107 protein-coding genes and 1 pseudogene (2 of these 108 cut by a window edge) are annotated in these 111,353 nt (G+C 67.0%); 55 read left to right on the top strand and 53 right to left on the bottom strand.

The features are described from left to right. The 4 genes in view from PT85_RS15275 to rarD are tightly spaced (at most 47 nt apart) and all read left to right on the top strand, a layout consistent with a single transcriptional unit that may run on beyond the window. Positions 1–175: the end of a fumarylacetoacetate hydrolase family protein gene (locus PT85_RS15275; RefSeq protein WP_039562831.1), read on the top strand. Its footprint begins 491 nt before the window's first position; 175 of the gene's 666 nt are visible here — the last part of the coding sequence; the start codon falls outside the window, past its left edge; its stop codon occupies positions 173–175. 5 nt (positions 176–180) lie between these two features. Continuing rightward, a complete protein-coding gene (locus PT85_RS15270; protein WP_039607145.1) occupies positions 181–396 on the top strand; it encodes a hypothetical protein in 216 nt (71 codons plus the stop codon). Positions 397–433: 37 nt separating this feature from the next. Continuing rightward, on the top strand, positions 434–721 hold the full coding sequence (locus tag PT85_RS15265) for an I78 family peptidase inhibitor (protein ID WP_027588757.1): 288 nt from the start codon (positions 434–436) through the stop codon (positions 719–721). Positions 722–768: 47 nt separating this feature from the next. Then, positions 769–1,653: an EamA family transporter RarD gene (gene rarD / locus PT85_RS15260; RefSeq protein WP_027588756.1), complete on the top strand. Its 885-nt coding sequence runs from the start codon at positions 769–771 to the stop codon at positions 1,651–1,653. Between the two features lie 16 nt (positions 1,654–1,669). On the opposite strand, the gene PT85_RS15255 is transcribed toward rarD, so the two are convergent. Next, a complete protein-coding gene (locus tag PT85_RS15255) occupies positions 1,670–2,203 on the bottom strand; it encodes a glycine cleavage system protein R (protein WP_027588755.1) in 534 nt (177 codons plus the stop codon). 169 nt (positions 2,204–2,372) lie between these two features. Between PT85_RS15255 and PT85_RS15250 the strand changes: the two genes are divergently transcribed. The 6 genes from PT85_RS15250 to PT85_RS15225 all read left to right on the top strand — a co-directional run bounded on the left by PT85_RS15250 (position 2,373) and on the right by PT85_RS15225 (position 10,640). Then, positions 2,373–4,550 carry a malate synthase G gene (locus tag PT85_RS15250; RefSeq protein ID WP_039607144.1) on the top strand — a complete coding sequence of 726 codons (2,178 nt, stop codon included), beginning with the start codon at positions 2,373–2,375 and terminating at the stop codon, positions 4,548–4,550. Between the two features lie 180 nt (positions 4,551–4,730). Then, the gene (locus PT85_RS15245; RefSeq protein ID WP_027588753.1) at positions 4,731–6,350 is read left to right on the top strand and encodes a methyl-accepting chemotaxis protein; all 1,620 of its coding nucleotides are present in this window, start codon (positions 4,731–4,733) and stop codon (positions 6,348–6,350) included. Positions 6,351–6,374: 24 nt separating this feature from the next. Further along, a complete protein-coding gene (locus PT85_RS15240) occupies positions 6,375–7,460 on the top strand; it encodes a porin (RefSeq protein ID WP_027588752.1) in 1,086 nt (361 codons plus the stop codon). 11 nt (positions 7,461–7,471) lie between these two features. Then, positions 7,472–7,876 carry a hypothetical protein gene (locus PT85_RS15235; protein ID WP_027588751.1) on the top strand — a complete coding sequence of 135 codons (405 nt, stop codon included), beginning with the start codon at positions 7,472–7,474 and terminating at the stop codon, positions 7,874–7,876. Between the two features lie 122 nt (positions 7,877–7,998). Continuing rightward, on the top strand, positions 7,999–9,930 hold the full coding sequence (locus tag PT85_RS15230; protein ID WP_039607143.1) for a putative nucleotidyltransferase substrate binding domain-containing protein: 1,932 nt from the start codon (positions 7,999–8,001) through the stop codon (positions 9,928–9,930). Continuing rightward, positions 9,927–10,640 (top strand): 3'-5' exonuclease, encoded by a 714-nt coding sequence (locus tag PT85_RS15225; RefSeq protein ID WP_027588749.1) that lies wholly within the window; start codon positions 9,927–9,929, stop codon positions 10,638–10,640. The genes PT85_RS15230 and PT85_RS15225 overlap by 4 nt, the downstream gene beginning before the upstream one ends. A gap of 99 nt (positions 10,641–10,739) precedes the next feature. On the opposite strand, the gene rpoH is transcribed toward PT85_RS15225, so the two are convergent. The 4 genes from rpoH to ftsY all read right to left on the bottom strand — a co-directional run bounded on the left by rpoH (position 10,740) and on the right by ftsY (position 14,587). After that, positions 10,740–11,594: an RNA polymerase sigma factor RpoH gene (gene rpoH, locus PT85_RS15220; protein WP_027588748.1), complete on the bottom strand. Its 855-nt coding sequence runs from the start codon at positions 11,592–11,594 to the stop codon at positions 10,740–10,742. A 115-nt stretch (positions 11,595–11,709) separates the two neighbouring features. Next, positions 11,710–12,729, bottom strand: a complete 1,020-nt coding sequence (gene ftsX, locus PT85_RS15215) for a permease-like cell division protein FtsX (protein WP_039562393.1) — start codon at positions 12,727–12,729, stop codon at positions 11,710–11,712. After that, complete coding sequence (ftsE, locus tag PT85_RS15210) at positions 12,726–13,394, bottom strand: cell division ATP-binding protein FtsE (RefSeq protein ID WP_027588746.1); 669 nt, start codon at positions 13,392–13,394, stop codon at positions 12,726–12,728. The genes ftsX and ftsE overlap by 4 nt, the downstream gene beginning before the upstream one ends. Continuing rightward, a complete protein-coding gene (ftsY, locus tag PT85_RS15205) occupies positions 13,391–14,587 on the bottom strand; it encodes a signal recognition particle-docking protein FtsY (protein WP_027588745.1) in 1,197 nt (398 codons plus the stop codon). The genes ftsE and ftsY overlap by 4 nt, the downstream gene beginning before the upstream one ends. A 133-nt stretch (positions 14,588–14,720) precedes the next feature. Between ftsY and PT85_RS15200 the strand changes: the two genes are divergently transcribed. From PT85_RS15200 to PT85_RS15170, 7 genes are all read left to right on the top strand, one after another. Then, complete coding sequence (locus tag PT85_RS15200) at positions 14,721–16,073, top strand: M16 family metallopeptidase (protein ID WP_039607142.1); 1,353 nt, start codon at positions 14,721–14,723, stop codon at positions 16,071–16,073. Beyond that, on the top strand, positions 16,070–17,500 hold the full coding sequence (locus PT85_RS15195; protein ID WP_039607141.1) for a M16 family metallopeptidase: 1,431 nt from the start codon (positions 16,070–16,072) through the stop codon (positions 17,498–17,500). The genes PT85_RS15200 and PT85_RS15195 overlap by 4 nt, the downstream gene beginning before the upstream one ends. Further along, the gene (gene rsmD / locus PT85_RS15190; RefSeq protein ID WP_027588742.1) at positions 17,500–18,096 is read left to right on the top strand and encodes a 16S rRNA (guanine(966)-N(2))-methyltransferase RsmD; all 597 of its coding nucleotides are present in this window, start codon (positions 17,500–17,502) and stop codon (positions 18,094–18,096) included. The genes PT85_RS15195 and rsmD overlap by 1 nt, the downstream gene beginning before the upstream one ends. Positions 18,097–18,431: 335 nt before the next feature. Then, positions 18,432–20,501 (top strand): type VI secretion system tip protein TssI/VgrG, encoded by a 2,070-nt coding sequence (gene tssI, locus PT85_RS15185; RefSeq protein WP_039607140.1) that lies wholly within the window; start codon positions 18,432–18,434, stop codon positions 20,499–20,501. Further along, on the top strand, positions 20,498–21,325 hold the full coding sequence (locus tag PT85_RS15180; protein ID WP_039607139.1) for a DUF4123 domain-containing protein: 828 nt from the start codon (positions 20,498–20,500) through the stop codon (positions 21,323–21,325). Before tssI ends, PT85_RS15180 begins: the two co-directional genes overlap by 4 nt. After that, positions 21,322–22,062, top strand: coding sequence for a hypothetical protein (locus tag PT85_RS15175; RefSeq protein ID WP_039607138.1), 741 nt, complete (start codon positions 21,322–21,324; stop codon positions 22,060–22,062). Before PT85_RS15180 ends, PT85_RS15175 begins: the two co-directional genes overlap by 4 nt. A gap of 6 nt (positions 22,063–22,068) precedes the next feature. Then, positions 22,069–24,204 (top strand): lipase family protein, encoded by a 2,136-nt coding sequence (locus tag PT85_RS15170; RefSeq protein WP_175444366.1) that lies wholly within the window; start codon positions 22,069–22,071, stop codon positions 24,202–24,204. A 29-nt stretch (positions 24,205–24,233) separates the two neighbouring features. On the opposite strand, the gene PT85_RS15165 is transcribed toward PT85_RS15170, so the two are convergent. Next, positions 24,234–24,638 carry a hypothetical protein gene (locus PT85_RS15165; RefSeq protein ID WP_039607137.1) on the bottom strand — a complete coding sequence of 135 codons (405 nt, stop codon included), beginning with the start codon at positions 24,636–24,638 and terminating at the stop codon, positions 24,234–24,236. 163 nt (positions 24,639–24,801) lie between these two features. Between PT85_RS15165 and PT85_RS15160 the strand changes: the two genes are divergently transcribed. Then, positions 24,802–25,833 (top strand): hydrolase, encoded by a 1,032-nt coding sequence (locus tag PT85_RS15160; protein WP_052237715.1) that lies wholly within the window; start codon positions 24,802–24,804, stop codon positions 25,831–25,833. A 6-nt stretch (positions 25,834–25,839) separates the two neighbouring features. Here PT85_RS15160 and PT85_RS15155 read toward each other — a convergent pair whose 3' ends face one another. Next, on the bottom strand, positions 25,840–26,481 hold the full coding sequence (locus PT85_RS15155; RefSeq protein WP_039607136.1) for a TetR/AcrR family transcriptional regulator: 642 nt from the start codon (positions 26,479–26,481) through the stop codon (positions 25,840–25,842). A 209-nt stretch (positions 26,482–26,690) separates the two neighbouring features. Here PT85_RS15155 and PT85_RS15150 point away from each other — a divergent pair, with 209 nt between their 5' ends. From PT85_RS15150 to PT85_RS15130, 5 genes are all read left to right on the top strand, one after another. After that, positions 26,691–28,124: a coniferyl aldehyde dehydrogenase gene (locus PT85_RS15150; RefSeq protein WP_039607135.1), complete on the top strand. Its 1,434-nt coding sequence runs from the start codon at positions 26,691–26,693 to the stop codon at positions 28,122–28,124. 9 nt (positions 28,125–28,133) lie between these two features. Beyond that, the gene (locus PT85_RS15145; protein WP_039562382.1) at positions 28,134–28,679 is read left to right on the top strand and encodes a hypothetical protein; all 546 of its coding nucleotides are present in this window, start codon (positions 28,134–28,136) and stop codon (positions 28,677–28,679) included. A 37-nt stretch (positions 28,680–28,716) separates the two neighbouring features. Then, complete coding sequence (locus tag PT85_RS15140) at positions 28,717–30,309, top strand: GMC family oxidoreductase (RefSeq protein WP_039607134.1); 1,593 nt, start codon at positions 28,717–28,719, stop codon at positions 30,307–30,309. 164 nt (positions 30,310–30,473) lie between these two features. Beyond that, positions 30,474–30,953, top strand: a complete 480-nt coding sequence (gene coaD / locus PT85_RS15135) for a pantetheine-phosphate adenylyltransferase (protein WP_027588732.1) — start codon at positions 30,474–30,476, stop codon at positions 30,951–30,953. A 98-nt stretch (positions 30,954–31,051) separates the two neighbouring features. Continuing rightward, on the top strand, positions 31,052–31,303 hold the full coding sequence (locus PT85_RS15130) for a YfhL family 4Fe-4S dicluster ferredoxin (protein ID WP_008568547.1): 252 nt from the start codon (positions 31,052–31,054) through the stop codon (positions 31,301–31,303). Here the strand turns inward: PT85_RS15130 and PT85_RS15125 are convergent. The 7 genes from PT85_RS15125 to PT85_RS15095 form a co-directional block, all read right to left on the bottom strand. Next, a complete protein-coding gene (locus PT85_RS15125) occupies positions 31,287–32,831 on the bottom strand; it encodes an MFS transporter (protein ID WP_065365796.1) in 1,545 nt (514 codons plus the stop codon). The two genes, PT85_RS15130 and PT85_RS15125, sit on opposite strands and share 17 nt — an antisense overlap. 170 nt (positions 32,832–33,001) lie before the next feature. Continuing rightward, positions 33,002–34,840, bottom strand: a complete 1,839-nt coding sequence (gene ilvD / locus PT85_RS15120) for a dihydroxy-acid dehydratase (protein WP_027588730.1) — start codon at positions 34,838–34,840, stop codon at positions 33,002–33,004. Positions 34,841–35,084: 244 nt separating this feature from the next. Beyond that, a complete protein-coding gene (locus tag PT85_RS15115; RefSeq protein ID WP_027588729.1) occupies positions 35,085–35,939 on the bottom strand; it encodes an ABC transporter permease in 855 nt (284 codons plus the stop codon). Between the two features lie 3 nt (positions 35,940–35,942). Next, entirely contained in the window at positions 35,943–37,196 is a 1,254-nt protein-coding gene (locus PT85_RS15110) for an ABC transporter permease (RefSeq protein ID WP_234702714.1), read from the bottom strand. Positions 37,197–37,239: 43 nt separating this feature from the next. Further along, positions 37,240–38,310, bottom strand: coding sequence for an ABC transporter substrate-binding protein (locus tag PT85_RS15105; RefSeq protein WP_039607133.1), 1,071 nt, complete (start codon positions 38,308–38,310; stop codon positions 37,240–37,242). 40 nt (positions 38,311–38,350) lie between these two features. Beyond that, complete coding sequence (locus PT85_RS15100) at positions 38,351–39,469, bottom strand: ABC transporter ATP-binding protein (RefSeq protein WP_027588726.1); 1,119 nt, start codon at positions 39,467–39,469, stop codon at positions 38,351–38,353. A gap of 121 nt (positions 39,470–39,590) precedes the next feature. Further along, entirely contained in the window at positions 39,591–40,787 is a 1,197-nt protein-coding gene (locus PT85_RS15095; RefSeq protein WP_039607132.1) for a class I SAM-dependent rRNA methyltransferase, read from the bottom strand. A gap of 167 nt (positions 40,788–40,954) precedes the next feature. On the opposite strand from PT85_RS15095, the gene PT85_RS15090 reads away from it, so the two are divergent. From PT85_RS15090 to PT85_RS15055, 8 genes are all read left to right on the top strand, one after another. Further along, positions 40,955–41,833, top strand: a complete 879-nt coding sequence (locus tag PT85_RS15090; protein WP_027588724.1) for an HDOD domain-containing protein — start codon at positions 40,955–40,957, stop codon at positions 41,831–41,833. 50 nt (positions 41,834–41,883) lie between these two features. Beyond that, positions 41,884–42,696, top strand: a complete 813-nt coding sequence (gene mutM, locus PT85_RS15085; RefSeq protein WP_039607131.1) for a bifunctional DNA-formamidopyrimidine glycosylase/DNA-(apurinic or apyrimidinic site) lyase — start codon at positions 41,884–41,886, stop codon at positions 42,694–42,696. Between the two features lie 47 nt (positions 42,697–42,743). Next, positions 42,744–43,322, top strand: a complete 579-nt coding sequence (locus tag PT85_RS15080) for a lysophospholipid acyltransferase family protein (protein WP_027588722.1) — start codon at positions 42,744–42,746, stop codon at positions 43,320–43,322. 71 nt (positions 43,323–43,393) lie between these two features. Further along, positions 43,394–43,717, top strand: coding sequence for a hypothetical protein (locus tag PT85_RS15075; RefSeq protein WP_027588721.1), 324 nt, complete (start codon positions 43,394–43,396; stop codon positions 43,715–43,717). 183 nt (positions 43,718–43,900) lie between these two features. Beyond that, positions 43,901–45,700: a Na/Pi cotransporter family protein gene (locus PT85_RS15070; RefSeq protein WP_139182038.1), complete on the top strand. Its 1,800-nt coding sequence runs from the start codon at positions 43,901–43,903 to the stop codon at positions 45,698–45,700. A gap of 102 nt (positions 45,701–45,802) precedes the next feature. Then, positions 45,803–47,209, top strand: a complete 1,407-nt coding sequence (locus PT85_RS15065; RefSeq protein ID WP_027588719.1) for an aspartate aminotransferase family protein — start codon at positions 45,803–45,805, stop codon at positions 47,207–47,209. A gap of 22 nt (positions 47,210–47,231) precedes the next feature. Then, positions 47,232–48,599: a glutamine synthetase family protein gene (locus tag PT85_RS15060; RefSeq protein ID WP_039607129.1), complete on the top strand. Its 1,368-nt coding sequence runs from the start codon at positions 47,232–47,234 to the stop codon at positions 48,597–48,599. A gap of 112 nt (positions 48,600–48,711) precedes the next feature. Next, complete coding sequence (locus PT85_RS15055; protein ID WP_037008239.1) at positions 48,712–49,209, top strand: acyl-CoA thioesterase; 498 nt, start codon at positions 48,712–48,714, stop codon at positions 49,207–49,209. A 3-nt stretch (positions 49,210–49,212) separates the two neighbouring features. Here the strand turns inward: PT85_RS15055 and PT85_RS15050 are convergent, their stop codons facing one another. The 4 genes from PT85_RS15050 to PT85_RS15035 form a co-directional block, all read right to left on the bottom strand. Beyond that, positions 49,213–50,823: a GGDEF domain-containing protein gene (locus PT85_RS15050; protein WP_052237714.1), complete on the bottom strand. Its 1,611-nt coding sequence runs from the start codon at positions 50,821–50,823 to the stop codon at positions 49,213–49,215. A gap of 5 nt (positions 50,824–50,828) precedes the next feature. Next, positions 50,829–51,683 carry an endonuclease/exonuclease/phosphatase family protein gene (locus PT85_RS15045; protein ID WP_052237713.1) on the bottom strand — a complete coding sequence of 285 codons (855 nt, stop codon included), beginning with the start codon at positions 51,681–51,683 and terminating at the stop codon, positions 50,829–50,831. Positions 51,684–51,710: 27 nt separating this feature from the next. After that, on the bottom strand, positions 51,711–52,340 hold the full coding sequence (locus PT85_RS15040) for a thiol:disulfide interchange protein DsbA/DsbL (protein WP_039607128.1): 630 nt from the start codon (positions 52,338–52,340) through the stop codon (positions 51,711–51,713). 133 nt (positions 52,341–52,473) lie between these two features. After that, positions 52,474–53,106, bottom strand: a complete 633-nt coding sequence (locus tag PT85_RS15035) for a c-type cytochrome (RefSeq protein ID WP_027588714.1) — start codon at positions 53,104–53,106, stop codon at positions 52,474–52,476. A 204-nt stretch (positions 53,107–53,310) separates the two neighbouring features. On the opposite strand from PT85_RS15035, the gene yihA reads away from it, so the two are divergent. Further along, the gene (gene yihA, locus PT85_RS15030) at positions 53,311–53,949 is read left to right on the top strand and encodes a ribosome biogenesis GTP-binding protein YihA/YsxC (RefSeq protein WP_039607127.1); all 639 of its coding nucleotides are present in this window, start codon (positions 53,311–53,313) and stop codon (positions 53,947–53,949) included. A 218-nt stretch (positions 53,950–54,167) separates the two neighbouring features. Here the strand turns inward: yihA and polA are convergent, their stop codons facing one another. Next, a complete protein-coding gene (gene polA, locus PT85_RS15025; RefSeq protein ID WP_039607126.1) occupies positions 54,168–56,930 on the bottom strand; it encodes a DNA polymerase I in 2,763 nt (920 codons plus the stop codon). Between the two features lie 74 nt (positions 56,931–57,004). On the opposite strand from polA, the gene PT85_RS15020 reads away from it, so the two are divergent. From PT85_RS15020 to PT85_RS15010, 3 genes are read left to right on the top strand one after another with little or no spacing between them, the layout of a single operon-like run. After that, a complete protein-coding gene (locus PT85_RS15020) occupies positions 57,005–57,283 on the top strand; it encodes a DUF2782 domain-containing protein (protein ID WP_039607125.1) in 279 nt (92 codons plus the stop codon). A 7-nt stretch (positions 57,284–57,290) separates the two neighbouring features. Beyond that, positions 57,291–58,241, top strand: coding sequence for a homoserine kinase (locus tag PT85_RS15015; RefSeq protein ID WP_027588711.1), 951 nt, complete (start codon positions 57,291–57,293; stop codon positions 58,239–58,241). Positions 58,242–58,283: 42 nt separating this feature from the next. Continuing rightward, complete coding sequence (locus PT85_RS15010) at positions 58,284–59,225, top strand: ZIP family metal transporter (RefSeq protein WP_039607124.1); 942 nt, start codon at positions 58,284–58,286, stop codon at positions 59,223–59,225. Positions 59,226–59,340: 115 nt separating this feature from the next. Here PT85_RS15010 and PT85_RS15005 read toward each other — a convergent pair whose 3' ends face one another. The 3 genes from PT85_RS15005 to znuA form a co-directional block, all read right to left on the bottom strand. Further along, positions 59,341–60,057, bottom strand: coding sequence for a TSCPD domain-containing protein (locus tag PT85_RS15005; RefSeq protein WP_039607123.1), 717 nt, complete (start codon positions 60,055–60,057; stop codon positions 59,341–59,343). A gap of 58 nt (positions 60,058–60,115) precedes the next feature. Continuing rightward, the gene (locus PT85_RS15000) at positions 60,116–62,278 is read right to left on the bottom strand and encodes an adenosylcobalamin-dependent ribonucleoside-diphosphate reductase (protein ID WP_407681105.1); all 2,163 of its coding nucleotides are present in this window, start codon (positions 62,276–62,278) and stop codon (positions 60,116–60,118) included. 317 nt (positions 62,279–62,595) lie between these two features. After that, entirely contained in the window at positions 62,596–63,576 is a 981-nt protein-coding gene (znuA, locus tag PT85_RS14995; RefSeq protein WP_407681104.1) for a zinc ABC transporter substrate-binding protein ZnuA, read from the bottom strand. Positions 63,577–63,639: 63 nt separating this feature from the next. Between znuA and PT85_RS18330 the strand changes: the two genes are divergently transcribed. The 4 genes from PT85_RS18330 (at position 63,640) to PT85_RS17525 (ending at position 66,354) form a co-directional block, all read left to right on the top strand. After that, positions 63,640–64,137, top strand: coding sequence for a Fur family transcriptional regulator (locus PT85_RS18330; protein WP_027588706.1), 498 nt, complete (start codon positions 63,640–63,642; stop codon positions 64,135–64,137). Beyond that, positions 64,134–64,907, top strand: a complete 774-nt coding sequence (gene znuC, locus PT85_RS14985; protein ID WP_027588705.1) for a zinc ABC transporter ATP-binding protein ZnuC — start codon at positions 64,134–64,136, stop codon at positions 64,905–64,907. Before PT85_RS18330 ends, znuC begins: the two co-directional genes overlap by 4 nt. Next, positions 64,900–65,682 (top strand): zinc ABC transporter permease subunit ZnuB, encoded by a 783-nt coding sequence (gene znuB, locus PT85_RS14980; protein WP_039607122.1) that lies wholly within the window; start codon positions 64,900–64,902, stop codon positions 65,680–65,682. The genes znuC and znuB overlap by 8 nt, the downstream gene beginning before the upstream one ends. Before the next feature lie 72 nt (positions 65,683–65,754). Further along, positions 65,755–66,354, top strand: coding sequence for a hypothetical protein (locus tag PT85_RS17525; protein ID WP_052237712.1), 600 nt, complete (start codon positions 65,755–65,757; stop codon positions 66,352–66,354). Between the two features lie 113 nt (positions 66,355–66,467). Here the strand turns inward: PT85_RS17525 and katE are convergent, their stop codons facing one another. Next, positions 66,468–68,660 carry a catalase HPII gene (gene katE / locus PT85_RS14970; RefSeq protein ID WP_267958210.1) on the bottom strand — a complete coding sequence of 731 codons (2,193 nt, stop codon included), beginning with the start codon at positions 68,658–68,660 and terminating at the stop codon, positions 66,468–66,470. 112 nt (positions 68,661–68,772) lie between these two features. Between katE and PT85_RS14965 the strand changes: the two genes are divergently transcribed. From PT85_RS14965 to PT85_RS14955, 3 genes are read left to right on the top strand one after another with little or no spacing between them, the layout of a single operon-like run. Then, the gene (locus PT85_RS14965; RefSeq protein WP_027588702.1) at positions 68,773–69,780 is read left to right on the top strand and encodes a methionine ABC transporter ATP-binding protein; all 1,008 of its coding nucleotides are present in this window, start codon (positions 68,773–68,775) and stop codon (positions 69,778–69,780) included. Further along, the gene (locus PT85_RS14960; RefSeq protein ID WP_039607120.1) at positions 69,780–70,445 is read left to right on the top strand and encodes a methionine ABC transporter permease; all 666 of its coding nucleotides are present in this window, start codon (positions 69,780–69,782) and stop codon (positions 70,443–70,445) included. Before PT85_RS14965 ends, PT85_RS14960 begins: the two co-directional genes overlap by 1 nt. 58 nt (positions 70,446–70,503) lie before the next feature. Beyond that, a complete protein-coding gene (locus PT85_RS14955; RefSeq protein WP_027588700.1) occupies positions 70,504–71,277 on the top strand; it encodes a MetQ/NlpA family ABC transporter substrate-binding protein in 774 nt (257 codons plus the stop codon). Here the strand turns inward: PT85_RS14955 and PT85_RS14950 are convergent. From PT85_RS14950 to coxB (PT85_RS18085), 4 genes are read right to left on the bottom strand one after another with little or no spacing between them, the layout of a single operon-like run. Next, a complete protein-coding gene (locus tag PT85_RS14950; RefSeq protein WP_082013085.1) occupies positions 71,234–72,097 on the bottom strand; it encodes a cytochrome c oxidase assembly protein in 864 nt (287 codons plus the stop codon). The two genes, PT85_RS14955 and PT85_RS14950, sit on opposite strands and share 44 nt — an antisense overlap. Beyond that, complete coding sequence (locus PT85_RS14945; RefSeq protein WP_027588699.1) at positions 72,097–72,435, bottom strand: hypothetical protein; 339 nt, start codon at positions 72,433–72,435, stop codon at positions 72,097–72,099. The genes PT85_RS14950 and PT85_RS14945 overlap by 1 nt, the downstream gene beginning before the upstream one ends. Further along, positions 72,432–74,951 (bottom strand): cytochrome c oxidase subunit I, encoded by a 2,520-nt coding sequence (gene ctaD, locus PT85_RS14940; RefSeq protein ID WP_039607119.1) that lies wholly within the window; start codon positions 74,949–74,951, stop codon positions 72,432–72,434. The genes PT85_RS14945 and ctaD (PT85_RS14940) overlap by 4 nt, the downstream gene beginning before the upstream one ends. Then, positions 74,948–75,883, bottom strand: a complete 936-nt coding sequence (coxB, locus tag PT85_RS18085) for a cytochrome c oxidase subunit II (protein WP_039607219.1) — start codon at positions 75,881–75,883, stop codon at positions 74,948–74,950. The genes ctaD (PT85_RS14940) and coxB (PT85_RS18085) overlap by 4 nt, the downstream gene beginning before the upstream one ends. Positions 75,884–75,940: 57 nt before the next feature. Between coxB (PT85_RS18085) and PT85_RS18080 the strand changes: the two genes are divergently transcribed. Continuing rightward, entirely contained in the window at positions 75,941–76,408 is a 468-nt protein-coding gene (locus PT85_RS18080) for a DUF2231 domain-containing protein (RefSeq protein ID WP_027588696.1), read from the top strand. Between the two features lie 2 nt (positions 76,409–76,410). On the opposite strand, the gene PT85_RS14925 is transcribed toward PT85_RS18080, so the two are convergent. The 6 genes from PT85_RS14925 to PT85_RS14900 all read right to left on the bottom strand — a co-directional run bounded on the left by PT85_RS14925 (position 76,411) and on the right by PT85_RS14900 (position 80,743). Further along, on the bottom strand, positions 76,411–76,836 hold the full coding sequence (locus PT85_RS14925) for a CopD family protein (protein ID WP_027588695.1): 426 nt from the start codon (positions 76,834–76,836) through the stop codon (positions 76,411–76,413). Positions 76,837–76,919: 83 nt separating this feature from the next. After that, positions 76,920–77,555, bottom strand: coding sequence for an SCO family protein (locus PT85_RS14920; protein WP_027588694.1), 636 nt, complete (start codon positions 77,553–77,555; stop codon positions 76,920–76,922). Next, positions 77,552–78,454, bottom strand: a complete 903-nt coding sequence (gene cyoE, locus PT85_RS14915) for a heme o synthase (protein ID WP_039562341.1) — start codon at positions 78,452–78,454, stop codon at positions 77,552–77,554. The genes PT85_RS14920 and cyoE overlap by 4 nt, the downstream gene beginning before the upstream one ends. Then, the gene (locus tag PT85_RS14910; RefSeq protein ID WP_027588692.1) at positions 78,451–79,497 is read right to left on the bottom strand and encodes a COX15/CtaA family protein; all 1,047 of its coding nucleotides are present in this window, start codon (positions 79,495–79,497) and stop codon (positions 78,451–78,453) included. The genes cyoE and PT85_RS14910 overlap by 4 nt, the downstream gene beginning before the upstream one ends. 18 nt (positions 79,498–79,515) lie before the next feature. Continuing rightward, positions 79,516–80,088: a hypothetical protein gene (locus PT85_RS14905; protein WP_027588691.1), complete on the bottom strand. Its 573-nt coding sequence runs from the start codon at positions 80,086–80,088 to the stop codon at positions 79,516–79,518. Next, entirely contained in the window at positions 80,066–80,743 is a 678-nt protein-coding gene (locus PT85_RS14900; RefSeq protein ID WP_052237711.1) for an SURF1 family protein, read from the bottom strand. Before PT85_RS14900 ends, PT85_RS14905 begins: the two co-directional genes overlap by 23 nt. Positions 80,744–80,835: 92 nt before the next feature. Between PT85_RS14900 and PT85_RS14895 the strand changes: the two genes are divergently transcribed. Next, positions 80,836–81,030, top strand: coding sequence for a twin transmembrane helix small protein (locus PT85_RS14895; RefSeq protein ID WP_027588689.1), 195 nt, complete (start codon positions 80,836–80,838; stop codon positions 81,028–81,030). Here PT85_RS14895 and PT85_RS14890 read toward each other — a convergent pair. From PT85_RS14890 to PT85_RS14870, 5 genes are all read right to left on the bottom strand, one after another. Continuing rightward, positions 81,018–81,911 (bottom strand): cytochrome c oxidase subunit 3, encoded by an 894-nt coding sequence (locus PT85_RS14890; protein ID WP_039607117.1) that lies wholly within the window; start codon positions 81,909–81,911, stop codon positions 81,018–81,020. The genes PT85_RS14895 and PT85_RS14890 overlap by 13 nt on opposite strands. A 9-nt stretch (positions 81,912–81,920) precedes the next feature. Then, positions 81,921–82,448 carry a cytochrome c oxidase assembly protein gene (locus tag PT85_RS14885; RefSeq protein ID WP_039607116.1) on the bottom strand — a complete coding sequence of 176 codons (528 nt, stop codon included), beginning with the start codon at positions 82,446–82,448 and terminating at the stop codon, positions 81,921–81,923. Further along, positions 82,445–84,034 (bottom strand): cytochrome c oxidase subunit I, encoded by a 1,590-nt coding sequence (gene ctaD / locus PT85_RS14880; RefSeq protein WP_027588686.1) that lies wholly within the window; start codon positions 84,032–84,034, stop codon positions 82,445–82,447. The genes PT85_RS14885 and ctaD (PT85_RS14880) overlap by 4 nt, the downstream gene beginning before the upstream one ends. 13 nt (positions 84,035–84,047) lie before the next feature. Further along, on the bottom strand, positions 84,048–85,172 hold the full coding sequence (gene coxB / locus PT85_RS14875; RefSeq protein ID WP_039607115.1) for a cytochrome c oxidase subunit II: 1,125 nt from the start codon (positions 85,170–85,172) through the stop codon (positions 84,048–84,050). Positions 85,173–85,368: 196 nt separating this feature from the next. Continuing rightward, positions 85,369–86,094 carry a carbonic anhydrase gene (locus PT85_RS14870; RefSeq protein ID WP_039562333.1) on the bottom strand — a complete coding sequence of 242 codons (726 nt, stop codon included), beginning with the start codon at positions 86,092–86,094 and terminating at the stop codon, positions 85,369–85,371. A 183-nt stretch (positions 86,095–86,277) separates the two neighbouring features. Here PT85_RS14870 and PT85_RS14865 point away from each other — a divergent pair, with 183 nt between their 5' ends. Next, the gene (locus PT85_RS14865; RefSeq protein WP_027588683.1) at positions 86,278–86,913 is read left to right on the top strand and encodes a hypothetical protein; all 636 of its coding nucleotides are present in this window, start codon (positions 86,278–86,280) and stop codon (positions 86,911–86,913) included. Here PT85_RS14865 and PT85_RS14860 read toward each other — a convergent pair whose 3' ends face one another. Together PT85_RS14860 and PT85_RS14855 are read right to left on the bottom strand one after the other, a co-directional pair. Continuing rightward, on the bottom strand, positions 86,914–87,972 hold the full coding sequence (locus PT85_RS14860; protein WP_027588682.1) for a PA0069 family radical SAM protein: 1,059 nt from the start codon (positions 87,970–87,972) through the stop codon (positions 86,914–86,916). Positions 87,973–88,054: 82 nt separating this feature from the next. Beyond that, complete coding sequence (locus PT85_RS14855; protein ID WP_039607114.1) at positions 88,055–89,050, bottom strand: bile acid:sodium symporter family protein; 996 nt, start codon at positions 89,048–89,050, stop codon at positions 88,055–88,057. An 82-nt stretch (positions 89,051–89,132) separates the two neighbouring features. On the opposite strand from PT85_RS14855, the gene PT85_RS14850 reads away from it, so the two are divergent. Continuing rightward, complete coding sequence (locus PT85_RS14850) at positions 89,133–89,924, top strand: AraC family transcriptional regulator (RefSeq protein ID WP_027588680.1); 792 nt, start codon at positions 89,133–89,135, stop codon at positions 89,922–89,924. A gap of 14 nt (positions 89,925–89,938) precedes the next feature. On the opposite strand, the gene PT85_RS14845 is transcribed toward PT85_RS14850, so the two are convergent. Together PT85_RS14845 and prlC are read right to left on the bottom strand one after the other, a co-directional pair. Continuing rightward, on the bottom strand, positions 89,939–90,205 hold the full coding sequence (locus PT85_RS14845; RefSeq protein WP_027588679.1) for a YheV family putative zinc ribbon protein: 267 nt from the start codon (positions 90,203–90,205) through the stop codon (positions 89,939–89,941). Next, on the bottom strand, positions 90,202–92,247 hold the full coding sequence (gene prlC, locus PT85_RS14840; protein ID WP_039607113.1) for an oligopeptidase A: 2,046 nt from the start codon (positions 92,245–92,247) through the stop codon (positions 90,202–90,204). Before prlC ends, PT85_RS14845 begins: the two co-directional genes overlap by 4 nt. 106 nt (positions 92,248–92,353) lie before the next feature. Between prlC and PT85_RS14835 the strand changes: the two genes are divergently transcribed. Continuing rightward, a complete protein-coding gene (locus PT85_RS14835) occupies positions 92,354–92,896 on the top strand; it encodes a gamma carbonic anhydrase family protein (RefSeq protein ID WP_027588677.1) in 543 nt (180 codons plus the stop codon). Beyond that, positions 92,896–93,555, top strand: coding sequence for an HAD family hydrolase (locus PT85_RS14830; RefSeq protein WP_039607112.1), 660 nt, complete (start codon positions 92,896–92,898; stop codon positions 93,553–93,555). The genes PT85_RS14835 and PT85_RS14830 overlap by 1 nt, the downstream gene beginning before the upstream one ends. Positions 93,556–93,615: 60 nt before the next feature. On the opposite strand, the gene PT85_RS14825 is transcribed toward PT85_RS14830, so the two are convergent. Then, a complete protein-coding gene (locus PT85_RS14825; RefSeq protein WP_052237727.1) occupies positions 93,616–94,770 on the bottom strand; it encodes an aminopeptidase in 1,155 nt (384 codons plus the stop codon). Between the two features lies 1 nt (position 94,771). Here PT85_RS14825 and PT85_RS14820 point away from each other — a divergent pair, with 1 nt between their 5' ends. Genes PT85_RS14820 through PT85_RS14810 form a run of 3 tightly spaced genes read left to right on the top strand, consistent with a single transcriptional unit; the run spans position 94,772 to position 96,608 of the window. Then, the gene (locus PT85_RS14820) at positions 94,772–95,179 is read left to right on the top strand and encodes a PA0061/PA0062 family lipoprotein (RefSeq protein ID WP_027588675.1); all 408 of its coding nucleotides are present in this window, start codon (positions 94,772–94,774) and stop codon (positions 95,177–95,179) included. Position 95,180: 1 nt separating this feature from the next. Beyond that, the gene (locus tag PT85_RS14815) at positions 95,181–95,594 is read left to right on the top strand and encodes a PA0061/PA0062 family lipoprotein (protein ID WP_027588674.1); all 414 of its coding nucleotides are present in this window, start codon (positions 95,181–95,183) and stop codon (positions 95,592–95,594) included. 18 nt (positions 95,595–95,612) lie between these two features. Next, entirely contained in the window at positions 95,613–96,608 is a 996-nt protein-coding gene (locus PT85_RS14810; protein ID WP_039562321.1) for an LLM class flavin-dependent oxidoreductase, read from the top strand. Positions 96,609–96,621: 13 nt separating this feature from the next. Here PT85_RS14810 and PT85_RS14805 read toward each other — a convergent pair whose 3' ends face one another. From PT85_RS14805 to PT85_RS14790, 4 genes and pseudogenes are all read right to left on the bottom strand, one after another. Then, the gene (locus PT85_RS14805) at positions 96,622–98,718 is read right to left on the bottom strand and encodes an acyltransferase family protein (protein ID WP_039607111.1); all 2,097 of its coding nucleotides are present in this window, start codon (positions 98,716–98,718) and stop codon (positions 96,622–96,624) included. A 135-nt stretch (positions 98,719–98,853) separates the two neighbouring features. Continuing rightward, a pseudogene (locus PT85_RS18325) lies at positions 98,854–99,072 on the bottom strand (DUF1161 domain-containing protein); the annotation flags it as partial. Positions 99,073–99,082: 10 nt separating this feature from the next. Further along, a complete protein-coding gene (locus tag PT85_RS14795; RefSeq protein WP_027588671.1) occupies positions 99,083–99,298 on the bottom strand; it encodes a dodecin in 216 nt (71 codons plus the stop codon). Between the two features lie 107 nt (positions 99,299–99,405). After that, complete coding sequence (locus PT85_RS14790) at positions 99,406–100,290, bottom strand: LysR family transcriptional regulator (protein WP_039607110.1); 885 nt, start codon at positions 100,288–100,290, stop codon at positions 99,406–99,408. Positions 100,291–100,399: 109 nt separating this feature from the next. On the opposite strand from PT85_RS14790, the gene trpB reads away from it, so the two are divergent. After that, the gene (gene trpB / locus PT85_RS14785; RefSeq protein WP_039562318.1) at positions 100,400–101,611 is read left to right on the top strand and encodes a tryptophan synthase subunit beta; all 1,212 of its coding nucleotides are present in this window, start codon (positions 100,400–100,402) and stop codon (positions 101,609–101,611) included. Continuing rightward, positions 101,608–102,417 (top strand): tryptophan synthase subunit alpha, encoded by an 810-nt coding sequence (gene trpA, locus PT85_RS14780; RefSeq protein WP_039607109.1) that lies wholly within the window; start codon positions 101,608–101,610, stop codon positions 102,415–102,417. The genes trpB and trpA overlap by 4 nt, the downstream gene beginning before the upstream one ends. A 100-nt stretch (positions 102,418–102,517) precedes the next feature. Here trpA and PT85_RS14775 read toward each other — a convergent pair whose 3' ends face one another. Next, positions 102,518–105,391 (bottom strand): autotransporter family protein, encoded by a 2,874-nt coding sequence (locus PT85_RS14775; protein WP_139182036.1) that lies wholly within the window; start codon positions 105,389–105,391, stop codon positions 102,518–102,520. Between the two features lie 201 nt (positions 105,392–105,592). Between PT85_RS14775 and PT85_RS14770 the strand changes: the two genes are divergently transcribed. Then, complete coding sequence (locus tag PT85_RS14770; protein WP_052199836.1) at positions 105,593–105,937, top strand: hypothetical protein; 345 nt, start codon at positions 105,593–105,595, stop codon at positions 105,935–105,937. Here the strand turns inward: PT85_RS14770 and aroE are convergent. Both aroE and hemF read right to left on the bottom strand, forming a co-directional pair. Next, positions 105,910–106,725, bottom strand: coding sequence for a shikimate dehydrogenase (aroE, locus tag PT85_RS14765; RefSeq protein ID WP_039607108.1), 816 nt, complete (start codon positions 106,723–106,725; stop codon positions 105,910–105,912). The two genes, PT85_RS14770 and aroE, sit on opposite strands and share 28 nt — an antisense overlap. A gap of 73 nt (positions 106,726–106,798) precedes the next feature. Next, positions 106,799–107,710, bottom strand: coding sequence for an oxygen-dependent coproporphyrinogen oxidase (gene hemF, locus PT85_RS14760; RefSeq protein ID WP_039607107.1), 912 nt, complete (start codon positions 107,708–107,710; stop codon positions 106,799–106,801). A 112-nt stretch (positions 107,711–107,822) separates the two neighbouring features. On the opposite strand from hemF, the gene PT85_RS14755 reads away from it, so the two are divergent. After that, positions 107,823–108,800, top strand: coding sequence for an NADPH:quinone reductase (locus tag PT85_RS14755; RefSeq protein ID WP_027588664.1), 978 nt, complete (start codon positions 107,823–107,825; stop codon positions 108,798–108,800). 179 nt (positions 108,801–108,979) lie between these two features. Here the strand turns inward: PT85_RS14755 and PT85_RS14750 are convergent, their stop codons facing one another. From PT85_RS14750 to PT85_RS14740, 3 genes are all read right to left on the bottom strand, one after another. Then, entirely contained in the window at positions 108,980–109,537 is a 558-nt protein-coding gene (locus tag PT85_RS14750; protein ID WP_039607106.1) for an L-threonylcarbamoyladenylate synthase, read from the bottom strand. 70 nt (positions 109,538–109,607) lie between these two features. After that, positions 109,608–110,711, bottom strand: a complete 1,104-nt coding sequence (dprA, locus tag PT85_RS14745) for a DNA-processing protein DprA (RefSeq protein WP_039607105.1) — start codon at positions 110,709–110,711, stop codon at positions 109,608–109,610. A 233-nt stretch (positions 110,712–110,944) separates the two neighbouring features. Continuing rightward, a protein-coding gene (locus PT85_RS14740; protein WP_039607104.1) for a LysM peptidoglycan-binding domain-containing protein crosses the window boundary here: on the bottom strand, positions 110,945–111,353 show its 3' end. It continues 617 nt past the right edge of the window; 409 of the gene's 1,026 nt are visible here — the last part of the coding sequence; its start codon lies beyond the right edge, outside the window; its stop codon occupies positions 110,945–110,947.

Here is a 111,353-nt window from a genome sequence, read left to right as displayed (position 1 = left end):
CGAGATGCTCAATCCCATCCTGCCGCTGATCCGCCACATGGCCGGTCACTTCAGCCTGTTGCCGGGCGACGTGATCCTCACCGGCACGCCGGTGGGAGTGGGCCCCCTGCAGGTGGGCGACGAGATGGTTCTGGAGCTGCCGGGACTGTCGCGGTTCACCAGCAGGGTACTCTGAAGCCCGTGTGCCAGACTGAGTCGCGCGCCGACTTCCACCAGGCCCACCAGGACCGTGCCGAGGCCGACGCCCTGCGCCTGTTCGCGCAACGCGAGGTGCTCGGTGCGCGCTGGTTGACCTGGGTGGCGAGCGAGCTCTACCGGCTGAACCCGCCACCCTACGCCAACATGGTGCGCCGCGCACTGGCTCGTCTGACCGGCGGTGATGACGAGCACGCCTGATGCAGGTCTGTGCTCAGGACACTTTCAGGAGAGCTCCATGCAATCACGCCTTTTGCTGACCGCAACGCTGCTGGCCCTGCTGGCCGGGTGTGCATCCCAGCCGGCCGAGCGCCCTGGCGCACAGGCCTGTAACGCCACCCGCCTGGCGCACCTGGTTGGCAGGATGCCGGACGAGGCCACACTGGAGAAAGCACGCCAGCAGGCCAACGCCGAACGGGTGCGGGTGGTGGCGCCAGGCATGGTGGTGACCCTGGAGTACGATGCCCAGCGCCTGACGCTGTACACCGATGAACAAGGCAGGATCAAGCTGATCTCCTGCGGCTGAATCCCTTTTCTACGGCCGCCTACGACAGCGCGGCCTGCGGAACCTCCATGTCTTCCACCGATCTGAGGCGCGGCTACCTGCTGGGCCTGGCCGCCTATGTCATCTGGGGCCTGTTCCCGCTCTACTTCAAGCTGCTCGAAGCCATTCCGGCCAGCGAGATCATCGTGCACCGGGTGCTCTGGTCAGCGTTGTTCGGTGCCGCCCTGCTGATGGTGTGGAAGCACCCCGGCTGGTGGGCCGAGCTGCGCGCCCATCCGCAACGCCTGGCGGTGCTGGCCCTGTGCGGCCTGCTGATTGCCGCCAACTGGCTGATCTACGTCTGGGCGGTGATTAACGCGCGCATGCTCGAAGCCAGCCTGGGCTACTACATCAATCCCCTGGTCAACGTGCTGCTCGCCCTGGTCGTGCTGCGCGAACGGCTACGCCGTCTGCAATGGCTGGCGGTCGGGCTGGCCGCGCTGGGTGTGCTCCAGCAGATCTGGCTGCTCGGCAGCGTGCCCTGGGTTTCGCTGGCTCTGGCGCTGACCTTCGGGTTCTATGGGCTGATCCGCAAGCAGGCTCCCGTGGCGGCGCTGCCCGGCCTGGTGGTGGAGACCTGGCTGCTGTTGCCCGTGGCACTGCTGTGGCTAGCCTGGCATCCGGCGGCCATGAGTGCTCAAGCGGCATTCTGGAGCAGTAGCCAGCTCTGGCTGCTGGCCGCCGCGGGTCCGATCACGCTGATTCCACTGGTGTGCTTCAACGCAGCGGCGCGCCACCTACCCTATGCAACGCTGGGCTTCCTCCAGTATCTGGCGCCGACCCTGGTGTTGCTGCAGGCCGTGCTGCTGTTCGGCGAGCCGCTGGATTCGGCCCGCTTGCTGTCGTTCATCTGTATCTGGGTCGCGCTGGCGATCTACAGCCTGGACGCCTGGCTGACGCTGCGGCGCCGGTAGTCGACGGCCGCTCCGGCTACACGGACGGCTCGACCTGCTGCGCCTCAATGCGCAGCTCCACCATCAGGTCGTCGGCCAGGCGCTCCAGGCTGTGCTGCAGCGCATCCGGGGCCACCGGCAGCGGCACCGCCAGCAGGGCCTGGGCGCGGAACAGCGTTTCGCTGCCCATGGGCGCCTCGCTGACGGCGGTATCCAGCACCTCGATATTCACGCCCTGTTCGCCGAGCACCCGGGTCACCTCGCGCAGCAGGCCCGGCCGATCATCACCCACCAGCTCCAGGCGCATGGGGCGCCAGTTGCACACCGGCTCCGCCCCGGCCGGCGCGCCCTGCACGTGGATATCCTGCAGCGCCAGCGCCTCCAGCGCGTCCAGCAGCTCGTCCTGTGAGTCGGCCGGCACCGCCACGCGCAGGATGCCGGCGAATTGTCCCGCCATGCGCGCCATGCGGCTTTCCAGCCAGTTGCCGCCATGTTCGCCGACGCAGGTGGCGATGCGCTCAACCAGTCCGGTCTGATCACGCGCGATGACCGTCAGTACCAGATGTTCCATGCAGGGCTCCTCCCGACATCCAAGAACCTAGGTATAGATCACTCCCGGACTCGACGAAGGCAGCGCTGCAATTCCCGAATGCTTCATGTAGTATCCCGCGGCTCGGACTACAAGAACGAAACTACTCCCGCGTCCGGGTTAAATCGCAGAGATTCAAGTGAGGCAAGTGATGACTGAGCGCGTTCAAATCGGTGGCTTGCAGGTCGCCAAAGTCCTGTTCGACTTCGTGAACAACGAAGCCATTCCCGGCACCGGCGTCAGCGCCGATGCCTTCTGGGCCGGCGCTGCGAGCGTCATCCATGACCTGGCGCCGAAGAACCGCGCGCTGCTGGCCAAGCGCGACGCGCTGCAGGCCCAGATCGATGCCTGGCATCAGGCGCGCAAGGGTCAGGCCCACGACGCGGTCGCCTACAAGGCGTTCCTGCAGGAAATCGGTTATCTCTTGCCCGAACCCGCCGACTTCAAGGTGACCACCACCAACGTCGACGAAGAAATCGCCACCATGGCCGGCCCGCAGCTGGTGGTGCCGATCATGAACGCGCGCTTCGCCCTGAACGCCGCCAACGCCCGCTGGGGCTCGCTGTACGACGCGCTCTATGGCACCGACGCCATCAGCGAGGAAGGCGGCGCCGAGAAGGGCAAGGGCTACAACAAGGTTCGCGGCGACAAGGTCATCGCCTTCGCCCGCGCCTTCCTGGACGAAGCCGCACCGCTGGCCACCGGCTCGCACGTCGACGCCACCGGCTACAGCATCGTCGGCGGTCAGCTGCAGGTGTCCCTGAAGAACGGCAGCACTACCGGCCTGAAGGACGCCGCCAAGTTCGTGGGCTTCCAGGGTGAAGCCGCCGCACCGAAGGCCGTGCTGCTGAAGAACAATGGCCTGCACTTCGAAATCCAGATCGACCGCAACAGCCCGATCGGCCAGACCGACGCGGCCGGCGTGAAGGACATCCTGATGGAAGCGGCGCTGACCACCATCATGGACTGCGAAGACTCCGTGGCCGCCGTGGACGCCGATGACAAGGTCATCGCCTACAGGAACTGGCTGGGCCTGATGAAGGGCGACCTGGCCGAGTCGGTCAGCAAGGACGGCAAGACCTTCACCCGCACCATGAACCCGGACCGCAGCTACACCGCCGCCAACGGCGGCGAACTGAGCCTGCACGGCCGCTCCATGCTGTTCATCCGCAACGTCGGTCACCTGATGACCAACGACGCGATCATCGACAAGGATGGCTTCGAGGTACCGGAAGGCATCATGGACGGCCTGATCACCAGCCTGATCGCCATCCACAACCTGAACGGCAACACCAGCCGCAAGAACACCCGCACCGGCTCGGTGTACATCGTCAAGCCGAAGATGCACGGCCCGGAAGAAGTCGCCTTCGCCAACGAGCTGTTCAACCGCGTCGAAGACGTGCTGGGCCTCAAGCGCAACACCCTGAAGGTCGGCATCATGGACGAGGAGCGCCGCACCACCGTCAACCTCAAGGCCTGCATCCAGGCCGCCAGCGAGCGCGTGGTGTTCATCAACACCGGCTTCCTCGACCGCACCGGTGACGAGATCCACACCTCCATGGAAGCCGGCGCCATGGTGCGCAAGGCCGCCATGAAGGCGCAGAAGTGGATCGCCGCCTACGAGAACTGGAACGTCGACCACGGCCTGAACTGCGGCCTGTCCGGTCGCGCGCAGATCGGCAAGGGCATGTGGGCCATGCCCGACCTGATGGCCGCCATGCTGGAACAGAAAATCGGCCACCCGATGGCTGGCGCCAACACCGCCTGGGTACCGTCGCCGACCGCCGCTTCGCTGCACGCGCTGCATTACCACAAGGTCGACGTGTTCGCCCGTCAGCAGGAACTGGCCAAGCGTCAGTTCGCTTCGGTGGACGACATCCTGACCATTCCGCTGGCCGAGAACACCAACTGGACCGCGGAAGAGAAGCAGAACGAGATCGACAACAACGTACAGGGCATCCTCGGCTACGTGGTGCGCTGGATCGATCAGGGCGTGGGTTGCTCCAAGGTGCCGGATATCAATGACATCGGCCTGATGGAAGACCGCGCCACCCTGCGCATCTCCAGCCAGCTGCTGGCCAACTGGCTGCGCCACGGCGTGATCAGCAAGGAGCAGGTCATCGAAAGCATGAAGCGCATGGCCGTGGTGGTGGACCGCCAGAACGCCGGCGACGCCGCCTACAAGCCGATGGCGCCGAACTTCGACGACAACGTCGCCTTCCAGGCGTCGCTGGAGCTGATCCTCGAAGGCACCAAGCAGCCCAACGGCTACACCGAGCCGGTGCTGCACCGCCGCCGTCGCGAGTACAAGGCCCGGAACGGTCTGTAACCCGCAAACGCTGTGAAAAAACCGCCCCACGGGGCGGTTTTTTTATGCCTGTCGACGCTGAAGATCGGGTGATCCGGGCCGATACACCTGACGCGCACTTAGCTTTTAGTCATAAAGCGACGTATAATGTCATTATGACATCGCAGTGTTCAGGCAGCCCCCGCCGCCATGGAGTTCCTCGTGTTCAAGAGTCTGTCGCTGACTGCCAAGCTTTCCCTGGTACCAGCCGTGGCCCTGCTGGGCCTGATTCTCTTCGTCGGTCACACCTCTCTCCAGCTTGCCGAGACCAACGATCGCCTGCTGGTACTGGAAAGTCGCAGCTATCCGATTCTGGAACAAAGCGATGCGGTGATCTTTCAGTTCTCACGCCTGCCGGGGCTGCTCAACAATGCCGTCAGCGCGGGCGAAGCGACGCTGGTCGATGAGGCTCGCCAACTACTCGCGGACATCGAGACGCAACAACAGCAACTGGGCACCCTGCTGAGTGACGCGCAGCGCAGCGGGGAACTGCGGGCCTGGCGCGAGGCGGTCGCGGCGTATGGCCAGAACGCTCTCGAAGTCTCGCGTCAGTTGATAGACGGTTCGGCTTCGTTCGGCGACCTGGGCGACAACCTGCAGCGCATGACTGCCGATCTCGAGCGCGCCCAGGCCCTGGCCTCCGTCTTCCGCACCAGCGCCTACCAGGACTTCCAGCGGACACTGGCCTCCACGCGCAGCGACAACGTCGCGACCACCCAGCTGGGCATCGGCCTCAGCATTTTGCTGATAATCCTGGTGGGCTGCGGTGCCTGGTGGGTGACCGCCAACATCATGAGCAATGTGCGTCGGGTCATCGCCTCCCTGCGCGCCATCGCGAGCGGCGATGGCGATCTGACCCGGCGTATCGAAGGCGTCTCCAATGACGAAATCGGTACCATGATCCAGCTGTTCAACGCCTTCCTCGACAAGTTGCAGGCCACGATCCGCCAGATCGTCGAGGCGGCCAGCCCTCTGGCGCAGATGTCGCAGGACCTCTACCGGCTGACCAGCGAGGCGGAGCGCAACGCCCAATCCCAGCAGGAGCACACCGACTCCATCGGCCGTGACATCCTGACCATGTCGGAGCGCATCGAAGAAGTTGCTCAACGCTCCCGCCAGGCCTCCGACGAGGCGGGTGCCGCTTCGCAACAGGCCAATGCCGCCCGGGAAAACATCGGGGCTCTCGCCGGCGGTATCCAGGACCTGGGCAACAGTGTGATGTCTTCCGTCACCGCCATGACGCAGCTGGAGCAGGAAACCCAGGAAGTCGGCTCGGTTCTCACGGTGATCCGTACCATCGCCGAACAAACCAACCTGCTGGCCCTCAATGCCGCCATCGAGGCGGCGCGCGCCGGCGAACAGGGTCGCGGCTTCGCCGTGGTTGCCGATGAAGTGCGCAACCTGGCGCAGAAGACCGCCAGCTCCACGGAACAGATCCAGGAAATCATCCAGCGCCTGCAGCGCAGCGCCAACGCGGTACTCGATGCCATGACATCCAATGGCGCGAAAGCACGCGCCAGCATCGAACGCTCCAGCGAGGCAACCCGCCTGCTGGATGACATCGCCCGCACCGTCGGTCAGATCGACACCCTGAACGCGGCCATTGCCCGCTTCACCCAGGAGCAGATCGGCCTGTCGAGCTCGATACAACAAGAAACCCGGGTGCTGCAGCAAGGCGCCCAGGCCACCGCTCACGGTGCCGGCACCACCACCCGGCTCGGCGAGCAACTGGTCAGCACCGGCGACCATCTGCACGCAGCCACCGCTCAATTTCGCGTTTAACTCTCAAACCTTCGGGGACTTTCCATGCCTGCATTTCGAGCCATTGGCCTGGCAGCCGCTTGCCTGGCCATCACCCCAGCCTTCGCGCTGGAACAAGGCGACTACCGCTTCAATGCCTTCGGCACTGCCGCCGTCACCTACCTGGGTGGCGAAGCAGAGGGCCGCAACTACGGCATCAATGGCCAGACCACCGATTCCTGGCGCGGCGACCAGTTGTCCAAGCTAGGCACCCAGATGAGCTATGGCCTCACTGACAGCCTGAATGCCACCGCCCAACTGACCGCCAAGGCCGAGCAGGATTCTTGGAAAGCCAATCTCGAGTGGGCATACCTGGCCTGGCAGGCCAATGATCACGTCCTGCTGCGTGCCGGCCGGTTGCGCACCGCGACCTACATGTATTCGGAAACCCTCGACGTCGGCTTCAGCTACCCCTGGCTGCGGCTGCCCGACGAGGTCTATGGACAGATCCAGCTGTCCAACTACGAAGGTGTCGACGTGGTCTACAGCCTGCCGCTGTCCTTCGCCACCCTGAATATCCAGGCCCTCGCCGGTCAGGCCAAGGATCGCGACTATTACCTGTTTGATGAGTTCTACGACACCGATTGGGACAATCTGGTGGGCGCCAGCCTTAGCCTGGCCAGCAACGATTACGGCACCCTGCGCGTGGCCTACAACCAGGCCAAGCTGACCATCGACAACCCGCTGCTGGGCATCGCCGACAGCAAGGGCAGCTTCCTCAGCGTCGGTTACCAGTACGATGACGGCAGTTGGATCAGTGCCAACGAATGGACTCGGCGTACCATCGACGGCCCGATGAGTCCCGACCAGAACGCGTTCTACCTGATGGGCGGCCGCCGCCTGGGCGATTTCCTGCCACACCTCACCTATGCGCAGCTGGACGAGGAGAAGGGCGCACGCCAGTCGTCCTGGACCCTGGGCCTGAACTACAGCCTGATGCCGAACGTGACGCTCAAGGGCGAGTACAAGCAGGTCAAGACCGAGAACGGCTTCGAAGGCATGTTCGTGCCCTCAGCCCTCGAAGTGCTTAGCCAGAACATTCCGGACTTCGACGGCGAGATCATCAGCCTCGGCATCGACTTCGTATTCTGAGGAGACCGACCATGTCGCTTATTTCCCGCATTCTTGGCGTGATCACGCTGAGCGCGCTGGCCGGCGCAGCCCAGGCCCAGGTCGCCGTGATCATTAATCCCGCCGCGCCCAAAGCGCCAACCCAGGCCGAAGTCGCAAACATCTTCCTCGGCAAGGACAAATCCCTGAAGGGCTTTGACCTCAAGGGCTGGAATTCGACCAAGGAGAAATTCTACGGGCAGGTCACCAGCAAGAACGAAGCCCAGCTGAAATCCTACTGGTCCGGCCTGATCTTCACCGGCAAGGGTCAGCCGCTGGCCAGCGTGGCTGACGATGCCGCGATGGTCGCCCAGATCGCCGCGGAAGCGAATGCCATCGGCTACGTCGATGCCGCCGCCGTGACGCCGGCCGTCAAGGTGCTGTTCACGCTGCCGTGAGCCACCCAGAACCCCGGCCAGTGGCCGGGGTTCCAATATCCGGGCTCTAGACTTACGTCCAATGTCGATGCGCGGGTCGACGCACCACCATGCGAAACGACAAGAAGACACCCGGAGGCTCCATGAGCAAGGCAGATGCCTTTGCCGAGGCAGGCAAGACTGCCGTTCTGCAGAACATTCAGGGCACCATCGAATTCCTGCAGAAGCACCCGCCATTCGACCAGATGCAGCAAGGTCATCTGCTGCGCCTGGTGGAAAACTGCCAGTTGCGTTTCTATGCCCAGGGGGAGTCGATCCTGCATCCGGACGAAGGCCCGGTGCAGCATTTTCACATCGTCAAGCAGGGCCGTGTGCAGGGCAAACGCAGCCATCCGGGCGGCCGCCAGGACACCACCTTCGAAATCAGCACCGGTGAGTGCTTCCCCATCGCCGCGCTGCTCGGCGAACGGGCGACCCGGACCGCCCACGTGGCCGGCACGGACTGCTTCTGCCTGCTGCTGCCGCGGGAAATCTTCGTCGAGCTGTTCAGTCTGTCCGCGCCGTTTCGCGACTTCGCCCTGCGCGGCGTGAGCAGCCTGCTCGACAAGGTCAAGCAGCGCGTCCAGCTGCACGCGGTGGAAAGCCTCGGCGAAGACTACTCGCTGGATACCCGCCTGGATGAACTGGCGCACCGCGACCCGGTGGCCTGTTCGCCGGACATGCCGCTGCGCGACGCCGTGCGCCTGATGCACGAGCAGAACGTCGGCAGCATCATCGCGGTGGACGACCAGCACAGCCCCGTCGGCATCTTCACCCTGCGCGATCTGCGCCGGGTGATCGCCGCAGCCAGCGCCAGCCTGGAGCATCCGCTGCGCGACATGATGACCCCAAACCCCTTCCACCTGCCGCCCTCGGCCACCGCCTTCGACGCGGCCATGGCAATGACCGAGCGGCACATCGCCCACGTCTGCGTGGTCGAGAACGACCGGCTGGTGGGCGTGCTGTCCGAGAGGGACCTGTTCTCCCTGCAGCGTATCGACCTGGTGCACCTGGCCCGCACCCTGCGCCATGCCGACAGCGTGCAGGCCCTGGCGGACCTGCGCGAGGAAGTCGGTCGCCTGGTGGAGCGCATGCTGGCCCACGGCGCCAGCTCGACACAGATTACCCAGCTGATTACGTTGCTCAACGACCACACCGTCTGCCGGGTGATCGAGCTGACCCTGGCAGAGATGGGCGATCCCGGCGTGCCGTTCAGCTGGCTGTGCTTCGGCAGCGAGGGGCGCCGCGAGCAGACCCTGCACACCGATCAGGACAACGGCATTCTCTTCGAGGCGCGCGATGCTGCCGAAGCGGCCCTGCTGCGCGGCAAGCTGCTGCCGGTCGCCCAGCGCATCAACCAGCACCTGGCCACCTGCGGCTTCACCCTGTGCAAGGGCAACATCATGGCCGGCAACCCCGAGCTGTGCCTGTCGCGCAGCGAGTGGTCGCGCCGCTTCCAGAGCTTCGTGCGCGAGGCGACGCCGGAAAACCTGCTGAGCTCGACCATCTACTTCGACCTGCGGGTGCTTTGGGGGCCGACGGAAGGCTGCCAGGCGCTGCAGAAGGAGCTGCTAGCACTGATCGCCAGCAACAGCACCTTCCAGCGCCTGATGGCCGAGAATGCCCTGCGCCATCGTCCGCCGGTCGGTCGCTTCCGCGACTTCCTGGTGGTGCGCAAGGGCGCCGACAAGGACACCCTGGACGTCAAGGTGCAGGGCCTCACGCCGTTCGTCGACGGCGCCCGCCTGCTGGCCCTGGCCAACGGCATCGACGCGACCAGCACCCTGGAGCGCCTGCACCTGCTGGTGCTCAAAGGAGTTATCGACGAGAAGGATGGCGCGGCCTATGAGGAGGCCTACCATTTCATCCAGCAGGTGCGCCTGCAGTTGCACCAGAAGCAGAGCCGGGCCGGGCTGCCGTATTCCAACCGCCTCGACCCGGAAACCCTCAACCACCTGGATCGTCGCATCCTGCGAGAATCCTTCCGCCAGGCTCAGCGCCTGCAGAGCAGCCTGGCCCTTCGGTACCAGCTATGAATTCACTTGCCACCTGGTTCAGCCGGCGCAGCACGGCGAGCCTGACCGACAGCCAGCGACAACGTCTCGACCGCCTGCGCGACCCCGCGCCGCTTGCCGAGCAGCCCCTGTTGAAACAGCGTTTCGTGGTGGTTGACGTGGAAACCACAGGACTCAACGTCAGCCGCGACCAAGTCCTGTCCATCGGGGCGGTTGTCATCGACCAGGGCGGCATTCCGCTGGGCCAACAGTTCGAGCGCACCCTGATGCGCGAATACCGCACCCCGGGACCCAGTGTGCTGATTCACGGCATCGCCCCCAGCGAGATCGCCGCCGGTGACGACCCAGCCGAAGTGCTACTGGATTTCATGGAGTTCGTGGGTGACAGCCCGCTCCTGGCCTTCCATGCCCGCTTCGATCAACAGATGCTGACCCGCGCCATGAAGGAGAGCCTGGGCTACAAGTTCCGCCACCCCTTCCTGGATCTGGCCGAGATGGCGCCGATGCTCTGTCCGCAGATGAGCAAGCCGCAGGCCGGCCTGGACGACTGGCTGGAGCTCTTCGGCCTGCAGGTGCAGCAACGCCACAATGCCTGCGCCGACGCACTGGTCAGCGCCGAACTAGCCTTGGTGCTGTTCAACCGGGCGGTGCGCCAGCAAATAGAAAACGTCGGGCGCCTGGCTGAGCGGATGCGGAGCTGGCAGCGTCGACAGAACGCCCATTCGTTCTGAAGCCGGACATAGGGCGGTCAGCGCCGTTCCGGCCGCCGCCCCTGCGGACCAGCCAATAAAAAACCGCGCCGAAGCGCGGTTTTTCCATAACAGCCAACCTTATGCCGCCAACGAACCCTTGAGCTTGTTCATGGCGTTCTTTTCCAGCTGGCGGATGCGCTCGGCGGAAACGTTGTACTTGGCGGCGAGTTCATGCAGCGTGGCCTTCTCCTCGGCCAGCCAGCGCTGGTAGAGAATGTCGCGGCTGCGTTCATCGAGCCCCTCCAGCGCCTCGTGCAGACTGGCGGTGGAACTGTCGCTCCAGTCAGCATCCTCCAGCTGGCGGGCCGGATCGTAGCGGTGGTCTTCGAGAAAGTGTGCCGGCGACTGGTAGGCGCTGTCGTCGTCGGCGTCGTTGGCCGGGTCGAAGGCCATGTCGTGGCCGGTCAGGCGGCTTTCCATCTCGCGCACTTCGCGCGGGGCGACGCCCAGGCTGTCGGCCACCCGCTCGACTTCATCATTGCTGAGCCAGGCCAGACGCTTCTTCTGGCTGCGCAGGTTGAAGAACAGCTTGCGCTGCGCCTTGGTGGTGGCGACCTTGACGATGCGCCAGTTGCGCAGGATGAACTCGTGAATCTCGGCCTTGATCCAGTGCACGGCGAACGAGACCAGGCGCACGCCCATCTCAGGGTTGAAGCGCTTGACCGCTTTCATCAGGCCGACGTTGCCTTCCTGGATCAGGTCGGCTTGGGCCAGGCCATAGCCGGAGTAGCTCTTGGCGATGTGTACCACGAAGCGCAGGTGAGCCAGCACCATCTGCCGGGCCGCTTCCAGATCCTGCTGGTAGAACAGACGCTCCGCCAATTCACGCTCCTGCTCCTGCGACAGCAACGGAATGCTGTTGACAGCATGCACGTAGGCCTCGAGGTTCGCGCCAGGAGCCAGGGCATAGACAGGTTGCAGAGAAGTTGACATGCAGGTCCTCCAAAGACGATGCCGGGGCAGTGTAGCACCGAGCGCTGAGACAGTGAATTGACCCCAAAAGTTCCCGAAGCAAGGGCGGCCGACCCGTCTGGCCCGGCCCTCCAGGCTAGCGGGGCGCCAGATCCCGCAGGTGCCGGGCCACCGCCAACCAGGCGCCGATATAGCCCAGCAGCACCGCACCAAGCACCAGCGATACGCCATCGGCCAGCGGCACACCGACCAGGCTGAAGTCGCTGTCGTAAAGCCCGGCTAGGCGTACCACCGCCGCGTTGAGCCAGGCCAGCCCGAAGGCCAGCACCGCCCAGGCCAGCAGGCCCGCCCCCAGCCCGTAGAGGGCGCCAAGGTAGAGGAACGGACGCCGCACGTAGCCATCGGTTCCCCCCACCAGCTTGATGACCTCGATCTCGGTACGGCGATTCTCGATGTGCAGCCGTATGGTGTTGCCGATTACCAGTAGCAGGGTCAGCACCAGCAGCACGGTCACGCCGAACAGGAAACGGTCGCCCAGCGCCAGGATGGCACCCAGGCGCTCCACCCACAGCAGATCGAGCTGCGCGAGCTCCACCCCCGGTAGCTCCGCCAGACGCTGGCGCAAGGTTTCCAGCTCGGTCTTGTCCACGGTGGACGGCGTGACCAGGACGCTGCCCGGCAAGGGGTTGTCCGGCAGCTCGCGTAGCGCCTCCGCGAGACCGGAAACCGCCTGAAAATCCTTCAGTGCCTGCTCGCGGCTGATCCAGTCGGCCTGCTCCACCTGCGGCATACCAGCGATGTCGTCGCGCAGCGTCTGGCCTTCGGCGTCGCTGACGCTCATCTCCAGGAACACTGATATGCGCGCGGCGTGCTGCCAGGTGCCGCTGAGCCGTTCGACATTATCCAGCAGCAACGCCAGCCCCATGGGCAGGCAGAGGGCGATGGCCATCACCAGGCAGGTGAAGAACGAGCCGAACGGCTGCTGCCACAGACGCCCAAGGCTGTCACGCAGACTGCCGCGATGGCTGTCCAGCCAGCCGTGCAACTGGCTGGACAGGCTCGGGCCACGGCGTACGGGTTTATCGGCGCCAGCGTCCGTACGGCGAGTGGCGCCACGTCCGGCGGGTCGCAAGTTGGGTTGGCGGTGGACAGTCATTCGGCGGCTCCATCGCCGATCAGGCGGCCACGCTGCAGGGTCAGCATGCGGTGACGCATGCGCGCGATCAGCGCCAAGTCGTGGCTGGCCACCAGCACAGTGGTGCCCAGTGCGTTGATGTCTTCGAACACGCCCATGATTTCGGCTGCCAGGCGCGGGTCCAGGTTGCCGGTGGGCTCGTCAGCCAGCAGCAGCGCCGGTTCATGCACCACCGCGCGGGCAATGCCGACGCGCTGCTGCTGGCCGGTGGACAGATCGTTGGGGAAATCCTTGGCCCGGTCGCGCAGGCTTACCCGGGCCAGCGCCGCATCCACGCGCTCGGCGATCTCCTGGCGGGACAACCCGAGAATGCGCAGGGGCAGGGCCACGTTGTCGAACACGCTGCGATCGAACAGCAGCTTGTGGTTCTGGAACACCACGCCGATCTGCCGGCGCAGGAAGGGGATCTCGGCGGTGGTGATGGTGGACAGGTCCTGCCCGGCCAGCAGCACCTTGCCCGTGGACGGCCGCTCCATGGCCAGCAGCAGGCGCAGCAGCGTGCTCTTGCCCGCGCCGGAATGCCCGGTGATGAACAGGAATTCCCCCGCTTCGACCTGGAAGGACAGCTCGTGCAGGCCGATGTGGCCGTTGGCGTAGCGCTTGCCTACCTGATCGAAGCGAATCATCCAGTTTCCTTTTCGGCGAACAGAGCGCGCACGAAGTCATCGGCGCGGAAGTCGCGCAGGTCGTCGATGCCTTCGCCGACCCCGATATAGCGGATCGGCAGGCCGAACTGCTTGGCCAGGGCGAAGATGACCCCGCCCTTGGCGGTGCCGTCCAGCTTGGTCAGCGCCAGGCCGGTCAGGGTCACCGCCTGGTCGAACTGGCGGGTCTGGTTGATAGCGTTCTGACCGGTACCGGCGTCCAGCACCAGCAACACCTCATGGGGCGCCGTCTCGTCCAGCTTGCCGATCACGCGGCGCACCTTCTTCAGCTCTTCCATGAGGTTGTCCTTGGTGTGCAGACGGCCGGCGGTATCGGCAATCAGCACGTCGACGCCGCGGGCCTTGGCGGCCTGCACCGCATCGTAGATCACCGATGCGGAGTCCGCGCCGGTGTGCTGGGCGACCACCGGGATGCGGTTGCGCTCACCCCACACCTGCAGCTGCTCGACCGCGGCAGCGCGGAAGGTGTCGCCGGCAGCGAGCATGACCTTCTTGCCGTCCTGCTGGAGCTTGCGTGCGAGCTTGCCAATGGTGGTGGTCTTGCCGACGCCATTCACGCCAACCACGAGGATCACGTAGGGATGCTTGGCGGTATCGATGACCAGCGGCTGCTCGACCGGAGCGAGCAGGGCGCCCAGCTCGGCCTGCAGCGCCTTGTACAGGGCCTCGCTGTCGGCCAACTCCTTGCGGGCGACGCGCTTGGTGAGGTTTTGCACGATGGCGGTGGTGGCTTCGACACCGACGTCGGCGGTCAGCAGGCGGGTTTCCAGCTCGTCGAGCAGGTCATCGTCGATGGCCTTCTTGCCCAGGAACAGGCTGGCCATGCCTTCGCCCAGACTGGAACTGGTCTTGGACAGGCCCTGCTTCAGCCGTGCGAAGAAGCCCACCTTGTCCCCGGCGGGCTTGACCGGCTCAGCCGCGGGCGCTTCCGGCTCAGGCTCCACGGCAGCACTGGGTTCGGGTTGCATGATCTCAGCCACCGGCTCCACGGGGACGGCAACCGGCTCGGCCTCGGGGATCGGGGTTTGCTCGGGGGCAGGCGTGTCAGCTTCCGGTTTCGCTGCGTCCTGCGGTTTCTTGCGCCACCAGCCGAACAGGCCTTTCTTCTCGCCAGCGTCGGGCTGGGGCTTCTTGTCGTCGTTGGAACCAAACATTGCCGGACTATCTCAAAGGTGCGCCACGCTCGGGCATGGCCGCCGGGAAACGGGATTGGGTATCCTAGCACCTCATCGCCCGGCGGCGTTAAACCTCCCGGGCCGCCGCACAGGTCCCTTTCAAGGTCTCCTCATGAAGCATGTGATCCTGCGCCGCGCCGCGCTGTTGCTCGGCTGCCTGTATTGGCCCCTGATGGCTGTTGGGGCAGCGCCCCAACCCACCCATGAATTCATCCTCGACAACGGCCTTAAGGTCATCGTCCGCGAAGACCATCGTGCGCCGGTAGTGGTCTCCCAGCTCTGGTACAAGGTTGGCTCAAGCTACGAGCAGGCCGGGCTGACCGGCCTGTCTCATGCCCTGGAGCACATGATGTTCAAGGGCAGCGAGAAGCTCGGCCCGGGCGAATCCTCGCGCATCCTGCGTGAACTGGGCGCCGAGGAAAACGCCTTCACCAGCGACGACTACACCGCCTATTACCAGGTGCTGGCCAAGGATCGCCTGGCGGTGGCCTTCGAGCTGGAGGCCGACCGCCTGGCCAGCCTGCAACTGCCCGCCGACGAGTTCGCCCGCGAAATCGAGGTCATCCAGGAGGAACGCCGCCTGCGCACCGATGACCGGCCCAGCTCGCTGGCCTACGAACGCTTCAAGGCCATGGCCTATCCGGCCAGCGGCTACCGGATTCCCACCATCGGCTGGATGGCCGATCTCCAGCGCATGACCGTCGACGACCTGCGCGCCTGGTACCAGCGCTGGTACGCGCCCAACAACGCCACGCTGGTGGTGGTCGGCGACGTCACCCGCGACGAGGTGCAGCAGCTGGCCCGCCGCTACTTCGGCCCGATTCCGGCCCGCGACCTCGTTCCGGCCAAGCGTCCGTTGGAACTGACCGAGCCGGGCGAGCGGCGCCTGACCCTGCACCTCAAGACCCAGCTGCCCAGCCTGCTGATGGGCTTCAACGTGCCCGCCCTGGCCACCGCCGAGAATCCCCGCGACGTGCACGCCCTGCGCCTGATCGCCGCGCTGCTCGACGGTGGCTACAGCGCCCGCCTGGCCAGCCGCCTGGAGCGCGGCGCCGAGCTGGTGAGCGGCGCCTCCGCCTGGTACAACGCCCACGCCCGTGGCGACAGCCTGTTCGTGCTGTCCGCCAGCCCCAACGTGCAGCAGAAGCGCACCCTGGAACAGGTAGAGGCAGCCCTGTGGGAGCAGCTCGACCTGCTCAAGCGCGAGGCGCCCTCGACCGAGGAACTGCAGCGGGTGCGCGCCCAGCTGATCGCCGGGCTGGTCTACGAGCGCGACTCGATCACCGCCCAGGCCACCACCATCGGCACCCTGGAAACGGTCGGCCTGTCGTGGCGGCTGATGGAACGCGAACTGGAGGAACTCGAGGCAGTGACCGCCGAGGACATCCAGCGCGCCGCGCGCACCTATTTCACCCGCACGCGCCTCAGCGTCGCCCATGTGTTGCCCGAGGAGGCCGCCCGATGAAATCGCTTGTGAGTCGCAGCCTGTGCGGGCTGCTTGCCCTGGCACTGCTCGGCGGCTGCGCCAGCGGCACCGAGCCGCGCTTGGCGTCGCTGGCCGCACTGAAGGATGAAGCCCCCGCCCGACGTGATCTGGACATTCAGCAATGGCGCACCGCCGAAGGCGCCAAGGTGCTGTTCGTCGAAGCGCGCGAGCTGCCGATGTTCGACCTGCGCCTGACCTTCGCCGCCGGCAGCAGTCAGGACCGCGGCGTACACGGCCTGGCCCTGCTGACCAACGCCATGCTCAACGAGGGCATCCGGGGCCAGGATGCCGACGCCATCGCCGCCGGCTTCGAGTCCCTCGGCGCCGAGTTCGGCAACGGCGCCTACCGCGACATGGCGGTGGCCAGCCTGCGCAGCCTCAGCGACCCCGCGCGCCGCGAGCCGGCGCTGACCCTGTTTGCCGACGTGGTCGGCCGCCCTACCTTCCCCAACGATGCCCTGTCACGTATCCGCAACCAGCTGTTGTCGGGCATCGAGTTCAACAAGAAGAATCCGGGCAAGCTGGCCAGCCAGGCGCTGTTCGAGGAACTCTACGGCGCGCATCCCTACGCGCATCCCAGCGAAGGCACCGCCCGGTCGCTGAACGGCATCCGCCAGGCCCAGCTGCGTGACTTCCACCGCCGCGCCTACACGGCCAGCAATGCGGTGATCGCACTGGTCGGCGACCTGTCGCGCAGCGAGGCCGAGGCCATCGCCGCCCAGGTGTCGCAGGCGTTGCCCAAAGGTCCGGCACGGCCCCGGACCGCCGAGCCCGTGGCGCCCGCACCCGGCCATCGGCATGTCGAGTTCCCCTCCAACCAGACCCACCTGCAGATCGCCCAGTTGGGTATCGCCCGTGGCAACCCGGACTACGCGGCGCTGTATCTGGGCAATCAGGTGCTTGGCGGGGGCGGCTTCGGGTCGCGGCTGATGGAGGAGGTGCGCGAGAAGCGCGGCCTGACCTACGGCATCTATTCCGGCTTCAGCCCCATGCAGGCGCGCGGGCCTTTCATGATCAGTATGCAGACCCGCGCCGACTACAGCGAAGGCTCCCTGGCACTGATCAAGGAGCTGGTGCGCCAGTTCCTCGCCGAGGGCCCGAGCGAAACCGAGTTGCAGCAGGCCAAGCGCGAGCTGGCCGGCAGCTTTCCGCTGAGCACCGCCAGCAACGCAGCCATCGTCGGCCAGTTGGGCGCTATCGGCTTCTACGATCTGCCGCTGGACCACCTGGAACGTTTCGTGGAAGAGGTGCAGGGGTTGAGCGCAGAACAGGTCAAGGCGGCCATGAACCGCCACCTGGATCCGGACGCCTTCGTGGTGGTCACCGTCGGCCCGACGGTGGCGCAGAGCGAACTGCCGCCGCCCACCGGGTCGACCCAGCCGCAGCCCGCCGGAGTACCGCACTGATGCGCCGACCGAACACCCCCGCGCCCAAGGCGCACGGCGGCACGGGCCAGTTGCGCATCATCGCCGGCGACTGGCGCAGCCGCCGTTTCAGCTTCCCCGACGGCCCCGGCCTGCGCCCGACTCCGGACCGGGTGCGCGAAACCCTGTTCAACTGGCTGGCCGCGTATGTGCCGGGCGCCCGGGTGCTCGACCCGTTCGCCGGCAGCGGCGCACTCTTCCTTGAAGCCCTGTCGCGCGGCGCCGGACAGGCTCTGGCGCTCGACCTCAACCCCGCCTCGGTAGCCTCCCTGCGCAGCCATCTGCAGACCCTGCAGTGTGCCGATGGCCAGGTGCAGCAGGCCGATGCGCTGCGTTACCTGGCCGAGCAGCCGGCGCAGGCGTATGACCTGGTGTTTCTCGATCCGCCGTTCCACCAGAACCTGTTGGTGCCAGCCTGCGAGCTGCTGGAGGAACGCGACTGGCTGGCCCCCGGCGCCTGGATCTACACCGAAAGCGAAGCCGTCCCCTCGGCCCTCGGCCTGCCGGCCAACTGGCGACTGCACCGCGAGAAGCATGCCGGGCAGGTGTACTACAGCCTCTGGCAGCGCCAGGCGTAACGCCGGCAGCGTGCAAGCGTTTGCACAGCGCCCGGCCGGTCCATCGCACCGGAGCGTGGCGGCCATGGCCTGCGCGCTGCTGCGCAACAATCCGCTGGGCCTGAGCAATGCGTTGCGCACAATTGAGTGCGGCCACGCGCAAAAGCCCGCCCACGCCGGCCGATGAAGTCGGCCAAGCCCTTGAACCGCGAGGGATACGGGAAGCTGGCACGCTCCTTGACTCAACTCCAGCCTGGTTCCCGAGCGATCCGCTCGGCATCCGGCGAACGGAGCGCGTGACTCCGCCCGCCTGATCGCGCCCATGGAACGGGGCGTTTCTGCGACGAGGGATAGTCATGTCGAGCACCCGCCTTTCTGTGCAACTGGCCGACCGGGATTGGCGAGTCCTCGCCTTCGAGGCCCAGGAAGCCATCGGCGAGCCGTACCGCATAGTGCTGCGCCTGGTGGCCGAGCACTCCGACCTGCCGCTGGACACGCTGCTGCGCCAGCCCGCCTGGCTCGACCTCGGCAAGGGTCGTGGCCTGCACGGCCTGGTCTGGCGCGCCACGCAAGAAGAAACCGGCAAGCGCCTGAGCCATTACCGCATCGAGCTGCGCCCGGCGCTGGCGTGGCTGGAGCAGCGCCACAACTGCCGGATCTTCCAGCAGCGCAGCGTGCCGCAGATTCTCGCCGCGCTGCTGGCCGAGCATGGCATTCAGGGCGACGCCTGCCGCTTCGCCCTGGGCAGCGAGTATCCTCCGCGCGAGCACTGCGTGCAGTACGCCGAGAGCGACCTGAACTTCCTGCAGCGCCTGTGTGAAGAGGAAGGCCTGCATTTTCACTTCCAGCACCAATCAACCGGCCACGCACTGGTGTTCGGCGACGACCAGACCGTCTTTCCGCGGCTTGAAGCCACCCAGTGCTACCAGCCCGAAGCCGGCGCTCCCTCGCTCAGGCGCTTTGGCGTGCGCCTGGAAACCCGCAGCGCCAGCGTCACCCTGCGCGACCACGACTTCAACCAGCCGCGCCTGCTGCTGGAGGCCCAAGCCTCGGTTGAAGACCGGCAAGCAGCCGGCCTGGAGCTGTACGCCTATCCGGGCCGTTTCGATGACCGCAGTCAGGGCCGCCTGCGCGCCCGCCGTTTGCTGGAAGCCACGCGCCTGAACTGCCGGCAGGCCGAGGGCAGCAGCGACCAGCCACTGTTGGCCTGCGGTCACTTCATGGACGTACGCAACCACCCGCGCGAAGACTGCAACCAGCTCTGGCTGTTGACCGGGCTGCAGCACCACGGCTACCAGCCGCAGGTACTGGAGGAATATGCCGAAGCCGACCCGCAGGGAACCGCTGGCCAGCCTGGCTACCACAACCGTTTCACCGCCATACCCTGGGACGTGCCGGTTCGCCTGGCGCCTCGGCATTTGCGACCACGCGTGCCGGCTACGCAAAGCGCAACAGTGCTTGGCCCGGAGAACGAGGAAATCCGTTGCGATGCCGAAGGCCGCGTGCAGGTGCAATTCCACTGGGAGCGCCAGCCGCAGGACTTGAACACACGCGCCTGGCTGCGCGTGGCCAGCGGCTGGGCCGGCAACCGCTACGGCGCCTGGCTCGTGCCCCGGATTGGCATGCAGGTGCTGGTCGGCTTTCTGGACGGCGAGCTCGACCAGCCGCTGATCACCGGCTGCCTGTATGACGCCGAGCACATGCCGCCCTATCCGCTGCCCGAGCACAAGACCCGCAGTGTCTTGCGGACCCGCAGCACGCCGGACGGCCAAGCGGGCAACGAGCTGAGCATCGATGATCGTGCGGGTGCCGAACAGCTCTACCTGCACGCCCAGCGTGACTGGGAGCAGCATGTGCGCCACAACCTCAGCATGCGCATCGGCAACCGACATCGGGAAACGGTGCAGGCCAACAGTCACAGCGAACGCCGGGGCGAGGAGCAGCGCATCATCCACGGCAACCGCCTGGTGGAACTCAACGCCGACGACCACCTGAGCACGCAGGGCAGCCAGCACGTGAAGCTGGGGCAGGGGCAGTTCATCGAGGCGGGCCGGGAGATCCACCTGAACGCCGGGGAAAGGCTGGTGATCGAGGCGGGCAGCGAACTGACCGTGCAGGCCGGCGGCAGCTTCATCCGGCTGGATGCCGGGGGCGTGAGCCTGGTCGGGCCGCAGGTCAAGCTGAACGCAGGAGGCAGCGCAGGACAGGCCCGTACCGCCCAACCGCGGCTGCCCACACCCCCGCAGATGGGGCAAACAGCCACAGCCGTAGCCACCCCATCCTGCTCGGCCGAGCGCCCACCGGCGCCTTCGGCACCTCCGCAACCCTCCCAGAGCCAGATGGCGGCCGCGCGGATCACGCGGGAGCTGGGCGCCAGCCGCTGCCCGGTATGTGAATCCTGCGGCGAGGGACAGTGCCAGCCATGACCACCTCGCCCGCCCACTGGCTCAGTGAACAACAACGTCTGGGCCGCGACCTGTACCTCATCCTCGACCCGCTTGCCGAGGCCGAGCTGAGGGCCAGCCGCCCGGCGTCTGGAACGAGCCTTAACCTCTATGAGGGCAGCGAGGTGTCCCACCTGGCGGCAATCGGCCCCCGTCTGGTCGGCGTGGAGGATGCCGAGGCGGATTGGCTGCTAGCCTGGCTGACGCAGCCGGAGCGGAACTGGGGATGGCTGCTCAGCGCCAAGCCGCTCGACCTCCAGCGACTGGCCGGGCACTGGACGCAACGGTCGGTGGTGCGGGAGCAGGGCCGGCATGTGCTGTACCGCTTCCAGGACAACCGCGTGATCGCCCGCCACCTGCAAGCCCTCGAGCCCGAACAGCGCCCCCTGCTGCTGGGCCCCTTTGCCAGTGGCCTGGCCTGGGACGGCCAGCGTTGGCAGCGCTTCGACAACCCCGCGCCCGGCCACTACCCGGTGCCGGGTGACGCGCCCTGGCTGCAGCTGCCAGAGCCCGGCGCGGTCGCCCAGGCCATCCGCCGCCACAACCTCGAGCAATGGCTGTGGCAAAGCCACTGCGCTGCGCTCTGCCGCCTGCTCGAAAAGCAGGACCTTGTCTCCTGGCTGGACGAACAGCTGGCCCAGGCCGACATCTGGGGCTGGCACACCAACGAAGCGGTGAAGTTTCTGCTGGCCCATCAATTGCAGCCCGCGTGGGCCGGGCACGCCGCCTGGTCACCGCGCGAAGGCGAGCTTCCCGAGGCTCATCTGGCGCGTTGCCGCCGCACCTTTTCCGAGGCCATGGCATGAACCGATACCTGTTACGCCCCCTTTGGCTGGCCCTGCTGGCTGCGCCCCTGGGCGGCTGCGGAACCCTCGGCAGCCTGTTTGCCGAGCGCTTCACCTTCGAAGGCGAACTGCCCGCCGATTTCGCCCTGCGCGCCCAGGCGCACTACTACGTCGCCGAGTCCAATTGCCCGGGGCTGGTGTCGCGCAGCCAGCTGACCAAGAGCTTCGAGACGGCGTTCCACTCCGAACCGCACGGCTACCGCTTCGCCATTCCGGTGGGTTATCGGGTGGGGATATGCCAGGCCAGGCTCGCGCGGGTCGGCCTGTACATCAAGGGGCGCTACGGCGATGAGCGCTGGCAGCAGACCTACGACAACGGCGAGCTACGCGTGGTGGATGTGCTGCCGGAAGGCGCGGCGACCTTCCAGCCTGACGGCCACCTCAACAAGCAGGCGGTGTGCGGCTGGTTGTTTCAGATCAGCGCGCTGCGCTACGACATATCCAAATTGCTGAACTGCAAGGGGGCTGGCGCGTATCTGCGGCGAGAGGACCTGCCGGGCAAGACGCTGCGCCTGGATTTTTCGGTGGATCGGCAGGAGAAGCCTTCTTATCGCAATAGCTGGATCCAATTCCCCGAAGGCTGGAAGCCCTGCCTACCCAAACCCGGTGGTTGGGTCAGCTGCCAGAGTCCTCCCGTCTTCAAAACATTTGAAATGAACGGACGAGAATGCACCGTTTACCCCAACTGCACGGAGTAAGTACGGATGCCTACACCAGCCAACCAGGTCGAGGCCTTGGAATGCCCTTTATGCAACCACTGGGTCAGTTTCCGCTTGGTGGACGAACATGGCCAAGGCTTGCCTTATGCGGGACTTGCCTACCGCCTGCAGGATAAGGAAGGCCAGAGTCATACAGGAACCCTGGATAGAAACGGCTATGCCCGAGTCGTCAATCTCTGTGGCGGCGTTTCGGTGCTAGATCTGTCTACGCCTTACACCAGTTCTCCCGACTCATGGCATGACGTATTGGCCAACAGGGAGACGTTCAATGTTCCCCTTTCAGCCTTGCAAGTCGCCGCCGAGCAGTCTCCCTTCGGCCCGCGCCATAACGGCCAGACTTATCTGGCCAAGGAGCGCGCGGTCGCCGAAGGCGCCAAGTTCTTTCGAGTGGAAGTCAGCGATTTCGTCGAAGCGGCGGCGCATCTGCCGGACCCGGACTCCGGATGGGCCCCCAGGCCACCGAAACTGATAAACGCCACAGACCAGCAGCAGTTAGGCGTTGATCTGGAGCCCAATCGACATCACGTACTGGAAGTAAAGGCCTTACGCGCCTACCGCCCACTGCTCTCCCGGGACAAGGCTTTCTGTGCATTGAACGCCTATCACCTGGCGGTGATGAGCACCTTCGTCTATGCCCCGTTCAGCAAGGAAGCACCGTTCGGCACGCCGTACCAATCCGCTCCACCTCCTTACAAGGAGCCCGGCAGTATTGGTCACGTGCTGCGCGAAGGCCTGTCATGCGGAAAGCGGCCGACTCAGTTCAATACCGCAGGGCCGTATCACCTGTTGTATGAGGAAGTTCCTTATTCCAAGCGCCTGGAGGTCATGCCTTACGACCCCAGCCGTTACCGGGACGAGGCACTGCGAGGCTGGAATAACCCGGAGGATGTGCATTTCCTCTACCACGAGGACAGCGGAACTCAGGGGTTCATTACCCACAGCGACCGGGTGATCTTGATCTCCATACGTGGCACCCAGGGCCTCAAGGACATTCTGACGGACCTGGATGGCCGCCAGGAACCATTCAGCGGGGGCGTGGGGCAGGCACATCGAGGGTTTCATGGCGGCTTCAAAGCTGCTCAGGCCTTTGTGCAACGCTATCTGGATGCGTTTTATCACCCCGACCACAGCATCATGGTCTGCGGCCACAGCTTGGGCGGCGCCATCGCCTTGTTACTCGCAGAGTGGTTACGGCGGGAACCGAAACAACCTCAAGTTCAGCTCTACACTTTCGGTGCTCCCCGTGCCGGCGACCGGACCTTCGTACAGGGCGCGCAGGAGCTGATTCACCACCGCCTGGTCAACCACAACGACCTGATTCCGGGCGTACCCACTCCATGGCTGGATGCCGAGTGGAAGTTGCTGATGGCGGGCACCGCAACCCTGCATCTCTCCCCCCTGGGCGGGGTCACGCTGCTGTTGGCTGGACTCCTCAACCTGGAGGGTGACCCTTACGAGCACCATGGCGAGCAACGGCATTTCATGCCCCGCAAGAAGGACGCCAGGAGCGAGGCCTCGATACTCTGGCAACCGGGTTGCGAAGCCCTGGAAAGCCTGACCTGCGCCCAATACGCTGGCCTTCTCGACTTGCAGGGCGACATGCCGCAACGCGGACAGCCCTCCCTGGCGGAACACTCCAGCGATACCGGCTACAGTCGGGCGGCTCTGACCACCCTGCTGCGCTGGACCGCCAGCCTGGAGCGGGACGGCGAACTGTTCAGCCGAGAGGAAGCCGACGACCTGGCCGAGCAAGTTAAGGCGCTCGAGCGCGCACTGGCGGACTGGAGGCCTGGGAGCTACCTGCAGTTCCGCCGCGCAGTCCGCTTGCGACAAGACCGCCGCTTCTACAACAAAAGCGAGGAGGAGCTGCGTCGCCTTTACAATCAAGGCGTCCTGCTGGCCAGCCAGCTGGCCCACAGCCAGCGGCAACAGCTAACGCGCACCCTGCTGCGCCTGCAGACGCAAGGCCAACGCTTGATTACTCCGCAGGCCGTGTTCGGCGAATTCGCTCAGCGGCCCGATCTACCGGAGCTGGTTTCGCAGTGGCGGGCGGCGAAGGAGAACCACCATGCCGAGCGCTTGGCCCGCTTGCCGGTGCCGCAAGAGCGTGCCTACGGGTGACTCCGGAACGCCTATGCCGCCCCAGGGGCTCAGTAGAACGCCACCACCTGCCCATCCCGATCAAACCCCAGGAATTGGCCAATGCTGCCGCTCTCAATGGCGGCCACCATCTGCTTGAGCGGCTGCTCGGCCGCGTCGCTGGAGGGCGCGACGCCACCGCGCCCGGAGAGGCCGGCGACCAACACCAGGTCCCAGCTGATGCCGGTGCGAGCGGCCTCGTCGCGCAAGGCGGGGAAGTCGGTCAGCTCGGCGGGCAACTTGTCCACACAGAGCACCGGGCGCAGGTTGCCACCCGCGCCGGCCTCGAAACGGCGACGCTCCTCGGCCGTGGCATCGGCGGGCAGCTCCGCACTGACGAACACCATCAGCAGACGTTGCGGCTGTGCCTGCTGCTCGGCGGCGCGCAGCAGATCGGCAAATTCGACGATATTCATGCAGGAAATTCTCTTTGGAAGCGGGCAGCGAGACTCTAGCATCCGGCCCCGACCGTCCCCATCTCTCCAAAGACATAGACCGCCGCGCCGACAACCGCGCTTCCCCTCACTCCGCTGCGCTTCTACGCTGAACTTCCGAGCACGAACGATTCAAGATTCCGACATGCACCCGTTCCGTCCCGCCTGGTGGCTACCTGGCCCGCATCTGCAGACCCTCTGGTCGCCGTTCTTTCGTACACCACCGCAACTGGCGCGCCAGCGCGAGCGGCTGTGGCTGGCGGATGGCGACTTCCTCGATCTGGACTGGCACGGCCCCCACGATGCCCGGGCACCGTTGGTGCTGGTGCTGCACGGACTGACCGGGTCGTCGTCCTCGCTGTATGTGCTCGGCTTGCAGCAGCGCCTGGCGGAGCAAGGCTGGGCGAGCGTCGCGCTGAACTGGCGGGGCTGTTCCGGCGAGCCGAACAGCCTGCCGCGCGCCTATCACTCCGGCGCCAGTGACGACCTGGCCGAGGTTGTCGCCCACCTGCGCGCGCAACGGCCGCTGGCTCCGCTTTACGCGGCCGGCTATTCGTTGGGCGGCAACGTGTTGCTCAAGTACCTGGGCGAAAGCGGCAGCGACTGCCCACTGCAAGGCGCGGTGGCGGTGTCGGTGCCATACCGCCTCGACCAGTGCGCGGACCGCATCGCCCTGGGCTTTTCACGCGTGTACCAGCGCCACTTCATGCAGGCCATGCGTGCCTATGTGCAGACCAAGCAGCAACACTTCCGCGAACAGGGCCTGCAGGAACATCTGCGGTGCCTGGAGGCACTCGGACCCCTCACGCAGCTGCGCACCTTCTGGGACTTCGACGGCCGGGTGACCGCGCCGCTGCATGGCTTCGCCGACGCCGCCGACTACTACCGCCGCGCCTCCAGCCGTTACTACCTGGGCGGTATCCGCGTGCCCACGCTGCTGATCCAGGCGGAGGACGATCCTTTCGTGTTTCGCCACAGCCTGCCGGAGACCGGGGAGCTGTCCCTTACCACACGCTTCGAGCTCAGCCGCCAGGGCGGGCATGTCGGTTTCATCGAAGGCACGCCCCGCCAGCCCGACTACTATCTGGAGCGGCGCATTCCCGCCTGGCTGGGCGAAGTGCATGGGCGCGCGCAGGCACCCGAACGCCTGCCCAGCGCCAGCGAGCGACCTGCCTGACCCTGCTCAGGCGGCCAGCAGCCGCTCCATGTACGCCTGCACCGCCTCGCGAAACCCATCGCTCAGGTAGCCTTCTTCCAGGGCAAGCAGCTGATAGAGCCCGCGCCGCAGCTCGGCTTCATCCAGGCTGGCCGCCGACGCCGTGGTGCACAGGTAACGCACCCAGGACGTCGACAGAATCCAGGCGTTGAGGGCAAGCGCGTCCACCTGGCGCGCGGTCATGCACAGGATGCCGGCATCGACGAAGCCCTGATAGACGTGCCGGGCGTGTTCCAGGCTCTGCGCGGCGAACGTCCGGTAGCGCTCGGCCAGCTGCGCGTCACTGTCCAGCAGGTGTTCCAGGTCGCGGTGCAGGAAGCGGTAGCGCCACATGGCATCCAGCAGCGCCTGCAGGTAGCCGGCCTTGTCGTCCAGGGTCAGCCCGCGCCCGGTGGGCACATGCAGGAAGGTCCGCACCTCCTGCTCATAGGCGGCGAACAGCTCGGCGATGATCGCCTGCTTGTTGCGGTAGTGGTAATACAGATTGCCCGGCGAAATGCCGAGGTGGGCGGCGATGTGATTGGTGGTAACGCTGCGCTCGCCCTGGCTGTTGAACAGCTCCAGGCTGGCCTGGACGATGCGCTCGCGGGTGCTGAGGGCTGGTGACATGGCGGACTCGGTAGCAAAGCGGTCGGGCTACGTTACACCGTCCGCACTCGTCGGGTTGCGAACGGCAGCCGAACGCCGACGGCCAGCTTTTCGTTGGGCTGTGATCCATCACAGGGCTTGGCATGCTGAATTGACAGTCTAGAGCATTTACTCTAAACCAGGCATACACAGGCGCGCCTGCCGGCCGCCACATAACAAGGAGACGTGCCATGCCTGCCGATCTGGCCTTTGCCGCGGACGCCGCTGCCTCGACCCAAGCCTCGCTGGAGGGTCTGCTGGCTCGCCAGCGCAGCGCCTTCCTCGCCGATCCCAACCCCAGCGCCGAACAGCGCCGCGCCTGGCTCAACGCCCTGCGCCGGCTGCTCGTGGACGAGCAGGAAGCAATCATCGCCGCCATCAGCCAGGACTTCGGCAACCGCAGCGCCGATGAAACCCGCATGGCGGAGATCATGCCCAGCGTGCTGGGCATCCATTACGCAAGCAAGCACCTCAAGGGCTGGATGAAGCCGTCCAAACGCAGTGTCGGGCTGCCGTTCCAGCCGGCCGCCACCCGAGTGCTCTACCAGCCGCTGGGCGTGGTCGGCGTCATCGTGCCGTGGAACTACCCGCTGTTCCTGGCCATCGGCCCGCTCACCGGCGCGCTGGCCGCCGGCAACCGGGTGATGATCAAGATGAGCGAGTCCACTCCGGTCTTCTCCCAAGTGCTCAAGGAGCTGCTGGCGCGCATCTTCCCCGAGGACCTGGTGGCGGTGGTCACCGGCGAGGTGGATGTCGGCGTCGCCTTCTCCAGGCTGCCGTTCGACCACCTGCTGTTCACCGGCGCCACCAGCGTCGGCAAGCACGTGATGCGCGCCGCCGCGGAGAACCTCACCCCGGTGACCCTGGAGCTGGGCGGCAAGTCGCCAGCAATCGTCTCCACTGACGTGCCGATGAAGCACGCCGCCGAGCGCATCGCCTGGGGCAAGACCCTGAACGCCGGGCAGACCTGCATCGCGCCCGACTATGTGCTGGTGCCCGAATCGCGGGTGGAGGAGTTCGTTACCTGCTACCGCGAAGCAGTGCAGCGGTTTTTCCCGCGCCTGGCGGACAACCCCGACTACACCTCGATCATCAATGAGCGCCAGCTGCGCCGCCTGGAGGGCTACCTGAGCGACGCCGAAGCCCAGGGGGCCCGTCGCGTGCCGCTGTTCGCCGAGCACCAGGCCCGCCGCCTGCCGCACTGCCTGCTGCTTGACACCCGCGATGACATGCAGGTGATGCAGGAGGAGATCTTCGGCCCGCTGCTGCCGGTGCTGCCCTACCGCAGCCTCGACCAGGCGCTGGACTACATCAACGACCGCCCGCGCCCGCTGGCGCTCTACTACTTCGGCTACGACAAGGCCGAGCAGCAGCGCGTACTGGAGAACACCCGCTCGGGTGGCGTGTGCCTCAACGACACCCTGTTGCACGTGGCCCAGGACGACGCTCCATTCGGCGGCGTCGGCGCCTCCGGCATGGGCCACTACCATGGCCGCGAGGGCTTCCTGACCTTCAGCACCGCGCGCACGGTGTTCAGCAAGCAACGCTTCAACGCCGCCCGGCTGATCTACCCGCCGTACGGCAAGCTGCTGCAGAAGCTGGTCTACCGGCTATTCATCCGCTGAGCCGGAGGATTGACCATGACCACCCTGACCGCACCTGTCATCGGCCGCCGCAGCCTGCTCAAGATCGGCCTGCTCGGCGGCGCCGTGCTGGCCACCGCCGGCGTCACCGTCGCGCTGGTGGATCGTTTCGCCAGCGCACCTGCCGAGGGCTACCAGGCGCTGCGCCCCGCCGACCTGCCGGTCCTCGCCGCCCTGGTGCCGGTGATGCTGGAGGGCGCCGTGGAGCTGCCCCGCCTGGCGGACGCCTCGGCCGCCACCGTTCAGGGGCTGGATCATCAGCTCGCCCACCTGTCGCCGGAAATGCTCAAGCTCACCCGACAGATGCTTGACGTGCTGGCACTGCCGGTCACCCGGGGGCCGCTGACCGGCATCTGGGGCGGCTGGGAAACGGCCAGCCCCGAGGCGGTCCGCAACTTTCTCGCCCGCTGGGAAAACAGTTCGCTGGCGTTGCTGCGCATGGGTCATGCCTCGCTGCTGCAGTTGGTGATGATGGCCTGGTACGCGCGCCCGGAATCCTGGGCGCGTTGCGGCTACCCCGGCCCGCCGACCGTCTGAATCCCGGCCATAACAAGAACACGAGGGCGCCTCTGCCATGCCTGTACCCGATCTGTTCGCCGACGGGATTGCCCGCGGCTGGAAAACCCACGACGGCTCGCGTCTGGAAAACGACCTGACCCTGGAAACCGATGTCGTGATCGTCGGCAGCGGGGCCGGCGGCGGCACCAGCGCGGAAATCCTCAGCGCCGCCGGTTTGAAGGTGCTGATCGTCGAGGAAGGCCCGCTGAAGACCAGCACCGACTTCCGCATGCAGGAAAGCGAGGCCTATCCGGCGCTCTACCAGGAAGGCATCGGCCGCATGAGCAAGGACGGCGCCGTGACCATCCTGCAGGGCCGCGCGGTGGGCGGCACCACGCTGATCAACTGGACCTCCAGTTTCCGCACCCCCGAGCCGACCCTGGAACACTGGGCCCGCGAACATGGCGTACGTGGCCTGAGCGCGTCGGAAATGGCCCCCTGGTTCGAGCGCATGGAGCAACGCCTGGGCGTGCAACCCTGGGCCATGCCGCCGAACGCCAACAACGATGTGCTGCGCGCCGGTTGCGAGAAGCTCGGCTACCACTGGGCGGTGATCCCTCGCAACGTTAAGGGCTGCTGGAATCTCGGCTACTGCGGCATGGGCTGCCCGGTGAACGCCAAGCAGTCGATGCTGGTCACCACCCTGCCGGCGACGCTGGAACAGGGCGGCGAGCTGCTCTACATGGCGCGCGCCCAGCGTCTGCTGATCGACGGCGAGCGGGTGGTCGGCCTGGAATGCCAAGGCATGGACGCACGCTGCGTCGAACCCCGCGGCCGGCGCGTCCTGATCAAGGCGCGTCATTACCTGCTGGCCTGCGGCGGCATCAACACCCCCGGGCTGCTCATGCGCTCCGCCGCGCCGGATCCGTACCAGCGCACCGGCAAGCGCACCTTCCTGCATCTGGTGAACTTCTCGGCGGCGCAGTTCGAGCAGGTCATCAACCCCTTCTACGGCGCGCCGCAATCGGTGTATTCGGATCACTTCCAGTGGCAGGACGGCGTCAGCGGCCGCATGTCCTACAAGCTGGAAGTGCCGCCGCTGCACCCGGCGCTGGCCAGCACACTGCTCGGCCGCTTCGGCGTGGACAACGCTCTGCGCATGGAGCAGCTGCCACACACCAACATGATGCTGGCGCTGATGCGCGACGGCTTCCACCCGAACAGCGCCGAAGGCACCGTCGAGCTGCGCGGCGACGACACGCCGGTACTCGACTACCGCATCACCGATTACACGTGGGATGGTCTGCGCCGCGCCTTCCATCACATGGCGGAGATCCAGTTCGCCGCCGGCGCCAAGGCGGTGTTGCCGCTACATGCCGACGCCGGTTACGTCAGCAGCCTCGGCGAGGCGCGCACGCTGATCGATGGACTGCGCCTGGAGAAATACCGCACCCGCCTGGGCTGCGCCCACGTCATGGGCGGCTGCGCCATGGGCGAGGACCCCCGCCAGGCGGTGGTGGACAGCCTCGGTCGCCACCATCAGCTGGAGAACCTGTCGATTCACGACGGCTCGCTGTTCCCCACCAGCATCGGCGCCAACCCGCAGCTGTCCATCTACGCCCTGACCGCCAAGCTCAGCGCCGCGCTGGTGGAGCGGCTGGGCGCCTGATTACGGAACGCCGCTCGGCTCGACTTCCCCTGTGGGGCCGCGCGGCGCACCGAAAACCCCGCTTTTCTCGCACACAGACTCACGGCAACGCGGCGCATCCGGCGCTTTGCGGGACAAATCCCCTGCGTTACCATCCGCGCTTCTCAACCCAGCAGGACGTCGCGATGAACCGTGTGCTTTACCCGGGCACTTTCGACCCCATTACTCGAGGCCATGGCGATCTCATCGAGCGCGCCTCGCGGCTGTTCGAACAGGTGATCGTCGCGGTCGCCGCCAGCCCGAAGAAGAACCCGCTGTTCTCCCTGGAGCAACGGGTAGAGCTGGCCAAGGAAGTCACCAAGCACCTGCCGAACGTGCAGGTGGTGGGCTTCTCCACCCTGCTGGCGCACTTCGTCCGCGAACAGCAGGCCAACGTGCTGCTGCGCGGCCTGCGCGCGGTGTCCGACTTCGAGTACGAATTCCAGCTGGCCAACATGAATCGCCAGCTGGTGCCCGACGTGGAGAGCATGTTCCTCACCCCGTCGGAGAAGTACTCCTATATTTCCTCGACCCTGGTGCGCGAGATCGCCTGCCTTGGCGGCGACATCAGCAATTTCGTCCACCCGGCGGTGGCCGAGGCGCTGGCCCAGCGCTTCAAGGGCTGATACCCGGCGCCGGTGCTGCGCACCGCGCGCCAATCCGGCACAATTCGCCGCAAACTGGTCACGTAGTCACGGCTGGGCGCCGTGACGGGAGCTGTAGCATGTCCCTGAAAATCACCGACGACTGCATCAACTGCGACGTCTGCGAACCCGAATGCCCCAACGGCGCCATCTCCCAGGGCGAGGAGATCTACGTCATCGACCCCAACCTGTGCACCGAATGCGTCGGCCACTACGACGAACCCCAGTGTCAGCAGGTGTGCCCGGTGGACTGCATCCCGCTCGACGAAAACAACGTCGAGAGCAAGGACGAGCTGATGCAGAAGTACCTGATCATCACCGGCAAGGCCTGAGCCCGGCACGGGACACCAAAGCCCGCCTGATGGCGGGCTTTTTGTTGCTGATGAGTGAACCCTCGCTGACGATGCGCTTGCGCCGCAGCGAAATCCACAGCGTCAGCATCAGCAATCCCGCCGCCGCAGCCAGGCTGACCGCATTGAACCCGGTTTCGAACGCTTGCTTGGCGAACGCCAGCATGGCTTGCCCCTGCGCCATTCCCTGTGCGGCCAGATGCGCCTCATCCAGGCTGCTGCCAGCGGCAACGGCATAGTCGCTGCCCCGCAGCACGGCCAGATAGACGCCGGTCATCAGCGAGCCAAACAGCGTCACGCCCAGTGCACCACCGAACTCAAAGGCCACACCCTCTAACGAGCCAGCCATGCCGGCCCGTTCGGCGCTGACATGGCTGATGACCAGCGAGCCGGATGCCGTCAGGCTGGAGCCGACGCCAACGCCACATAGCGCCAGCGCGATGATCTGCAGGCCGACCGCGCCGTCCCGCAGCAGCACATAGCTCGCCAGCCCCAGGACGGTCATCAACAACCCGGCCAGCAGCACCCGCAGCACACCGATGCGGCCAATAACGAAGCCCGCCAGCGGCCCGGCGATAAACGAACCCAGCGAAACCGGCAACACGAACGCGCCCGCAGCCAGCGGGCTTTTCTCCAGCACCAGTTGCAGCCGCTGACTGAGCGCCAGCTCGAAGCCGATGAGCGTCAATGACGCGACCAGCGCCACCAGAATGCCGGTGGCGATCTGCGGCGTCCCCAGGATGCGCAGGTCTACCAGCGGGAAGGGCAGCCGCAACTGGCGGCGCACGAACACCGTCAGGCCCAGGACCCCAAGGCCCAGTGCGCCCGCCGCCAGCGCCAGACTGGGTTCGGGCTGGGCAAATTCCTTGATGCCGAAGGCCAGCGCCACCATGCCGACCGTGCTCTGCACACAACTGAGCCCATCGATCGGCTGGCTCGATTGACCCGGGTAGGCCGGCACCAGCAGCAGCGTGCTGGTCACTGCCACGGCAATCACCGGCACGTTTATCAGGAATACCGAGCCCCACCAGAAGTGTTCCAGCAGAAAGCCGCCGAGCAGCGGCCCCACCGCCGCGCCGCCCGAGGCAATCGAGCCCCAGATGCCAATGGCCAGCGCCTGCTCCTTGGGATCGTGGAAGGTCAGACGAATCAGCGCCACGGTGGCGGGAATCATCGCCGCGCCGCCAATCGCCAGCAACGCCCGCGCCAGGATCAGCACCCGCGCCGACGGTGCGAACGCCGCCAGCAGGGACGCCGCGCCAAACGCCAGCATGCCGAACACGAACACCCGCCGTTGCCCCAGGCGGTCACCCAGCGCGCCGAACACCGGCATCAGTCCGGCCATGCCCAGCGAATAGGCATTCAGGATCCACAGTTTTTCCGAGGCGGTGGTCTGCAGAGCCTGCGCCAGGCTGGGCAGCGCGGTGTACAGCACCGTCATGTCGATCACCACCAGGAACAGGGCGGCGGAAACGATGACGAGGGTGAGCCAGCGGCGGGATCCGCCCATGCCGAGTTCCTTTTGATAGTGCGCAAAGCCTGGCGGAACGAAGCCTGCCGATTCGTCGCAAAGCGATTTTCGGGGACAGCCCTGCGCTACCACAAGGGCAGCAACCGGACCAGAAAGAAGAAAGCCCGGCAAACGCCGGGCTTTCTCTGAAGCGCCTTACGGGCTGGCTATCAGCCGTCCAGCAACGCCTTGTCGCGCACCGCGCCCTTGTCCGCGCTGGTGGCCAGCAGGGCATAGGCCTTGAGAGCGGTGGACACCTTGCGGGCGCGCGGTTGGGCGGGTTTCCAGCCCTTCTTGTCCTGCTCGGCGCGGCGGGCAGCCAGCTCGTCATCGGACACCAGCAGGTTGATGCTGCGCTGCGGGATGTCGATGAGGATCTTGTCGCCGTCCTTAATCAGGCCGATGGCGCCGCCGGACGCGGCTTCCGGCGAGGCGTGGCCGATGGACAGGCCCGAGGTGCCGCCGGAGAAGCGGCCGTCGGTGAGCAGGGCGCAGTCCTTGCCCAGGCCCTTGGATTTCAGGTAGCTGGTCGGGTAGAGCATTTCCTGCATGCCCGGGCCGCCCTTCGGGCCTTCGTAGCGGATGATCACCACGTCGCCGGCCTTCACTTCGTCGCCGAGGATGCCCTTCACGGCGGCATCCTGGCTTTCGAACACCTTGGCGGTGCCTTCGAACACGTGGATGGATTCGTCCACGCCGGCGGTTTTCACCACGCAGCCGTCCAGGGCGATGTTGCCGTACAGCACGGCCAGGCCACCTTCGGTGGAATAGGCGTGCGCCACGGAGCGGATGCAGCCTTCGGCGCGGTCCAGGTCGAGGCTCGGCCAGCGGGTGTTCTGGCTGAACGCGGTCTGGGTCGGGATGCCGGCCGGACCGGCCTTGAAGAACTCGTGCACGGCCGGGTCACTGGTCTGGGTGATGTCCCACTGGGCGATGCCCTCGGCCATGGTCTTGCTGTGCACGGTCGGCACGTCGGTGTGCAGCAGGCCGCCACGGGCCAGCTCGCCGAGGATGGAGAAGATGCCGCCGGCGCGGTGCACGTCTTCCATATGGTACTTCTGGATGTTCGGCGCCACCTTGCACAGCTGCGGCACACGGCGGGACAGACGGTCGATGTCGCGCAGGTCGAACGCTACATCCGCCTCCTGGGCGGCGGCCAGCAGGTGCAGGATGGTGTTGGTGGAACCGCCCATGGCGATGTCCAGGGTCATGGCGTTCTCGAAGGCCTTGAAGTTGGCGATCGAGCGCGGCAAGGCCGATTCGTCACCCTCGCCGTAGTAGCGCTGGCACAGCTCGACGATCAGGCGGCCGGCGCGCAGGAACAGCTGCTCGCGGTCGGCGTGGGTGGCCAGGGTGGAGCCGTTGCCCGGCAGGGCCAGGCCCAGGGCTTCGGCCAGGCAGTTCATGGAGTTGGCGGTGAACATACCCGAGCAACTGCCGCAGGTGGGGCAGGCGCTGCGCTCGTACTCGGCGACCTTCTCGTCGGAGCAGGAGCTGTCGGCGGCGACCACCATGGCGTCCACCAGGTCCAGGCCGTGGGCGGACAGCTTGGTCTTGCCGGCTTCCATCGGGCCGCCGGAGACGAACACCACCGGGATGTTCAGGCGCAGGGCGGCCATCAGCATGCCGGGGGTGATCTTGTCGCAGTTGGAGATGCATACCAGCGCGTCGGCGCAGTGGGCGTTGACCATGTATTCCACGGAGTCGGCGATGATTTCGCGGCTGGGCAGCGAATACAGCATGCCGTCGTGGCCCATGGCGATGCCGTCGTCCACGGCAATGGTGTTGAATTCCTTGGCCACGCCGCCGGCCTTCTCGATCTCGCGGGCGACCAGCTGGCCGAGGTCCTTCAGGTGCACGTGGCCGGGCACGAACTGGGTGAAGGAGTTGGCGATGGCGATGATCGGCTTCTTGAAGTCTTCGTCCTTCATCCCGGTGGCGCGCCACAGGGCGCGGGCGCCGGCCATGTTGCGGCCGTGGGTGGAGGTTTTCGAGCGGTAATCGGGCATGACGGGGTCCTGCTGAAGGCTAATCGGCGCGGCACGGCTGGCCGCATTGTTCTGCGTAAGGTGAGCGCGACAGGCGCCGAAGGGCAATCAACGGTGACGAGTTGCCGAGGACGGGGGGCCTGGTGGTCGAGCGGGATCGCCGCCGACCGGGCCACGCGGGCTCACGGGTCCGCCTGGATGGACAGGATGCCCGGGATTCTAAGCCCATGCACCGCGCGGGCGGAAGCCACTGAGCGCCGCCCGGTCAGTCGGCGGGGGCCAGGCGCAGGCGCGCGGCGCGCCGGCGCAGCAGCTCTATGGTCACCAGCAGGGCGATGGAGAACAGGATCAGCAGGGTGGCGATGGCCAGAATGCTCGGATTGATCTGCTCGCGCAGCCCCGAGAACATCTGCCGCGGAATGGTGCGCTGCTGCGGCCCGGCGAGGAACAGGATGACCACCACCTCATCGAACGAGGTGATGAAGGCGAACAGCGCGCCGCTGATCACTCCGGGCCGGATCAGCGGCACGATGATGTCGAAGAACATGCGCCACGGCGTGGCGCCCAGGCCCAGCGCGGCGCGCGCCAGGCTGTAGTCGAAGCCGGTCAGTGCGGCAGTCACGGTGATCACCACGAACGGCGTGCCCAGCGCGGCATGCGCAAGGATCACCCCCAGGTGGGTGCCGGCCAGGCCCAGGCTGGAATAGAAGAAGAACATGCCGGCGGCGGTGATGATCAGCGGCACTATCATCGGCGAGAGCAGCAGGGCAGTGATCAGCCGGCGCATCGGCATGTCGGCGCGCGCCAGGCCGAGCGCCGCACAGGTACCCAGCACGGTGGCCAACGCCGTGGCGAAGAGGCCGATGATGAAGCTGTTCCTGATCGCCAGACGCCAGCGCGGATCGCTGAACACCTGCTCGTACCAGCGCAGCGAGTAGGCCTCCGGCTGCAGGGTGAGCATGCCTTCGGTGAAGCTGAAGAACGGCTCGACGTTGAACGACAGCGGTACGATCACCAGGATCGGCAGGATCAGGAACAGCAGCACCAGCCAGGCGCCGAGTCTCAGCAGCAGACGCCCCAGGTGATGCCAGAAACCGTAGTACGCGGGTGTGCTCGCCATGCGCTACCCCAGTCGTATGTTGCCGGCGCCGACCAGGCGGTCGTACAGCCAGTAGAGCAGCAGGATCAGCGCCAGCAGCAGCGAGCCCAGCGCGGCGGCCAGCTCCCAGTTGTTCGAGCGCTGCATGTGGAAGGCGATGATGTTGCTTATCATCTGCCCGTCGGTGCCACCGACCAGTGCCGGGGTGATGTAGTAGCCCACCGAGATGATGAACACCAGCAGCGTGCCGGCGCTCAGCCCCGGCAGGGTCATCGGGAAGTAGATGCGTGCGAACGCCGGCAACGGCCGGGCGCCCAGCGACAGGGCGGCGCGCAGGTAGCTGGGGTCGATGCCGCGCATCACGCTGTACAGCGGCAGGATCATGAACGGCAGCAGGATGTGGGTCATGGCCACCACGGTGGCGAACGAGGTGTAGAGCATTTCCAGAGGCTGGTCGAGCAGCCCGCTGCCGGTCAGCAGCGTGTTGATCACCCCATTGGTCTGCAGCAACGCGATCCAGGCGGTGGTGCGCACCAGCAGCGAGGTCCAGAACGGCAGCAGCACCAGGACCAGCAGCAGGTTGGCGCGGTGCTCGGGCAGGCTCGCCAGGTAGTAGGCCAGCGGGTAGCCGAGCAGCGCGCAGAGCAGGGTGATGACCAGCGCCAGCTTGAGGGTCTTGGCGTACAGCTGCAGGTAGATCTGCGTGTCCTGACGGACCCGCAGGCCCTGTTCGGCGTCCACTTCCAGGTCCAGCGCGGTCAGGTAGTAGTCATAGGTGTAGACGCGGCCGGCCCGCTCGATGGCCCGCCACAGTTCCGGCTTGCGCCAGTTGGCGTGGCTGTCCAGCAGCGTGGCCACGCCCTCCGTGGCCAGCGCCGGCTCATCCAGCCGGCCGAGGCGCCGCGCGGTGCTCTTCACCACGCTGGACATGCCGGCATAGGCGCGGTTGAACTCCTCGGCCAGGCGCCCGGACTGGCGCTCGCGGTTCAGCGCGTACAACTCCTCGACGAACCGTTGCAACGCCGGCTCGCCGGGCAGGCCCTGGCCATCCCACTGGCGCAGTTCGACCAGGGTGTGCGGAATCATCTCCGCCACCGCCGGGTGGTACAGGCTGCGCCACAGCATGCTGCCGATGGGCACCACGAAGCTGAGCAGGATGAACAGCAGCAGCGGCAGCACGAAGGCCAGCGCCAGCAGCCGCTTGCGGCGGCGCACGACGGCGGCCTGGCGGGCTTCGCCGGCGGTCAGGGCATGCAGTAGCGCGCTACGACTGGGCATGGCGTCTCCCTGGCCCCGCCGCGGGCGGCGAGGCCGGCACGGTTCAGCGCAACAACCACTCGTTGAACTTCTCGCCCAGCGATTCGCCGTAGTCGGCCCAGAACTCGGAGCCGGCCTGGATGCCCTGGTCCAGGTGCGCGGTCGGCAGGTGCGGGGTGGCGCTCTGGTCGGCCAGTGGCATGGAGGATTTGCGGGTCGGGCCGTACGCCACGTCGGGCATGCCGGCCAGCGGCTTGGAGCCGGTGGCATAGGCGATGAACTTCAGCGCCAGTTCCTTCTTCGGCGAGCCCTTGACGATGGCCCAGGCGTCCAGGTCGTAGACATGGCCGTCCCAGACGATCACGAACGGCTTGTTCTCCTGGCGGATGGCGTCGTAGAAGCGCCCGTTGGCCGACTGCACCAGCACCGCGCCGCCGTCGTTGAGCAGTTGCGGCGCCTGCGACCAGGAGTCGAACCACACCAGATCGTTGCGGATGCTGTTCAGCTTGTCGAAGGCGCGCTGCTGGCCCTCGGCGGTCGCCAGCACTTCGTAAACATCCTCGGGCGCCACGCCGTCGGCCATCAGCGCCCACTCCAGGTTGACCTGCGGGCGCTTGCGCAGCGCGCGTTTGCCGGGAATCTTCGCGGTGTCGAAGAAATCCTCCAGGCTGGCCGGCTTGGCGCCGCCGATGGTGCGCTCGTTGTAGGCGAACACCACCGACCAGACAATGTTGCCGACCGCGCATTCGCTGGCCAAAGCCTCGGGGATGAAATCCTGGGCGGCCGGCGTGCCATCGACGCCGGGCGGCAGGATGTCGCGCGGAATGTCCTCCAGCAGGCCCTCGGAGCAGGCGCGCTCCAGGTCGATGACCTCGAAGTCGACCACATCCCACTGGATGTTGCCGGACTCGACCTGCGCCTTGATCTCGGCCACGCCGCCCGTGTAGTCCTCGAACAGCACGCGCACGCCAGTCTCCTTCTGGTACGGGTCGATGACGTGCTTCTTCTGCGCCGCGCCGTAGGCGCCGCCCCAGGACACCACGGTGAGCGATTCCTGGGCGAGTGCGGCGCCGCTGCCGGTGGCGAGCGCCACGGCCAGGAGCAGATGGGGCAGGTGTTTCGGTGGTCTAGCCATTGCGGTGACTCCTTGGCCGGGAGGCCGTGTGGGGGGGTAGTCAGGGCGTCGTGGCGACTGCCGGTCGGTCCAGCGCCTGGCTGTCTTCCGGCAGCCAGGCCAGGGTGACCTCTTCCCGTGCGCGCAGGTGCGGTGCCGAGCCGTCGTTCAGGCTCTTGACCACCAGCGGCGTGCCGCCGGCGGTGGTGAAGTGGTAGCGGATGAATTCGCCTACGTAATGGCGATCGACGAAGCGGGCCTGGATGCGGTTGCCGACGGCGCCCAGGCGGTCAGTGAAGGTGAGCTTCTCGGGGCGTACCGAAACGGTGGTGGCGGCACCCGGCGTGGTGCGATTGGCCTTCAGGGTGCGCACCCGCGTGCCGTCGTCCAGGCGCACGCTGACGCTGTCGGCTTCGACCGCCTCGATGACCCCGCCAAGCTTGTTGCTTTCGCCGATGAAGTCGGCGACGAACAGGTTGGCCGGCCGCTCGTAGAGGACGTTGGGGGGCGCGCACTGCTGTACCACGCCCTCGTTGAACACGGCGATGCGGTCGCTCATGGTCAGCGCCTCGGTCTGGTCGTGGGTCACGTAGATCACCGTGAACTCCAGCTGCGCGTGCAGACGCTTGATCTCGAACTGCATCTGCTCGCGCAGCTTCTTGTCCAGGGCGCCCAGCGGTTCGTCCATCAGGACGATGTCCGGGGCGAAGATCAGCGCACGCGCCAGCGCCACGCGCTGCCGCTGTCCCCCGGAGAGCTGCGCCGGATAGCGCCCGGCGAATCCCTGCAGCTCGACCAGCGCCAGGTACTCGTCGACCCGCGCGCGGATCTCGGCGGCCGGCCGTTTGCGCAACTTGAGCGGGTAGGCGAGGTTCTCGCGGAGGGTCATGTGCGGGAACAGCGCGTACTGCTGGAAGACCATGCCGATATTGCGACGGTAGGGCGGGATGCTGGTGATGTTGCGGCCGTTGATGAGGATCTCGCCGCTGGTAACGTCCTCGAAGCCGGCAAGCATCATCAGGCAGGTGGTCTTGCCGGAGCCGGAAGGGCCGAGCAGGGTGATGAATTCGCCGCGCGCCACCTCCAGGCTGAAGTCCTTAACCACCAGCGTCTGCTGGTCGTAGGTCTTCTTCACGTTGGAGAAGGTCAGGAACGCCGTATCCGCGCCGTGGCTCGCCATGATCCGTCATCGCCCTCAGGCTGCCGGCAAGCCGTGCCGGCAGCGGTCCGTTTCCGGCTAAGACTAGACCAGCGACGCCGGCGCGCCTCGGGCTCGCTCCGAGGCGCAGCGACAGGGTGGATCAGGCGTTGGGCAGGATCCGGCAGGTCAGGCTCTTGATGTAGCGGGTTTCCGGGATGGCCGGATGCACCGGATGGTCCGGGCCCTGGGCACCGCGCTCGAGCAGTTGGATGTTGCGGTCCAGGTGGCGGGCGCTCTGCAGCAGGATGTTCTGCAGATCGTCCTCGGGCAGGTGCATGGAGCAGCTGGCGCTGACCAGGATGCCGTCCTTGTTGAGCATGCGCATGGCCATCTCGTTGAGGCGGCGGTAGGCAGCCTCGCCGTTCTTCAGGTCCTTCTTGCGCTTGATGAACGCCGGCGGGTCGGCGACCACCACGTCGAAGCGCTCCTCGGCGGCCTTGAGCTCCTTGAGGGCGGCGAACACGTCGCCTTCCACGCAGGTGACCTTTTCGGCCACGCCGTTCAGCGCGGCGTTGCGTTCCACGCCGTCCAGGGCGAAGGCCGAGGCGTCCACGCAGAACACCTCGCTGGCGCCGAAGGCGGCGGCCTGCACGCCCCAGCCGCCGATGTAGCTGAACAGGTCGAGCACGCGCTTGCCCTTCACGTAGCCGGCCAGGCGGGCACGGTTCAGGCGGTGATCGTAGAACCAGCCGGTCTTCTGCCCGGCCAGTACCGGCGCCTGGAACTTCACGCCGTTCTCTTCCAGGTCGACCCACCCGGGCACCACGCCGAAGGCGGTGTCCACGTAGCGCTCCAGGCCTTCGGCGTCACGGGCGGCGGAGTCGTTCTTGAACAGGATGCCGCGTGGCTTGAGCACCTGCACCAGCGCCTCGATCACCGCGTCCTTGTTGCGTTCCATGGTGGCGCTGGCCAGCTGCACCACCAGGTGGTCGCCGAAGCGATCCACCACCAGGCCGGGCAGGAAGTCGGAGTCGCCGTACACCAGGCGGTAGCAGGGCTGCTCGAACAGCCGCTCGCGCAGGCTCAGGGCCACCTGGATGCGGTGCACCAGCAGGGACTTGTCCAGCGTGTGGCCGGTGTCGCGCGACAGCAGGCGCGCGCAGATCAGGTTGTTCGGGCTGACGCCGACGATGCCCAGCGGCTTGCCGTTGGCCATTTCCAGGATCGCCTGGTCGCCGGGCTGGAAGCCGTTCAGCGGCGTGGCCGCCACGTCCACCTCGTTGCTGTAGACCCACAGGTGGCCGGCGCGCAGACGGCGTTCGGCATTGGCTTTGAGGCGTAGGCTGGGCAGGGACATGGGCGCGGCTCCGAGTGGGGGGCGGGCATTATACAGGCCCTGCATGCCGGGCCGCGCGCCGGTGTGCCGTAGGCCCGTATGCCCGGACATTCAGTGACATAACATCAGAGCGCCAGCCCCGCCGAGGCAGGATAAAATGCCGCGCATCTCTCTTCGGACTAGCCGCCATGTCGCCTGAAATCTCCACCGAACAGCTTCGGGGCATCCTGCAGGGCATCAGTGTTCCGCCCCAGCCGCAGATCATGGTCGATCTGCAGATGGAGCAGATGCAGCCCTACCCGGACGTCAACAACATCGCGCGCCTGATCAGCCAGGACCCGGGCCTGTCCGGCGCCCTGCTGAAGCTGGTCAATTCGCCGTTCTACGGCCTGTCCAACCGCATCAGCTCGATCCAGCGCGCCATCAACCTGCTGGGCACCAACACGGTGATCAACCTGATCAACGCCCAGGCCATCAAGGGCGCCCTGGACGACGACGAGATCGTTGCCCTCAACGGCTTCTGGGACAGCGCCCAGGACATCGCGCAGACCTGCCTGATGCTGGCCAAGCGCATCGGCTTCCAGTCGTCGGACGAGGCCTATGCCCTCGGGCTGTTCCACAACTGCGGCATTCCGCTGATGCTCCAGCGCTTCCCCAATTACTTCGAGGTCCAGGAGGAGGCGTATTTCCGCGCGTCGGGGGACAACCGCGTGGTAGACACAGAGAACCGCCTGCTCAACACCAACCATTCGGTGGTCGGCTATTTCATCGCCCGTTCCTGGCGGCTGCCGGAGCGAGTCTGCGAGGCGATTGCCAACCATCACAACGCCCGTTCGATCTTTACCGACGACTCCACCCGGCACACCCAGCTGAAGAACCTGCTGGCGATCCTCAAGATGGCCGAGCACATCTGTGGCTGCTACCGCATCCTGGGCCGCCAGGAGGTGGATCACGAGTGGGAAAGCCTGAGTGCGCTGGTGCTCGACTATGTCGGCCTGAGCGAGTACGACTTCGACAACCTGCGCGAGGCGGTGAAAGAGGCGGGCATCGGCGGCAGCTACTACTGAGCCGTACACCCTCGGTACACTGCCGGCCCGCATTTCACAGTCGTATCGCCATGCCCGAACTACCCGAAGTCGAAACCACCCGCCGCGGCATCGAGGCGCACCTGCTCGGTCAGCGTGTCAGCCGCGTGCTGGTGCGCGAGCACCGACTGCGCTGGCCGATTCCCGAGGATCTCGACGTGCGCCTGTCCGGCCAGCGCATCCTGCGGGTCGGCCGGCGCGCCAAGTACCTGCTGATCGAGGCCGAGGCCGGCACGCTGATCGTCCACCTGGGCATGTCCGGCAGCTTGCGCCTGGTGGAGCAGGGCCTGCCCGCCGGTCGCCACGAGCATGTGGACATCGAGCTGGAGTCCGGACTGGCGCTGCGCTACACCGACCCGCGCCGCTTCGGCGCCCTGCTGTGGAGTCCTGAACCGCTGCAGCATGTGCTGCTGCAGAAGCTCGGCCCGGAACCGCTGACCGAGGCCTTCGACGGCGCCCGGCTGTTCGAGCTGTCACGCGGCAAGACCATTGCGGTGAAGCCGTTCATCATGGACAACGCGGTGGTGGTCGGCGTCGGCAACATCTACGCCAGCGAGGCGCTGTTCGCCGCCGGCATCGACCCGCGCAAGCCGGCCGGCACGATTTCCCGGCCCCGCTACGAGCGCCTGGCCGCCGAGATCAAGCGCATCCTGGCCATCGCCATCGAGTGCGGCGGCACTACGCTACGCGACTTCGTCGGCGGTGACGGCCAACCCGGCTACTTCCAGCAGGAGCTGTTCGTCTACGGGCGTGCCGGAGAGTTCTGCAAGGTCTGCGGCGGCACGTTGCGCGAGGTGCGTCTCGGCCAGCGTTCCAGCGTGTACTGCGGGCGTTGCCAGCGCTGAGCCGCGCATTATGATGGCCACCTGACAAGAAGAACCGAGGTCGTTGGATGTCCGGTAATTTCCTGCCGCCCAATCCGTTCGCCGAAACACTGGGCCGCTGCGTGCTGAAACTGATGGGCTGGCGGGTCGAAGGCCAACTACCGGCGCTCGACAAGTTCGTGATGATCGGCGCCCACCACACCTCCAATTGGGACTTCGTGGTGTTCATCGCCGCCAAGTTCGTGCTGCGCGTCAACGCGCGCTGGTTCGGCAAGCACAGCATCTTCCGCTGGCCGTTCCGCGGCATCCTGCGGCGCTGGGGCGGCATTCCCATCCGCCGCGACCAGGCGGCCAACGTGGTTGAGCAGGCCGTGCAGAGCTTTCGCGAGCACGCCCAGTTCATCCTGATCCTGTCTCCGGAAGGCACCCGCAAGCGGGTGGAGCGCTGGAAGACGGGCTTCTACCATATCGCCCGCGGCGCCGGGGTACCGGTGGTGCCCGGCGCACTGGACTACGTGAACAAGCGCATCGTCATCGGCGCGCCGTTCTGGCCTACCGGTGACGAAAAGGCCGACCTGCGCAGCCTGCTGGCGTTCTTCAAACCCTACGTGCCGAAAAAACCCGAGTACGCGTTCCACGGCGATTGAAGGGCGTCACGCTGGCGCACGGGTGAGCGAGCTATAGTCGCGGCACCCATCACCCGCCGAAGGACCGCCCCATGACCCCGTTTCGCTCCCTGGCCGCCGCCCTGGCGCTGACCACCGGGCTGCTGAGCCTGCCGGCCCAGGCCAACCCCAGCGGCGACCCCCTCTACAACGCCGATGCCCCACCGGCCTACGCGATGATCGGCGACCTGCTGATCGCCCGGCCGCTGCTGATCGCCGGCACCGTCATCGGCACCGGGGTGTTCATCGTCAGCCTGCCGTTCACCCTGCTCGGCGGCAATGTCGGCGACGCAGGCCAGGCGCTGGTGGTCGAGCCGGCCAAGGCCGCCTTCGTGCGCTGCCTGGGCTGCACCGAGAGCGGCTATAAGCGCGACTGATCAGCCACGCACGTTCCGCCGCCCAGCGCACTTAGCCCAAAGCCTACGCGCCCGCTCTGGCCGGGCGCTTCCCGCCCCGACACTTCCCGGCTAGGCTGTGCGTCGCCCGTTTCGTGGGCGTTCCTTTTTCGGCGGATTGGCGACGTGAAGCAGTATTCGAAATCCCTTCTCATCCTGGCGGGCATGGCGGCCCTTGGCTGGTCGTTCTGGTCCAGTTCGGGCTGGCTGCAGCTGTGCGCTGGCCTGGCCCTGTTTCTGTTCGGCATGCAGTGCCTGGAGGAAGGGCTGCAGGAGCTGGCCGGCGGCAAGCTGGAACAGCTGCTCGGGCGCAGCACCTCGACGCCCTTCCGAGCCCTGTTGTTCGGTACCGGCGCCACCTTCCTGCTGCAGTCCAGCACCCTGGTGTCGCTGCTGACCATCGCTTTCCTGAGTACCGGCCTGATCCAGCTGGCCGGCGGCATCGCGGTGATCTTCGGGGCCAACCTGGGCGCCACCAGCGGCATCTGGTTGCTGGCCATGGCCGGCCAGAACCTCAGTCTGTCGCCGCTGGCCCTGCCGCTGCTGGTGTTCGGCGTGCTGGCCAGCTTCACCGGCCCGGCCGGCAAGGGCGGTGGCCGCATCCTGCTGGGCATCGCCTTCATCTTCCTGGCCATCGACCAGATCAAGGGCGGCTTCGCCAGCTTCGGCGATGCCATGGACCTGACCGCCTACAGCGGCGGCGGCTTGCTCGGCACGCTGCTGTTCACCGGCATCGGCATTGCCATCACCGTGGTGCTGCAGTCCAGCCACGCCACCCTGATGCTGACCCTGGCGGCCCTGGCCGGCGGCCAGGTCGGCCTGGAACAGAGCCTGGCGATCGCCATCGGCTCCAACGTCGGCAGCGCGGTGACCACCGGCGCCATGGGCATGCTGGGCGGCAACCGCAGCGGTCAGCGCCTGGCCCTGGCCCACGTCATCTTCAACGTCAGCAGCGCCCTGGTCAGCCTGACGCTGTTCGTGCCGCTGACCTGGCTGGTGCTCTGGGGCACCGGCCTGCTCGGCCTCGGCAATAACAGCCTGATCCAGCTGGCGCTGTTCCACACGCTGTTCAACGTGCTGGGCGTGCTGCTGTTCTGGCCGTGGCAAAAGGCGTTCGCCGAGCTGCTGGCGCGCCTGCTGCCCGAGTTACCCGAACCGCGCGTGTTGATCACCGAGATGGCGTCCGCCCAGGCGGAACCGGAGCGCACCCGTGCCCGCTACCTGGTGGAGGGCGCGTTGAACTCCGCGGATGCCGCCGCCAGTGCCGTGGCTCAGGAGCTGCAGCACCTCGAACGCCTGAGTCTGGAGGTGATCTGTCACGCCCTGTACCTGCCGGTCGATCAGCTCTATGGAGCGCAGATAGACGAAGCACTGGTCGCCGCGCGCCCGGACCTGCACGGACTGGATGCCGACGGCCTCTACCAACGGCACATCAAGGGCGTGCATGCCGACCTGCTGAGCTTCATGGGCCGCCTCGACCTGCCCCTGGACGAACCTCACCAGGCCTTCTGGATCTCCGGCCAGGTCGCCGCCCTGCAGCTGGTGGATGCGGTCAAGGATGCCAAGCACCTGCAGAAGAACCTCGGTCGTCACCTGGGTCGCGAGGACTCGGCCATGCGCCGCGCCTATGTGGAACTGCGCCGGCATCTGCTCAACGCGCTGCGCGAGGTGAATGAGCTGAACCGCTCCAACCTGCCGGAGGCACAGTGGAACGCCCGGCTGCGTCTGCTCGACGACACCGCGGCGAACTTCGACGCCCGCTTCCGTCAGCGGCTGTTCGCCGGCATCCGTTCCGGGGAACTGGACGGCCTGCAGACCAGTTCGCTGATGAACGACCTCGGCTACACCAGCCGCATCATCCAGAGCCTGCGCAACGTCCTGCTGATCAGCGAGGGTCACGAGCTGTCCCGCCAGTTGCGCGCCCTGTTCGGCCAGCAGCAGGAACCCCTGATCCAGCTATCCTGATCGCCGGGCCGGGCGTCGCCGCGACGCCCGGCCGGAAGCGAGCGCTTGACAGCTCCCGGTGGCGCTCCCAGCATGTGCAAAAAAACGCACGAGGCGTTCAAAATGACTGCCAGTGGGATTGCCGACTCCGCCGTTGAACGCTTTGCCGCCCGCGAGCGGCAGCGTTTTCTCGATAGCCATCCCGCCAGCGTTCGGCTGGCCGAGCGCGCGCGCCACAGCCTGTATGGCGGCGTGCCCATGCACTGGATGAGCGACTGGTCCACCCCGGCGCCGCTGTTCGTGGCCGAGGCGCGCGGAGCTCGCCTGCTCGACGTGGACGGCCATGAATACCTGGATTTCTGCCTGGGCGACACCGCCAGCATGTTCGGCCATTCGCCGGCGCCCATCGCCCGCGCGCTGGCCGAGCAGGGTGCCCGGGGACTGGCCACCATGCTGCCCGGCGAGGACGCCGTGCGCGCCGGCGAACTACTGGCCGGGCGCTTCGGCCTGCCCTGCTGGCAGGTAGCCGGGTCGGCCAGCGACGCCAACCGCTTCGTGTTGCGCTGGGCGCGAGCCATCACCGGCCGCAAGGTGATTCTGGTGTTCGACGGCTGCTACCACGGCAGCGTCGACGAAACCCTGGTGCGCGGCCGCGAAGGCCGCACGGTGCATCGCCCCGGGCTGATCGGCCAGGCACGCAACCTGACCCAGCACACCCGCGTGGTGCCGTTCAACGACCCGGCCGCCCTGGAAGCCGCTTTGAGCCAGGGCGACATCGCCGCGCTGCTCTGCGAACCCGCGATGACCAACATCGGCCTGGTGCTGCCCGAGGCGGGCTTCCTGCAGCAGGCCCGCGAGCTGACAAGCCGTTATGGCAGCCTGCTGATCCTCGATGAAACCCACAGCCTGTCGGCCGGCCCGGGTGGCTGCACCCGTGCCTGGGGCCTGAAGCCGGACTTCCTCACCCTCGGCAAGGCGATTGCCGGCGGTGTGTCCTGCGCCGTGTACGGTTTCAGCCGCGCCATGGCCCAGGCCATGCAGCTGGCCCAACAGCATGCCCGCGAGCCGCTGGCCGCTCCGGAGATCAATGGCCACGGTCACAGCGGCATGGGCACTACCCTGGCGGCCAATGCGCTGGCCATGCACTGCCTGCGGGTCAACCTGGAGGAGGTGATGACCGACACCGCCTACCAGCGGATGCTGGGCAGTGCCGCGCAGCTGGCCGAGGGACTGCGCGATCTGTTTGCCGCCCACCGGCTGGACTGGACGACCAGCGAGCTCGGCGCACGCTGCGAGTTCCAGTTCCGTGTCCACCCACCGCGCAATGGGGCCGAGGCCGAAGCCGCCTTCCACGACGCGCTGCAGCAGGCGCTGCATCTCTACCTGATCAACCGGGGCGTGCTGATCACCCCCTTCCACAACATGCTGCTGTGCAGCCCGGAAACCGGGCCCGACGAGGTGCAGCGCCTGCTGGGCGCGCTCGACGAGGGGCTTGGCGAGCTGCTGGCACTCCCCGGCGCCCGAGGCTGAACCGGAGCGGACAGGAGGTCCCATGCGTTTTGCCGATCCCGCGGAGGCCGAAGCCTTCCTTGCCACGCATCCCGAGGTGCGCCTGGTCGAACTGTTCCTCATCGACAGCAACGGCGTGCCCCGCGGCAAGCTGCTGCACCGCGACGAGCTGCTGGCGATCTACCGCGACGGTCGGCCGCTGCCCAGCACCATCCTCGGCCTGACCATCAACGGTGAGGATGTCGAGGAGACCGGGCTGGTCTGGGAAGTCGGCGATGCCGACTGCTGGAGTTATCCGCTGGCGGGCAGCCTCTGCCTGCAGCCCTGGCGCACTCAGCCCACCGGCCAAGTGCAGGTCAGCATGCATCCCGAGCAGGGCCGCCCGGCCAGCCACGCCGACCCGCGCCACGTGCTGGCCCGGGTCGTCGAGGCGCTGCAGGCCGACGGCTATCAGCCGGTGATGGCGGCCGAGCTGGAGTTCTACCTGCTGGATCGGCGCGAGGATTCGCAGGCCGAGCCGCAGCCGGCCCGCCAGGACAACGGCCTGCGCCCGCAGAGCGTGCAGGTCTATGGGGTCTACGAGCTGGAGCAGCAACAGGCGTTTCTCGATGACCTGTACGCCGCCTGCGAGGCACAGGGCCTGCCGCTGCGCACGGCGATCCCCGAGTACGCACCGGGCCAGCTGGAGCTGACCCTGGAGCATCGCTTCGATGCGTTGCAGGCGATGGACGAAGCCGTGCGCTACAAGCGCCTGGTCAAGGGCGTGGCGCATCGGCACGGCAAGCAGGCCTGCTTCATGGCCAAGCCGTTCGCCGCACGTGCCGGCAACGGTCTGCACCTGCATGTCAGCCTGGCCGACGCCGCAGGACGCAACCTGTTTGCCAGCGAGCATCCGGCCGGCACGCCGCTGCTGCGCCAGGCGCTGGCCGGCATGCAGGCCACATTGCTGGAGTCCCTGGCGCTGTTCTGCCCGCATGCGAACTCGTTCCGACGCTTCCAGGCCCACAGCTACGCGCCGCTGAACTGCAGCTGGGGCGTCAACAACCGCACCGTCAGCCTGCGCATCCCCGGCGGCCCGCCCGCCAGCCGGCATATCGAACACCGCATCTGCGGCGCCGACGCCAATCCCTACCTGGCCGCTGCGGCGGTGCTGGCCGGCGCGCATCTCGGCCTCCGCGAACGCCTGGATCCCGGCGAGCCAGTGACCGGTAACGGCTATGCCCAGGACCAGCCCGCCTTGCCCTGCGACTGGCTCAGCGCACTGGACAGCCTGGAGGCCTCCGCCTGGGCGCGGCAGGCGCTCGGAGCCGATTATCTGCGTGTCTACCTGGCCATCAAGCGCGAGGAGTACCGGCAGTTCATGGCCGAAGTGGGCGAACAGGACTGGCGCTGGTACCTCGGGCAGGCGTGACGGCTGGCCGGCATGACAGCCCTATAAGACTGATAGGCAATTGACAGGCGACAGAATGCCGCACCTCAGGTATTGTTCCGCCCGTTTTCCGCAATAGAGCTGGTGTACCACGATGGACTACCCCGCCGGAGTCTCCGAACTCTCGATGTCGGTGCTGATGACCCCCGACAAGGCCAATTTCTCGGGCAATGTGCACGGTGGCGTGCTGCTCAAGTACCTGGACGAAGTGGCCTACGCGTGCGCCAGCCGCTACGCCGGCCGTTACGTAGTGACCCTGTCGGTCGATCAGGTGATGTTCCGCCAGCCCGTGCATGTCGGTGAACTGGTGACCTTCATGGCCTCGGTGAACTACACCGGCCGCACCTCCATGGAGATCGGCATCAAGGTCATCACCGAGGACATTCGCCAGCGTTCGGTACGCCACACCAATAGCTGCTTCTTCACCATGGTGGCGCTCGACAGCAGCGGCAAGCCCACCGCCGTGCCGCCGCTGGAACTCAAGACCCGCGAACAACGCCGCCGCTTTGCCCAGGCCGAACAGCGCAGGCGCATCCGCGCCGAACTGGAGCAGCGCTACAAGGCGCTGCGCGAAGGCCAGCCGGACCTCTGAGCCTCAGGGGTCGGGCGACTCCGCCAGACCATCCACCACCAGGCGGTTGCGCCCCAGCTGCTTGGCCCGATACAGGGCCAGGTCGGCACGCTGGAAGACCTCGTCGGCCGCCTCTTCATCGGGGCCAAAGCAGGCCAGACCGGCGGACAGGGTGACTGGCAACCGCTCACCCTTGAAGTGGAAGGGACAGGTCTGGATGCTCGACAGCAGGTCCTCCAGCAGCAGGCGGCCGGCAGGTAGATCGTAGCCGGGCAGCAGCAACACGAATTCCTCGCCACCGTACCGTGCAAGGAATCCACCCGTCGGCATGCGCCGCTTGATGATTTCCGCGATCAGCTTGAGCACCTTGTCACCGGCCAGGTGGCCAAAGCGGTCATTGACCTGCTTGAAGTGATCCACGTCCAGGACCGCCAGTGCCAGCTCGCCGCCCTGTTTGCGCCGGCGCTCCAGCGCCTGCTGTACCTCGGCGTTCCAGGCCGTGCGGTTGGCCAGCCCGGTGAGCGGGTCACGCAGCGCCTCGCGCCGCTGCTCGTTGAGCTGGTCGCGACAGACCTCCGCCTCGCGCTCGAGCTCCATGATGCGCGTCGACAGTTGCTGCAACGATGCCGTCAGGGCCAGGTCGCGCACCTCGCGCTGCGAACGCTGCTCGGCAAGCCCATCCAGCAGCGCCTCCAGCCGACAGGAGATGCTCTGCTTGAGGGCCTCCAGATCCGTCGCACCGCTCACGGCCGCCTGCATGTCGTCCACCTGGCGCCGCAGCGACTGGTCGAGATCCTCGGCCAACGCGGAGCCCTCCGCCCTCTCGGCGCCAAGGCTTTCCAGGCCGGTCTGCAACTGAGCCAGGCGTTCGTTGAGTCCGGTCAGGAAATCCAGCAACTGCAGCTGATCTTCGCCCGCCTCGAGTACCAGCTCGCCCAACCCATCGACCAGGCCGATCAGCGCGTCCGTCTCGACCTCGCCGTGCAACCGCCCGAGCAGCCGGCGCAACTGGATCTGGTACTTCATGGGCAGCGCCGACTGGCTGAGCAGGGCGCGCAAGACCTCGGCGAAACCATCAATCAGGGGCTGCGGCGTGATAGCGAGGACCGGGGTGGCCTCCTGGCTGCCCAGCAAGCGCTTGAACAGGCCCGCCGACGGGTTGCGCTGGGCGAGTGAGTGTTCGATCACCTGCCACTGCAGGTCGCCGAAGGCCTTGTGCAGCGCCACCAGTTCGACCTGCTGGGGGAGCGCCCCGGTCAGGTTGCGGGCAAACTCGCCGATGGCCTCGCGCAAGGCCGGTGGCAGCGACTGCCCCTCCAGGCGTGCCACCTGGGCGGACAGCGCCACCAGTTCCCGGCTCATGCGACTGGCTCGCAGGTATTCGCTTTCCGCCAGCACGTTTTCCAGGCGGGGCAGCAGGGCGCGCAGACCGGACAGCGTTTCCTTGCCGCGTAGCGCCTGGCGCAGGTCGCGCAGGCACAGCTCGATGGCCGGCGCAGGATCACGGATGGCCAGGGTGCAACGCACCAGGGTGCGGCGCAGCAGGTCGATTTCGGTCAGCAGCGCCTGTTCGCGCAGGCGCTGCTGCTGTTCAAGGGACGGGTGGGCAGTCTGGCCGTCAAGGGTGCGCGTCATGCGGGTCACTCGCGCCGCTGGGGAAGCTGGTCGACCGAACCGTGCGGCAGACGAATGTCCACCGCCACCGGCAGGTGGTCGGAAATCGGCGCGTCCAGCACCTCGACCCGCTCCAGCCCCAGCTCCGGGCTGAGCAGGATATGGTCCAGACAACGCTGCGGGCGCCAGCTGGGGAACGTGGCGCACACCTGGGGAGCGATCAACCCGAGATCACGCAGCGGCGAATGCTCGAGCAGCTCCACCGCTTGGGTATTCATGTCGCCCATCAACACCATGTGACGGAAGCCGCCGAGCAGTTCGCGGATGTAGGACAGCTGGCGGGTGCGCGCGCGCGCGCCCAGTGCCAGATGCATCATCACCACCGCCAGGGCGTCCGGACCCTCGCCGAAGCGCAGCAGCATGGCGCCGCGCCCGGCGGGGCCGGGCAGCGGATGGTCCTCCAGATGTTGCGGGCGCAGGCGGCTGAGCACGCCGTTGCTGTGCTGGGCGAAACGACCGAGGTTGCGATTGAGCTGCTGATACCAGTAGGGGAAATCGCCGAGCTGCGCCAGGTGCTCGACCTGGTTGACGAAACCCGAGCGCAGACTGCCGCCGTCCACCTCCTGCAAGGCCACCAGGTCGTAATCGGCCAGCAGCTCGCCGATGCGCTGCAGGTTCATCCCGCGCCCGGCGTGTGGCAGCAGGTGCTGCCAGCCGCGGGTCAGGTAGTGGTGATAGCGCTGGGTGGAAATGCCCACCTGGATGTTGAAGCTGAGCAGGCGCAGGCGCCCGTCCGCCGGCAGGCCCGCGGGCTTGCCGCTGCGGGGATTGACGCGCGGTTCACGTTGCGAAGGAGCTCTCACGATACGCTGTCTGAGCATGATCGGAACCGCGCCACTCGGGCGTCTCTACTGCGCTGCCCGCTCGCGGGCGATCAGATGGTCGGCCAGGGCAACGGCCTGCTGGGGACCGCCCGCCGAGCCCAGGTCCAGCCGGTACTTGCCGTTGACCACCAGCACCGGAACGCCAGTGACCTGGTAGGCCATGGCCAGCTTCTTGGCCTTTTCCATCTGGCTCTTTACGCCGAAGGAGTTGTAGGTCTTGAGGAATGCCTCGGAATCGACACCCTGGGCCGCCAGGAATTCGGCCATCTCCTTCGGCGTGGCCAGCTTGCGGCCTTCACGGTGAACTGCGGCAAAGATCGCCTCATGCACCTGTGGCTCGACCTTCATGGCCTCCAGGGCGATGAACAGCTGTCCATGGGTGTTCCACACGCCGCCGAACAGGGCCGGCACGCGGACAAAATTCACATCATCGGGCAGGGTTTCCACCCAGGCGTTGAGCACCGGTTCGAATTCGTAGCAGTGCGGGCAGCCATACCAGAACAGCTCGACGACTTCGATCTTGCCAGGTTGCGACACCGGGACCGGGCTGTTCAGTTCGACATAGTGCTTGCCGGCACGGTAGTCGGCGGCGTGGGCGGGGACGGAAAGCAGACTGGCAACGGCCAGCAGGGCACTGAAAAGCAGCGTGCGCATGCAAAGAACTCCTCGACTGAAAAATCGGCGTCGGCCGTTTGGCCGCTGTGCCGCCGGTGCGTTGCCCGGATTTTAACCACAGGTGCAAAAAAAAAGGGCGGCTCGCGCCACCCTTTTTCCGTCTTCACGACAATCAGTGCAGGCCCTGGATATAGCTGGACAGCGCCTGGATGTCTTTGTTGCTCAGCTTGGCGGCGATGGCGCGCATGATCATGGTGTCGCCATCGTTGGTGCGTACGCCTTCGCGGAAGTCGGTCAGCTGCTTGGCGATGTAGGCAGCGTGCTGGCCGTTCAACTTGGGATAGGCGGCGGCGGCGTTGCCGATGCCGTTCGGGGCGTGGCAGCCGGTGCAGGCGGGCATGCCCTCGGCCAGCTTGCCACCGCGCCACAGGGCCTCGCCACGCTCGACCAGCGCCGGGTCGGCGGCACCGATGCTGCCCTTCTGGCTGGCGAAGTAGGCGGCGATGTCTTCCAGGTCCTGATCGCTGAAGGTATCCAGCATGCCGGTCATTTCCAGCACCTTGCGGCCTACACCTTCGGGGGCGCCCGGGGTGGAACCGGCCTTGATGTCCTTCATCTGCTTGAGCAGGTAACGCTCACCCTGGCCAGCCAGCTTCGGGAAGTTCGGCGCTGCGCTGTTGCCGTCCGCGTTGTGGCAGGCGGAGCAGAGCATGACCTTGTTCTGACCGGCTGCGGCGTCGCCGGCGGCCTGTGCGGCGCCGGTCAGGCCCAGGGTCAACAGCAGACTCACGAGTACTTTGTTCATCAGCTAATCCAATAACGGCTAAGGGTGAGAGGGAGCTCGGTCCGAAGGCCCGCGTCTGTGCGCGTTCTGGCGTCATGGTCCCGTTCGGCTTCGCTCCGGCAGTGGAGCAAAGCGCACACAAAATCGGCGGCATTATATACTTGCGCCGCTGAAACGGAAACGAAACCGCCCCCTGCGACCCCGGGTCGCACCTTGGAAATCCTCATGTCTACCAAGAATCCGATCCTCGGGTTGTGCCAACAGGCCACCTTTCTCATCAGTGCTGCGAAGGTGGATCAATGCCCGCCCGACCTCGGCCGCGAGACCGCCTTTGCCGGCCGTTCCAACGCCGGCAAGTCCAGCGCCCTGAACACCCTGACGCATGCCAACCTGGCGCGCACCTCGAAGACGCCGGGCCGCACCCAGCTGCTCAACTTCTTCCGCCTGGACGATGAGCGTCGCCTGGTTGACCTGCCCGGCTACGGCTACGCCAAGGTGCCGATCCCGCTCAAGCAGCACTGGCAGATGCACCTGGAGGCCTACCTGGGCAGCCGCGCCAGCCTGGCCGGCGTGATGCTGATGATGGATATCCGCCACCCGCTGACCGAGTTCGACCGCATGATGCTCGACTGGGCGCACACCAGTGGCATGCCGCTGCATATCCTGCTCACCAAAGCCGACAAGCTGGCTTTCGGCGCTGCCAAGAACGCCCTGCTCAAGGTGCAGAAGGACGTGCGCCAGGGCTGGGGGGACGGCATCAGCGTGCAGCTGTTTTCCGCCCCCAAACGCCAGGGCATCGAGGAGGCCCAGGCCGTGCTGGCCCGCTGGCTGGGCCTGGGTGAAGAAGCCCGCGCGGACGCCTGACGCGGGAGCAGAATCGCAGGCAAAAAAAACCTCGAACTTCGTATGGGGAGGGGGAAGTTCGAGGTTCAACTCCGACTCGCCAAGCGGCGATCAGATATCTGCCAACACTAAACACAACAAGGAGCATTGAACGGCTTCACCCATTCAGAGGCTCTGACACACCCTCTTCGGAATAAGTTCAGCCGACCGCGAAAAAATTTTCGCGGCCGACCACATCCTTAGTGCGCCTCGTCCCAATTCGCACCCTCGCCGGCCTCGACCAGCAGCGGCACGGACAGCTCCGCAGCCTGGCTCATCAGGCCGATCAGCGGCGCGCGTACCTGCGCCAGCAGGTCCTCGCGCACCTCCAGCACCAGTTCGTCGTGCACCTGGAGAATCACCCGGGCGTCCAGGCCGCTCTCGCTCAGCCAGCCGTCCACCGCCACCATGGCGCGCTTCATGATGTCGGCGGCAGTGCCCTGCATGGGCGCGTTGATCGCGGTGCGCTCGGCGGCCTTGCGCATGGCGCCGTTGCGCGACTGGATTTCCGGCAGATACAGGCGGCGGCCGAACAGGGTTTCCACGTAGCCCTGCTCGCGTGCCTGCTCGCGGGTGCGTTCCATGTAGGCCAGCACGCCCGGGTAGCGGGCGAAGTACAGGTCGATGTAGGCCTGGGCCTCCTTGCGGTCCACGCCGAGCTGCTTGGCCAGGCCGAACGCGCTCATGCCGTAGATCAGGCCGAAGTTGATCGCCTTGGCCCGGCGGCGCTGCTCGCCGCTGACCTGGTCCAGCGGCACGCCGAACACTTCGGCGGCGGTCGCACGGTGTACGTCCAGTCCCTGACGGAAGGCGTTCAGCAGACCGGCGTCCTGCGCCAGGTGCGCCATGATGCGCAGTTCGATCTGCGAGTAGTCGGCGGCCAGCAGCCGGTAGCCGGGCGGCGCGACGAAGGCCTGGCGGATGCGGCGGCCCTCCGCGGTGCGGATCGGGATGTTCTGCAGGTTCGGGTCGCTGGAGGACAGGCGACCCGTGGCGGTCACCGCCTGGTGATAACTGGTATGGATGCGCCCGGTGCGCGGATTGATCTGCTCCGGCAGACGATCCGTGTAGGTGCTCTTCAGCTTGCTGACCTGGCGGTAGTACATGATCACCTGCGGCAGCGGATAGCCGTCCTCGGCCAGCTCGGCCAGCACGCTTTCCGCGGTGGACGGCTGGCCGGTGGCCGTCTTGGCCAGCACCGGCAGGCCCAGCTTGTCGTAGAGGATGGCGCACAGCTGCTTGGGTGAGCCGAGGTTGAACTCCTCACCGGCGATCGAGTAGGCCTCGCGCTCCAGCTCCACCATGCGCTCGCCCAGCTCCAGGCTCTGCTTGCCGAGCAGTTGGGCATCCACGTAGGCGCCATTGCACTCGATGCGCGCCAGCACCGGCATCAGCGGCATCTCGATGTCGCGCAACACGCCGGCCAGGCTGGGAATCGCCTGCAGGCGCTCCCACAGCACCCGATGCAGCGCCAGCGCCACGTCCGCGCCTTCGGCGGCGTAGGGACCGGCCTGCTCCAGGGCCACCTGGTCGAAGCTGAGCTGTTTGGCGCCCTTGCCGGCGATATCTTCCAGGCGTGTGGTGCTGCGCCCCAGATACTTCAGCGCCAGGCTGTCCAGGTCGTGGCGGGTGGCAGTGGAGTCCAGCACGTAGGATTCGAGCATGGTGTCGAAGGCCACGCCGCGCAGGGCGATGCCGTAGCGCACCAGCACCTCGATGTCCGCCTTGCCGTGCTGGACGATCTTCGGCCGCGCCGGATCCTCCAGCAGCGGCTTGAGCGCGGCCAGCGCCTCGCTGCGATCGATCTGCGCCGGCACGCCCATGTAGCTGTGCGCCAGCGGCAGGTAGGCCGCCTCGCCAGGCGCCACGGCGAAGGCCAGGCCGACCAGCTCGGCCTGCTGCGGGTCGGCGCCGTTGAGCTTGGTATTGAAGGAGATGTACTCGGCCGTGCCCAGCCGCTTCAGCCAGGTCTGGAAGTCGGCCGGATCGGTGAGGGTCACGTACTGCACCGGGGCGGCTTCCTCAGCGCCCGCCGACTCGGCAAACAGGTCGTCCGTGGCGCCTGCAGCGACCGGTGCAGCCGGCGCCTCGCGCAGCAGTGCGTCCAGCCAGGCGCGGAATTCCAGCTGGCGATACAGCTCGATCAGCGCCTCGCGCTGCGGCTCGCCCGGATGCAGTGCCTCGATGTCCACCTCCAGCGCCACATCGGTCTTGATGGTTGCCAGCTGATAGGACAGATAGGCCGCCTCCCGGTGTTCGGCGAGCTTGGCCCCCAGCGTCTTGGCGCCGCGGATCGGCAACGCGGCAACCTGATCCAGATTGGCGTACAGGCCATCCAGCCCGCCGGCGATACCGTTCAGCAGGCCCTGCGCGGTCTTCTCGCCGACCCCGGGCACGCCGGGGATGTTGTCGACCTTGTCGCCCATCAGCGCCAGGTAGTCGATGATCAGCTCCGGGCCGACGCCGAACTTGCTCTTCACGCCTTCCACGTCATAGACACTGCCGGTCATGGTGTTGACCAGGCACACGCGCGGGCAGACCAGCTGCGCCATGTCCTTGTCACCGGTGGAAATCACCACGTCGCGGCCGGCGTCGGCACAGCGCCGCGCCAGCGTGCCGATCACGTCGTCGGCCTCCACGCCGTCCACGCACAGCAGCGGCAGGCCCAGCGCGCGCACCGTGGCGTGCAGCGGCTCGACCTGCACGCGCAGGTCGTCGGGCATCGGCGGGCGGTGCGACTTGTAATGTTCGAACAGCTCATCGCGGAAGGTCGGGCCCTTGGCGTCGAAGACCACCGCGAAGGGGCTGTCCGGGTACTGCTTGCGCAGGCTGAGCAGCATGTTCAGCACACCCTTCACCGCCCCGGTGGGCAGGCCGGTCGAAGTGGTCAGCGGCGGCAGGGCGTGAAAGGCGCGGTACAGGTAGGACGAACCGTCCACCAGGACGAGGGGCGCTTGACTCATGTGCAGACCTTTTGCGCGGGCACGGCGCTAGAATGTCCGTACCTGTTTATGGAAATGTCGGGGCAAAGGGTACCATGCGCGCTTTCAATCACCTGCTGTTGGCTGGCCTGCTGGCCCTGCCGTTGTACGCTGCGGCCCAGGATTCGGTGGATGCCGAACCGGACGTCACCATCCGCCAGGAGGGCGACAAACGCGTCGAGGAATTCCGGGTCAACGGCTTCCTGTACGCGATCAAGATAACGCCCAAGAACGGTAAGCCTTACTACCTGGTGCGCGCCGACGGCAGCGACAACTTCGTACGCGCCGACAAGCCCGACATGCTGATCCCCGCCTGGGAAATCTTCCGCTGGTAGTGCCGCCATGTCCGTGTTCACCCCGCTCGAGCACCACGAACTGGAAGACTTCCTGGCCCCGTATGGGCTAGGTCGCCTGGTGGATTTCCAGGGCATCGCCGAAGGCACCGAGAACAGCAACTTCTTCGTCAGCCTGGAGCAGGGCGAGTTCGTGCTGACCCTGGTGGAACGCGGCGCGCAGGACGAGCTGCCATTTTTCATCCAGCTGCTCGACGTGCTGCATGACGCCGGACTGGCGGTGCCCTTCGCCCTGCGTACCCGCGAGGGTCAAGCCCTGCGGCGGCTGGCCGACAAGCCCGCGCTGCTGCAACCGCGCCTGCCCGGCCGGCACGTGCATGCGCCGAATGCGCACCAATGCGCCGAGCTGGGCGACTGGCTGGCGCGCCTGCACCTGGCGACCTGCGATGCCCCCCTGGAGCGCCCCAGCGACCGCGGACTGGCCTGGATGCTGGAGCAGGGTCCCAGCCTGGCCCTGGGCCTGCCCGAGGAGCACCTGCCACTGCTGCGTGGCGCGCTGACCGAACTGCACGACCAGGCCGGCCGCCTGCGGTCCCTGCCGAGGGCCAACCTGCACGCCGACCTGTTCCGTGACAACGCACTGTTCGAAGGCAGCCACCTGACCGGCGTGATCGACTTCTACAACGCCTGCTCGGGCCCGATGCTCTACGACCTGGCGATCAGCGTGAATGACTGGTGCTCGGACGCCGACGGGCATCTTGACCCGGCGCGCACCGAGGCGCTGCTGGGCGCCTACTCGGCGCGACGGCGCTTCCATCCGGCCGAAGCCGAACTCTGGCCAACCATGCTGCGCGTCGCCTGCCTGCGATTCTGGCTGTCGCGCCTGATCGCCGCCGAGGAGAACCGCGGGCGTGATGTGCTGATCAAGGACCCGGACGAGTTCCGCCGGCTGCTCGCCCGGCGGCAGCAGGTCGACTCGGCATTGCCTTTCGCGCTCTGAGCGGAGCAAGCTCGACGCATCGTTTCGTGCGGAGTCGTTGCGATGGACCAAAGCCAGTCGTTGCCGAACAGCCTGTATGCCGAACTGCGCAGCGGCTGGGCCGCCCGTGCCAGGGCCAACCCGCTGATTACCTATGGCCTGCTGGCAGCCGCCGCCGTGGTGATCGGCCTGTTGATCGCCAGCATCGTCTACGCCCTGCGCAACGGCCACAGCGTACACCTCAACTACGCGCTGCTCGGGGGCGGCGCCGGCTTTGCCACCACCGCCCTGGGCGCGCTGCTGACAGCGGGGCTGCGCACCATCCATGTACGTACCCAGGACAGCATGCTGGGGTTCACCGCCGGCATGATGCTGGCGGCCAGCGCCTTCTCGCTGATCCTGCCGGGCCTGGAGGCGGCCGAAGGCATTTTCGGCAACGCGCCGGCCGCGGCGTTCACCGTGGTGACCGGCCTGGCGCTGGGCGTGCTGCTGATGCTCGGCCTCGACTATTTCACCCCCCACGAGCACGAGAGCACCGGCCCCTGCGGCCCGGATTGCGAGCGCTTGAACCGGGTGTGGCTGTTCGTGCTGGCGATCATCCTGCACAACATCCCGGAAGGCATGGCCATCGGCGTCAGCTTCTCGGCCGGCGACCTCGGCGTCGGCCTGCCGCTCACCTCGGCCATCGCCATCCAGGACATCCCCGAGGGCATGGCCGTGGTGCTGGCGCTGCGGGTGGTGGGCATGTCGATGTTCGGCGCGGTGCTGGTGGCCATCGCTTCGGGCCTGATGGAGCCGCTGGGCGCGCTGGTCGGCCTGGGCATTTCCAGCGGTTTTGCGGTCGCCTACCCGATCAGCCTGGGCCTGGCGGCCGGGGCGATGATCTTCGTGGTCTCCCACGAGGTGATTCCGGAGACCCACCGCAACGGTCACCAGACGCCGGCGACCATCGGCCTGATGGCCGGCTTCGGGGTGATGATGTTCCTGGATACCGCGCTGGGCTGATCGCCGGCGGAAGTTGGTGCGGGGTGCCACGGTAACCAGCGCAACGCGTTGGCCACCCTACGAGGCACGCACAAAAAGCCCCGGCGTGCCGGGGCTCTGGGGTTTCAGGCGCGAACTAGCCGCACTTGGAGTGCCCGCAATTCAGGCAGGTGGCGCAGCCATCCATCTGCACCACCGCCTTGGTGCTGCACTTGCCGCACAGCTGCGCGCCGGCGGGGAAGCCTTCGCCCGGTTCGGCGGTCGTCGCGCCCTGGGTGGCCTCGTAGGCGGCGCGCTTTTCCGCCAGGTACTGGCGCTGCGCCTCGTCCAGCCCCTGACCTTCCATCATGCCGATGCTGATCAGGTGGCGCTCCACCACGCCGCCGATCTCGGCGACGATGGACGGCATGTAGATGCCACCCTTCTTCAGGTAGCCACCGCGCGGGTCGAACACCGCCTTCATCTCCTCCACCAGGAAGGTGCAGTCGCCGCCCTTGCGGAACACGGCGGACATGATGCGGGTGAGCGCCACGATCCACTGGAAGTGGTCCATGTTCTTCGAGTTGATGAAGATCTCGAAGGGCCGGCGCTGCTCGAACGGCGTGCCGGCGTTGAGCACCACGTCGTTGATGGTCACGTACAGGGCGTGCTCGAACAGCGGCGACTTGATCTTGTAGGTCATGCCGACCAGGGTTTCGGGGCGCTGCAGCGTCTCATCCATCTGCACCGGCGCAACGGCGGGCGCCGCGGGCTGGGCTGCGGCAGCCGCTTCGCTGCCCTGGGCGGCGGGGCGCTCCAGGGCCTGGTCGACCACCTTGAAGCCCTTGATGCGTTTTTCGATCTTCACGGTCATAGCAATCTACTCCCGGCCGGACGCCCCCGGCGTCCGGCCCTGCAAAAATGAAACGGCCTCAGTACTTGCCGTAATAGCCTTCCTTGAGGGCATCGAACAGGTTGGCGGCAGTGTTCACCTCGCCGTCGTACTCGACCATGGCATTGCCCTTGAGCTCGACCACGCTGCCGTCTTCCAGTTCGAAGCGGTACAGGGTGTTCTCCAGGTCGGCTTCCTTGACCAGCACGCCCTGGAAGGCCTTGGGGTTGAAGCGGAAGGTGGTGCAGCCCTTCAGGCCCTGGCGCCAGGCGTAACGGTAGATGTCCTTGAACGCCTCGAACGGATAGTCGGTGGGTACGTTCGCGGTCTTCGAGATCGAGGAATCCACCCACTTCTGCGCGGCGGCCTGGATGTCCACATGCTGGGTCGGGCCGATGTCATCGGCGGCGACGAAGTAGTCCGGCAGCTTGCGCGCCGGGTCCTCGCTGCCCGGCTCGGCCTTGGCATTGACCAGCGTGCGGTAGGCCAGCAGCTCGAAGCTGAACACGTCGACCTTTTCCTTGGCCTTGCGCCCGGAACGGATCACGTTGCGCGAGTATTTGTGGGCGAAACTCGGCTCGATGCCGTTGGAGGCGTTGTTGGCCAGGCTCAGGCTGATGGTGCCGGTCGGCGCGATGGAGCTGTGGTGGGTGAAGCGCGCACCCTGCTCGGCCAGCGCCTCGATCAGCTCCGGCGCGTATTCGGCCAGGCGCTGCATGTAGCGCGAATACTTGGCGTGCAGCACGCGGCCGGGCACCTTGTCGCCCACCTGGTAGCCGTCCTTGGCCATTTCCGGACGCTTGCGCAGCATCTCGGCCGTCACCGTGAATTCCTCGGCCAGCAGCGGCGCCGGGCCCTTTTCGCGGGACAGTTCCAGCGCCTCTTCCCAGCCGACCAGGGCCATCTCGCGGGCCACTTCCTCGGTGAACACGCAGGATTCCGGGCTGCCGTAGCGCATCTTGAGCAGGGTCAGGGTCGAACCCAGGCCGAGGAAGCCCATGCCGTGGCGACGCTTGTGCATGATCTCGTGACGCTGCTGTTCCAGCGGCAGGCCGTTGATCTCCACCACGTTGTCCAGCATGCGGGTGAAGATGCGCACCACCTTGCGGTACTTGTCCCAGTCGAAGCGCGCGTCCGGACCGAACGGGTCGATCACGAAGCGGGTCAGGTTCACCGAGCCCAGCAGGCAGGAGCCGTAGGGCGGCAGCGGCTGCTCGCCACACGGGTTGGTGGCGCGGATCGCCTCGCACCACCAGTTGTTGTTCAGCTGGTTGACGCGGTCGATGAGGATGAAGCCCGGCTCGGCGAAGTCGTAGGTGGAGACCATGATCATGTCCCACAGGTGACGCGCCTTGACGCGACCGTAGACGCGGCAGGCCACCAGGCCGTCCTCGCGCACGATGTAGTCGTCGTGGATCGGCCATTCGCGCCAGACCACCTGGGAGGCGTCGGCGAGGTCGACTTCGTGGCGCTCCTTGGGGTGCACCGGGAAGATCAGCGGCCATTCGCCGTCGTTCTCCACCGCCTGCATGAATTCGTCGGTGATCAGCAGGCTGAGGTTGAACTGGCGCAGGCGGCCATCCTCGCGCTTGGCGCGGATGAATTCGCGCACATCCGGATGACAGACGTCGAAGGTGCCCATCTGCGCGCCGCGGCGGCCGCCGGCCGAGCTAACGGTGAAGCACATCTTGTCAAAGATATCCATGAACGACAGCGGGCCGCTGGTGTGCGCGCCGGCGCCGGACACGAACGAGCCGCGCGGACGCAGGGTGCTGAATTCGTAGCCGATGCCACAGCCGGCCTTGAGGGTCAGCCCGGCTTCGTGGACCTTGCCCAGGATGTCGTCCATCGAGTCGCGGATGGTCGCCGATACGGTGCAGTTGATGGTCGAGGTGGCCGGCTTGTAGTCCAGCGCGCCGGCGTTGGAAATGATGCGGCCGGCGGGAATCGCGCCGTTGCGCAGCGCCCAGAGGAACTGCTCATGCCAGTACTCGCGCTTTTCGGGCGCCTCCACCTCCGCCAGGGAACGGGCGACACGCTTCCAGGTGTCGTCCACATCACCATCGATGGGGGTGCCATCCTTGTCAGTCAGACGGTACTTCTGCGCCCAGATATCTTCGGAAGCCGCCTGCAGGGCGATCTCAAAAGCCTGTTTGCCCGCCGTCATCGGCCCATTGGTCTTCGCCATGCGCGTGTGCCTCATTCGCAAGGGGATGGAAAAAAAGGCTGCGGATTGTACGCCAAAACAGCCCGAGCGACAGTCCCGGGATATCTTGTCGAATACTTCATCTTGTGGGTGCACAAACAGGCGAACACAATACCTGCCTTGCGCTACGGTTCAATCGCTCAAATGCCGCAGTCGCTCGAAATGTGCGCCGCGTCGCCAAGACTCAGACGCCAGGCGGGCTGGGTGCGTGCCGGCAGTTGGTCTGAAAGACAAAAACGGCTGGTGCGCGGGACCGCTCGTCGGAGCGCACCTGCCGCGCTTGCCGCGGTTTTGCTGGCCGGTACGAAGCCGTCCTACTGGACGCCGGCGGGCGTCAGGCAGCCGGCCAACTGCTCGCCGAGGCTTTCCAGCAGCCGCTCATAGCCGCGAGCATCCACGGACAGGTCGTAGCCCAGGGCATCCAGCGACGCCAGGCGCACCGGCAGCCCCTCGATCAGGGTCTGGGCCAGGCGCGGTGCCTGCGGCGGCTCGTAGAACACGCAGGTCGCGCCGGCGGCACGCAGGCGTTCACGCAGCTGGGCCACCTGCCGCGCACCGAGCTGCACCTCGCCCAGGCTGAACACCCCGGCATGGCGCAGGCCATAGGCCGCCTCGAAATAGTCGTAGGCCTCGTGGAACACGAAGTACGGCTTGCCCGCCAGCGGCGCCAGACGGGTACGCAGGCGCTGGTCGAGCGTGTCCAGGCGCTGCTCGAACGCCGCCAGGTTGGCCCGGTAGCGCGCGGCATTGGCCGGGTCGCGCGCGGCCAGGTCGTCAGCCATCCGCGCAGCGATCACCCGGGCGTTGGCCGGCAGCAGCCAGAGGTGGGCATCCAGGCTGCCGGGGCGGTGGTCGTGGTCGTGATCGTCATGCGCGACCGGGGCGTCATGGTCATGGTCATGGTCATGGTCATGGTCATGGTCATGGTCATGGTCATGGTCATGGTCAGCGTGGTGATCATCGCCAAAGTGGCGCAACTGCAGGCCCGCCAGGGTCTGCACGGCCAGGCTGGGGTTTGTGCGGCCGTCGAGCAGGCGGGGCAGGAAGCTCTCCAGGTCCGGCCCGACCCAGTAGAACAGGTCGGCCTGACGCAGGCGGCGTACCTCGGAAGGCTTGAGCATGTAATGGTGCGCGGACGCCCCCGGCGGCAGCAGCACGTCGGGCGTGCCGACACCGTCCTGCACGGCGGCGGCGATCAGTTGCAGGGGTTTGATGCTGGTGAGCAGGGCGACTTCGGCACGGGCGGTCAGAGAAGCCAGGCACAACAGCACAACGGCGGACAGACGTAGCAGCACGACAGCGACACTCTGGGTGGAAAGGGTTATAGAATAACGTCTCTTCCACTCGACGTCGCCGCCATGTATCGACCCCTTCCCGACACACCGCTGGCCTGCCTGCCGCACGACCATTCCCAGTGCGTCGACAACGCACTGGCCGACGCCGACAGCATCTGCGCGCGCCAGGGCGTGCGCCTGACCGCCCTGCGCAGGCGGGTGCTGGAGCTGGTCTGGCAGAGCCACAAGCCGCTCGGCGCCTACGACATCCTTGGCACCCTCAGCGAGGAAGACGGCCGCCGCGCCGCGCCGCCGACCGTCTACCGCGCCCTGGATTTCCTGCTGGAGAACGGCCTGATCCACCGCATCGCTTCGCTGAACGCCTTCATCGGCTGCATCCGCCCGGAACACAGCCATCAGGGTCAGTTCCTGATCTGCCGCGAATGCCGCACGGCCATCGAGCTGGAACACCCGGCCATCAGCGAAGCGATCGTCGCCGGTGCGCAGCGCGTCGGCTTCCGCGTGGAAACCGAGACGGTCGAGGTGGTCGGTCTCTGCGCCCGCTGCCAGGAGGCCGCATGAGCGATGACCTGCTGCGCCTGAGCGGGGTCAGCGTGCGCTTCAACGGCCAGGACACCCTGGACGCGGTGAACCTGCGCGTGCGACCGGGCGAAATCGTCACGCTGATTGGCCCCAACGGCGCCGGCAAGACCACCCTGGTTCGTGTCGTGCTGGGCCTGCTGAAGGCGGACAGCGGCGAGGTCTGGCGCCGACCGAAACTGCGCATCGGCTACATGCCGCAAAAACTGCAGGTGGACGCCACCCTGCCGCTCAGCGTGCAGCGTTTCCTGCGCCTGGTGCCTGGCGTCAGCGCCGCCATGGCGCGGGCCGCGCTGGAAGAAGTCGGCGCGGCCCACGTGCTCGACCACCCGCTGCAGAAGATCTCCGGCGGCGAGCTGCAACGCGTACTGCTGGCCCGCGCCCTGCTGCGCAAGCCCGAACTGCTGGTGCTCGACGAGCCGGTGCAGGGTGTGGATGTCGCCGGCCAGGCGGCGCTGTACCGGCTGATCGGCACGTTGCGCGAACGCTACGGTTGCGGCGTGCTGATGGTCTCCCACGACCTGCACCTGGTGATGAGCGCCACCGACCAGGTGGTGTGCCTGAACCGGCATGTGTGCTGCTCAGGACATCCCGAACAGGTCAGCGGCGATCCGGCGTTCGTCGAACTGTTCGGCCGTGATGCACGCAGCCTGGCGATCTACCAGCACCGCCACGACCACGCCCACGATCTGCACGGCGGCGTGGTCCTGAAGAAACCCCATACCCACGGTCCGAACTGCAACCATGGCTGATTTCCTGCTTCACGCGCTGCTCGCCGGCCTCGCCCTGGCGCTGGTGGCTGGCCCACTCGGCTCGTTCGTGGTCTGGCGGCGCATGGCCTATTTCGGCGAAACCCTGTCCCATGCCGCGCTGCTCGGCCTGGCCTTGGGCCTGTGGTTGGCGATCAGCCCGACACTGGCAATCATCGCCCTGTGCCTGCTGCTGGCGCTGGCGCTGCTCGGCCTGCAAGGTCGCCAGGCGCTGGCCTCCGACACCCTGCTGGGCATGCTGGCGCCCACCATGCTGGCCCTGGGCCTGGTGACCATGAGCCTCCTGGAGGTGCGCGTCGATCTGCTCGGCTATCTGTTCGGCGATCTGCTGGCCATCAGCCGCGAGGATCTGTACTGGGTATTGGGCGGCAGCGCGCTGGTGCTGCTGCTGCTGCTGCCGCTGTGGCGCCCGCTGCTGGCCATTACCGTGCACGAGGAGCTGGCGCGCGTCGAAGGCCTGCCGGTGGCCGGTCTGCGCCTGGCGCTGATGCTGCTGATCGCCCTGGTGATCGCCCTGGCCATGAAGATCGTCGGCGTGCTGCTGATCACCTCGCTGCTGATCATTCCTGCCGCCGCCGCCCAGCGCCATGCGCGCACGCCGGAGCAGATGGCCGTCGGCGCCAGCCTGCTCGGCCTGCTGGCGGTGTCGGCGGGCCTGAGCCTGTCCTGGTTCCAGGACACCCCGGCCGGGCCCTCGATCGTGGTGAGCGCCGCCGCCCTGTTTCTGCTTAGCTTTGCCCTGCCACGGCGGCGCTGACGCGTGTCGTCCTGTGCGCCCGAGACGGGCAGGGTTAGAATCCCGTCGACCGCTTCCTCGAGGTCCCTTCACATGCCCATGTTCCGTTGCCTGACCCTTGCCGGCCTGGTTGTCGTGCTTGCCGGCTGCCAGAGTGCGCCGGTGCAGGACACCCAGCGGCAGTTGTTCCAGAGCTACCTGGCCCAGGGCCAGCTGGCACAGGCGGACCAGTTGCTGGCCGATGCCGGCAAGCGGGGCGTCGACGCCGAGCGCCTGGCCCCGTATCAGCGCCAGTTGGCCGACGCCTACCTGCGCCAGGGACAGGATGCGCTGCAGGCCGGCGACCTGAACACTGCCACCACGGCGCTGAGCCGGGCCCGCAGCCTGCTGCCGGCCGCGCCGGCGCTGACCACCGACCTCGGCGACCAGCTGGACCCGCAGGTGCGCAGCATCATGCTGCCGCTGCTGGACAAGGGCGATTACGCCGCCCTGGCCGAGCAGTTCGACAGCCTGGCCGACGAACTGCGGACCTGCAATTGCCGCATCGTGCTGGAGGCCCGCGGCAGCTGGCAGTCCAACCGCGCCGCCGAACTGCTGCGCACACGCCTGGGCGACGCCTCGGAAGTGGAAGTCAGCCACATCGCCTCGCGCGTGCCGCGCCTGCTGCTGATCGGGGGTGGTGCCCAGGAATAGCCTCGGGCGCCCTATGTCTGCGCGGCCCGTAGGAGCGGCTTCAACCGCGAGCGTCTCCTTGCGCCCCGCACGAACGCATCGCGGCTGCCACCCTGCAAGGCCGGAGCAGGCCTCTACGCCGGCACGCTCATGGCCTTGGGCATCCGCGCCCATACCCGGTGCCTGGCGATGGCAGCGAAGTACGAGGCCTGGATGGCCGACAGATCGCTGCCCACCAGCAACCCCTCATCCTCATCCAGGCGCAGCTGCGCAAGCAGGGTCTGCGCCTGGCCGAGGAAGGCCATCGGCTTGAGGTGCTTGTAGGCTTCCAGCAGGTAATGCAGCGCGGTGCCGTCCGCCATCATGGCCTGCATGGCGGCCTCGCCGCCGGGGACCAGCACCGCGTCGAACATGATCGACGGCAATCCAGCCAGCGAACCATCCGGCACCAGGCGGCTGCCGTCGCTGCCCTGGACCGGCGCGGCGCTCGGCGCCACCAGCTTGCAGGCCGCCCCTTCGCCCTTCAGCGCAGCCTGGGCGGCGCTGACGGCGGCGGCATCCACGCCGTTGCCGATCAGGATGGCGATCTTGCGCGAGCGGATGTTGCCGGTCAGCAGGTTCATCTGGCTCAGCGCCGGCGACTGCTCCTGGCGGACCTTGGGCAGTTCCACCGTGCCGGCGGCGGGTGGCTGCACGCCGATGTTGGCGGCCACCCGCCGGGCCAGGTCCAGATCGATATTGGCCAGGATCTCGTTGACCTCGCGCTCGCGGATGGCCATGCGCTCCACCTTGGCCAGCTCGAAGCTGTAGGCATCGACGATGTGCGCCTGCTCCACCTCGCTCATGCTCCTCCAGAACAGCCGCGCCTGGGAGAAGTGGTCGCCGAACGATTCGCTGCGGTTGCGGATCTTGTGGCCCTCGATGCGTTCGGGATAGCTCTCGAAACCTCCGCCTGCCGGCCCCGCCGGGGTTTCCTTTGGCCAGCCGGCATCAATGGAGTTGGGTTCGTAGGCCGCGCGCCCCTTGTGTATCTGGTGCTGGTGGTAGGCGTCGCGCTGGTTGTTGTGAAACGGGCAGACCGGGCGGTTGATCGGGATCTGGTGAAAGTTCGGCCCGCCCAGGCGCAGCAACTGGGTGTCGGTGTAGGAGAACAGCCGGCCCTGCAACAGCGGATCGTTGCTGAAGTCGATGCCCGGCACGATGTGTCCCGGGTGAAAGGCCGCCTGTTCGGTCTCGGCGAAGAAGTTGTCCGGGTTGCGGTTGAGGGTCAGCTTGCCGATCGGCTGCACCGGCACCTGCTCCTCGGGGATGATCTTGGTCGGGTCCAGCAGGTCGAAGTCGAAGCTGTGCTCGTCGGCCTCCTCGACCACCTGCACGCCCAGTTCCCATTCCGGATAGTCGCCGCTTTCGATGTCCTCCCAGAGCTGGCGACGATTGAAGTCCGGATCCTTGCCGGCCAGCTTCTGCGCCTCGTCCCAGAGCAGCGAGTACACCCCCGACAGCGGCCGCCAGTGAAACTTGACGAAGCGGCTGGCGCCCTGGGCATCGATCATGCGGAACGTATGCACCCCGAAGCCCTGCATGGCGCGCAGGGTGGCGGGAATGGCCCGGTCGGACATGGCCCACATCACCATGTGCGCGCTTTCCGGCACCAGCGAGACAAAGTCCCAGAAGGTGTCGTGGGCCGAGGCGCCGGTAGGGATCTCGTTGTGCGGCTCGGGCTTCACTGCATGCACGAAGTCGGGGAACTTGATGGCGTCCTGGATGAAGAACACCGGCATGTTGTTGCCCACCAGGTCGAAGTTGCCTTCCTCGGTGTAGAACTTCACCGCGAAGCCGCGCACGTCGCGCACCGTGTCCGCCGAACCGCGCGGGCCCTGCACGGTGGAAAAGCGCACGAACACCGGGGTGACCTTGGCCGGGTCCTGCAGGAAGGCGGCCTTGGTCAGCTTCGCCTGGGATGCGTAGACCCGGAAGACGCCGTGGGCCGCCGTGCCACGCGCATGCACGATGCGCTCGGGAATGCGCTCGTGGTCGAAGTGCGTGATCTTCTCCCGCATGATGAAGTCTTCGAGCAGGGACGGGCCGCGATCCCTGGCCTTCAGGGTGTTCTGGTTGTCGGCGATCTTCACGCCCTGGTTGGTGGTCAGGGCCTGGCCGGTGGCGTCCGAGCGGTAAGGCTCGAGGGCGTCCAGCTTGTCGCTGCTGTTCTGCCGGTCGGTGGTGTCGGTGCCGGCCAGTTCGCTGGGGCCGGTGGGTTGCTGGGCCATGGCTGGTCCCTCCTGGTGGGCGCACGGGTCTGCAAGGGACCGGTGCCGGAATCGGATGTTCCTCGCCGCTTACCAACAGCCTGCGTGGCCCGCACGCCACAATCGGCTAAAATGCGCCACTTTTGCCCGCACGCCAGGGGCACGTCATGCACCCAAAAGGTCCGCACACGTGATCGAGTTCCAGCAAGTCCACAAGACCTACCGCGTCGCCGGCCGCGACGTACCGGCCCTGCAACCCACCGATCTGGTGGTCGAAACGGGCGAGGTGTTCGGCCTGATCGGCCATTCCGGCGCCGGCAAGAGCACCCTGCTGCGCCTGATCAACCGTCTGGAAAACCCCAGCGGCGGGCGCATCCGGGTCGATGGCGAGGACGTCACTGCGCTGGATGCCGACGGCCTGCGCGCCTTCCGTCGCCGGGTCGGCATGATCTTCCAGCACTTCAACCTGCTCAGCTCGCGCACCGTGGCCGACAACGTGGCCCTGCCGCTGCGCCTGGCCGGCGAGCTGCCCGCCGCCGACATCAACCGCCGCGTGGACGAGCTGCTGCGCCGCGTCGGCCTGCAGGATCACGCCCGCAAGTACCCGGCGCAGCTGTCCGGTGGCCAGAAGCAGCGCGTCGGTATCGCCCGCGCGCTGGCCACCGACCCGAAGATCCTCTTGTGCGACGAGGCGACCAGCGCCCTCGACCCGCAGACCACCGCCCAGGTGCTGCAGCTGCTGGCCGAGATCAACCGCGAGCTGGGTCTGACCATCGTGCTGATCACCCACGAGATGGACGTGATTCGCCGCGTCTGCGACCGCGTGGCGGTGATGGATGCCGGGCGCATCGTCGAGCAGGGCGCGGTGGCCGAGGTGTTCCTGCACCCGCAGCACCCGACCACCCGGCGCTTCGTGCTCGAAGACGAGGCCATCGACGAAGGCGAGCTGCACGAGGACTTCGCCCAGGTGCCGGGGCGCATCCTGCGTCTGACCTTCCAGGGCGAGGCCACCTACAAGCCGCTGCTGGGCACCGTGGCCCGCGAGACGGGGGTGGACTACAGCATCCTGGCCGGACGCATCGACCGCATCAAGGACACCCCCTACGGCCAGCTGACCCTGGCCCTGACCGGCGGCGACCTGGACGCCGCGCTGAGCCGCCTGCAAGCCGCCGAAGTTCATGTGGAGGTACTGCGCTGATGGACGCCTTCTTCGTCAATATCGACTGGTACGAGATCTGGCTGGCCACCCTGGACACCCTGCTGATGCTCAGCGGCTCGCTCCTGTTCACCGTGGTGTTCGGCCTGCCGCTGGGCGTGCTGCTGTTCCTTACCGGGCCGCGGCAGCTGTTCGACAACCGTCCGCTGTATGCGCTGCTGTCGTTCGTGGTCAACGTGCTGCGCTCGCTGCCGTTCATCATCCTGCTGATCGTGATGATCCCCATCACCGTGGTGCTCACCGGCACCTCGCTGGGCGTGGCCGGCGCCATTCCGCCGCTGGTGGTGGGCACCACGCCATTCTTCGCGCGCCTGGTGGAAACCGCGTTGCGCGAGGTGGATCGCGGCATCATCGAGGCCACCCAGGCCATGGGCGCCAGCACCCGGCAGATCATCGTCAGCGCCCTGCTGCCGGAGGCGCGACCGGGCATCATCGCCGCCGTCACTGTCACCGCCATTACCCTGGTGTCCTACACCGCGATGGCCGGCGTGGTCGGCGCCGGCGGCCTGGGCGACCTGGCCATCCGCTTCGGCTATCAGCGCTTCCAGACCGACGTGATGGTGGTGACCGTGGTGTTGTTGCTGGTTCTGGTGCAGATTCTGCAATCTGTCGGCGACCGCCTGGTGGTGCATTTTTCCCGCAAGTGAACCCTTGCGGCGACCGTGTCGTCGGAGCCGCGTCCGTTATCCGTAAAGGAGTTACACCATGAAGAAACTGCTTGCCGTCTTCGCCGCCGTCGCGGCCTTTTCCGCCCAGGCGGCGGAAACCCTGACCGTGGCGGCCACCGCCGTGCCGCATGCCGAGCTGCTGGAATTCGTGAAGCCACAGCTGGCCAAGGAAGGTGTGACCCTGAACATCAAGGTGTTCACCGATTACGTGCAGCCCAACGTGCAGGTGGCCGAGAAGCGCCTGGACGCCAACTTCTTCCAGCACCAGCCGTACCTGGACGAGTTCAACAAGAGCCGTGGCACCCGGCTGGTCAGCGTGGCCGGCGTGCACGTCGAGCCGTTCGGCGCCTACTCGCACAAGATCAACGACATCGAAGACCTGCCCAGCGGCGCCAACGTGGTGATCCCCAACGACGCCACCAACGGCGGCCGCGCCCTGCTGCTGCTGGCCAAGGCGGGCATCATCACGCTGAAGCCGGAAGCCGGCATCACCGCCACCCCGCGCGACATCGCCGACAATCCCAAGCGCATCCGCGTGCGCGAACTGGAAGCCGCCACCCTGCCGCGCGTGCTGAACCAGGTGGACCTGGCGCTGATCAACACCAACTACGCCCTGGAAGCCGGCCTCAACCCGGCCGAGGATGCGCTGGTCATCGAGGGCAGTGAGTCGCCCTACGTGAATATCCTGGTCAGCCGCGAGGACAACAAGGACAGCCCGGCCATGCAGAAACTGGCCAAGGCCCTGCATAGCGACGCGGTGAAGCAGTTCATTGCCGAGAAGTACCAGGGCGCCGTGGTGCCGGCGTTCTAACATCGCCCGCAGCCCTGACAAAGCCCGCCCCGTGCGGGCTTTGTTGTGTTTGGGGAGCGCGCCCCAGCCAGCGCCAGGCCACCCAGCCAGCGCCGAGCAGGTAGAGCACCCCGCCTGGCACCCACATCAGCAGGCCGGCCAGTTGCTGGTCGGCCACGCTGCGCGCATCGCCATAGAAAGACACCGGCGCGAAGGTCAGCAGGGCGCCGAGCAGGCCGGTGTGCATCAGGGTCAGCAGCACCGCCAGCAGCGCCTGGGGTGCCTGGCGAGGCGGGGCGCGCAGCACCGCCCACCAGAACAGCCAGGCGCTGAGCAGGAAGCAGGCATGCTCGATGGCGTGCCACCAGAGGTTGTCCAGCGCCAGCTGATACAGCCGGGGCACGTGCCAGACCCAGATCACCGCGCCGTGCAGCAGCGCCAGGGCCCCCGGATGCCGGGCGCTGCGCAGCAGCGGGTTCCACAGCGACTGTCCCGCGCGACCGAGCACGCTGCGCCATTGCGGCAGCGGCCGGGCCGCCGCCGCCAACGGGCCGATCACCAGGATGAACAGCATGTGCTGGGTCATGTGCCAGGCGGCGCTGGTTTCCGCCCAGTCATCCAGCGGCCCGAAGATGGCCACGACAGCGAGCAGCAGCGCCAGGTGGAAGCAGGCCGCGTCTGCCCGCCTGGGCGGTACCCGGCGGCAGCCCAGCAGATAGAGCGCCCAGGCCGCCAGCATCAGCAGGCCGGTCAGCCACAGGGGCAGGCGCTCAACCAGTCCATGGTCGAACAGCCCGTGCGCCGCCACCGGCAGCGGCAGCCACACTAGCAGCCCGAGCATCAGGCGCACGGCGGCAGGCCCAGCAACGTCAGGCCGATGAAGACCGTGGCCGCAGCCCCTACCAGATGCACGCCGGCGGCCAGGCGCAGCACGAAACGCTGCGGCGAGCCGGCGGCGGCGGAGCGCCAGCTGAACAGCGCCAGTCCCAGCAGCAGCAGCACGGTCAGCCCGGTAAACACCCCTAGCACGGCGTTCAGCCAGGTGGCCGCCCCGTCTGCCGGCGCTGGCGGCGCGAGGGCGCAGCCCAGCCCCTGGCCGGCATACAGCGCCACGAACCACAGGCTCCAGATCACCAGCCCGAGGATGCTGTGCAGCGGATGCTCGCGCAGGCGACTCATGACCCGTTCCCCCAGCCCAGCGGGAAGAGCACGATGGCCAGGTAGCTGATCCACAGCACGCCCAGGTTGTAGAGCCACAGCTGCGCCACCACCCGGGGCTCGTACGACTGGCGCGCGCTGACGTAACCCAGCCGCGCACGCCAGGCCTGCAGGGCGGTGAGGATTGTCGCCAGGGCGCAATGGATCAGGCTGTAGAGCAGCATCACCAGCACCACCGCATCCAGTGCGCGGGCCCGCGGCTGCAGCTCGGCAGCCTGCAGCGCGCCGAGCAGCAGCGTCACTTGCAGCAGCCCCAGCAAGGTGAGCAGCAGAAGATGGATGCCGAGGCGCGCCTCGCTGCCCCGCCGCAACCGACGCAACAGTCCGCCCAGATACAAGGTGCCGACCGTGAGCAGCAGGGCGCTGCCCAGCAGCCAGCCCGCGCCGACTTTCACCGTGGTCGGCCCGGCAACGGGCGTGACGATGCCCAGGTAGAACCAGCCGAACAGCAGCGACAGGTACAGGGCGCCATCGGCCACCAGGGTGACCGCCATGCCCCACAGCCCAGGGCCGTCATGGGTCTGCCAGTGCAGCGGCGGCTGGTTCGCCTGCACGGTTAGATTCGCCCCGGGGCTCAGCAACGGGCCATTGCGCCAGGACCAGTGCAGCAGCACCAGCAGGATCACACCGCTCAGTCCCAGCGCCAGGCCGTACTGCTTGAGCAGCAGGCTCAGACACAGGCCGGCCAACAGCAGCGCGGCAATCAGCGGTATCCAGGTGTTGCCGGGCAGCTGGGTGATGTCGCGCACCCGTCCGCTCAGCGCCTCCACGCCCCAGGTGTCGCGACGGCCATGGTCGATTTCCACCAGGGCATGCTCGCCGCGGGCGATGCCCTGCGGCAGGTCGGGCTCGCGCCACAGCGGATGGCGGTTGTTCACGTCGGGCAGGCTGAGGAAGTTGTAGGAGGCCGACGGATAGTCCGTGGCCCATTCCAGCGTATCGGCCTGCCAGGGATTCACGCCCGCCGGCCTGCCGAAGCGCACATGCAGCAGCAGGTCGAGCAGGCAGGTGGCCACCCCGGCGGCCATCACGAAGCTGCCGATGGAAGACACCAGGTTCGGCCAGTCCCAGCCCAGGCCGGTGTCGTAGGTGTAGACGCGCCGGGGCATGCCCAGCAGGCCGGTCCAGTGCATCACCAGGAAGGTCAGGTTGAAGCCGATGAACACCAGCCAGAAGCCCCAGCGGCCGAGGCGTTCCGATGGCAGCCGGCCGGAGAAGTGCGGCAGCCAGTAGTAGAGCCCGGCCATCAGCGGGAAGAACATGCCGCCGACCAGCACGTAGTGCATGTGTGCCACCACGAAATGGGTGTCGTGCACCTGCCAGTCGAAGGGCACCAGCGCCAGCATCACCCCGGTCAGCCCGCCGGCCACGAACACGATCAGGAAGCCCACCAGCCAGAGCATCGGCACCTGGTAGCGCGGCGTGCCCAGCCACAGGGTGGTCAGCCAGGCGAACACCTGCACCCCGGTGGGAATCGCCACCAGCATGCTGGCGGCGGAGAAGAAGGCCAGCGCCAGCTGCGGAATGCCCACGGTGAACATGTGGTGCACCCACAGGCCGAAGCTGATGAAGCCGGTGGCCAGCACGCTGAGCACCACCCAGCGGTAGCCGACCAGCGGCCGACCGCAGAACACCGGCAGCAACGTGGAGACGATGCCCGCCCCCGGGAGGAAGATGATGTACACCTCGGGATGGCCGAACAGCCAGAACAGGTGCTGCCAGAGCAGCGGATCGCCGCCGCGGCCGGGATCGAAGAACGGCAGCCCGGCGGCGCGCTCCAGCTCCAGCAGGATGCTGCCGAGGATCAGCGGCGGGAAGCCGACCACGATCATCCCGGCCATGACCAGGATGTACCAGGCGTAGATCGGCATCTGGTGCAGGGCCATGCCGCGCGCCCGCACCCGCAGGATCGACACCACCAGCTCGACGCCGGCGCTGACCGCGGAAATTTCCACGAAGGTGACGCCCAGCAGCCAGAAATCCGAGTTCATGCCCGGCGTATGCGCGGCGCTGGACAGTGGCGTGTACATGAACCAGCCGGCCTTGGGGGCGATCTCCAGCACCAGGCTGGCGGTGAGGATGATGCCGCCGAACAGGTAGCACCAGTAGCCCAGCGCCGACAGGCGCGGGAAGGCCAGGTCGCGGGCGCCGAGCATCTTGGGGATCAGGTAGACCGCCAGACCCTCCATCATCGGCACGGCGAACAGGAACATCATCAACGTGCCGTGCATGGTGAACACCTGGTTGTACAGGTCCGGCTCCAGCAGCACGTAACCGGGCACGGCCAGCTGGGCGCGGATCAGCATCGCCAGCAGGCCGCCAATCAGGAAGAACACCGCGCCGGTGATCAGGAAGCGGCGGCCGATGGCGGTGTGGTTGACGACGGTCAGCGCCCGCCAGCCCGACGGGCTGCCCCACACCCGTTCGAACTGCGCGTGCAGACGCGCCGGATCCGGATGCGACGAGCGACGTTTCATGGCGCGAGTCCCTCCAGCCAGGCCGCCAGGGCGTCCAACGTCGTATCGTCCACGTCATCATGGTTCGGCATGCCGTTGCCCGGCTTGAGGCGCTGGTGCTCGCGCAGCCAGCGGCGCAGGCCGGCGGCATCGTTGGCGATCACGCCGGCGCCGAGGGTGGGGCGCGAGGCCAGGTCGGTCAGGTCGGGCCCGCGCCGTCCGTCAGACACGCCGGCGACCCGATGACAGAGCGCGCAACGGCTGGCGAACAGCTCGCCGGCGGCACCCGGCGCCGGTGCAATGGCCGCGCGCTGTGTCCGCGCCTGTAGCCACACGTCGAAGCGCTCGGGAGGCAGGGCCTCGACGTGCAGGATCATGTGCGCATGCTGGGTGCCGCAGAACTCGGCGCACTGGCCGCGAAACACACCCTCGCGATCGGCCTGCAGGCGCACCCGATGCCGGCGCCCCGGCGTCATGTCCAGTTTGCCGCCCAGGCGCGGCACCCAGAACGCGTGGATCACGTCGGCACTGCTCACCTCGATATCCACGGGCACGCCGACCGGCAGGATGAGTTGGTTGGCGGTCACCACGTCGCCCTGCGGATAGCGCACTTCCCACCACCATTGATGGCCGGTGATTTCCAGGCGAAGCGGTGCCTCGCCCAGCGGCAGCATCCCGCGGGCGGCGTTGACGCCGTAGAACAGCAGCGCGCTGACGCTCAGCGTGGGCAACAGCAACCCGCCGCCGATCAGCAGGCGGCGCTGGATACGCCGTGCCTGCGGCTGCGGATACTGGCGCGGCGCCCGGAATAGCGCGTACAGCCAGAGCACACTGACCAGCAGCAGCACCAGCCCGGCCACGCTGCTCATCACCCACCAGAGGCGCGCCAGCTCGCGGGCGGTGGCGCTGGCCGGGTCGAGCGCTGACTGCGGACCCTGGCAGCCGGCCAGCAGGGGAACTGCCAGCGCCAGCGCTGTCCACTCAAGGACAGGCGACACGGATGACTTCCCATGCCCCGCGAAACCCCCGAGGTGATCCCCAGCAACGCCGCCATCGCCGGCCACCCGTTGCACCCGATGATGATCCACTTCCCGGTGGCCGCCCTGCTCGGGCTGGTGGCCACCGACCTGGCGTTCCTCTGGACGCTGGACCCCTTCTGGTGGCGCGCCGGTCTGTGGCTGTCCGGCGTCGGCACGTTCGGCGGCTGGATCGCCAGCACCGCCGGACTGGTGGACCTGCTCAGCGTGCCGCTGATCCGCCGCAAGATCACTGCCTGGTGCCACGCCCTGCTGGCGGTGATGATGCTGTCGCTCGCCTCGCTGAACTGGGTGCTGCGCGTCGGCAGCGAGGCGGCCGACACGGTGGTGCTCTGGGGTCTCGTCCTGTCGTTGCTGACGGCCGGGCTGATCGGCCTGGCGGCCTTTCTCGGCGGCCGCCTGGTTTACGAGCACGCGGTGGCCGTGGTGGCACAGGAATAGGCTCATGCCGGCCCCCACTGCGGCTTGGCCAGCACCAGCCAGAGGGTGATACCGACCAGCGCCGCCGCCAGCGCTCCCAGGGCGGAGCATTCCAGTGACAGCGCGCGCTCCGGCTGGCGCTCCAGGCGCAGCACCAGCACACCACACAGGGCGTGACACAGCGCCATGCCCGACACCGCCGCGAGTTTCAGTATCAGCCAGCCGGCCCACTGCCCGGCGACCAGGAACAACAGGGTTCCGGAGCCGATGGCCAGTAACGCGGCGGGTGTCGCGAACAGGGTGAAGACCACTCGCACCGGGTAATCGGTTTCAGGATGCAGCCGGGAATGCGCGCCCTGAGCGCTGCTGGCAATCAGCGCCGGCAGGTAGAGCAGGCTGCCGCACCAGCACAGCAGGGCGGCGAAGTGCAGCAGTTTGAGCCACGGCATCCGGGTCCCTCCAGAACAATGCCCGTGCGATGCCGGGCGGCGGGTTCTGGATGTGTGACCCGGGACGGGCCGAACTGTTCAGCTCAGGGCTGGCTGGCCAGCAGCGCGGGCAGGGCCTCGGCCAGTTTCTGCACCTTGAGCGGGGCGCGGATGAAGCCCTGCTGGCGACCATCCGGGCCGAGCAGGGCCAGGTTGCCGCTGTGGTCGACGGTGTAGTTGGGCAGGCTTTCGTTGCCGGGGATAAAGGGAATGCCCACCCGCCCGGACAGCGCCTGGATTTGGTCCAGCTCGCCGGTCAGCCCGCGGAAGCCGGCATCGAAGAACCCCAGGTACTGCTTGAGTTGCTCGGGCGTGTCGCGGGCCGGATCGACCGTGACCATCACCACCTGCAGGCGCTGGCGGTCTTCCTCGCTCAGCAGGCCTTGCAGCTGACGCAGTTCGGCCAGCGTGGTCGGGCAGATGTCCGGGCAGAAGGTGTAGCCGAAGAACAGCAGCGTCCAGCGGCCGGTCAGGGCGTCCACCGCCTGCGACTGGCCATCCTGGTTGGTGAGGGTCAGCGCCGGCAGCTCCCGGCTCTGCGGCAGCTGCACGATGCCGGCGTCCAGCAGCCGCGCGGGGTCCAGCTGGTTCGGGCGATTGAGGGCCTTGTAGACGGTCAGCCCCATCACCAGGGCAACCACGGCGACGAGGGCGATTACGGTTGTATGCGTTCGGGTCATGGGATCAACGGCAGGTAATGGTCCACCAGCAGAGCGATGAACAGCAGGAAAAGGTAGGCGATAGAGTACTTGAAGGTGCCGATCGCCGCCTGAGGCCGGCTGTCACGGTACAGCACCCAGGCCCAGTAGAGGAATCGCCCACCCAGCAGCAGGGCGCAGATCAGGTAGGGCAGTCCGCTCATGCGGATGACGAAGGGCAACAGGCTGACCGCCAGGAGGATCAGCGTATAGAGCAGGATATGCACCTTGGTGTACTGCTCGCCGTGGGTCACCGGCAGCATGGGAATGTCGGCCCGGGCGTACTCGGCCTTGCGGTGGATGGCCAGCGCCCAGAAGTGCGGCGGGGTCCAGGCGAAGATGATCAGCATCAGCAGCAGCGGCTCGGCGCCCAGGTGGCCGCTGACCGCTACCCAGCCCAACAGCGGCGGCGCCGCCCCGGCCAGCCCGCCGATGACGATGTTCTGCGGGGTGGCGCGCTTGAGAAACCCGGTGTAGATCGCCGCATAGCCAATCAACGAGGCCAGGGTCAGCCAGGCGGTGAGGGGGTTGGTGAAGGCCAGCAGCAGCAGTTGCCCGGCCAATGCCAGCAGCAACGCGAACACCAGGGCCGCCACGGGCGAGACGCGGCCGCTGGTCACCGGGCGCCGCCGGGTGCGCGCCATCAGCCCATCGATGTGTCGGTCCACCACATGGTTCACCGTGGCGGCCGCGCCGGCGCACAGGGCGATGCCCAGGTTGCCGAACAGCAGCACGGTCCAGGGCACCCCGGCGCGGGTGGCCAGGAACATACCCACCAGCGAGGTGATCAGCATCAGCAGCACCACCCGGGGCTTGGTCAGCTCCAGGTAATCGCGCCAGCTAGCCGGGGGGTGCGGTTCAACGCGCTGCAGGCTGGTCATGGCAAGGCTCCTTCCCGGGCGGGTTCAAATCGTTTCGGCAGCGGCCGCACCAGCAGCACGCCGGCCGGGCGGCGCAGGCGGAAATGGACCAGCACGACCGCCAGCAACAGCAGCGCGCCGCCCGCGTTATGGGCCAGCGCCAGGTGCAGCGGCAGGTGCAGCAGCACATTGGCGACACCCAGCGCCAGCTGGGCGCCCAGCGCCAGCAGTAACAAAAGGGCCAGCCCGCCCAGGCCGGCTACCCACAGGCGCCAGGCCAGCAGCAGCCCGACCAGCGCCACCAGCAGGGCACCCAGCCGATGGGTCATATGAATGGCGGTACGTGCGGCACCATCCAACTGGCCGCCGAGGTAGTTCGGCCCCTTTTCCTGGGCGACGCGGAAGCCGTTGTGGAAGTCCATCGCCGGCCACCATTGGCCCTGGCAGGTCGGTAGGTCGACACAGGCCATGGCTGCGTAGTTAGCGCTGACCCAGCCACCCAGGGTGATCTGACCGACCACCAGCAGCAGCGTCAGCCAGGCCAGCAGGCGCAGCGAAACGGGCGCGGCCGGCAGGGCGGGCAGCCGACCGGACAGCCGCAGACTGAGCAGGAACAGCAGCGCCAGCGTTGCGAAACCCCCGAGCAGGTGCGCCACCACCACCTGGGGCCAGAGCTTGAGGGTCACCGTCCACATGCCGAAGGCCGCCTGCAGGATCACCAGGCCCAGCAGCAGGATCGGCAAGCGCAGCGGCTGCCCCGAGCGCGAGCGCCACTGGATGGCACGCAGCGCCAGGATCAGGATTACCAGGCCCAACAGGCCGGCCACGTAACGGTGGACCATCTCGTTCCAGCCCTTGTCGATCTCCAGCGGTGCGTCGGGGAAACGCAAGGCCGCCACCTCCTGGGCCCGCTCGCTCATCGGCACGCTGAGGAAGCCATAGCAGCCAGGCCAATCCGGGCAGCCGAGTCCCGCATGGGTCAGGCGCGTGTAGGCGCCGAGCATGACCACCACCGCCGCCAGCAGGGTAGCGAAGATGGCCAGGGCGAATCCGGGTCGACTCATGGCTTCCTCCTTGAAGCGCTAGCCCAGGCGCGACAGCTTGAGCAGATGGCGCAGGTCGTCGAGCACCGCCTTGCCGGCAACGCCCTGTGGATAACTCAGCACCAGATTGCCGAGCGGATCGACGATCCACAGCCGGGCGCCGGGGCTGAACCGGCCATAGCGTGTCGCATCCAGCACCAGCTGCCGGAGCTGTGGATATTCACGCGCCAGTTGGTCGGCATACGCTGCATCCAGGCTGCCACCCAGCGCCAGGGCATGGCTGGCGCGTCCCGCCTCGCGACCAAGGCCGATATGGATCTGCCGCGCCAGATAAACCAGTTCGCGGCACGCGACCGGACATTCGCCGGCGTCGGTCACCAGCAACTGCCAGCCCGCACGCTCGGCCCCGGCGACGCCCAGATCGGCCAGGGTCTGGCCGCCGCCGTGCAGTTGGCCGTGAAAGGTGCGGGCTTCCGGCACCCAGAAACGCCACTGGTACATGGCGGTGGCCAGCACCATGGGGCCAATCACCACCAGCAGTATGAGCAACAGCTGCAGGCGGCCACGCCCCACTGGCCGAGCCTGCTGTTCAAGGTGCAGCGATTGATGCATGACGAGCCTCCCGTGCCCGATGAATCCCGAGGTGGATGAACAGCGCCAGCAACGCTGCGGCCAGGCCGAACCATTGCACCGCGTAGCCCTGATGTTTCTGGGGCTCCATGGACACGCTGGGCCAGTTGGGGATCAGCGCCGCCGGTCCCGGCTCGAGTCGCAGTTCCAGCAGCACGCCGGGGCGACGCAGTTCCTGCCAGATCGCCGGCGGGTCCAGGCGGTTGACCAGTCGCGGCCAGCCCGTGGCGTTGCCCACCGCCAGCAGACTGCGGCCCGGCGGTACATAGGTCCAGGCGGTGAGCTGCAGCTCGCCGGCGGGCGTCTCGAATTGCGGAGGCAGCCGCCGGTCCGGCCAGGGCAGCCAGCCGCGATTCACCAGTACCCAGCGCCCGCTGGGGTGGTCCATGAACGGCTGCACCAGCTCCACACCCACCTGGCCCTGCTGCACGCGGTTGTCGAGCAGCAGGCTGTGGGCGGCATCGAAGCGGCCACGCAAACGGACTCGCACGAACGCCGGCTCGGGCTCGGACAATAGCGTTTGCACCGGGACCGGCGGCGCCACGCGCCGCTGCGCCTCGGCCGCCAGGATCTGGCGTTTCTCCTCGGCCCGCGACAGTTGCCAGTAGCCCAGGCTGCACAGCACCGGCAGCAGCATCAGCACCACCAGGCTCGGCAACCAGCCGGGCCGAAAGCGGGGCCCGGGCTGTCTATACTGCTTCCCCACTTCACCTCCCCATGGAGTTGCGCGTGCTCAAGGCAGCGATTCTCCTGCTCTTGCTGGCCATCCTGACGAGCCTCTTTTCCGCCCTGTACTTCATGCTCAGAGACACGGGCCGCTCGAATCGCATGGTCTATGCGCTCTATGCCCGGGTCGCGCTCTCCGCACTGGCCCTGGCGCTGATCGCCTGGGGTTTCTACAGCGGCCAGCTTCAAAGCACGTAAACGAACACGAACAGGCAGATCCACACCACATCCACGAAGTGCCAGTACCAGGCCGCCGCCTCGAAACCGAAATGATCGTCGGCGGTGAAATGCCCGCGCAGCACGCGGACGAACATCACGCTGAGCATGATGGCGCCAATGGTCACGTGGGCGCCGTGAAAGCCGGTGAGCATGAAGAAGGTGGCGCCGTAGATGCCCGAGCCCAGCGTCAGGCCCAGCTCGGTATAGGCGTGGATGTATTCCTCGGCCTGCAGTGCCAGGAAGGCAAAGCCCAGCAACAGGGTCAGTCCCAGCCACAGCTTGAGCGGCCCGCGCTGGCCACGGCGCAGGGCGTGATGGGCGAAGGTCAGGGTGAAACTGGAGGTGACCAGCAGGAGGGTGTTGATCAGCGGCAGCCCCCACGGGCCGATCACCTCGCTGGGGCCCGGGAACACCTTGGGATCGGGGTTCTGCAGCAACGGCCAGCTGTACTCGAAGCCAGGCCAGAGCATGTTGCTGATGCCCTTGTCGCCTTCGCCACCGAGCCAGGGGCCGACCCAGTAGCGGATGTAGAACAGCGCGCCGAAGAAGGCGGCGAAGAACATCACCTCCGAGAAGATGAACCAGCTCATGCCCCAGCGGAACGAGCGGTCCATCTGCGCGCTGTACAGCCCGGCGCGGTTCTCGCGAACCACCGAACCGAACCAGCCGAAGAACATCCAGATCAGCAGCAGCACGCCGATGAAGAAGATCAGCGGCCCGCTGGCGCTGTCGCGTTCGGCGGACAGGTCGTTGAACCAGTGGCCCAGCCCGGTGACAGTCACCAGCAGGCCGATGCAGGCGATGATCGGCCACTGGCTCTGGGCGGGGACGTAGTACGGCTCGTGCGGTTGTGTGGCCATCGAAGTCTCCTATCCGTCCTGGGGCTGGCGGCCCGTGATGTCGAACAGCGTGTAGCCGAGGGTCAGGTGATGGACATCGCGCGGCAGGTCGCGGTCGACGATGAAGCGCACCGGCATTTCGATCTGCTCGCCCGGCTGCAGCACCTGCTGGGTGAAGCAGAAACATTCGGTCTTGTGGAACCAGGCGGCGGCCCGCGCCGGCGCCACACTGGGCACGGCCTGGGCGGTCATCGGTCGGTCGGTGGGATTGCGCGCCACGAAACGCACCTCGTGGCTGGCCCCGGGATGCACCCGCACCTCCGCCTGCAGCGGCTCGAACGTCCAGGCCATGCCCTCGGCATTGGTGGCCAGGAACTGCACCCGCACCGTGCGGCTGTCATCGACCTGCTGCGTGCCCTGGTACTGTCCGGCGGTCTTGCCGTTGATGCCGAAGGCCTGGCACATCACGTCGTACAGGGGCACCAGGGCAAAGCCGAAGCCGAACATCACCGCCACCAGCAGCAGCAGGCGAGTCACCAGGCGCGAGGTACTGGTCATTTCACCTCCGGCGGCACCTGAAAGGTGTGGTAGGGCGCCGGTGACGGCACACTCCATTCCAGCCCCTCCGCACCGTCCCAGGGCTTGGCGGGGGCTGGACGGCCACCACGAATACACTTGATGACGATGAACAGGAACAGCAGCTGGGTAGCGCCGAACAGGAAGGCGCCAATGCTCGACACCAGGTTGAAGTTGGCGAACATCAGGTTGTAGTCGGGGATACGGCGTGGCATGCCAGCTAGGCCGAGGAAGTGCATGGGGAAGAAGGCCAGGTTCATGCCCACGAAGGACAGCCAGAAGTGCAGCCTGGCCAGGGTCTCGTCGTACATGTGCCCGGTCCACTTGGGCAGCCAGTAGTATGCCGAGGCGAAGATGCCGAAGATGGCGCCCGGCACCAGCACATAGTGAAAGTGGGCAACCACGAAGTAGGTGTCGTGGTACTGGAAGTCAGCCGGGGCGATGGCCAGCATCAGGCCGGAGAAGCCGCCGATGGTGAACAGGATGACGAAGGCCACGGCGAACAGCATCGGCGCCTCGAAGGTCAGCGAACCCTGCCACATGGTGCTCACCCAGTTGAACACCTTCACCCCGGTGGGCACGGCGATCAGCATGGTGGCGTACATGAAGAACAGCTCGCCGGTGAGCGGAATGCCCACGGTGAACATGTGGTGGGACCAGACCAGGAACGACAGGAAGGCGATGGCGCCGGTGGCGTAGACCATCGAGGTGTAGCCGAACAGCGGCTTGCGGCTGAAGGCCGGGATGATCGCGCTGATCGCGCCGAAGGCCGGCAGGATCATGATGTACACCTCGGGGTGCCCGAAGAACCAGAATACGTGCTGGAACAGCACGGGATCGCCACCGCCCGCGGCGCTGAAGAAGCTGGTGCCGAAGTGGATGTCCATCAGCATCATGGTCACCACCCCGGCCAGCACCGGCATCACGGCGATCAGCAGGAACGCTGTGATCAGCCAGGTCCAGACGAACAGCGGCATCTTCATCAGTGTCATGCCCGGCGCACGCAGGTTGAGCACCGTGGCGATCACGTTGATGGCGCCCATGATCGAGCTGATCCCCATCAGGTGGATGGCGAAGATGAAGAAGGTCACCGATTCCGGTGCATAGGTGGTGGACAGCGGCGCATAGAAGGTCCAGCCGAAGTTCGGCCCACCGCCCTCCATGAACAGGGTGCTGACCAGCAGGCCGAAGGCCGCCGGCAGCAGCCAGAAGCTGAAGTTGTTCATGCGCGGCAGGGCCATGTCCGGCGCACCGATCATCAGCGGGATCATCCAGTTGGCCAGGCCGACGAAGGCCGGCATCACCGCGCCGAACACCATGATCAGGCCGTGCATGGTGGTCATCTGGTTGAAGAACTCTGGCTGCACGATCTGCAGGCCCGGCTGGAACAGCTCGGCGCGGATCACCATGGCCATGCTGCCGCCCAGCAGGAAAGCGCAGAAGCTGAACCACAGGTAGAGCGTGCCGATGTCCTTGTGGTTGGTGGTCAGTACCCAGCGCATCAGGCCCTTGGCGGGGCCGTGGTGGTCATGCACGGCATGACCGTGGTCGATCACTGCATCGCTCATGTCCGTCATGTCCTCATTCCTGGGCCTGTTTGAAGGCCAGCACGTCCTGCGGGGTCAGCATGTCGCCGACGCTGTTGCCGAGCGCGTTGCGCTCGTAGGTCACCACGGCGGCGATGTCCACCTCCGACAGCTGGCGGCCGAAGGCGGCCATGGCGGTGCCCGGCTTGCCGTTGAAGACGATGTTCAGGTGCCCGTCCAGCGGACCGGCGGTGAGCGGTGAGCCCTTGAGCGCCGGGAACATGGGCGGCAGACCCTCGCCATTGGCCTGGTGGCAGGCCGAGCAGTAGGTCTGATAGACCTGCTGGCCGCGTTCGACCAGCTCCTCGCGGGTCCACTCCTTGCTGGTCAGTTCCTTGAGCTGCGCCGCCTCGGCCTTGCGTTCGGCCAACCAGGCGGCGTAGTCCTCCTGGCTCTTGGCTTCCACCACCACCGGCATGAAACCGTGGTCCTTGCCACAGAGTTCGGTGCACTGGCCGCGGTAGATGCCGGGCTCCTCGATGCGTGTCCAGGATTCGTTGATGAAGCCCGGGATGGCGTCCTTCTTCACCGCCAGCGCCGGCACCCACCAGGAGTGAATGACATCGGCCGCGGTGATCAGGAAGCGCACCTTGGCGCCGACCGGCACCACCAGCGGGTTGTCCACCTCCAGCAGATAGTGCTCGCCCTTGGGCGCCAGGTTGTTCATCTGCTCGCGGGAGGTGGTGAGGTTGCTGAAGAACTCGACGTCTTCGCCCAGGTACTTGTAGTGCCACTTCCACTGGTAGCCGGTGACCTGGATGTCCACATCGGACTCGGACGTGTCGTAGATGTCGATCAGCGTGCGGGTAGCCGGCACCGCCATGCCGATGAGGATCAGCAGCGGAATGACCGTCCACAGCACCTCGACGCGGGTGTTTTCGTGAAAATGCGCCGGCTGCTGGCCGGTTGAGCGACGGTGGATGATCATCGACCAGATCATCACGCTGAACACCAGCACCCCGATGATCACGCAGATCCAGAAGATGGTCATGTGCAGGTCGAACACCGAGCGGCTGACCTCGGTGGCGCCCCGATGCATGTTGACGTCCCAGGCCCCCTGGGCCGACGAGTGAAGCACCCCAACCAGCAGACCCATCCAGAGTCGTGGATGTCGCATCATTGCGCTCCCCTATCGTTCTTGTTATCTGCCGACAGGACCGGAGGGCCGGGACGAGACTGCTGACTTCGCCGCGCTGGCCTCAGGCCGGTCGGGAGTACGTCGTTCGCCTCGGAGTATAGACAGAGCGCGGAAGGCGCCAGGGGAGCCGACCGCCGGCGACCGGCGGTCGTGGCGGCCAGGAGGGCCGCCGGCAGGATCAGCCGCGGGAGAAGCGCGCGCGCGGCGTGGCCATCGGCACCACGTCGCCGTCGAGCGGCAGGAAGCTGCCCCGCTCGGCGTCGTACGCCAGGATGGCGCTGCTCTCGATGTCGTACACCCAGCCATGGATGAACAGCTGGCCGCTGGCCAGGCGCGCCGCCACCGAGGGGTGGGTGCGCAGGTGGTCGAGCTGGGCGACGACGTTTTCCTCGGTGAGCACCTGCAGCGTGTCATGATGACCGCAGCCGCAGTTCTCCTCGACCACACGCAGCGCCACTTCGGAATGACGCAGCCAGGCCTTTACGGTCGGCATGCGCTCCAGGCTCTGCGGATCGAGTACCGCCTTCATGGCGCCGCAGTCGGAATGGCCGCAAACGATGATGTGCTGCACACCCAGGGCCAGCACGGCATATTCGATGGCGGTGGAAACGCCGCCCATCATCTGCCCGTAGGGCGGCACCACGTTACCGACATTGCGTGAAACGAACAGGTCGCCGGGGGAACTCTGGGTGATAAGTTCCGGCACGATGCGCGAGTCGGCGCAGGTGATGAACATCGCCCGCGGATTCTGCGCCGTGGCCAGCGCCTTGAAGAGTTCCTCCTGTTGCGGAAACACTTCCTGTCGGAAACGCCGGAAGCCACTGACGATGCTGTTCAGGGCCTCTTCGGCACTCTCGCTGCCGGTACGAACCTGGATCGGGATGGCCTTGTGCTTGTACGGCATTTCTTCAAACCTCGGTTCTAGAACGGATTTTGCACTGCAAGACGAGCCGCCGACCCTGCAGAGTCACAGGCTGTCGTCGGCCCCTGAACTATACGCCCGAATTGTCGATAACGAGGGTGAAGGTCAACCGCAGTCTCGATGCGCCAACTAAGGTTTTGCATGAAGCGTATTCCAGGAGCCGCCATGAACCTGTCTTCCATGCGCGCGATCATCCACCAGGCTCAACTGGAGGAGCAGCGCAGCGGGCGTCTGGCTCGCCTGCTCGGCAATCGCCTGCCGCAGCTGCATCCCTCCATTCGCCTGCCGCTGGAAAACGGCTCGCAGAGCCTGCTGCAGTTCGTCAGCGCTTACATCGAGCAGGTGCCCGACCTGCTGGAGGCCGCCGCCCGGGTGGCCGGTGAAACCGGGCTGCAGGCCCACATCGACCCGCTGCTGCGGGTCGCCGAGGAGTTTTTCCAGGCACCCCGGCATGCCGAGGCGGGGCTGGCGGCGCTGCTGGACGACGCCTATCTGGCGCAGCGGCTGATCGAGGAGGTCAACGACCGCTACCTGGTGCAGCTCGGCCGACCCTTGATCCCCCTCGACAACACCACCGCCAACCTGATCGCCCATCAGCTGATCGGCGAGCCCTACGCCAACTCGCTGGACCAGGCGATCTTCGAGACGGTGGACGGCCTGCTCGATCCGGCGCGCATGACCAGCGAGGAGCGCCAGACCTGCCGCGCCTGCCTGGAAGATGAAGAAACCCGCCAGGCCTGGCAGCAGTGGCCGTGCCTGAGCCGCCAGCTGGGCATGGAATTGCGCCTGGGCAGTCTCTGATCACCAGAGCGCCAGTTGCGCGCCCGGCGGCGCGAAGCGCTGGCAATCCAGCCCGCGCAGTTCCCGCCGGTTCAGGCCCAGGCGTTTGCAGGCAACCTGGAAACGCCGCGCCAGCAGGTCCGCGAACGGCCCTTCGCCACGCATGCGAAGGCCAAAGCGGCTGTCGTAATTCGCTCCGCCCCGGCACTGGCGCACCAGGCTCATCACATGCTCGGCGCGCTGCGGGAAATGCGCCCGCAGCCAGTCCTCGAACAGCTCGGCAATCTCCAGTGGCAGGCGCAGCAGCACATAGCCGGCGCTTTGGGCGCCGGCGTCGCGGGCGGCCTTCAGCAGCTGTTCCAGTTCGGCATCGTTGACCATCGGAATCATCGGCGCGCACAGCACCGACACCGGCACCCCGACGGCATGCAGCTCGCGCAGGCAGCGCAACCGCGCGGCGGGCGAGGCCGCGCGCGGCTCCATGATGCGCTTGAGCTCGTTGTCCAGCGTGGTCAGGCTGATGGCCACGCTGACCAGGTTCTGCGCGGCCAACTGCTCCAGCAGATCGAGGTCGCGCAGGATCAGCGCGCTCTTGGTAATCAGGTGCACGGGGTGGCGATAACGCAGCAGGATTTCCAGCGCCTGGCGGGTCAGGCGCTGCTCGCGCTCGATGGGCTGATAGGCGTCGGTGTTCACCCCCAGGGCGATCGGCGCCGGCAGGTAGCCGGGCCTGCTCAGCTGTTCCTCCAGGCGCTCGGCCAGATTGGTCTTGGCGATCAGCCGGGTCTCGAAATCCAGCCCCGGCGACAGGTCCCAGTAGGCATGGCTGGGACGGGCGAAACAGTAGATGCAGCCGTGCTCGCAGCCGCGATAGGGGTTGAGGGAGCGATCGAAGCCGACATCCGGCGAGCGGTTGCGGGTGATGACACTTTTTGCCAGCTCCTGACGCACTTCGGTGGCCCGGCTCGGCGGCACCTCCTGATGCCAGCCGTCATCGAAGGCTTCGCAACGGGTCGGCGCATAGCGATTGTCAGGATTGTCGGTGGTGCCACGGCCGCGTGGCGGTGGAGATACGGTCATTGAAACTCCGGATACTGTTTTTATATACAGTATCCGGAGTTTTCGCTTTGGCAAAAGCCGTTCGGCGGACGTTTCTACCGCCTCACGTCTCGGCGCCGAGCCCCACCTCGTCACCCTCCGGCCGCCGCGCGTAACGCTGGGCCAGCACCGCGCAGACCATCAGCTGGATCTGGTGGAAGATCATCAGCGGCAGGATCAGCGTGCCGACGGCCCCCCCGGCGAACAGCACCTGGGCCATGGGGATACCGGTCGCCATGCTCTTCTTCGAGCCGCCGAACAGCAGGGTGATGCGGTCCTCCTGGTTCAGCCCCACGCGCCGGCCGATGAACTCGACCAGCACCAGCACCAAGGCCAGGAACAGCGTGCAGACCAGCGTCAACGCCAGCAGACGGGCCAGCGGGATCTGTTCCCAGAGCCCGCCGATCACCGCCGCGCTGAAGGCGGTGTAGACCACCAACAGGATCGAGCCCTGATCCACCCGGCGCAGCCAGTTGCTGTTGCGCGCCACCCAGCCACCGATCAGCGGGCGGGCCAGCTGACCGGCGACGAAGGGCACCAGCAACTGCAGCACGATCGCGCCGATGGCGTCCAGGGTCGAGCCGCTTTCGCCCTCCACGCCCATCAGCAGCATGACCAGCAGCGGGGTGAGGAAGATGCCCAGCAGGCTGGAGGCCGCCGCGCTGCAGATGGCCGCCGGAATGTTGCCGCGCGCCAGCGAGGTGAAGGCGATGGCCGATTGCACGGTGGCCGGCAGCGCGCAGAGGTAGAGCATGCCCAGGTACAGTTCGTTGCCCAGCAGCGGATACAGCAGCGGCTTGAGCGCCAGGCCGAGCAGCGGGAACAGCACGAAGGTGCAGGCGAAGATCAGCAGGTGCAGGCGCCAGTGGGTGGCGCCCGCGATGATCGCATCGCGCGACAGCTTGGCGCCGTGCATGAAGAACAGCAGGCCGATGGCCAGGCTGGTGATCCAGGCGAAGGCCACTGCGCCCTGGCCGCTGGCCGGCAGGACGGTGGCCAGCAGCACCACGCCAATCAGGATCTGGGTGTAGGCATCGGGCAGGAAACGGGTCAGTGCCATTTGGAGTTCTCGTGGTTGTCGGCAGGTGGAGGCGGACACTACCCTGTTCGCCGACGACCGACTAACGCCAATGAGCCCACCAATGTCGCCAAACGGACAGGAACAGTCCCTGAATCCCAGCATGGCCGCGCTTTCCAGCCTGCCACGCCCGCTCTACGGGCGCGTCGAATCGCTGGCCAACCTGGCGCTCGCCTACCGCCACAGCCACCCGTGGGCGCAGCTCTCCTACGCCAGCCAGGGCGTGCTGGAGGTGCAAACGGCGGCCGGCCGTTTCATTGCCCCGCCCCAGCGCGCGGTGTGGGTGCCGGCGGGCATGCCGCACCGGGTGTACCGCTCGCCGCACACGGAAATGCGCAGCCTGTACCTGGATGGTTCCATCACCACCTGGGCGCCGCCCGGCTGCCGGGTGCTGGAGGTCAGCCCGCTGCTGCGCGAGCTGATCCGCACTTTCAGCCTGCTGCCGGAAGCCTACGACGAAGACGGTGCGGACGGCCGGCTGGCGCAGGTGTTGCTCGACCAGTTGGCCGCCGCTCGCGAGGTGGATCTGATGCTGCCGCTGCCCCACGACAGCCGCCTGCGCCCGCTGTGCCGCAGCCTGCAGGCCCATCCGGAACGACAAACCACCCTCGGCGACTGGAGCCAGCGTCTGGGCCTGTCGGAAAAGACCCTGAGCCGGCTGTTCCAGCGCGAGACCGGCCTGAGCTTCCGGGCCTGGCGCCAGCGCCTGCGCCTGCTCGGCGCGCTGGCGCCGCTGGAGCGCGGCGAACGGGTCACCGACGTGGCGCTGGCCTGCGGCTACGACTCCACCTCGGCGTTCATCGCCGCCTTTCGCCAGCAGTTCGGCTGCACGCCGGGGGAGTTCTTTCGCGAATAGAACGCCCCGGGGCCTTATTCCGACTTCTTCAGCTTCGGGTTGGGGAAGAACTGCATGGCCTGGCCGCTCTGCGGTTTGGCCGCCGCTGGCTTGGCCTGGTTGACCCGCGTGCCGAGCTCCTTGGGTACCGAAATACCCTGCTCGTTGAGGGTGTCGGCGTAGTCGCAGGCCACGCATTCGCGGTGCGGCACGCCGTCGATGTCCCACATCTTGATGGTGTCCTGGGCTTCGCAGGCCGGGCACACGGCGCCGGCGATGAAACGCTTCTTCACTTCGCTCATGCTGCATTCTCCGTCAGGCCGCTGTGGCGCAGCAGCGCGTCAATGGCCGGCTCGCGGCCACGAAAATCCACGAACAACTGCATCGGCGCCTGGGAGCCGCCGCGCGCCAGGATGGCGTCGCGGAACGCGCGACCGGTTTCCGGATTGAGCACGCCTTCTTCCTCGAAGCGCGAGAAGGCGTCGGCGGACAGCACCTCGGCCCACTTGTAGCTGTAGTAACCGGCCGCGTAGCCGCCGGCGAAGATGTGGGCGAAGCCGTTGGCGAAGCGGTTCCACTGCGGCGGCCGCATCACCGCCACCTCGTCGCGCACCGCCTCGAGCACCTGCAGCACGCTGCGGCCGTCGCCATGGCTGGCATGCAGCTCGAAGTCGAAGATCGAGAATTCCAGCTGGCGCAGCATCATCAGCCCGGACTGGAAGTTCTTCGCCGCCAGCATCTTGTCCAGCAGCTCCCGGGGCAGCGGCTCGCCACTCTGGTAGTGGGCGGAAATCAGCGCCAGGCCTTCCGGCTCCCAGCACCAGTTCTCCATGAACTGGCTGGGCAGCTCGACGGCATCCCAGGCCACGCCGTTGATGCCAGAGGCACCGGCATGTTCGACGCGGGTCAGCAGGTGGTGCAGGCCATGGCCAAACTCGTGGAACAGGGTGGTCACTTCATCGTGGGTCAGCAGCGCCGGCTTGCCAGTAGTCGCCGGGGTGAAGTTGCACACCAGGTAGGCGACCGGCGAGACCAGCCGGCCATCGGCGCTGCGGCGCTTGTCGCGCGCGCCATCCATCCACGCGCCGCCGCGCTTGTTGGCCCGGGCGTAGAGGTCGAAATAGAAGCGGCCGATCTGCTCGCCGTGCTCGCGGATCTCAAACAGGCGCACGTCCGGGTGCCAGCGCTCGAAGTCATGCAGCTCGTTGATCTCGATGCCGTAGAGCTTCTGCACGATGGTGAACAGGCCGGACAGCACCTTGTCGATCGGGAACCACTCGCGCACGGTTTCCTGGGACAGGTCGTAGCGCGCCTGGCGCAGCTTCTCGGCGAAGTAGCCGGTGTCCCAGCTCTGCAGGTCGTCCACGCCGCGCTCGGCGGCGAAGGCGCGCAATTCTTCCAGATCGCGCCGGGCGAACGGCTTGCTGCGCACCGCCAGGTCGCGCAGGAAGCTCAGCACCTGCTCGGTGGAGTCGGCCATCTTGGTGGCCAGCGACAGCTCGGCGAAGTGCGCGAAACCCAGCAGGCGAGCCAGTTCCTGACGCAGGTCGAGGATTTCCACCATCAGCGGGCCGTTGTCATGCTGGCCGGCGTTCGGACCCTGGTCGGAGGCGCGGGTGCTGTAGGCGGTGTAGACCTCCTGGCGCAGGGCGCGGTTGTCGGCGTAGGTCATCACCGCGTAGTAGCTGGGGAATTCCAGGGTGATCAGCCAGCCGTCCAGCTCCTTGGCCTCGGCGGCCTGTTTCATCTGCGCGCGGGCCGACTCCGGCAGGCCGGCCAGTTCGTTCTCGTCGGTGAGCAGCTTGGTCCAGGCCTGGGTGGCGTCCAGCAACTGGTTGGAGAAGCGGCTGGTCAGGTCGGACAGGCGCTGCTGGATCTCGCCGTAGCGCCTCTGCTGCTCGGCCGGCAGGTCGATGCCGGACAGGCGGAAGTCGCGCAGGCTGTGTTCGAGGATGGTCTTCTGCGCCACGTCGAAGGTGGCGGCCTCGGCGCTCTGCGCCAGCGTCCGGTAGGCCTCGAACAGCGCGCGGTTCTGCCCCAGCTCGGTGTAGTACGCGGAGAGCTTCGGCAGGCAGGCCTGGTAGGCGTCGCGCAGTTCCGGGCTGTTGCACACCGCGTTGAGGTGGCTGACCGGGCTCCAGGCCTGGCCGAGGCGCGCGCCCAGCTCGTCGAGGGCCTGCACCAGGCCGCTCCAGCTCGGGTTCTGGCGCTGGCTGTCGAGCAGGCGCTCGATCGCCGCGCGGTTGTCGGCAAGGATCTGGTCGATCGCCGGTTCGACATGCTCGGGTCGAATGGCGGAGAAGGGCGGCAGGTCGAAATCCTGCAGGAGGGGATTGCTGGTCACTGCGTTCTTACCTGTGGAGGAAGTGATGTGGGACAGGGTAGGCAACGTCCACTTGCCCGGCATCTTAATTACAATCGCCCACTCTCGCAGCTCAGGAGAGCCTATCGTGGCCATTCGTTCCTACCGCAACCACACGCCCCGCCTCGGCGAGCGGGCCTTCGTCGACGCCAGCGCGGTGCTGATCGGCGACATCGAACTCGGCGCGGACAGCTCGGTGTGGCCGCTGGCGGTGATCCGCGGCGACATGCACCGCATCCGCATCGGCGCGCGCACCAGCATCCAGGACGGTTCCGTCCTGCACATCACCCACGCCGGGCCATACAACCCGGAGGGTTATCCGCTGACCATCGGCGACGAGGTCACCGTCGGCCACAAGGTGACCCTGCACGGCTGCACCCTGGGCAACCGCATCCTGGTGGGCATGGGCGCCATCGTCATGGACGGCGTGGTGGTGGAGGACGAGGTGGTGATTGGCGCCGGCAGCCTGGTGCCGCCGGGCAAGCGGCTGGAAAGCGGCTATCTGTATGTGGGCAGCCCGGTGAAGCAGGCCCGTCCGCTGAGCGACGCGGAAAAGGCTTATTTCAGCTACACCGCCGGCAACTACGTGAAGCTGAAGGATCAGCACCTGGCAGAAGGGTACGACCGCTAATGCACCACGACACCATTCTCTTCGACCTCGACGGCACCCTGACCGACCCCCGCGAGGGCATCACCCGCTCGGTGCAGCACGCCCTGGCGCAACTGGGCATCCACGAGCCGGACCTGGCCGCCCTGGAGCATTTCATTGGCCCGCCGCTGCTGCAGTGCTTCATGAGCAGCTATGGGATGGACGAGGAACGGGCCTGGCAGGCGGTGCATCACTACCGCGAGCGCTTCCGCGTTACCGGCCTGTACGAGAACCGCCCGTTCGACGGTATCGGCACGCTGCTCGAAGAACTGCGCGGGCAGGGCCGCCGCCTGTTCATCGCCACCAGCAAGCCCACGGTGTTCGCGGCGGAGATCGCCCGGCACTTCGGCTTCAACCAGCACTTCGAGCGCATCTACGGCAGCGAGCTGGACGGCACGCGCACCGACAAGCGCGAGCTGATCGGCTACCTGGTGGAAAGCGAAGCGCTGGACCCGGCGAGCACGCTGATGATCGGCGACCGCAAGCACGACCTGATCGGCGCCCGTCACAACGGCCTGGCCTGCGCCGCCGTGGGTTACGGCTTCGGCAGCCGCGAGGAGCTGCTGGCCGAGGCGCCGGACTGGCATTTCGACAGCCTGGACGCGCTGCGCAGCGCCTTTCTGGGCAGCCAGGCCGCCTAGATCGGCGGACTTCTGCCGCGATGGGGCGCCACGCCTGAAGCGTCGCGGCTGAAGCCCCGCCTACGGGTCTTCCGTTCCCGTCGGCGGCCGGTCGAGTTCCCCGTCCCCCTGCAACGCAGCCAGCCGGCTGCGGCGCTGCTCGGCGGACACCCCGCCGAGCTGGCGCACCGCCTCGTGGAAGGCCGACCAGTCCTCGCCCACCTCGGCGAACAGCCGCGCGAAGGCCGGCACCCACTGGTCGTACAGCGCGAAGGGCAGCAGGCTGGCGTTGTTCAGCGGCCCGGCCATGAAACGGTCGAAATTGGCCACCTGGTCGGCCTCGCGCAGCCGGCGGTAGTCGGCCCGCAACTGCGCCAAGGCCTCGGCCTTGGCCTGACGCAGCGCCTCCACCGAGCGCGGCGCGGCATAGAGCACGCGCAGGCGTTCGCGGGTGTCCAGAATCAGCGCAACGAACGCCCGGAGCCGTTGCTCCGCCGCGCCATCGGGCGCCGGCAGGCCGCGCCGCGCGCGCCACTCGCGCAAGCCCTGACGCTCCGCGAAGCTGGCGTAGGACTCGTTGAACGCCGTGTCGCCCGGCAGGTAGAAGCGCTGGTGCGCCAGTTCGTGGAAGATCAACCCGGCCAGTTGCTCGTCGTCGCGGCGCAGCATGCTGCTGAGCAGCGGATCGGCAAACCAGCCCAGGCTCGAGTAGGCGTCCACGCCGCCCAGCCACACATCCAGGCCGCGGGCGCGCAGCCGCGCGGCGGCGGCTTCGGCCAGCTCGAGGCGGAAGTAGCCCCGGTAGGCCACACAGCCGGCCAGCGGGAAGCATTGCGGACTGGCCTCCACGGAAAATTCCGGCGTGGCCATCAGGCTCCAGAGCACGTGCGGCCGGTCCAGTTCGACGTAGCTGAGGTAGCTGCGGTTGTCGGGCAGCCGCAACACCTGGCTGGCGAAATGCCGGGCCTGCACGGCGACGCCCAGACGCGCGCGCAGCTGGGGGTCTCGCCGTTGGTCGGAAAGCACCTGAGTGGTCGGCTCACGCTGGCGCAGGAGTTGCAGCTGGCCCGTTGCCATCTGGTGGTAGTAGCCAAGATTGACGCAACCGCTCAGCCAGAGGCACAGCAGCCAGGGAACCGCACGGCAGGACCAGCGGTCGAGAACCCTGAATTGCCGCGCTTTCCCGCTGGCCGCTGTAGGTTTTCCTGGCCCCCTACGCCGTCGACCGGAGTCCATCATGCGCGTCACCCTGCTGAGTCTCTGCCTGCTGGTCCTACCGGGCTGCTCCCTACTGTCGGGCCCCGACGCCGAGCGCGCCTGGGTCGACCTGCAAAGCGCCGCCGATAATCGCCTGGTCACCCTAGAGCTGGACGGCTCGCCGTGGCGCAAGAACCACTTCCGGCTGGCGCCCGGCGCCCACCAGCTGGCGGTGCGCTACCAGTTCGACGTCAATCCCCGCGACATCGGCGGGGACACTCCCCACCGTCGCGATTGCCGGCTGACCCTGGCGTACGACGACTTTACCCCAGGCCAGCGCTACCGCCTGCAAGCCGGGCAGCATGGCTTCCGACCCTGGATCCGCCTGTACGATCCCTACGACCGCCTGGTCGCACGCGGCGCGGAACAGGGCTGTCGCGGCGGCTAGCATGCGCCCCGTCGCGGCCTTGCTCGGACTGCTGCTCGGCTCCTGCGCCGCACCGGTCCCGCCGGCCGATCCCGGGCAGGCGCGGATCAGCCTACGCGCCGCCCCGGCCGATGTGCTGAGCGCCCAGCGACTGGACGGGCAGCGGCTCGCCGACGGTCGCTACGTTGACGTGGCGCCCGGCACCCATGAGCTGCAACTGCGCTACCAGTACGACAGCCGGCAGGGCAGCGGCCTGTTCGGCGAGCCGCGCCGGGTCACCTGCGAGCTGCGCCTGCGTTATGCCCACTTCCAGGCCGGCCGGGACTATCGTTTCGAAGCCCGGCCGCTGGCCCTCAAGGCCCAGGGCTGGTTATACGATCAGGACGGCACCGAGCCGCTGGCCCGCGCGGAAGTGGTACGCTGCGGGCCGTTTTGACCGACCGGGAGTCCCGCCATGCGTCGCCTTGCCGATACCCGTTTCTCTATCCTCGATCTGGCACCGATCCGTGACGACGGCACGCCGGCCGACGCCCTGCACAATGCCCTGGCGCTGGCGCGGCATGCCGAGTCGCTGGGTTTCGAGCGCTTCTGGGTGGCCGAACACCACAACATGGACGGCATCGCCAGCTCGGCCACCGCCGTGCTGATCGGTTATCTGGCCGCCGGCACCTCGCGCATCCGCCTCGGCGCCGGCGGCGTGATGCTGCCCAACCATTCCCCCCTGGTGGTCGCCGAACAGTTCGGCACGCTGGAAGCGCTCTATCCGGGGCGTATCGACCTGGGCCTGGGCCGCGCGCCCGGCGCCGACCCGTTCACCGCGCGCGCCCTGCGCCGCGATCGTCTGGGCAGCCCGGACGATTTCCCCCAGGACGTGGAGGAACTGCAGGCCCTGCTCGGCCCGCGCCAGCCCGGGCAATCGGTGATTGCCATGCCGGGCATCAACAGCCGCGTGCCGATCTGGCTGCTCGGCTCCAGCCTGTTCAGCGCCCGTCTGGCCGCCGCCAAGGGGCTGCCCTACGCGTTCGCCTCGCACTTCGCACCGCAGTACATGCACCAGGCCATCGCCCTGTACCGCGAGGAGTTCCAGCCCTCGGACGTGCTCGACCGCCCGCAGGTGATGCTCGGCGTGCCGCTGGTGGCGGCGGACAGCAACGAGGAAGCCGAGTACCTGGCTACCACGCTGTACCAGCGCGTGCTGGCGCTGATCCGCGGCCACAGCCTGCGCATGCAGCCGCCAGTGGCCGACATGCGCGACCTTTGGCTGCCCCAGGAGCAGGAGGCGGTGAACAATTTCCTTGGCGTGGCGGTGATCGGCGGACCCGAACGGGTTCGCGAGCGCCTGGAGCGGCTGCTCGACCGCACCCAGGCAGACGAACTGATCTTCACCTGCGACCTCTACGACAACGCCGCGCGCCTGCGCAGCCTGGACGTCCTGACCAACCTGCGCTGATCCGGCGATCCGGCTATGGCCCGCGCCGCGGTAGCACCGGCGCCTGGGCTTCGAGCGCCGCCTGCACGGCCGAAGCCATGTAGTGGACGAAGGAGCGTGTCAGGTGGTCTCGATCGCGCCACATCAGGTGGCCTTCGAAGTACGCCGGACAGCGCCCATCCACACACAGCAAGTGGCTCAGGTCCAGGGCGTGGAAACCCGGCAGCCGCTCCTCCAGCGCGCGCGCCGGATTTACCACCAGCAGCACCTCCTGCATCGGCCGCGCACAGCGGCTGGCGCGCGCCGGGTTCTGCCAGACGCAAGCACTGGGGTCGCGGCGGAACCAGGGATTGTCGCGGATACCGATCACCGGGATGTCCAGTGCCAGGACCTTCCTCAGACTTTCCACCAACCCGTCCGGCACAAACTCGACAGCGTCCGCCCGGCCTGGCGAGAAGGAACGGGTCGCGGTGGTGATCACCACGTTCGGCCGCAGCGCCGCCAGCACCGGCAGCAGGCCGGCATTCCACCGCCGGCAGTCCTCGCTGCGCGACGCCACCGGCTGATAGCCCAGCGAGCAGGCCGACATGACAATGGTGACCAGCCGGAACCCGTAGCGGCGGCCGATCTCCGAGAAGGCCGGCTCCCATTGCGAAGCGTGGGAACCACCGACCAGCGCCACCAGCGGCGCGGCTTCGAGGTCGCCGAAGGTGCACAGGATGATCTCTGCGCTGAACATGCCACGGTCACAGCTTTCCCGCGCGGCGGGACTGATGTCGCGCTTGACGCCCATGAAACGCGCCAGCGACACGCTGCGGGCGTTGTCCTGCAGGCTGATGCGGCTGCCGGTGAAGAAGCCCCGGGATTCGCCGCCCTGTTCCGCCATGCGCAGCCGGTCGAGAATCACATGCTTGCCCCCTACCCAGAGCGCGAATACCGGCATCAGGCACAGCACACCGAGCATGAAGGCGCGCCAGGGGTGGTTGCGCGGGATGCGACGCGCCGGTGTCTCCACCAGCAGGCTGGTGAGGATGGCCAGCAGCAGCGACAGCCCGATCACCAGCAGGCCCTGCGGCAGGTTGACCTGATCGACCCCGTGCAGGTGCAGCATGAAGACCAGTACCGGCCAGTGCCACAGGTAGAGGGTGAAGGACACGCCTCCCAGGTACACCAGCTGGCGGGTGGACAACAGTCGCTGGATTACCGAGGCCTCGCGGCGGGCGCCGCCATACAGCAGCAGGGCGGCGGCCAGCACCGGCAGCAGCGCGGCCACGCCCGGGAACGGCATGTCCCGAGGCACCAACACGCCGGTGCCCAGCAGCAGGACCAGCCCCAGGCCAGACAGCGCCAGGCTCAGCCGGCGGCCGGGCCCCGAGAGCAGGGGCAAGGCCAGCGCCAGCAGGGCACCGACGAGAAACTCCCAGAGTCGGGCCAGAGGATTGAAGTAGGCGCGCACCGGGTTTGCCTCGGTGGCCGACAGGCCATAGGCGAAGGAGAGCAGGGCCCCGCCGCCGATGACCAGCAGCAGCGGCCAGCGGGAGCCGAAGCGGCGCGCCAGCCACAGGGCGACGCCCAGCAAGCCGGGCAGCAGCAGATAGAACTGCATCTGCATGGACAGCGCCCAGAACTGCTGGAAGGGGCTGGGCGGCATGTGGCGATCCAGATAGTTCGCGCCGCTGCGCATCAGGTGCAGATTCTCCAGCTGCAGGGCGCTGAACAGCAGGTCGTCGATCACGGTGCGCCAGAGCGGCGCAGGAACGTACAGATAGCCAAACAGCAGGGTGCATAACAGGACCAGATACGCCGCCGGGGCCACCCGCTTGACCACGCCGGCCCAGAACTCGATCGGTCGCAGGCGCCCGCCATTGGCGGCCTGGCGCAGCAGCAGACCGGCCATCAGGTAGCCGGACACCACGAAGAACACGTCGACGCCGCCGGATACCTTGTGGACCCACAGGTGGAAGATCAGGATCAGCAGGGCGCCCAGGGCGCGCATGCCCTGCACGTCGTCACGAAAACGATTGTCCTGGTAGGGGCGCAGCAGCGCCCGTCGGTCGGTTGCGGAAAGCGCCTGATAGCCGCGCTGGATCAGCTCTTCCGCCGCACTGCCAGTCGCTCCTCCGTGAGCCATGGCGAGGGCGCCCGATCAGGGCAACGGCCGGATCGGCTCGGGCAGCGACGTCGGCCCGGCATCCCGCTCATCCTCAGGCAGGGGCGCTGTGTCGGCGTTCTCATCGTCCGGCAGCGTATCGGGCAGTTCGGCGCGGCCGCGCCGATAGAGGATTTCCTTGCTGCCCCCTTCGCAGGTCCCGACTACGGTCCAGCCCACCGCCCCTCCGGGGTTGGTGATCTCCAGCTGGTATTCATGCACGCCCCGGGCTTGCAGCTTGGCGGCGATCTCCGCCTTGAGCTCCTCGCAGGGCTTGGACGCAGCCTGGAGCTCAGTGCCTAGCAGCATCAGCCCGAGGATCGGCAACAGGTTCATGGCGGCCTCCTCAGCTGTTGGCGATGCGGAAGCCGACCTTGAGCGTCACCTGGAAATGCCCGACCGCGCCGTTGACGATGTGCCCACGCGTGCTGACCACTTCGAACCATTCCAGCAGGCGCAGACTCTTGCCCGCCTCGGTCAGCGCACTCTGGATGGCGTCTTCGATGCTGGTGGGGGAGGTGCCGACCAGCTCGACCAGCTTGTAGGTGTGATGATCCGACATGTCGCCGCTCTCCTGATGAAGGGCCCTGGCCCGTACGGTCATGGACAGCGGACCGCTGGATGAGTGCGCCCGCATGGGCTGGGGAACAGCATAGAAAAGCCTTGCCGTTACGCCAGCGCGGCACGCAACCAGTCGGCCAGTCGCTCGGCGCGTCGATCCAGGCGCCGGCGCGGCACCCAGAGGGCCAGCCGCGCAGGGGTCTCCACGAAGCCCCAGGGCGCCAACAGACGGCCGGTGGCCAGGTCGTCGGCCACCAGCTGCTGCGGGGCGATGGCCACGCCCAGGCCGGCCAGCGCAGCTTCCAGCAGGTAGTAGAGATGCTCGAACCCCTGGCCAAGGCGCAGTTGCCCCGGCTGCAGCCCCTGGCTGCGCAGCCAGGTGGGCCACGCCTGGGGCCGCGAGACGGTGTGCAGCAGCGCCTCATCAAGCAGCGCCTCCGGCGGCGCCGCGCCCAATTGCGCCGCCCGGGGATGGTGCGGACTGAGCACCGGACCGATGCGCTCGGCGGCCAGCTCGAACACGGCAACATCGGCCGGCCAGGGCGGCTCGGCAAACCACAGGGTGGCGTCCAGGCCGCCGCGGCGCGGGTCCAGCTCGCCTTCGCTGGCCGACAGCTGCAGACGTAACTCCGGCAGCTCGCGTTGCAGGCGATCCAGGCGTGGGATGAACCAGCGCGCCAGCAGGCTGCCCGGGCAGCCGAGCACGAAGGGCGCCTCACTGGCCTGGTGCTGCAGTTCGGCGCACAGCGTGGCCAGCCGCTCGAAGGCCTCGCTGGCCACCGCGCCGAGACGGGCCCCGGCATCGGTGAGTTTTACGCCGCGTCCTTCCTTCTCCAGCAGTGCCACGCCGAGGGTCTGTTCCAGGTTGGCGAGCTGCCGACTGACCGCCCCATGGGTAACGTGTAGCTCGTCGGCCGCGCGTTTCAGGCTACCTAGGCGCGCCACGGCCTCGAAGGCGCGCAGGGCATTGAGCGGGGGAAGCGAGGCGGTCATAGGTGATATTTCCTGACGAATTGCGGCAATCTTATCGCTTTTTAAGACATCGGGGATTGGTTAAGGTCTGACCATCGCTGCAACGCCCCTCGAATCCAGGAGCCTACCCATGACCTCATTACGCAACGGACCCGACGCCAAGGGCCTGTTCGGCAGCTTCGGCGGCCAGTACGTCGCCGAAACCCTGATGCCGCTGATCCACGAACTGGCCGCCGAATACGAGAAGGCCAAGCAGGATCCGGCGTTCCTCAAGGAACTGGCCTACTTCCAGCGCGACTACATCGGCCGCCCGAGCCCGCTGTACTTCGCCGAACGCCTCACCGAGTTCTGCGGCGGCGCGAAGATCTACCTCAAGCGCGAGGAGCTGAACCACACCGGCGCGCACAAGATCAACAACTGCATCGGCCAGATCCTGCTGGCCAGGCGCATGGGCAAGCAGCGCATCATCGCCGAGACCGGCGCCGGCATGCACGGCGTGGCCACCGCCACCGTGGCCGCACGCTTCGGCATGCAGTGCGTGGTGTACATGGGCACCACCGACATCGACCGGCAGCAGGCCAACGTGTTCCGCATGAAGCTGCTGGGCGCCGAGGTGATTCCGGTCACCGCCGGCACCGGCACCCTCAAGGACGCCATGAACGAGGCGCTGCGCGACTGGGTGACCAACGTGCACGACACCTTCTACCTGATCGGCACCGCCGCCGGCCCGCACCCGTACCCGGCCATGGTGCGCGACTTCCAGTCCGTCATCGGCAAGGAGACCCGCCAGCAGATGCAGGAACAGGAGGGCCGCCTGCCCGACAGCTTGATCGCCTGCATCGGCGGCGGCTCCAACGCCATCGGCCTGTTCCACCCGTTCCTGGATGACGCCTCGGTGCAGATCGTCGGTGTGGAAGCCGCCGGCCACGGCATCGACACCGGCAAGCACGCCAGCAGCATGAACGGCGGCACCCCGGGCGTGCTGCACGGCAACCGCACCTTCCTGCTGCAGGACGACGACGGGCAGATCATCGATGCCCACTCGATTTCCGCCGGCCTCGACTACCCGGGCGTCGGCCCCGAGCACGCCTGGCTGCACGACATCGGCCGCGTCGAGTACGTGCCGATCACCGACGACGAGGCGCTGGCCGCCTTCCACCAGTGCTGCCGCCTGGAAGGCATCATCCCGGCGCTGGAGTCGTCCCACGCCCTGGCGGAGATGTTCAAGCGCGCGCCGCAGCTGCCCAAGGACCACCTCATGGTGGTCAACCTGTCCGGCCGCGGCGACAAGGACATGCAGACCGTGATGCACCACCTGAAGCTTGAGGAGACCCGCGCATGAGCCGCCTGCAGACCCGCTTCGCCGAACTGAAACAGCAGAATCGCGCCGCGCTGGTGACCTTCCTGACCGCCGGCGACCCGGACTACGCCACCGCCCTGCACATCCTCAAGGGTCTGCCGGACGCCGGCGCCGACGTGATCGAGCTGGGCATGCCGTTCACCGACCCGATGGCCGACGGCCCGGCGATCCAGCTGGCCAATATCCGCGCCCTGGGCAATGGCCAGAACCTGGCGAAAACCCTGCAGATGGTCCGCGAGTTCCGCGAGGACAACCAGACCACGCCGATCGTGCTGATGGGCTACTTCAACCCGATCCACCATTACGGCGTGCCGCGCTTCATCGAGGACGCCAAGGCCGCCGGCGTGGACGGTCTGATCGTGGTCGACCTGCCTCCGGAGCACAACGCCGACCTGTGCGACCCGGCCCAGGCCGCCGGCCTCGACTTCATCCGCCTGACCACGCCGACCACCGACGATGCACGCCTGCCGGTGGTGCTCAACGGCAGCTCCGGCTTCGTGTACTACGTGTCGGTGGCCGGGGTGACCGGCGCCGGCTCGGCGAGCATGCAACAGGTCGACGAAGCCGTCGCCCGCCTGCGTCGCCACACCGACCTGCCACTGTGCATCGGCTTCGGCATCCGCACCGCCGAACACGCCGCCGACGTGGCCCGTCGCGCCGACGGCGTGGTGGTCGGCTCGGCGCTGGTCGACCGCATAGCCAAGGCCGACACACCGAAGCAGGCCATCCATGACGTGCTGGCGCTGTGCAGCGAGCTGGCGGCCGGGGTGCGCGGAGCGCGCGGCTGACCGCCGGTTTCAGCGCAACGAAAAAGCCGCTGCGTCCGGGAGGACGCAGCGGCTTTTTCATGCCTGCCCTGCGCCGAAGCACAGGGTAGGTAAGGGTTCATCAGAAGTCGTAACGCAGCTTGGCCGAGAAGGTATCCGAGCTGTAATCCGACTTACCGAAGTAGTCGTAGCTCACACCCAGGGTTAGTGCGCCCAGACGGTAGTCGGCACCCAGGCCGGCCTCGTAGCTGTTGCGCTCCGGCTTGGCGCCGGTGGTGACGAACGGCGTGCCACCCAGTACGAAGCTGGACGTGCTTTGAGCCTGGTCGGCGATCAGGTCGTGGTAAGCCATCAGCTTGATGCGCGGCGAGATGCTGCCTCGCTCCAGGTCGATGCGGCCAACCAGCTGCACGCCCGCGCCCAGCTCGCCCACTTCGTAGCGCTGCTTTTGGGTGTTCAGCGCAGCGGAGGAGCCAGTTTCCTCGATCTCGTCGATCTCTACGTTGCTGTAGCGTGCAGTGACCTGCGGCTCGACCACTACGGTGCCCTGCAGCGGGTACGTGTAGCCCGCGGTCAGGTTCACGCCTAGCAGGGTGCTGTCATAGTCGGCCTTGGCCAGGGTACTGGCGATACGACGTTCGCCTTCGTTGGCGTTCTGACCGTAGGTCAGGCTGCCATCCACGAAGAAGCCGTTCTGGACGAAGCCGCTGTACAGGGTGAAGTTGTGGCCCTGCACCTCGGTCTTGTTGCCGCCTTCGGCATCCACATCGGTGTCCAGGAAGCTGTAGGCCAGCCCCAGGGTGAGCTGATCGTTCAGCTTGCCATCCAGACCAACGGCGATGCCGGTGGTGCTGGCATCGAAGCCGGCCACGCCGTCGCGCAGGTCCTGGGTGGCGTCGCTGTTCAGCGCCTGTACCCAGACACCGGTTTGCCCGAAGGCGCCGCCGGAGGACATGCCGCGCGCGCCGCCGGTACGGCCGGAGGCGACGTTACTGACCATCGACTGGCCGGAAACGGCGGCCTGGCTGGCGGCGCCGCTGACTTCGGGGGCCAGTTGGCGGATGACCTGCTGCTGCTGTTCCAGGGTTCCGCCAGTAAGGATCTGGGCGACGGGGTCGTTCGCCGGCAGGTTCGCATCACCCAGGACGGCGATAAACGACTCGGCCGCCTTGGCGGCGTTGACCGCACTCTGATCGGCCTTGTCGCCCGGCTGGGTGATGATGTCCTGGATCTCGGCTTGGCCTTTTCCGGTCACGGTGGCGACCAGGCTGTTGCCCTCGGCCTTGAAGGTATCAACCTTGAGCAGGGTGGAACTGCTGGTCACCGTCACGCCGTTGTTGGCCAGAGTACCCGCTTCAACCAGGGTGTACTGGCTGCCTTCGGCCTTGAAGTCACTACCCTTGGCGGCCAGCTTGATCTGCGAGCCTGCTCCAAACTCGGCGCTGCCGGTCACCGCCAGCAACGGCTTGTCCTTTTGGGTGGTGGTGCTCAAGGTCATGCCCAGAGAGGAATCGCCAGCTACCTTAAGGCTGCCATCAAGTTCGGTATGTGCCTGGCCCAGTTCCAGATGGCCGGGGTAGCTGACAACACCTATTTCATCACGCACACCGACCGCCAGCACGCCCCCTTGGGCCAGCTTGATACGGGCCACGTCGGTCTTGCCTTCACGCTTAAACGTCGCGTTACCGAATACATCAATATTGCTCAGGCCGAGCAAATCACCGCTGATGGTGCCTTGCTCCCAGAGTAGTTTGACCGGCATCGGGCTGTACCACGCATTGGCCGCGCCGCTTTCCACCTCGATGGCTGCGCGCTGCGAAACGATAGCCCCCTTATTCCAGATCTCGACCTGATGAAGTGCGGTGGCCTCCACCTGCTCGCCAATATGAATGGCGGCATGTTCGCCCTGAATCAGGCCACTGTTGACGATATGGGCTTCCTCACCGGTGTCGCCAAATGCGGTGTAGCTGATATCGAGACCCACACTGCCTTTTCCAGTCGCAACAATGCGGCCCTTTTCACCGTTGCGGATCTGCAGAAGCTCAACCTCATCAAGGGTGACCGCAGCAGCGATTTCCCGGTAGGTCTCATCCTCTTCAATAGAGTCAACGGAGTCGCCCTGAACCTCGATGCTGCCGTCGTTGATCAGCTTGCCTTCCAGCGTCATCCAGTCGAGGCTCAAACCGGTGGCATTGGTGCTTTCGGCGCGGATGGTGCCGGAGTTGCGAACATCACCGGCCAGCGAGGAGTCTTCGATCACCAGCGCGGTGACCCCTACCGCGTGGCGCCAGGAGCCGGACGCATCGGAGCCTTCATCAAGATAGGTTTCACCCTTGACCGAAATGCTGCCTTCATTGATGACGTCGCCGCCGATTTCGTGTTCGGAGATCAGCATACCAATGGCCAGTTGGCCCTCGGCAGTGATGGAGGCCTTATTGCGGATGGTGCCACCGACTGCGGACGTGTAACCCACAACGCTTCCCCACAAGGTGTTTCCAAACTGGTCCGTGGCATAGATTTCATCACCCTCAGCGACCACACCGGAGACACCCCAGGTATCCACATCCATTACGGTGACAGTTTCAAATTTCTGCGTGTCTGGGTTCCAAACCTGGTATGTGTCCTCATATTCCTCACTGACTGTATCGCCCTTGACGCTGATTGCGCCCTCGATGGTCAGGTCGCCGCCAACCTTAGAGTCCCACAATTCGATCCCGGCGATACCGTTACCCCGCACGTCGATGTTGGTGTCGAAGTTCAGATTCTGGCTGAACACCGTATCGCGAGCTGTTACCACGCCACTTAGCTCTCGATCCCAATCGATAGAGAATTCGCCCTGGTGGCCACCCTTCACTGCATAGTCAAGGGCCCAGTAATTGTTATTGCTTATATTTAGATAGGGCTTCAGTTGCTCAATAGTCTGAGCCTGCGCCGACAGCGCGGAGCCAGTGATGGCCAACGTCAGAAGGGTCTTGCGGAAGGTAGAGGGAGTCACGACTAGTTCCTTAATTGCGTAACTAAACGACCATCCATGCGCCAGCCGGCGACTCGTAGGGATGGAGCCCGCCTGAATGATATCAATTTGACTTCACCGGTAAAGGCTGGGTGGGGGCGGCGCTGACACCGGCCATCCCGCCGGTCGCACCTCCCGGACGGTGTCAGGTCTGTTGAGCTGACACTCACGGGAGGATCCATCATGTCCTGGTTCGGCAACCACTCATCATCGACCCAGACCGACGTCGAAGCAGAGCTGACGCGCCTGCGGCGCGCCCTCGAGGAACTGAGCCGTGAACACCTGCGCGGCCAGCATGGCTTGTCCGGCTTGCGCAGCCGGGCCGAAGCGCTGTGGCAGGATCGCGACTGGCACGCCAGAGATCTGCTGGACAGTACCCGGGCGGCCGGGCGCGCGGCGCAGGACTGCGCGCGCCAGCATCCGCTGGCCGGCGTGGCGCTGCTGCTGGGGATCGGCGCGGCGATCGGCTGCTATGCCTATTGCCGGCGCCACCCGGAGCACTACAGCAACTGGCGACGCAACATCTGAAGGACCGGCTCCGCCTGGGGGCGCACACCGCGCCACAGGAAGAACGCTTCCGCCGCCTGCTCGACCAGCATGCCCAAGCCGTCGCGGGTCATCGCGCCGTGGTCTGCGGCCCACTGGTTGAAGGCGGTTGGTCGGGCGCCGTACATCATGTCGTAGCACAGGGTATGGCCGGGACGGATCAGGTGCGGATCGATCGGCGGCACGTCGCCGGCCAAGCTGGCCGAGGTGCCGTTGACGATCAGGTCGAACGGCTCGCCCGCGTAATCGAACCCACAGGCGCGCAGCGGGCCGAGGTCGGCGAAGGCCTCGGCCAGGGCTTCGGCCTTGGCCGGCGTGCGGTTGGCGATCAGCAGTTCCGCCGGCCGCTCGGCAAGGAAGGGTTCGAGGATGCCCCGCACCGCGCCGCCGGCGCCGAGAATCAGGATGCGCTGGCCGCGCAGGGCAACACCGGCGTTGTGGGTCAGGTCGCGCACCAGGCCGGCGCCATCGGTGTTGTCGCCGAGCAGACGGCCATCGTCGAGCTTCTTCAGGGTGTTCACCGCGCCGGCGCGCTGCGCGCGCGCGGTCAGGGTGTCGGCCAGGCGAAACGCCTCTTCCTTGAACGGCACGGTGACGTTGCCGCCCAGGCCGTTGCGGAAGAACGCGCGGGCGAAACCGGCGAAATCATCCAGTGGCGCCAGCAGTGCCTCGTAGGTCAGCGCCTGGCCGGTCTGTTCGGCGAACAGGCGGTGGATCAGCGGGGATTTGCTGTGGGCAATGGGGTTGCCGAAGACGCCGTAGCGGTCCATGAAAGGCTCCAGACTGCAAACATGAAAAAGGCCGACGGTGGCCACGGCACGCCGTGACCACCCTACGCTGCGACTAGGACGCCAGCCAGTCGCGGGCGGTCAGAAAGTGCTCGGTCAGCCGCGCCTCTTCGCTGCCCGGCTCGGGGTGCCAGTCGTAGCCCCAGCGCACCTTGGGCGGCAGCGACATGAGGATCGACTCGGTGCGTCCGCCCGACTGCAGGCCGAACAGGGTTCCACGGTCGAACACCAGGTTGAACTCCACGTAGCGGCCGCGCCGGTATTCCTGGAAGGCTTTCTGGGCTTCGGTGAACGGCGTGGCCTTGCGGCGCTGCACGATCGGCAGGTAGGCCTCCAGATAGGCGTCACCGATGGCGCGCAGGAAGGCGAAGCTGGTGTCGAAGTCCCAGTCGTTCAGGTCGTCGAAGAACAGCCCGCCGATGCCGCGCGGCTCGTTGCGATGCTTGAGGAAGAAGTAGCGGTCGCACCATGCCTTGAAGCGCGGGTAGACATCCGCGCCGAACGGCGCGCAGGCGTCGCGGGCCACGCGGTGCCAGTGCACGCAGTCTTCCTCGTGGGCGTAGTAAGGCGTCAGGTCGAAGCCGCCGCCGAACCACCACACCGGCTCGGCGCCTTCCTTCTCGGCGCAGAACAGTCGCACGTTGGCGTGGGAGGTGGGCACGTGCGGGTTATCCGGGTGGATGACCAGCGACACGCCCATGGCCTGAAAGCCGCGCCCGGCCAGTTCCGGCCGGTGGGCGCTGGCGGACGGCGGCAGGTTGTCGCCGAACACGTGGGAGAAGTTCACGCCGCCCTTTTCGATCAGCGCGCCGTCACCGATCACCCGCGTGCGGCCACCGCCGCCAGCCGGGCGCTGCCAGGCGTCCTCGACGAAGCGCGCGTGGCCGTCCTCGGCCTCCAGCGCGGCACAGATACGGTCCTGCAGGTCGAGCAGGTAGGCTTTGACGGCATCGAGCGGGACACTCATGAACCCAGCACCTTGGCGAAGTTGGTAAACAGGCGCGAAAGCATACCATCCGCGCGGTTGACGCCGGTGTCGGGGAGGGTTTCGATAGGCGCTTTTCCTGTGGAGATCCAGAATGGCCAAGCGTATCCAGTTCAGCGCCCACGGCGGCCCCGAGGTGCTCGAATACCGCGACTACACGCCCGCCGCGCCCGGCCCCCATGAAGTGCGGGTGCGCAACCGCGCCATCGGTCTGAACTTTATCGACACCTATTTCCGCAGCGGGCTGTACGCGCCGCCGGCGCTGCCGTCCAGCCTGGGCACCGAGGGTGCCGGCGAGGTGGAGGCGCTGGGCAGCGCGGTGACCGGCTTCAAGGTCGGCGACCGGGTCGCCTACGCCACCGGCCCGCTGGGCGCCTACAGCGAGCTGCATGTGCTGCCGGCCGACAAGCTGGTCAAACTGCCGGAGGCCATCTCCTTCGAGCAAGCCGCCGCGGTGATGCTCAAGGGGCTGACCGTGCAATACCTGCTGCGCCAGACCCACGAACTGCAGCCGGGCGAGTTCTGCCTGTTCCACGCCGCCGCCGGTGGCGTGGGTTCGCTGGCCTGCCAGTGGGCCAGGGCCATCGGCGCCAAGCTGATCGGTGTGGTCGGTTCGGCGGAAAAGGCCGAGCGCGCCAAGGCACTAGGCGCCTGGGCGACCATCGACCGCAGCCGCGAGGACATCCGTCAGCGCGTGCTGGAGCTGACCGGCGGCGCCAAGTGCCCGGTGGTCTACGACTCGGTGGGCAAGTCCACCTGGGAAATCTCCCTGGACTGTGTGGCGCCGCGCGGCCTGCTGGTCAGCTTCGGCAATGCCTCCGGTGCGGTGAGCGGCGTCAACCTGGGCGTGCTGGCGCAGAAGGGATCGCTGTACGTCACCCGTCCGACCCTGGCCGGCTACGCCAACACTCCGGACCGCTTGCAGGCGATGGCCGACGAGCTGTTCGGCATGATCACCCGCGGCCAGATCCAGGTGGAAATCAGCCAGCGCTATGCGCTGGCTGATGCCGCCGAGGCGCAGCGGGCGCTGGCGGCGGGGGAGACGGTGGGGTCGACCATCCTGCTGCCGTAGTCGTTGGCGAAGGGGGGGAAGCCGTTGGCATCCATCGCGGCTGAAGCTGCTCCCAGAGGTTCCGTGCAACCGTAGGGTGGACAACGTTTTCCTTGTCCACCAACGCGCCGGACCGGCGCGCCTCGGCGACCAGAACAGCGCTGACCGCTACGGAACGTGCGCGGCGGGAGGCGTACCGCTCAGGACGGGCGGATCACCTTGCCGGTGGCCAGATCGCGGATCAGGCTTGGATTGCGCCGACCGCCCAGCTCGCCACCCAGCAGGCCATCCAGCTGGTTGTGGAAGTACTGTTCGACGCGCAGGCGGCTGCGCGCCGAAGGACGCCCGGCCGGATTGGCGGAAGTGGAGACCAGCGGGCCGGTGTGGGCGCACAGGGCCCGCACCAGCGGATGGTCGCTGACCCGCAGCGCCACGGTGGCATGCCGCCCGGTGATCCAGGCGGGCAGGCGGTTCTGATGGGGCACCAGCCAAGTGTTCGGACCCGGCCAGGAATCGGCCAGGCGCAGCAGCCATTCGCCGGGCAGGTCGTTGAGCAGGAAATCGAACTGGATGGCGCGGGCGGCCACCAGGATCAGCCCCTTGTGCATGGGTCGAGACTTGAGGGCCAGCAGACGACGCACCGCCGCCTCGTTCCAGGGATCGCACCCCAAGCCCCAGACCGCTTCGGTCGGATACGCGATCACCCCGCCACCCTTCACCACGCCCGCCACCTGGCGGATGCGCCAACTGCTGTTCATGCCACTCGCTCTACCGAAAAAAACGGGCGCGCAGTGTACCGCAAGCGCCCGTCCGCGTTGCGCTGCGCCGCTATTTGGCCAGCCCGCTCCAGATGCCCGCCTGACAGGCCACCCGGCCTTCGATCTCCAGCTCGGTCAGCTCGGCCAGCACCCGCGCCATCGGCCAGCCACTGGCCACCGCCAGCGCTTCGCTGCTGTGCGGGGCGGCCCACAGCAGGGCGAGCAGCGGATGCTGCTTCTGTTCGGCCGACTGCGCGCCAGACGGAGCGACCGGCGCAAGTCGCTGCCAGCCGCGCAGTTGCTGGAGGATGTCATCGACGCTTTCCACCAGGCTGGCGCCGTCGCGGATCAACTGATGGCAGCCGCGCGCGCCCGGATGGTGAATCGAACCCGGCACGGCGAACACCTCACGCCCCTGATCCGCAGCCAGTCGCGCAGTGATCAGCGAACCACTGGAAGGACTCGCCTCGATCACCAGCACACCCAGCGACAGCCCACTGATGATGCGATTGCGGCGGGGAAAATTGGCCGGCAGCGGTGGCGCATCCAGCGGCTGTTCGGAAACCAGCGCGCCGCCCTCGGCGCGCATGCGTTCGGCGAGACGCCGATGTCGGGCGGGGTAGAGGCGCAGCAGCCCGGAGCCGAGCACGCCGATGGTTCCGCCGCCCGCCTGCAGCGCGCCCTCGTGGGCGGCACCGTCGATGCCCAGCGCCAGCCCGCTGGTGACCACGAAACCGCCACCGGCCAGTTCCCGGGCGAAACGGCCGGCACATTCCAGCCCCGGCCGCGAGGCGTTCCGGCTACCGACGATGGCCAGCTGCGGACGCTCCAGCAGCCCCGGATCACCGGCGAGGAACAGCAGCGGCGGGGCGTCATCCAGCTCGGCGAGCAGCGCCGGATAGCCGGGGTGGTCCCAGCACAGCAGGTGCTGGTCGGGCTGCTGCAGCCAGGTCAGAGCGTCCTGCGCAGACTGGCGCACCAGCGCGCTGCGACGCGCTTCCGCGCACACCGCCGGCAGCCCCAGTGCGCGCCAGGCGGAGGCCGGCGCGCTAAGGGCGGCACTGGCGGTTTCGAAGGCCTGCAACAGGCGCCGGAAACGACGCGGGCCCAGTTCCGGCAAGGCGTGCAGACGCAGACGCGCTTCCAGTTCGGCAGGCGAAGTCAGGTGGTTCATGCGATCGTCCCTGATCGGCTCGGAAAGGCTGCAAGGATAGCCGCGGGTAACGGCCGACGCCCTGTGCACACCGTTTCGGCGGCCAAGCACTGCGTTATCCGTCCTACACGGCGGGGCACCGGTGATCGTAAGGTGGTCAACGCTCCGCGTTGGCCCCCACGGCGGCCACGAAAGGGCACAAAAAAGCCGCTCTGCCAGGGGGCGAGAGCGGCTGGGTGATCCCTGGAGCCGGGTCAGGGATTGCGAATTTTGTCGAGCACCGCCATCTGCCGGGTGGCCTGCAGGATCAGACCGTAGCTGAGCTTGTCGTAGGCGCGGAACACCATCAGCAGGCCGGCGCGCTCATCGGGAATCTTGACCTGCTCGCCGGTGAGGCGGTCGCGCACCGTTTCGCCGGTCTTGTAGACGGCCAGCACGTTGCCCTCGCTCAGGCCGTCGCGACGGCCCTTGTTGAGGGTGACCACGTCGTATTGGCCGATCTGCGTCACGCCGCGCGGCACGTCGAGGATCAGCCCGTCGATGGTCTGCAATGGCTCGCTGGGCACGAAGGAGGAGGTGAGGGTGCGTTCCTCGGTGGAAAACAGCCGGTCGGCGATGCGGATTTCCTGGGTGGAGCGGGTCAGACGCAGGGTGGTGATGTCG

It is taken from the genome of Pseudomonas flexibilis (assembly GCF_000806415.1).
Classification (GTDB): domain Bacteria; phylum Pseudomonadota; class Gammaproteobacteria; order Pseudomonadales; family Pseudomonadaceae; genus Serpens; species Serpens flexibilis.
This window is presented reverse-complemented; position numbering and strand designations above follow the sequence as displayed.

What these genes read in the sequence shown, in the direction of transcription:
- PT85_RS15265 (WP_027588757.1), top strand. Translation starts at nt 434, where the DNA reads ATGCAATCACGCCTTTTGCTGACCGCAACGCTGCTGGCCCTGCTGGCC.
- rarD (WP_027588756.1), top strand. Translation starts at nt 769, where the DNA reads ATGTCTTCCACCGATCTGAGGCGCGGCTACCTGCTGGGCCTGGCCGCC.
- PT85_RS15255 (WP_027588755.1), bottom strand. Translation starts at nt 2,203, where the DNA reads ATGGAACATCTGGTACTGACGGTCATCGCGCGTGATCAGACCGGACTG.
- PT85_RS15250 (WP_039607144.1), top strand. Translation starts at nt 2,373, where the DNA reads ATGACTGAGCGCGTTCAAATCGGTGGCTTGCAGGTCGCCAAAGTCCTG.
- PT85_RS15240 (WP_027588752.1), top strand. Translation starts at nt 6,375, where the DNA reads ATGCCTGCATTTCGAGCCATTGGCCTGGCAGCCGCTTGCCTGGCCATC.
- PT85_RS15235 (WP_027588751.1), top strand. Translation starts at nt 7,472, where the DNA reads ATGTCGCTTATTTCCCGCATTCTTGGCGTGATCACGCTGAGCGCGCTG.
- PT85_RS15230 (WP_039607143.1), top strand. Translation starts at nt 7,999, where the DNA reads ATGAGCAAGGCAGATGCCTTTGCCGAGGCAGGCAAGACTGCCGTTCTG.
- PT85_RS15225 (WP_027588749.1), top strand. Translation starts at nt 9,927, where the DNA reads ATGAATTCACTTGCCACCTGGTTCAGCCGGCGCAGCACGGCGAGCCTG.
- rpoH (WP_027588748.1), bottom strand. Translation starts at nt 11,594, where the DNA reads ATGTCAACTTCTCTGCAACCTGTCTATGCCCTGGCTCCTGGCGCGAAC.
- ftsX (WP_039562393.1), bottom strand. Translation starts at nt 12,729, where the DNA reads ATGACTGTCCACCGCCAACCCAACTTGCGACCCGCCGGACGTGGCGCC.
- ftsE (WP_027588746.1), bottom strand. Translation starts at nt 13,394, where the DNA reads ATGATTCGCTTCGATCAGGTAGGCAAGCGCTACGCCAACGGCCACATC.
- ftsY (WP_027588745.1), bottom strand. Translation starts at nt 14,587, where the DNA reads ATGTTTGGTTCCAACGACGACAAGAAGCCCCAGCCCGACGCTGGCGAG.
- PT85_RS15200 (WP_039607142.1), top strand. Translation starts at nt 14,721, where the DNA reads ATGAAGCATGTGATCCTGCGCCGCGCCGCGCTGTTGCTCGGCTGCCTG.
- PT85_RS15195 (WP_039607141.1), top strand. Translation starts at nt 16,070, where the DNA reads ATGAAATCGCTTGTGAGTCGCAGCCTGTGCGGGCTGCTTGCCCTGGCA.
- rsmD (WP_027588742.1), top strand. Translation starts at nt 17,500, where the DNA reads ATGCGCCGACCGAACACCCCCGCGCCCAAGGCGCACGGCGGCACGGGC.
- tssI (WP_039607140.1), top strand. Translation starts at nt 18,432, where the DNA reads ATGTCGAGCACCCGCCTTTCTGTGCAACTGGCCGACCGGGATTGGCGA.
- PT85_RS15180 (WP_039607139.1), top strand. Translation starts at nt 20,498, where the DNA reads ATGACCACCTCGCCCGCCCACTGGCTCAGTGAACAACAACGTCTGGGC.
- PT85_RS15175 (WP_039607138.1), top strand. Translation starts at nt 21,322, where the DNA reads ATGAACCGATACCTGTTACGCCCCCTTTGGCTGGCCCTGCTGGCTGCG.
- PT85_RS15170 (WP_175444366.1), top strand. Translation starts at nt 22,069, where the DNA reads ATGCCTACACCAGCCAACCAGGTCGAGGCCTTGGAATGCCCTTTATGC.
- PT85_RS15165 (WP_039607137.1), bottom strand. Translation starts at nt 24,638, where the DNA reads ATGAATATCGTCGAATTTGCCGATCTGCTGCGCGCCGCCGAGCAGCAG.
- PT85_RS15160 (WP_052237715.1), top strand. Translation starts at nt 24,802, where the DNA reads ATGCACCCGTTCCGTCCCGCCTGGTGGCTACCTGGCCCGCATCTGCAG.
- PT85_RS15155 (WP_039607136.1), bottom strand. Translation starts at nt 26,481, where the DNA reads ATGTCACCAGCCCTCAGCACCCGCGAGCGCATCGTCCAGGCCAGCCTG.
- PT85_RS15150 (WP_039607135.1), top strand. Translation starts at nt 26,691, where the DNA reads ATGCCTGCCGATCTGGCCTTTGCCGCGGACGCCGCTGCCTCGACCCAA.
- PT85_RS15140 (WP_039607134.1), top strand. Translation starts at nt 28,717, where the DNA reads ATGCCTGTACCCGATCTGTTCGCCGACGGGATTGCCCGCGGCTGGAAA.
- coaD (WP_027588732.1), top strand. Translation starts at nt 30,474, where the DNA reads ATGAACCGTGTGCTTTACCCGGGCACTTTCGACCCCATTACTCGAGGC.
- PT85_RS15130 (WP_008568547.1), top strand. Translation starts at nt 31,052, where the DNA reads ATGTCCCTGAAAATCACCGACGACTGCATCAACTGCGACGTCTGCGAA.
- PT85_RS15125 (WP_065365796.1), bottom strand. Translation starts at nt 32,831, where the DNA reads ATGGGCGGATCCCGCCGCTGGCTCACCCTCGTCATCGTTTCCGCCGCC.
- ilvD (WP_027588730.1), bottom strand. Translation starts at nt 34,840, where the DNA reads ATGCCCGATTACCGCTCGAAAACCTCCACCCACGGCCGCAACATGGCC.
- PT85_RS15115 (WP_027588729.1), bottom strand. Translation starts at nt 35,939, where the DNA reads ATGGCGAGCACACCCGCGTACTACGGTTTCTGGCATCACCTGGGGCGT.
- PT85_RS15110 (WP_234702714.1), bottom strand. Translation starts at nt 37,196, where the DNA reads ATGCCCAGTCGTAGCGCGCTACTGCATGCCCTGACCGCCGGCGAAGCC.
- PT85_RS15105 (WP_039607133.1), bottom strand. Translation starts at nt 38,310, where the DNA reads ATGGCTAGACCACCGAAACACCTGCCCCATCTGCTCCTGGCCGTGGCG.
- PT85_RS15100 (WP_027588726.1), bottom strand. Translation starts at nt 39,469, where the DNA reads ATGGCGAGCCACGGCGCGGATACGGCGTTCCTGACCTTCTCCAACGTG.
- PT85_RS15095 (WP_039607132.1), bottom strand. Translation starts at nt 40,787, where the DNA reads ATGTCCCTGCCCAGCCTACGCCTCAAAGCCAATGCCGAACGCCGTCTG.
- PT85_RS15090 (WP_027588724.1), top strand. Translation starts at nt 40,955, where the DNA reads ATGTCGCCTGAAATCTCCACCGAACAGCTTCGGGGCATCCTGCAGGGC.
- mutM (WP_039607131.1), top strand. Translation starts at nt 41,884, where the DNA reads ATGCCCGAACTACCCGAAGTCGAAACCACCCGCCGCGGCATCGAGGCG.
- PT85_RS15080 (WP_027588722.1), top strand. Translation starts at nt 42,744, where the DNA reads ATGTCCGGTAATTTCCTGCCGCCCAATCCGTTCGCCGAAACACTGGGC.
- PT85_RS15075 (WP_027588721.1), top strand. Translation starts at nt 43,394, where the DNA reads ATGACCCCGTTTCGCTCCCTGGCCGCCGCCCTGGCGCTGACCACCGGG.
- PT85_RS15070 (WP_139182038.1), top strand. Translation starts at nt 43,901, where the DNA reads ATGGCGGCCCTTGGCTGGTCGTTCTGGTCCAGTTCGGGCTGGCTGCAG.
- PT85_RS15065 (WP_027588719.1), top strand. Translation starts at nt 45,803, where the DNA reads ATGACTGCCAGTGGGATTGCCGACTCCGCCGTTGAACGCTTTGCCGCC.
- PT85_RS15060 (WP_039607129.1), top strand. Translation starts at nt 47,232, where the DNA reads ATGCGTTTTGCCGATCCCGCGGAGGCCGAAGCCTTCCTTGCCACGCAT.
- PT85_RS15055 (WP_037008239.1), top strand. Translation starts at nt 48,712, where the DNA reads ATGGACTACCCCGCCGGAGTCTCCGAACTCTCGATGTCGGTGCTGATG.
- PT85_RS15050 (WP_052237714.1), bottom strand. Translation starts at nt 50,823, where the DNA reads ATGACGCGCACCCTTGACGGCCAGACTGCCCACCCGTCCCTTGAACAG.
- PT85_RS15045 (WP_052237713.1), bottom strand. Translation starts at nt 51,683, where the DNA reads ATGCTCAGACAGCGTATCGTGAGAGCTCCTTCGCAACGTGAACCGCGC.
- PT85_RS15040 (WP_039607128.1), bottom strand. Translation starts at nt 52,340, where the DNA reads ATGCGCACGCTGCTTTTCAGTGCCCTGCTGGCCGTTGCCAGTCTGCTT.
- PT85_RS15035 (WP_027588714.1), bottom strand. Translation starts at nt 53,106, where the DNA reads ATGAACAAAGTACTCGTGAGTCTGCTGTTGACCCTGGGCCTGACCGGC.
- yihA (WP_039607127.1), top strand. Translation starts at nt 53,311, where the DNA reads ATGTCTACCAAGAATCCGATCCTCGGGTTGTGCCAACAGGCCACCTTT.
- polA (WP_039607126.1), bottom strand. Translation starts at nt 56,930, where the DNA reads ATGAGTCAAGCGCCCCTCGTCCTGGTGGACGGTTCGTCCTACCTGTAC.
- PT85_RS15020 (WP_039607125.1), top strand. Translation starts at nt 57,005, where the DNA reads ATGCGCGCTTTCAATCACCTGCTGTTGGCTGGCCTGCTGGCCCTGCCG.
- PT85_RS15015 (WP_027588711.1), top strand. Translation starts at nt 57,291, where the DNA reads ATGTCCGTGTTCACCCCGCTCGAGCACCACGAACTGGAAGACTTCCTG.
- PT85_RS15010 (WP_039607124.1), top strand. Translation starts at nt 58,284, where the DNA reads ATGGACCAAAGCCAGTCGTTGCCGAACAGCCTGTATGCCGAACTGCGC.
- PT85_RS15005 (WP_039607123.1), bottom strand. Translation starts at nt 60,057, where the DNA reads ATGACCGTGAAGATCGAAAAACGCATCAAGGGCTTCAAGGTGGTCGAC.
- PT85_RS15000 (WP_407681105.1), bottom strand. Translation starts at nt 62,278, where the DNA reads ATGAGGCACACGCGCATGGCGAAGACCAATGGGCCGATGACGGCGGGC.
- PT85_RS18330 (WP_027588706.1), top strand. Translation starts at nt 63,640, where the DNA reads ATGTATCGACCCCTTCCCGACACACCGCTGGCCTGCCTGCCGCACGAC.
- znuC (WP_027588705.1), top strand. Translation starts at nt 64,134, where the DNA reads ATGAGCGATGACCTGCTGCGCCTGAGCGGGGTCAGCGTGCGCTTCAAC.
- znuB (WP_039607122.1), top strand. Translation starts at nt 64,900, where the DNA reads ATGGCTGATTTCCTGCTTCACGCGCTGCTCGCCGGCCTCGCCCTGGCG.
- PT85_RS17525 (WP_052237712.1), top strand. Translation starts at nt 65,755, where the DNA reads ATGCCCATGTTCCGTTGCCTGACCCTTGCCGGCCTGGTTGTCGTGCTT.
- PT85_RS14960 (WP_039607120.1), top strand. Translation starts at nt 69,780, where the DNA reads ATGGACGCCTTCTTCGTCAATATCGACTGGTACGAGATCTGGCTGGCC.
- PT85_RS14955 (WP_027588700.1), top strand. Translation starts at nt 70,504, where the DNA reads ATGAAGAAACTGCTTGCCGTCTTCGCCGCCGTCGCGGCCTTTTCCGCC.
- PT85_RS14950 (WP_082013085.1), bottom strand. Translation starts at nt 72,097, where the DNA reads ATGCTCGGGCTGCTAGTGTGGCTGCCGCTGCCGGTGGCGGCGCACGGG.
- PT85_RS14945 (WP_027588699.1), bottom strand. Translation starts at nt 72,435, where the DNA reads ATGAGTCGCCTGCGCGAGCATCCGCTGCACAGCATCCTCGGGCTGGTG.
- ctaD (WP_039607119.1), bottom strand. Translation starts at nt 74,951, where the DNA reads ATGAAACGTCGCTCGTCGCATCCGGATCCGGCGCGTCTGCACGCGCAG.
- PT85_RS18080 (WP_027588696.1), top strand. Translation starts at nt 75,941, where the DNA reads ATGCCCCGCGAAACCCCCGAGGTGATCCCCAGCAACGCCGCCATCGCC.
- PT85_RS14925 (WP_027588695.1), bottom strand. Translation starts at nt 76,836, where the DNA reads ATGCCGTGGCTCAAACTGCTGCACTTCGCCGCCCTGCTGTGCTGGTGC.
- PT85_RS14920 (WP_027588694.1), bottom strand. Translation starts at nt 77,555, where the DNA reads ATGACCCGAACGCATACAACCGTAATCGCCCTCGTCGCCGTGGTTGCC.
- cyoE (WP_039562341.1), bottom strand. Translation starts at nt 78,454, where the DNA reads ATGACCAGCCTGCAGCGCGTTGAACCGCACCCCCCGGCTAGCTGGCGC.
- PT85_RS14910 (WP_027588692.1), bottom strand. Translation starts at nt 79,497, where the DNA reads ATGAGTCGACCCGGATTCGCCCTGGCCATCTTCGCTACCCTGCTGGCG.
- PT85_RS14905 (WP_027588691.1), bottom strand. Translation starts at nt 80,088, where the DNA reads ATGCATCAATCGCTGCACCTTGAACAGCAGGCTCGGCCAGTGGGGCGT.
- PT85_RS14900 (WP_052237711.1), bottom strand. Translation starts at nt 80,743, where the DNA reads ATGCTGCTGCCGGTGCTGTGCAGCCTGGGCTACTGGCAACTGTCGCGG.
- PT85_RS14890 (WP_039607117.1), bottom strand. Translation starts at nt 81,911, where the DNA reads ATGGCCACACAACCGCACGAGCCGTACTACGTCCCCGCCCAGAGCCAG.
- PT85_RS14885 (WP_039607116.1), bottom strand. Translation starts at nt 82,448, where the DNA reads ATGACCAGTACCTCGCGCCTGGTGACTCGCCTGCTGCTGCTGGTGGCG.
- ctaD (WP_027588686.1), bottom strand. Translation starts at nt 84,034, where the DNA reads ATGAGCGATGCAGTGATCGACCACGGTCATGCCGTGCATGACCACCAC.
- coxB (WP_039607115.1), bottom strand. Translation starts at nt 85,172, where the DNA reads ATGATGCGACATCCACGACTCTGGATGGGTCTGCTGGTTGGGGTGCTT.
- PT85_RS14870 (WP_039562333.1), bottom strand. Translation starts at nt 86,094, where the DNA reads ATGCCGTACAAGCACAAGGCCATCCCGATCCAGGTTCGTACCGGCAGC.
- PT85_RS14865 (WP_027588683.1), top strand. Translation starts at nt 86,278, where the DNA reads ATGAACCTGTCTTCCATGCGCGCGATCATCCACCAGGCTCAACTGGAG.
- PT85_RS14860 (WP_027588682.1), bottom strand. Translation starts at nt 87,972, where the DNA reads ATGACCGTATCTCCACCGCCACGCGGCCGTGGCACCACCGACAATCCT.
- PT85_RS14855 (WP_039607114.1), bottom strand. Translation starts at nt 89,050, where the DNA reads ATGGCACTGACCCGTTTCCTGCCCGATGCCTACACCCAGATCCTGATT.
- PT85_RS14850 (WP_027588680.1), top strand. Translation starts at nt 89,133, where the DNA reads ATGTCGCCAAACGGACAGGAACAGTCCCTGAATCCCAGCATGGCCGCG.
- PT85_RS14845 (WP_027588679.1), bottom strand. Translation starts at nt 90,205, where the DNA reads ATGAGCGAAGTGAAGAAGCGTTTCATCGCCGGCGCCGTGTGCCCGGCC.
- PT85_RS14830 (WP_039607112.1), top strand. Translation starts at nt 92,896, where the DNA reads ATGCACCACGACACCATTCTCTTCGACCTCGACGGCACCCTGACCGAC.
- PT85_RS14825 (WP_052237727.1), bottom strand. Translation starts at nt 94,770, where the DNA reads ATGGACTCCGGTCGACGGCGTAGGGGGCCAGGAAAACCTACAGCGGCC.
- PT85_RS14820 (WP_027588675.1), top strand. Translation starts at nt 94,772, where the DNA reads ATGCGCGTCACCCTGCTGAGTCTCTGCCTGCTGGTCCTACCGGGCTGC.
- PT85_RS14815 (WP_027588674.1), top strand. Translation starts at nt 95,181, where the DNA reads ATGCGCCCCGTCGCGGCCTTGCTCGGACTGCTGCTCGGCTCCTGCGCC.
- PT85_RS14810 (WP_039562321.1), top strand. Translation starts at nt 95,613, where the DNA reads ATGCGTCGCCTTGCCGATACCCGTTTCTCTATCCTCGATCTGGCACCG.
- PT85_RS14805 (WP_039607111.1), bottom strand. Translation starts at nt 98,718, where the DNA reads ATGGCTCACGGAGGAGCGACTGGCAGTGCGGCGGAAGAGCTGATCCAG.
- PT85_RS14795 (WP_027588671.1), bottom strand. Translation starts at nt 99,298, where the DNA reads ATGTCGGATCATCACACCTACAAGCTGGTCGAGCTGGTCGGCACCTCC.
- PT85_RS14790 (WP_039607110.1), bottom strand. Translation starts at nt 100,290, where the DNA reads ATGACCGCCTCGCTTCCCCCGCTCAATGCCCTGCGCGCCTTCGAGGCC.
- trpB (WP_039562318.1), top strand. Translation starts at nt 100,400, where the DNA reads ATGACCTCATTACGCAACGGACCCGACGCCAAGGGCCTGTTCGGCAGC.
- trpA (WP_039607109.1), top strand. Translation starts at nt 101,608, where the DNA reads ATGAGCCGCCTGCAGACCCGCTTCGCCGAACTGAAACAGCAGAATCGC.
- PT85_RS14770 (WP_052199836.1), top strand. Translation starts at nt 105,593, where the DNA reads ATGTCCTGGTTCGGCAACCACTCATCATCGACCCAGACCGACGTCGAA.
- aroE (WP_039607108.1), bottom strand. Translation starts at nt 106,725, where the DNA reads ATGGACCGCTACGGCGTCTTCGGCAACCCCATTGCCCACAGCAAATCC.
- hemF (WP_039607107.1), bottom strand. Translation starts at nt 107,710, where the DNA reads ATGAGTGTCCCGCTCGATGCCGTCAAAGCCTACCTGCTCGACCTGCAG.
- PT85_RS14755 (WP_027588664.1), top strand. Translation starts at nt 107,823, where the DNA reads ATGGCCAAGCGTATCCAGTTCAGCGCCCACGGCGGCCCCGAGGTGCTC.
- PT85_RS14750 (WP_039607106.1), bottom strand. Translation starts at nt 109,537, where the DNA reads ATGAACAGCAGTTGGCGCATCCGCCAGGTGGCGGGCGTGGTGAAGGGT.
- dprA (WP_039607105.1), bottom strand. Translation starts at nt 110,711, where the DNA reads ATGAACCACCTGACTTCGCCTGCCGAACTGGAAGCGCGTCTGCGTCTG.